Annotated in this window: 105 protein-coding genes and 1 pseudogene (2 of these 106 only partly in view); 63 read left to right on the forward strand and 43 right to left on the reverse strand. The window is 72.6% G+C overall.

The features are described from left to right. A protein-coding gene (locus tag BJY16_RS15900) for a helix-turn-helix domain-containing protein (RefSeq protein ID WP_185046471.1) crosses the window boundary here: on the reverse strand, positions 1-290 show its 5' portion. The gene continues 268 nt to the left of window position 1, outside the view; only the first 290 of its 558 coding nucleotides appear in the window; the start codon lies at positions 288-290; its stop codon lies beyond the left edge, outside the window. 69 nt (positions 291-359) lie between these two features. On the opposite strand from BJY16_RS15900, the gene BJY16_RS46425 reads away from it, so the two are divergent. Together BJY16_RS46425 and BJY16_RS15910 are read left to right on the forward strand one after the other, a co-directional pair. Beyond that, the gene (locus tag BJY16_RS46425; protein WP_203758789.1) at positions 360-1,478 is read left to right on the forward strand and encodes an AzlC family ABC transporter permease; all 1,119 of its coding nucleotides are present in this window, start codon (positions 360-362) and stop codon (positions 1,476-1,478) included. Next, positions 1,472-1,780, forward strand: coding sequence for an AzlD domain-containing protein (locus BJY16_RS15910; RefSeq protein WP_185040208.1), 309 nt, complete (start codon positions 1,472-1,474; stop codon positions 1,778-1,780). The genes BJY16_RS46425 and BJY16_RS15910 overlap by 7 nt, the downstream gene beginning before the upstream one ends. A gap of 446 nt (positions 1,781-2,226) precedes the next feature. Here BJY16_RS15910 and BJY16_RS15915 read toward each other — a convergent pair whose 3' ends face one another. The 3 genes from BJY16_RS15915 to nadA all read right to left on the reverse strand — a co-directional run bounded on the left by BJY16_RS15915 (position 2,227) and on the right by nadA (position 5,627). Continuing rightward, positions 2,227-2,847 carry a DUF3043 domain-containing protein gene (locus BJY16_RS15915; protein ID WP_185046472.1) on the reverse strand — a complete coding sequence of 207 codons (621 nt, stop codon included), beginning with the start codon at positions 2,845-2,847 and terminating at the stop codon, positions 2,227-2,229. A 67-nt stretch (positions 2,848-2,914) separates the two neighbouring features. After that, the gene (gene murA, locus BJY16_RS15920; protein WP_185040209.1) at positions 2,915-4,270 is read right to left on the reverse strand and encodes a UDP-N-acetylglucosamine 1-carboxyvinyltransferase; all 1,356 of its coding nucleotides are present in this window, start codon (positions 4,268-4,270) and stop codon (positions 2,915-2,917) included. A gap of 187 nt (positions 4,271-4,457) precedes the next feature. Then, positions 4,458-5,627: a quinolinate synthase NadA gene (gene nadA, locus BJY16_RS15925; RefSeq protein WP_373873405.1), complete on the reverse strand. Its 1,170-nt coding sequence runs from the start codon at positions 5,625-5,627 to the stop codon at positions 4,458-4,460. 70 nt (positions 5,628-5,697) lie between these two features. On the opposite strand from nadA, the gene BJY16_RS15930 reads away from it, so the two are divergent. The 4 genes from BJY16_RS15930 to BJY16_RS15945 all read left to right on the forward strand — a co-directional run bounded on the left by BJY16_RS15930 (position 5,698) and on the right by BJY16_RS15945 (position 8,861). Beyond that, entirely contained in the window at positions 5,698-6,804 is a 1,107-nt protein-coding gene (locus BJY16_RS15930; RefSeq protein WP_185040211.1) for a glycerate kinase family protein, read from the forward strand. Positions 6,805-6,893: 89 nt separating this feature from the next. Beyond that, a complete protein-coding gene (erpA, locus tag BJY16_RS15935; protein ID WP_185040212.1) occupies positions 6,894-7,262 on the forward strand; it encodes an iron-sulfur cluster insertion protein ErpA in 369 nt (122 codons plus the stop codon). Between the two features lie 121 nt (positions 7,263-7,383). Further along, positions 7,384-8,361 carry a carbohydrate kinase family protein gene (locus BJY16_RS15940; protein WP_185040213.1) on the forward strand — a complete coding sequence of 326 codons (978 nt, stop codon included), beginning with the start codon at positions 7,384-7,386 and terminating at the stop codon, positions 8,359-8,361. Next, entirely contained in the window at positions 8,361-8,861 is a 501-nt protein-coding gene (locus tag BJY16_RS15945) for a P-loop nucleotide/nucleoside kinase family protein (protein WP_185040214.1), read from the forward strand. Before BJY16_RS15940 ends, BJY16_RS15945 begins: the two co-directional genes overlap by 1 nt. 123 nt (positions 8,862-8,984) lie before the next feature. Here BJY16_RS15945 and BJY16_RS15950 read toward each other — a convergent pair whose 3' ends face one another. Together BJY16_RS15950 and BJY16_RS15955 are read right to left on the reverse strand one after the other, a co-directional pair. Further along, positions 8,985-9,194, reverse strand: a complete 210-nt coding sequence (locus BJY16_RS15950; RefSeq protein WP_185046473.1) for a sulfurtransferase TusA family protein — start codon at positions 9,192-9,194, stop codon at positions 8,985-8,987. Then, complete coding sequence (locus BJY16_RS15955; RefSeq protein ID WP_185040215.1) at positions 9,191-10,327, reverse strand: cysteine desulfurase family protein; 1,137 nt, start codon at positions 10,325-10,327, stop codon at positions 9,191-9,193. The genes BJY16_RS15950 and BJY16_RS15955 overlap by 4 nt, the downstream gene beginning before the upstream one ends. A gap of 165 nt (positions 10,328-10,492) precedes the next feature. Between BJY16_RS15955 and ctaC the strand changes: the two genes are divergently transcribed. After that, positions 10,493-11,428, forward strand: coding sequence for an aa3-type cytochrome oxidase subunit II (gene ctaC, locus BJY16_RS15960; protein ID WP_185040216.1), 936 nt, complete (start codon positions 10,493-10,495; stop codon positions 11,426-11,428). 9 nt (positions 11,429-11,437) lie between these two features. Further along, positions 11,438-11,863 (forward strand): cytochrome c oxidase subunit 4, encoded by a 426-nt coding sequence (locus BJY16_RS15965; protein WP_185040217.1) that lies wholly within the window; start codon positions 11,438-11,440, stop codon positions 11,861-11,863. A gap of 881 nt (positions 11,864-12,744) precedes the next feature. On the opposite strand, the gene BJY16_RS15970 is transcribed toward BJY16_RS15965, so the two are convergent. From BJY16_RS15970 to BJY16_RS15985, 4 genes are all read right to left on the reverse strand, one after another. Then, entirely contained in the window at positions 12,745-12,954 is a 210-nt protein-coding gene (locus BJY16_RS15970) for a hypothetical protein (protein WP_185040218.1), read from the reverse strand. A 500-nt stretch (positions 12,955-13,454) separates the two neighbouring features. After that, positions 13,455-14,513, reverse strand: coding sequence for an anthranilate phosphoribosyltransferase (trpD, locus tag BJY16_RS15975; protein ID WP_185040219.1), 1,059 nt, complete (start codon positions 14,511-14,513; stop codon positions 13,455-13,457). Positions 14,514-14,549: 36 nt separating this feature from the next. Beyond that, positions 14,550-14,984, reverse strand: coding sequence for a hypothetical protein (locus tag BJY16_RS15980; protein ID WP_185040220.1), 435 nt, complete (start codon positions 14,982-14,984; stop codon positions 14,550-14,552). 49 nt (positions 14,985-15,033) lie between these two features. Continuing rightward, positions 15,034-16,005 (reverse strand): cytochrome c oxidase assembly protein, encoded by a 972-nt coding sequence (locus tag BJY16_RS15985; RefSeq protein WP_185040221.1) that lies wholly within the window; start codon positions 16,003-16,005, stop codon positions 15,034-15,036. Positions 16,006-16,114: 109 nt separating this feature from the next. On the opposite strand from BJY16_RS15985, the gene ctaE reads away from it, so the two are divergent. The 5 genes from ctaE (at position 16,115) to BJY16_RS16010 (ending at position 20,718) form a co-directional block, all read left to right on the forward strand. Beyond that, complete coding sequence (gene ctaE / locus BJY16_RS15990; RefSeq protein WP_185040222.1) at positions 16,115-16,711, forward strand: aa3-type cytochrome oxidase subunit III; 597 nt, start codon at positions 16,115-16,117, stop codon at positions 16,709-16,711. A 49-nt stretch (positions 16,712-16,760) separates the two neighbouring features. Further along, a complete protein-coding gene (gene qcrC / locus BJY16_RS15995; protein WP_185040223.1) occupies positions 16,761-17,609 on the forward strand; it encodes a cytochrome bc1 complex diheme cytochrome c subunit in 849 nt (282 codons plus the stop codon). Beyond that, positions 17,606-18,703, forward strand: a complete 1,098-nt coding sequence (qcrA, locus tag BJY16_RS16000) for a cytochrome bc1 complex Rieske iron-sulfur subunit (protein ID WP_185040224.1) — start codon at positions 17,606-17,608, stop codon at positions 18,701-18,703. Before qcrC ends, qcrA begins: the two co-directional genes overlap by 4 nt. After that, positions 18,700-20,310 carry a cytochrome bc1 complex cytochrome b subunit gene (gene qcrB / locus BJY16_RS16005; RefSeq protein WP_185040225.1) on the forward strand — a complete coding sequence of 537 codons (1,611 nt, stop codon included), beginning with the start codon at positions 18,700-18,702 and terminating at the stop codon, positions 20,308-20,310. The genes qcrA and qcrB overlap by 4 nt, the downstream gene beginning before the upstream one ends. Positions 20,311-20,430: 120 nt before the next feature. Then, on the forward strand, positions 20,431-20,718 hold the full coding sequence (locus BJY16_RS16010) for an Lrp/AsnC family transcriptional regulator (protein WP_185040226.1): 288 nt from the start codon (positions 20,431-20,433) through the stop codon (positions 20,716-20,718). A 33-nt stretch (positions 20,719-20,751) separates the two neighbouring features. Here the strand turns inward: BJY16_RS16010 and BJY16_RS16015 are convergent, their stop codons facing one another. The 4 genes from BJY16_RS16015 to BJY16_RS16030 all read right to left on the reverse strand — a co-directional run bounded on the left by BJY16_RS16015 (position 20,752) and on the right by BJY16_RS16030 (position 25,926). After that, positions 20,752-21,609: a nucleotidyltransferase family protein gene (locus BJY16_RS16015; RefSeq protein WP_185040227.1), complete on the reverse strand. Its 858-nt coding sequence runs from the start codon at positions 21,607-21,609 to the stop codon at positions 20,752-20,754. After that, entirely contained in the window at positions 21,606-22,172 is a 567-nt protein-coding gene (locus BJY16_RS16020; protein WP_185040228.1) for an NUDIX hydrolase, read from the reverse strand. Before BJY16_RS16020 ends, BJY16_RS16015 begins: the two co-directional genes overlap by 4 nt. A 43-nt stretch (positions 22,173-22,215) precedes the next feature. After that, positions 22,216-24,018 (reverse strand): RelA/SpoT family protein, encoded by a 1,803-nt coding sequence (locus tag BJY16_RS16025; protein WP_185040229.1) that lies wholly within the window; start codon positions 24,016-24,018, stop codon positions 22,216-22,218. A 108-nt stretch (positions 24,019-24,126) separates the two neighbouring features. Then, complete coding sequence (locus BJY16_RS16030) at positions 24,127-25,926, reverse strand: DEDD exonuclease domain-containing protein (protein WP_185040230.1); 1,800 nt, start codon at positions 25,924-25,926, stop codon at positions 24,127-24,129. A 105-nt stretch (positions 25,927-26,031) separates the two neighbouring features. On the opposite strand from BJY16_RS16030, the gene BJY16_RS16035 reads away from it, so the two are divergent. The 6 genes from BJY16_RS16035 to BJY16_RS16060 all read left to right on the forward strand — a co-directional run bounded on the left by BJY16_RS16035 (position 26,032) and on the right by BJY16_RS16060 (position 32,936). Then, the gene (locus tag BJY16_RS16035) at positions 26,032-27,447 is read left to right on the forward strand and encodes an NYN domain-containing protein (protein WP_185040231.1); all 1,416 of its coding nucleotides are present in this window, start codon (positions 26,032-26,034) and stop codon (positions 27,445-27,447) included. A gap of 88 nt (positions 27,448-27,535) precedes the next feature. After that, positions 27,536-27,748, forward strand: a complete 213-nt coding sequence (locus BJY16_RS16040; RefSeq protein ID WP_185040232.1) for a hypothetical protein — start codon at positions 27,536-27,538, stop codon at positions 27,746-27,748. Positions 27,749-27,829: 81 nt separating this feature from the next. Then, the gene (locus BJY16_RS16045; protein ID WP_185040233.1) at positions 27,830-29,086 is read left to right on the forward strand and encodes a M48 family metallopeptidase; all 1,257 of its coding nucleotides are present in this window, start codon (positions 27,830-27,832) and stop codon (positions 29,084-29,086) included. Further along, positions 29,086-30,213, forward strand: coding sequence for a glycosyltransferase family 4 protein (locus tag BJY16_RS16050; RefSeq protein WP_185040234.1), 1,128 nt, complete (start codon positions 29,086-29,088; stop codon positions 30,211-30,213). The genes BJY16_RS16045 and BJY16_RS16050 overlap by 1 nt, the downstream gene beginning before the upstream one ends. A gap of 122 nt (positions 30,214-30,335) precedes the next feature. Next, positions 30,336-32,339, forward strand: a complete 2,004-nt coding sequence (locus BJY16_RS16055) for an ABC transporter ATP-binding protein (RefSeq protein ID WP_185040235.1) — start codon at positions 30,336-30,338, stop codon at positions 32,337-32,339. 258 nt (positions 32,340-32,597) lie between these two features. Beyond that, the gene (locus BJY16_RS16060) at positions 32,598-32,936 is read left to right on the forward strand and encodes a TlpA family protein disulfide reductase (RefSeq protein WP_239176525.1); all 339 of its coding nucleotides are present in this window, start codon (positions 32,598-32,600) and stop codon (positions 32,934-32,936) included. A gap of 126 nt (positions 32,937-33,062) precedes the next feature. Here the strand turns inward: BJY16_RS16060 and BJY16_RS16065 are convergent, their stop codons facing one another. Further along, on the reverse strand, positions 33,063-34,496 hold the full coding sequence (locus tag BJY16_RS16065; protein ID WP_239176527.1) for an MFS transporter: 1,434 nt from the start codon (positions 34,494-34,496) through the stop codon (positions 33,063-33,065). Between the two features lie 69 nt (positions 34,497-34,565). Between BJY16_RS16065 and BJY16_RS16070 the strand changes: the two genes are divergently transcribed. Beyond that, on the forward strand, positions 34,566-35,069 hold the full coding sequence (locus tag BJY16_RS16070) for a MarR family winged helix-turn-helix transcriptional regulator (protein ID WP_239176529.1): 504 nt from the start codon (positions 34,566-34,568) through the stop codon (positions 35,067-35,069). Positions 35,070-35,252: 183 nt separating this feature from the next. Here BJY16_RS16070 and BJY16_RS16075 read toward each other — a convergent pair whose 3' ends face one another. Together BJY16_RS16075 and BJY16_RS16080 are read right to left on the reverse strand one after the other, a co-directional pair. After that, positions 35,253-35,921, reverse strand: a complete 669-nt coding sequence (locus tag BJY16_RS16075) for a response regulator transcription factor (RefSeq protein WP_014688640.1) — start codon at positions 35,919-35,921, stop codon at positions 35,253-35,255. A gap of 7 nt (positions 35,922-35,928) precedes the next feature. Beyond that, positions 35,929-37,608 (reverse strand): sensor histidine kinase, encoded by a 1,680-nt coding sequence (locus BJY16_RS16080; RefSeq protein WP_185040236.1) that lies wholly within the window; start codon positions 37,606-37,608, stop codon positions 35,929-35,931. 137 nt (positions 37,609-37,745) lie between these two features. On the opposite strand from BJY16_RS16080, the gene BJY16_RS16085 reads away from it, so the two are divergent. The 6 genes from BJY16_RS16085 (at position 37,746) to BJY16_RS16110 (ending at position 43,548) form a co-directional block, all read left to right on the forward strand. Further along, complete coding sequence (locus BJY16_RS16085; RefSeq protein ID WP_185040237.1) at positions 37,746-38,198, forward strand: SRPBCC family protein; 453 nt, start codon at positions 37,746-37,748, stop codon at positions 38,196-38,198. Positions 38,199-38,264: 66 nt separating this feature from the next. After that, positions 38,265-39,881: a hypothetical protein gene (locus tag BJY16_RS16090; protein ID WP_185040238.1), complete on the forward strand. Its 1,617-nt coding sequence runs from the start codon at positions 38,265-38,267 to the stop codon at positions 39,879-39,881. Between the two features lie 25 nt (positions 39,882-39,906). Beyond that, on the forward strand, positions 39,907-40,857 hold the full coding sequence (locus BJY16_RS16095; protein WP_185040239.1) for an ROK family glucokinase: 951 nt from the start codon (positions 39,907-39,909) through the stop codon (positions 40,855-40,857). A gap of 15 nt (positions 40,858-40,872) precedes the next feature. Next, a complete protein-coding gene (locus BJY16_RS16100; RefSeq protein ID WP_185040240.1) occupies positions 40,873-41,550 on the forward strand; it encodes an endonuclease/exonuclease/phosphatase family protein in 678 nt (225 codons plus the stop codon). Positions 41,551-41,575: 25 nt separating this feature from the next. Beyond that, positions 41,576-42,919: a flavin-containing monooxygenase gene (locus BJY16_RS16105; protein ID WP_185040241.1), complete on the forward strand. Its 1,344-nt coding sequence runs from the start codon at positions 41,576-41,578 to the stop codon at positions 42,917-42,919. Continuing rightward, positions 42,916-43,548, forward strand: coding sequence for an alpha/beta hydrolase (locus BJY16_RS16110; protein WP_185040242.1), 633 nt, complete (start codon positions 42,916-42,918; stop codon positions 43,546-43,548). Before BJY16_RS16105 ends, BJY16_RS16110 begins: the two co-directional genes overlap by 4 nt. Before the next feature lie 161 nt (positions 43,549-43,709). Here BJY16_RS16110 and BJY16_RS16115 read toward each other — a convergent pair whose 3' ends face one another. Together BJY16_RS16115 and BJY16_RS16120 are read right to left on the reverse strand one after the other, a co-directional pair. Then, positions 43,710-45,122: an alpha,alpha-trehalose-phosphate synthase (UDP-forming) gene (locus tag BJY16_RS16115; protein WP_185040243.1), complete on the reverse strand. Its 1,413-nt coding sequence runs from the start codon at positions 45,120-45,122 to the stop codon at positions 43,710-43,712. Positions 45,123-45,169: 47 nt separating this feature from the next. Beyond that, positions 45,170-45,946: a DUF308 domain-containing protein gene (locus BJY16_RS16120; protein ID WP_185040244.1), complete on the reverse strand. Its 777-nt coding sequence runs from the start codon at positions 45,944-45,946 to the stop codon at positions 45,170-45,172. 143 nt (positions 45,947-46,089) lie between these two features. On the opposite strand from BJY16_RS16120, the gene BJY16_RS16125 reads away from it, so the two are divergent. Then, positions 46,090-46,770 carry a lysophospholipid acyltransferase family protein gene (locus BJY16_RS16125; RefSeq protein ID WP_185040245.1) on the forward strand — a complete coding sequence of 227 codons (681 nt, stop codon included), beginning with the start codon at positions 46,090-46,092 and terminating at the stop codon, positions 46,768-46,770. Positions 46,771-46,872: 102 nt separating this feature from the next. Here the strand turns inward: BJY16_RS16125 and BJY16_RS16130 are convergent, their stop codons facing one another. Next, positions 46,873-47,547, reverse strand: a complete 675-nt coding sequence (locus BJY16_RS16130; protein WP_221502724.1) for a Crp/Fnr family transcriptional regulator — start codon at positions 47,545-47,547, stop codon at positions 46,873-46,875. Between the two features lie 248 nt (positions 47,548-47,795). Here BJY16_RS16130 and BJY16_RS16135 point away from each other — a divergent pair, with 248 nt between their 5' ends. Continuing rightward, the gene (locus tag BJY16_RS16135) at positions 47,796-48,650 is read left to right on the forward strand and encodes a phosphotransferase enzyme family protein (RefSeq protein ID WP_185040247.1); all 855 of its coding nucleotides are present in this window, start codon (positions 47,796-47,798) and stop codon (positions 48,648-48,650) included. A 22-nt stretch (positions 48,651-48,672) separates the two neighbouring features. Continuing rightward, entirely contained in the window at positions 48,673-49,167 is a 495-nt protein-coding gene (locus BJY16_RS16140) for a polyadenylate-specific 3'-exoribonuclease AS (protein WP_185040248.1), read from the forward strand. On the opposite strand, the gene BJY16_RS16145 is transcribed toward BJY16_RS16140, so the two are convergent. Beyond that, positions 49,154-49,810, reverse strand: coding sequence for a TetR/AcrR family transcriptional regulator (locus BJY16_RS16145; RefSeq protein WP_185040249.1), 657 nt, complete (start codon positions 49,808-49,810; stop codon positions 49,154-49,156). The genes BJY16_RS16140 and BJY16_RS16145 overlap by 14 nt on opposite strands. Positions 49,811-49,905: 95 nt before the next feature. Between BJY16_RS16145 and BJY16_RS16150 the strand changes: the two genes are divergently transcribed. The 3 genes from BJY16_RS16150 to proC all read left to right on the forward strand — a co-directional run bounded on the left by BJY16_RS16150 (position 49,906) and on the right by proC (position 53,580). Further along, positions 49,906-51,393, forward strand: a complete 1,488-nt coding sequence (locus BJY16_RS16150; protein WP_185040250.1) for a DHA2 family efflux MFS transporter permease subunit — start codon at positions 49,906-49,908, stop codon at positions 51,391-51,393. A gap of 284 nt (positions 51,394-51,677) precedes the next feature. Continuing rightward, positions 51,678-52,706: a 6-phosphofructokinase gene (locus BJY16_RS16155; RefSeq protein ID WP_185040251.1), complete on the forward strand. Its 1,029-nt coding sequence runs from the start codon at positions 51,678-51,680 to the stop codon at positions 52,704-52,706. Between the two features lie 61 nt (positions 52,707-52,767). After that, a complete protein-coding gene (proC, locus tag BJY16_RS16160; RefSeq protein WP_185040252.1) occupies positions 52,768-53,580 on the forward strand; it encodes a pyrroline-5-carboxylate reductase in 813 nt (270 codons plus the stop codon). A gap of 373 nt (positions 53,581-53,953) precedes the next feature. On the opposite strand, the gene BJY16_RS16165 is transcribed toward proC, so the two are convergent. Together BJY16_RS16165 and BJY16_RS16170 are read right to left on the reverse strand one after the other, a co-directional pair. Next, positions 53,954-54,631 (reverse strand): DUF429 domain-containing protein, encoded by a 678-nt coding sequence (locus BJY16_RS16165; RefSeq protein ID WP_185040253.1) that lies wholly within the window; start codon positions 54,629-54,631, stop codon positions 53,954-53,956. Between the two features lie 84 nt (positions 54,632-54,715). Next, on the reverse strand, positions 54,716-55,186 hold the full coding sequence (locus BJY16_RS16170) for a glutathione peroxidase (RefSeq protein WP_185040254.1): 471 nt from the start codon (positions 55,184-55,186) through the stop codon (positions 54,716-54,718). A gap of 168 nt (positions 55,187-55,354) precedes the next feature. Between BJY16_RS16170 and BJY16_RS16175 the strand changes: the two genes are divergently transcribed. The 5 genes from BJY16_RS16175 to BJY16_RS16195 all read left to right on the forward strand — a co-directional run bounded on the left by BJY16_RS16175 (position 55,355) and on the right by BJY16_RS16195 (position 62,073). Further along, positions 55,355-56,839 carry a glycosyl hydrolase family 18 protein gene (locus tag BJY16_RS16175; protein WP_185040255.1) on the forward strand — a complete coding sequence of 495 codons (1,485 nt, stop codon included), beginning with the start codon at positions 55,355-55,357 and terminating at the stop codon, positions 56,837-56,839. 62 nt (positions 56,840-56,901) lie between these two features. Then, positions 56,902-58,293, forward strand: a complete 1,392-nt coding sequence (locus BJY16_RS16180; protein WP_185040256.1) for a class II 3-deoxy-7-phosphoheptulonate synthase — start codon at positions 56,902-56,904, stop codon at positions 58,291-58,293. Next, entirely contained in the window at positions 58,286-59,305 is a 1,020-nt protein-coding gene (locus tag BJY16_RS16185; protein ID WP_185040257.1) for a threonine aldolase family protein, read from the forward strand. The genes BJY16_RS16180 and BJY16_RS16185 overlap by 8 nt, the downstream gene beginning before the upstream one ends. 45 nt (positions 59,306-59,350) lie before the next feature. After that, positions 59,351-60,865 (forward strand): IPT/TIG domain-containing protein, encoded by a 1,515-nt coding sequence (locus BJY16_RS16190; RefSeq protein ID WP_185040258.1) that lies wholly within the window; start codon positions 59,351-59,353, stop codon positions 60,863-60,865. Between the two features lie 14 nt (positions 60,866-60,879). Beyond that, the gene (locus BJY16_RS16195; RefSeq protein WP_185040259.1) at positions 60,880-62,073 is read left to right on the forward strand and encodes an IPT/TIG domain-containing protein; all 1,194 of its coding nucleotides are present in this window, start codon (positions 60,880-60,882) and stop codon (positions 62,071-62,073) included. Here BJY16_RS16195 and BJY16_RS16200 read toward each other — a convergent pair. The 3 genes from BJY16_RS16200 to BJY16_RS16210 form a co-directional block, all read right to left on the reverse strand. After that, on the reverse strand, positions 62,070-62,747 hold the full coding sequence (locus BJY16_RS16200) for a hypothetical protein (RefSeq protein WP_185040260.1): 678 nt from the start codon (positions 62,745-62,747) through the stop codon (positions 62,070-62,072). The two genes, BJY16_RS16195 and BJY16_RS16200, sit on opposite strands and share 4 nt — an antisense overlap. 141 nt (positions 62,748-62,888) lie before the next feature. Next, on the reverse strand, positions 62,889-64,070 hold the full coding sequence (locus tag BJY16_RS16205; protein WP_185040261.1) for a hypothetical protein: 1,182 nt from the start codon (positions 64,068-64,070) through the stop codon (positions 62,889-62,891). Positions 64,071-64,195: 125 nt separating this feature from the next. After that, complete coding sequence (locus BJY16_RS16210) at positions 64,196-65,038, reverse strand: glutamine amidotransferase-related protein (protein WP_185040262.1); 843 nt, start codon at positions 65,036-65,038, stop codon at positions 64,196-64,198. A 72-nt stretch (positions 65,039-65,110) separates the two neighbouring features. Here BJY16_RS16210 and BJY16_RS16215 point away from each other — a divergent pair, with 72 nt between their 5' ends. Continuing rightward, on the forward strand, positions 65,111-65,983 hold the full coding sequence (locus tag BJY16_RS16215) for a LysR family transcriptional regulator (RefSeq protein WP_185040263.1): 873 nt from the start codon (positions 65,111-65,113) through the stop codon (positions 65,981-65,983). Between the two features lie 69 nt (positions 65,984-66,052). On the opposite strand, the gene BJY16_RS16220 is transcribed toward BJY16_RS16215, so the two are convergent. From BJY16_RS16220 to BJY16_RS16230, 3 genes are all read right to left on the reverse strand, one after another. Further along, positions 66,053-66,916 carry a deoxyribonuclease IV gene (locus tag BJY16_RS16220; protein ID WP_185040264.1) on the reverse strand — a complete coding sequence of 288 codons (864 nt, stop codon included), beginning with the start codon at positions 66,914-66,916 and terminating at the stop codon, positions 66,053-66,055. Next, complete coding sequence (gene pknB / locus BJY16_RS16225; RefSeq protein WP_185040265.1) at positions 66,907-68,907, reverse strand: Stk1 family PASTA domain-containing Ser/Thr kinase; 2,001 nt, start codon at positions 68,905-68,907, stop codon at positions 66,907-66,909. Before pknB ends, BJY16_RS16220 begins: the two co-directional genes overlap by 10 nt. Before the next feature lie 123 nt (positions 68,908-69,030). After that, a complete protein-coding gene (locus BJY16_RS16230) occupies positions 69,031-69,777 on the reverse strand; it encodes a hypothetical protein (RefSeq protein ID WP_185040266.1) in 747 nt (248 codons plus the stop codon). A gap of 36 nt (positions 69,778-69,813) precedes the next feature. On the opposite strand from BJY16_RS16230, the gene BJY16_RS16235 reads away from it, so the two are divergent. From BJY16_RS16235 to BJY16_RS16245, 3 genes are read left to right on the forward strand one after another with little or no spacing between them, the layout of a single operon-like run. Further along, positions 69,814-70,164 (forward strand): Rv2175c family DNA-binding protein, encoded by a 351-nt coding sequence (locus tag BJY16_RS16235; protein ID WP_185040267.1) that lies wholly within the window; start codon positions 69,814-69,816, stop codon positions 70,162-70,164. A 4-nt stretch (positions 70,165-70,168) separates the two neighbouring features. Continuing rightward, complete coding sequence (locus BJY16_RS16240) at positions 70,169-70,495, forward strand: lycopene cyclase domain-containing protein (RefSeq protein ID WP_185040268.1); 327 nt, start codon at positions 70,169-70,171, stop codon at positions 70,493-70,495. Further along, positions 70,492-70,827, forward strand: a complete 336-nt coding sequence (locus BJY16_RS16245; RefSeq protein ID WP_185040269.1) for a lycopene cyclase domain-containing protein — start codon at positions 70,492-70,494, stop codon at positions 70,825-70,827. The genes BJY16_RS16240 and BJY16_RS16245 overlap by 4 nt, the downstream gene beginning before the upstream one ends. On the opposite strand, the gene BJY16_RS16250 is transcribed toward BJY16_RS16245, so the two are convergent. Next, positions 70,808-71,875, reverse strand: a complete 1,068-nt coding sequence (locus BJY16_RS16250; protein ID WP_185040270.1) for a polyprenyl synthetase family protein — start codon at positions 71,873-71,875, stop codon at positions 70,808-70,810. The genes BJY16_RS16245 and BJY16_RS16250 overlap by 20 nt on opposite strands. 60 nt (positions 71,876-71,935) lie before the next feature. On the opposite strand from BJY16_RS16250, the gene metF reads away from it, so the two are divergent. The 5 genes from metF (at position 71,936) to BJY16_RS47160 (ending at position 76,799) form a co-directional block, all read left to right on the forward strand. Next, on the forward strand, positions 71,936-72,859 hold the full coding sequence (gene metF, locus BJY16_RS16255; RefSeq protein ID WP_185040271.1) for a methylenetetrahydrofolate reductase [NAD(P)H]: 924 nt from the start codon (positions 71,936-71,938) through the stop codon (positions 72,857-72,859). Then, on the forward strand, positions 72,856-73,482 hold the full coding sequence (locus BJY16_RS16260) for a CDP-alcohol phosphatidyltransferase family protein (RefSeq protein WP_185040272.1): 627 nt from the start codon (positions 72,856-72,858) through the stop codon (positions 73,480-73,482). Before metF ends, BJY16_RS16260 begins: the two co-directional genes overlap by 4 nt. A gap of 111 nt (positions 73,483-73,593) precedes the next feature. Beyond that, positions 73,594-74,031, forward strand: coding sequence for an HNH endonuclease (locus tag BJY16_RS16265; protein WP_185040273.1), 438 nt, complete (start codon positions 73,594-73,596; stop codon positions 74,029-74,031). 156 nt (positions 74,032-74,187) lie between these two features. After that, complete coding sequence (locus BJY16_RS16270) at positions 74,188-74,652, forward strand: MarR family winged helix-turn-helix transcriptional regulator (protein WP_185040274.1); 465 nt, start codon at positions 74,188-74,190, stop codon at positions 74,650-74,652. Positions 74,653-74,699: 47 nt separating this feature from the next. Continuing rightward, positions 74,700-76,799: an MFS transporter gene (locus tag BJY16_RS47160; protein WP_260418286.1), complete on the forward strand. Its 2,100-nt coding sequence runs from the start codon at positions 74,700-74,702 to the stop codon at positions 76,797-76,799. 620 nt (positions 76,800-77,419) lie between these two features. On the opposite strand, the gene BJY16_RS16285 is transcribed toward BJY16_RS47160, so the two are convergent. Continuing rightward, positions 77,420-78,130, reverse strand: coding sequence for a DUF2306 domain-containing protein (locus BJY16_RS16285; protein ID WP_185040275.1), 711 nt, complete (start codon positions 78,128-78,130; stop codon positions 77,420-77,422). A gap of 82 nt (positions 78,131-78,212) precedes the next feature. On the opposite strand from BJY16_RS16285, the gene BJY16_RS16290 reads away from it, so the two are divergent. The 3 genes from BJY16_RS16290 (at position 78,213) to BJY16_RS47165 (ending at position 81,548) form a co-directional block, all read left to right on the forward strand. Beyond that, a complete protein-coding gene (locus tag BJY16_RS16290; RefSeq protein WP_185040276.1) occupies positions 78,213-78,917 on the forward strand; it encodes a TetR/AcrR family transcriptional regulator in 705 nt (234 codons plus the stop codon). 441 nt (positions 78,918-79,358) lie between these two features. Beyond that, positions 79,359-79,856, forward strand: coding sequence for a hypothetical protein (locus BJY16_RS16295; RefSeq protein WP_185040277.1), 498 nt, complete (start codon positions 79,359-79,361; stop codon positions 79,854-79,856). A gap of 57 nt (positions 79,857-79,913) precedes the next feature. Then, positions 79,914-81,548: an MFS transporter gene (locus tag BJY16_RS47165; protein WP_239176538.1), complete on the forward strand. Its 1,635-nt coding sequence runs from the start codon at positions 79,914-79,916 to the stop codon at positions 81,546-81,548. Between the two features lie 43 nt (positions 81,549-81,591). Here BJY16_RS47165 and BJY16_RS16310 read toward each other — a convergent pair whose 3' ends face one another. Then, on the reverse strand, positions 81,592-82,989 hold the full coding sequence (locus tag BJY16_RS16310; RefSeq protein WP_185040278.1) for an FAD-dependent monooxygenase: 1,398 nt from the start codon (positions 82,987-82,989) through the stop codon (positions 81,592-81,594). A gap of 68 nt (positions 82,990-83,057) precedes the next feature. Between BJY16_RS16310 and BJY16_RS16315 the strand changes: the two genes are divergently transcribed. Next, the gene (locus BJY16_RS16315) at positions 83,058-83,765 is read left to right on the forward strand and encodes a TetR/AcrR family transcriptional regulator (protein ID WP_203758792.1); all 708 of its coding nucleotides are present in this window, start codon (positions 83,058-83,060) and stop codon (positions 83,763-83,765) included. A 143-nt stretch (positions 83,766-83,908) separates the two neighbouring features. Here BJY16_RS16315 and BJY16_RS16320 read toward each other — a convergent pair whose 3' ends face one another. Then, entirely contained in the window at positions 83,909-84,466 is a 558-nt protein-coding gene (locus BJY16_RS16320) for a TetR/AcrR family transcriptional regulator (RefSeq protein ID WP_185046479.1), read from the reverse strand. 484 nt (positions 84,467-84,950) lie between these two features. Here BJY16_RS16320 and BJY16_RS16325 point away from each other — a divergent pair, with 484 nt between their 5' ends. Further along, a complete protein-coding gene (locus tag BJY16_RS16325; protein WP_221501978.1) occupies positions 84,951-85,328 on the forward strand; it encodes a nuclear transport factor 2 family protein in 378 nt (125 codons plus the stop codon). A 744-nt stretch (positions 85,329-86,072) separates the two neighbouring features. Here BJY16_RS16325 and BJY16_RS16330 read toward each other — a convergent pair. Genes BJY16_RS16330 through BJY16_RS16340 form a run of 3 tightly spaced genes read right to left on the reverse strand, consistent with a single transcriptional unit; the run spans position 86,073 to position 89,432 of the window. Continuing rightward, positions 86,073-86,816 (reverse strand): succinate dehydrogenase/fumarate reductase iron-sulfur subunit, encoded by a 744-nt coding sequence (locus BJY16_RS16330; RefSeq protein ID WP_185040280.1) that lies wholly within the window; start codon positions 86,814-86,816, stop codon positions 86,073-86,075. Further along, on the reverse strand, positions 86,816-88,762 hold the full coding sequence (locus tag BJY16_RS16335) for a fumarate reductase/succinate dehydrogenase flavoprotein subunit (RefSeq protein ID WP_185040281.1): 1,947 nt from the start codon (positions 88,760-88,762) through the stop codon (positions 86,816-86,818). Before BJY16_RS16335 ends, BJY16_RS16330 begins: the two co-directional genes overlap by 1 nt. A 1-nt stretch (position 88,763) precedes the next feature. Continuing rightward, the gene (locus BJY16_RS16340) at positions 88,764-89,432 is read right to left on the reverse strand and encodes a succinate dehydrogenase cytochrome b subunit (protein WP_275408034.1); all 669 of its coding nucleotides are present in this window, start codon (positions 89,430-89,432) and stop codon (positions 88,764-88,766) included. A 143-nt stretch (positions 89,433-89,575) separates the two neighbouring features. Between BJY16_RS16340 and BJY16_RS16345 the strand changes: the two genes are divergently transcribed. From BJY16_RS16345 to BJY16_RS16355, 3 genes are all read left to right on the forward strand, one after another. Continuing rightward, positions 89,576-90,499, forward strand: coding sequence for a LysR family transcriptional regulator (locus tag BJY16_RS16345; RefSeq protein WP_185046480.1), 924 nt, complete (start codon positions 89,576-89,578; stop codon positions 90,497-90,499). Between the two features lie 54 nt (positions 90,500-90,553). Then, the gene (locus BJY16_RS16350) at positions 90,554-91,309 is read left to right on the forward strand and encodes a class I SAM-dependent methyltransferase (protein ID WP_185040283.1); all 756 of its coding nucleotides are present in this window, start codon (positions 90,554-90,556) and stop codon (positions 91,307-91,309) included. A gap of 112 nt (positions 91,310-91,421) precedes the next feature. Further along, positions 91,422-93,128, forward strand: coding sequence for a substrate-binding domain-containing protein (locus BJY16_RS16355; protein ID WP_185040284.1), 1,707 nt, complete (start codon positions 91,422-91,424; stop codon positions 93,126-93,128). Here the strand turns inward: BJY16_RS16355 and BJY16_RS16360 are convergent. From BJY16_RS16360 to BJY16_RS16385, 6 genes are read right to left on the reverse strand one after another with little or no spacing between them, the layout of a single operon-like run. After that, on the reverse strand, positions 93,125-94,564 hold the full coding sequence (locus BJY16_RS16360; RefSeq protein ID WP_185040285.1) for a phytoene desaturase family protein: 1,440 nt from the start codon (positions 94,562-94,564) through the stop codon (positions 93,125-93,127). The genes BJY16_RS16355 and BJY16_RS16360 overlap by 4 nt on opposite strands. Before the next feature lie 16 nt (positions 94,565-94,580). Then, entirely contained in the window at positions 94,581-95,654 is a 1,074-nt protein-coding gene (locus tag BJY16_RS16365) for a glycosyltransferase family 2 protein (protein ID WP_185040286.1), read from the reverse strand. Beyond that, entirely contained in the window at positions 95,651-96,430 is a 780-nt protein-coding gene (locus BJY16_RS16370; protein ID WP_185040287.1) for a carotenoid biosynthesis protein, read from the reverse strand. The genes BJY16_RS16365 and BJY16_RS16370 overlap by 4 nt, the downstream gene beginning before the upstream one ends. 3 nt (positions 96,431-96,433) lie before the next feature. Next, the gene (locus BJY16_RS16375) at positions 96,434-97,012 is read right to left on the reverse strand and encodes a GNAT family N-acetyltransferase (protein WP_185040288.1); all 579 of its coding nucleotides are present in this window, start codon (positions 97,010-97,012) and stop codon (positions 96,434-96,436) included. A 3-nt stretch (positions 97,013-97,015) separates the two neighbouring features. Next, positions 97,016-97,681 (reverse strand): monooxygenase, encoded by a 666-nt coding sequence (locus tag BJY16_RS16380; RefSeq protein ID WP_185040289.1) that lies wholly within the window; start codon positions 97,679-97,681, stop codon positions 97,016-97,018. Then, positions 97,678-98,496: an SDR family NAD(P)-dependent oxidoreductase gene (locus tag BJY16_RS16385; RefSeq protein ID WP_185040290.1), complete on the reverse strand. Its 819-nt coding sequence runs from the start codon at positions 98,494-98,496 to the stop codon at positions 97,678-97,680. Before BJY16_RS16385 ends, BJY16_RS16380 begins: the two co-directional genes overlap by 4 nt. Before the next feature lie 72 nt (positions 98,497-98,568). Between BJY16_RS16385 and BJY16_RS16390 the strand changes: the two genes are divergently transcribed. Further along, on the forward strand, positions 98,569-100,536 hold the full coding sequence (locus tag BJY16_RS16390) for an APC family permease (protein WP_185040291.1): 1,968 nt from the start codon (positions 98,569-98,571) through the stop codon (positions 100,534-100,536). Here the strand turns inward: BJY16_RS16390 and BJY16_RS16395 are convergent. After that, a complete protein-coding gene (locus tag BJY16_RS16395; protein WP_185040292.1) occupies positions 100,434-101,690 on the reverse strand; it encodes an MFS transporter in 1,257 nt (418 codons plus the stop codon). The genes BJY16_RS16390 and BJY16_RS16395 overlap by 103 nt on opposite strands. Before the next feature lie 71 nt (positions 101,691-101,761). Here BJY16_RS16395 and BJY16_RS16400 point away from each other — a divergent pair, with 71 nt between their 5' ends. From BJY16_RS16400 to BJY16_RS16435, 8 genes and pseudogenes are all read left to right on the forward strand, one after another. Next, positions 101,762-102,736: an ArsR/SmtB family transcription factor gene (locus tag BJY16_RS16400; RefSeq protein WP_185040293.1), complete on the forward strand. Its 975-nt coding sequence runs from the start codon at positions 101,762-101,764 to the stop codon at positions 102,734-102,736. Between the two features lie 944 nt (positions 102,737-103,680). After that, on the forward strand, positions 103,681-104,082 hold the full coding sequence (locus BJY16_RS16405; RefSeq protein WP_185040294.1) for an SAV_6107 family HEPN domain-containing protein: 402 nt from the start codon (positions 103,681-103,683) through the stop codon (positions 104,080-104,082). 478 nt (positions 104,083-104,560) lie between these two features. Then, positions 104,561-105,202: pseudogene (imuA', locus tag BJY16_RS16410) on the forward strand (DnaE2-dependent mutagenesis accessory factor ImuA'); the annotation flags it as partial. Between the two features lie 471 nt (positions 105,203-105,673). Further along, positions 105,674-107,590, forward strand: coding sequence for a DNA polymerase Y family protein (locus tag BJY16_RS16415; protein WP_185046481.1), 1,917 nt, complete (start codon positions 105,674-105,676; stop codon positions 107,588-107,590). 57 nt (positions 107,591-107,647) lie between these two features. Then, complete coding sequence (locus BJY16_RS16420; protein ID WP_185046482.1) at positions 107,648-111,001, forward strand: error-prone DNA polymerase; 3,354 nt, start codon at positions 107,648-107,650, stop codon at positions 110,999-111,001. 81 nt (positions 111,002-111,082) lie between these two features. After that, positions 111,083-111,448, forward strand: a complete 366-nt coding sequence (locus BJY16_RS16425) for an SSI family serine proteinase inhibitor (RefSeq protein ID WP_185040295.1) — start codon at positions 111,083-111,085, stop codon at positions 111,446-111,448. A gap of 27 nt (positions 111,449-111,475) precedes the next feature. After that, complete coding sequence (locus tag BJY16_RS16430) at positions 111,476-112,222, forward strand: methyltransferase domain-containing protein (RefSeq protein WP_185040296.1); 747 nt, start codon at positions 111,476-111,478, stop codon at positions 112,220-112,222. Then, positions 112,219-112,691, forward strand: partial view of an alkaline phosphatase family protein gene (locus BJY16_RS16435; protein ID WP_185040297.1) — the 5' end (the start) only. The gene runs 709 nt beyond the window's last position; the window shows 473 of its 1,182 coding nt (coding positions 1-473); the start codon lies at positions 112,219-112,221; its stop codon lies off the right edge, out of view. The genes BJY16_RS16430 and BJY16_RS16435 overlap by 4 nt, the downstream gene beginning before the upstream one ends.

A 112,691-nucleotide genomic window follows, 5' to 3' on the forward strand; every position in this document is an offset into this window, starting at 1 on the left:
ACGAAGTCGGCCCGGTCGGCGCGCAGCCGGGTGGCGCCCTCGCCGGCCCGGATCACCCGCACCCGGGTCGGCTCCGGCTCGACCAGCCGGCTGAACGGCACGCCGAGCGCCACCCCGAGCGCCCACAGGGTCTCGATGCTCGGGTTCCCGCTGCCCGCCTCCAGCTGGGACAACGTCGACTTGGCCAGGCCGGCGCGGCGGGCCAGCTCGGCCAGCGAGATCCCGGCCCGGTCCCGCTCGCGGCGCAGGGCGGCGGCGATGACGGCGAGCGGCGGCGCCGGTTGCTCCATGGGTGTTCGCTCCATCGGTCGGATTGTTCGGTTTGACGAACGCTGCGCGTTCGTTCAGCATGACGAACTATGAGTACGTTATATCGAACGCAGGCCCGGCCCCGGGACGTGGCGGCCCTGGCCGCGGCGACGCTCGCGGTGGGCGCGTCGTTCGGCGCGATCACCGTGGCGTACGGCCTGCCCGGCTGGCTGGCGCCGCTGATGTCGATCGTGGTCTTCGCCGGCGGCGCCCAGTTCCTGGCGGTCGGCCTGTTCGCCGCCGGCAACCCGGTCGCCGCGGTCCTGGCCGGCCTGCTGCTCAACGCCCGGCACCTGCCGTTCGGCCTGGCCGTCGCGGACACCCTCGGCACCCGGTGGCGGGACCGGCTGATCGGCGCGCACCTGATGACCGACGAGGTGGTCGCCTTCACTTTGGCCGAGCAGACCCCGGCCGCCCGCCGCAAGGTCTACTGGCTGGTCGCCATCTCCCTGGTCATCTCCTGGAACCTCGGCGTGGTCCTCGGGGTCCTGCTCGGCGGCGCCACCGGCGACCCGGACTCCTTCGGCCTGGACGCCGCGTTCCCGGCCGGCCTGATCGCGCTGATCCTGCCGTCCCTGGGGGACCGGGACACCCGGCTGGTCGCCCTCACCGGGGCCGCCCTCGCGGTCCTGCTGACCCCGGTCCTCCCGGCCGGCCTCCCGGTCCTGGCCGCCCTGCTCGGCCTGCTGGTCCTGCTGCTCCCGCCGGTCCGCCGCCGTAGGTCATCCCCGGCGGTCGCTCCCGGCCCCTCGGATGGTCCGGGGTCAGCGGCCAGCGTCCCGGCCGATCTTGGCTCAGCGGCCAGCACCTCGGATGGTCTGGGCTCGGCGGCCAGCGTCCCGGCTGATCCGGGTTCAGCGGCCAGCGCCTCGGCTGGTCTGGGCTTGGCGGCCAGCGTCCCGGCTGATCCGGGTTCAGCGGCCAGCGCCCCGGCCGATCCTGGCTCAGCGGCCAGCACCTCGGCTGGTCTGGGCTTGGCGGCCAGCGCCTCGGATGTTCCGGGCTTGGCTGCCGGTGCCTCGGGCATCTCGGTCTCTGCTTCCAGCATCTCGGATATTTCGGGCGCACCCTCCAATGGTCCGGTCGATGCATCGCAGGAGCCGTCCTCGCTCGCTGGAGCCGCGGCTTTCCGCACGCCCGTCACCACCGTCGAGGAGAACCGATGCTGATCGCCGCCGTCATCGCGCTCGGCGTGGGCACCTACGCGATGCGCCTCAGCGGAGTCCTGCTCCGCGACCGCCTGGAACTCTCCCCGGCCCTGCAACGCCTGCTCCCGATGGCCGCCGCGGCGCTCCTCGCCGCCCTGGCCGGAACGGCCGCGCTGATGTCCGGCGCCGAGTTCGCCGGCCTGGCCCGCCCGGCCGGGGTGGCCGCCGGCGCCCTGCTGGCGTGGCGCAAGGTCCCGTTCGTCCTGGTCGTCGTGGCCGCCGCCGCGGTCACCGCCCTGCTCCGGCTGGCCGGCGTCCCGTAGCGGGCGCAAGTCTCGGCTTGCGGGGCGCGGCTGGTCCTGCTGCTTCGGCTCGCCGCCCGGGGTCCTGCCGCGCCGGGTAGTGCCGGTCCCGCAGCTCCCGGTTCCGCCGCGCTGGGTCCCGCCGCGTTGGGTTCTGCCGTTCCCGGTCTCGCCGCTCCCAGGTCCGTCGCTCCCGGTTCCGATGCGCTGGGTTCCGGCGCGTTGTGGTTCCGTCGTTCCCGGTTCCGTCGTTCCCGGTTCCGCCGCTCCCAGTCCCGCCGCTCCCAGTCCCGCCGCTCCCAGTCCCGCCCTCCCAAGGGGGCAGCCCCCGCAGACAGTGTGCGCGGGAAGGGGCGATGCGCGTCCGCGCCCTGTGGACAACCCCGAACTGTGGACAACGAACAGCGCCACGTCCGCAAGCCCCCACCGGAGCCCGCGCCCGTGGCGCCCAGGTCGTACCGAAAGAATCAGATCTTGGCGCCCAGCTCCACCTTGGGCTTCGGGACGCGCATGCGGCGGAAGGTCAGGCCGCGCATGATGCCGTAGAGGTAGAGCGAGCCGAGCCGTTGCTTCGAGTCGGGGAAACGCTCTTTGACCAGGCGCTTGATGCGGCGGGCGATGAACACGCTGTCGATCACGACGGCCAGGGCCAGGGCGGCCCACAGGGCGTTGGTGGCGAGGACGACGGCCGGGTTCTGGATCAGCGTGCCGACCATCACGATGAGGGCGCCGGCGATGAAGAACGAGCCGACGGTGCGGCGCGAGTCGACGATGTCGCGGACCAGCGAGCGCTCCGGGCCGCGGTCGCGGGCGAGCAGGAACCGCTCGTCGCCCTGGCGCATGCCCTCGGCGGCCTCGGCGCGCTCCTGGCGCTGCCGCTCGCGGAGCTGTTTCATCGCCTCTTTGCGGTCGGCCGGCGCGGCCTCCACCCGGCGGCCCTGCGGCGCGCGTTTCGGCGTGACCACACCCAGCTCTTTCTTGCTGGGCGTGTAGCTCTTGCGGCGGTTTTCGGCCGCCTCCTCCTCGGTCACCGAGGAAGTGGCGTCTTCGACGAGGTCGACTGGCTTGCGGCGAAACAGCGGGGACACGCCACGAGCGTAGCCAAACGGCGCGGTGTGTGACACACCGCGCCGTTGATCGAGACGAAACCGCAGCTCAGGGGCGCTCGACGTGGGCACCGAGGGCGGCCAGCTTGGCCTCGAAGTCCTCGTAGCCCCGCTTGATCAGGTTGACGCCGTAGACGCGCGACGTGCCCTCGGCGGCGAGCGCCGCGATCAGGTGCGCGAAGCCGGCCCGCAGGTCCGGGATGACCAGGTCGGCGGCGTGCAGCTTGGACGGGCCGGCGATCACCGCGGAGTGCATGAAGTTGCGGCGGCCGAACCGGCACGGGGTGCCGCCGAGGCAGTCCCGGTAGACCTGGATGGTGGCGCCCATCTGGTTGAGCGCCTCGGTGTAGCCGAGCCGCTGCTCGTACACCGTCTCGTGCATGATCGAGATGCCGCGGGCCTGGGTCAGCGCGACCACCAGCGGCTGCTGCCAGTCGGTCATGAAGCCCGGGTGCACGTCGGTCTCCAGGGCGACCGCCTTGAGCTCGGTGCCCGGGTGCCAGAACTTGATGCCGCCCTCGGCGCCGCTGACCCCTTCGCGGGCCACCCGGTCGTCGGTGATCTTCAGCTCGCCGCCGATCGAGCGGTAGACGTTCAGGAACGTCATCATGTCGGCCTGGCGGGCGCCGATCACCTCGATCTCACCACGGGTGGCGAGCGCGGCGGCGGCCCAGCTGGCCGCCTCGATCCGGTCCGGGATCGGCTTGTGCTCGTAACCGTAGAGCTTCGGTACGCCCTGGATCTCGATGACCCGGTCGGTGTGCACCGTGATGATCGCGCCCATCTTCTGCAGGACGCAGATCAGGTCGATGATCTCCGGCTCGATCGCGGCGTTGCGCAGCTCGGTGACGCCCTCCGCGCGCACCGCGGTGAGCAGCACCTGCTCGGTCGCGCCGACGCTCGGGTACGGCAGCTCCAGCTTGGCGCCGTGCAGCCCGTTCGGCGCGCTCAGGTGCATGCCCTCGGGGGTCTTGTCGACCACCGCGCCGAACTCGCGCAGCGCCTTGATGTGGAAGTCGATCGGGCGCGGCCCGATGTGGCAGCCGCCCAGATCCGGGATGAACGCGTGCCCGAGCCGGTGCAGCAGCGGGCCGCAGAGCAGGATCGGGATCCGGCTCGACCCGGCGTGCACGTTGATCTCGTCGGTGCTGGCGCTCTCCACGTTCGTCGGGTCCATGACGAGCTCGCCGTCCTCGGCGCCGTCGCTGACCTTGACCCCGTGGAGCCCGAGGAGGCCGCGGACGACCTCGACGTCGCGAATCCGCGGCACGTCGAACAGGCGGCTCGGTGACTCGCCCAGCAGGGCGGCGACCATCGCCTTGGAGACCAGGTTCTTGGCGCCACGGACCCGGATCTGTCCTTGCAGCGGCGTACCGCCGTGCACGATCAGGACATCGTCGGTCAACGTAACCTCCAGCCGGCGGGCGTGTAGCGCCCGGTGATCGAGGGGGCAGGAACTCGGGCGGGGGTACCCGATTCTGCAACCGGGGAAGCATAGCGCTGAGTGAGAAGTACGCCAGTCGTAGCGCGGCCGAGAAAACGTAGTAGCCGGGCAATCACCCTCCGAGGTGAAATCTCCCGGCTACACAGCGTCACGGAAGGGCGAGCATCTGGTCGAGCGCGACGCGCGCCTCGTGCGCGGTCTTCTCGTCGACCGTGATCACGTTCGGCACCCGGCCGGCGACCAGCTCCTCCAGCGCCCACACCAGGTGGGGGAGGTCGATCCGGTTCATCGTCGAGCAGTAGCAGACCGTCCGGTCGAGGAACATGATCTGCTTGTCCGGGTGCGCCAGGGCCAGCCGGCGCACCAGGTTCAGCTCGGTGCCGACCGCCCAGGCCGAACCGGCGGGGGCGGCGTCGAGCGCCTTGATGATGTACTCCGTCGAGCCGACATAATCGGCCGCGCGGACCACGTCGTGCCGGCACTCCGGGTGGACCAGCACGTTCACCCCCGGGACCCGCTCGCGGACCTCGCGGACGCTGTCCAGGGTGAACCGGCCGTGCACCGAGCAGTGACCCCGCCAGAGGATCATCCGGGCGTTGCGCAGCTGCTCGTCGGTGAGCCCGCCGTGCGGCTTGTGCGGGTCGTAGAGGACGCAGTCGTCCAGGTCGAAGCCCATCTCCAGGACCGCGGTGTTGCGCCCCAGGTGCTGGTCGGGCAGGAAGAACACCTTGGAGCCCTGCTCGAACGACCAGGTCAGGGCCCGCTTCGCGTTCGACGAGGTGCAGACCACGCCCTTGTTGCGGCCGACGAAGCCCTTGATGTCGGCGGACGAGTTCATGTACGTCACCGGGACGATGTCGCCGGCGATGCCCAGGTCCTGGAAGTGCTCCCAGGCGGTCTCCACCTGACCGAGCACCGCCATGTCGGCCATCGAGCAGCCGGCCGCCAGGTCGGGGAGGATGACCTGCTGCTCCGGCTTGGTCAGGATGTCGGCGCTCTCGGCCATGAAGTGCACGCCGCAGAAGACGATGAACTCCGCCTCCGGCCGGGCCGCCGCCTGCTGGGCCAGCTTGAACGAGTCGCCGGTGACATCGGCGAACTGGATCACCTCGTCACGCTGGTAGTGATGCCCCAGCACGAACACCCGGTCGCCGAGCGCGGCCTTGGCCGCCGTCGCGCGGGCGACCAGATCGGGGTCGCTGGGAGCCGGCAGCTCACCGGGGCAGTCCACGCCCCGCTCGCTGGCCGGGTCGGTGCCCTTGCCGAGAAGCAGCAGGGCAACGGGGGTGTTTCCGGGTTCGGTCCAGGTCGACGTCACGAGAATCATCGTTGCACAGCCCCTGGGACGGTAGCTGCGGCCTGACGGCGTGTGATGGCACACTCCCGGGGTGCGCGTACTGATCTGTCCGGACAAGTTCGCCGGTACCCTGTCCGCCCCGGAAGTCGCTCAAGCGGTCGCGGACGGCTGGGCCGTCCGGTCCGATCAGCTGATCCTGCGCCCGATCGCGGACGGCGGGCCCGGCTTCGTCGAGGTGCTGGCCACCGCGCTCGGCGGGCAGCGGATCCCGGTCGCGACCGTCGACCCGCTCGGCCGCCCGGCGCGGGGCGAGATCCTGCTCGCCGGCGGCACCGCCTACCTGGAGAGCGCGCAGGCCTGCGGCCTGCATCTGCTGACGCCGGACGAGCGGGACCCCACCAGGACTTCCTCGTACGGCCTGGGCCTGCTCCTGGCGGCCGCGGTGGAGACCGGCGCCACCCAGGTGGTGATCGGCCTCGGCGGCTCGGCGGTGAACGACGCCGGCGCCGGCATGCTGGCCGCGCTCGGCGCCGCCCCGGTCGACGTGGCCGGTTACGCGCTGCCCTACGGCGGCGCCCCGCTGATCACCGCCGCCGCCCTGGCCGGCGTCCCGCAGCTGCGCCAGGTCGCCCTGGTCGCCGCCACCGACGTGGACAACCCGCTGACCGGCCTGCACGGCGCCAGCAGCGTCTTCGGCCCGCAGAAGGGCGCGACCAGGGAGGACGTGCTCCGGCTCGACGCCGCCCTGGCGCACTTCGCCGGCGTACTGGAGAAGGCCTTCGGGATCGACGACCTGGCGGCCCGGCCGGGAGCCGGCGCGGCCGGCGGTCTGGGGGCCGCGCTGATCGCCCTCGGCGCCCGGGTGACCTCGGGGATCGGCCTGGTCAGCGACCTGATCGGGCTGGACCGGGAGCTGGACGCGGCGGAGCTGGTGATCACTGGCGAGGGCAGCTTCGACCACCAGTCGCTGCGCGGCAAGGTGGTGGCCGGGATCGCGGCCGGCGCCCGGGACCGGGGCCTGCCGTGCGTGGTGCTGGCCGGGCGGAACGAGACCGGGCACCGGGAGGCCTCGGCGGCCGGGGTGACCGAGACGCACACCCTGGTGGAGCATTTCGGCTCGACCGAGAAGGCGATGGCCGAACCCGCCCGCGGCCTGCGAGAACTGTCTGAGCGCCTGTCCCGCCAGTGGTCGAGGTGATCTGCAACCCGCCCGGATTGGGAATCCCGGGGATTGGGGTTAGCGTTGCCTGGTACGGCACATGACCGCACCTGGCAGGGAGATACGCAGTGACCACTGAAGCGCACACCGAGTCGACCGAGGCGACCGCCCCGACCGGCGTCATCCTCACCGACGTCGCCGCTGTGAAGGTCAAGGCCCTGATCGAGCAGGAGGGGCGCGACGACCTGCGCCTGCGCATCGCCGTACAGCCCGGTGGCTGCTCCGGCCTGCGCTACCAGCTCTTCTTCGACGAGCGTTCGCTCGACGGCGACGTCGTGAACGACTTCGGCGGCGTCGAGGTCGTGGTGGACCGGATGTCGGCTCCCTACCTGGCCGGCGCCACCATCGACTTCGCGGACCGGATCGACGCGCAGGGCTTCACCATCGACAACCCGAACGCGCAGAACTCCTGCGCCTGCGGCGACTCGTTCCACTGATCCTCGAATTCCACCCGGCACCATCGGACAGGCCGTCCCGTTAACGGGGCGGCCTGTTCCACGTAACCGCCCGGTAGTCTCTAGTCGTAACGACCCTGTTTCCCCAACCTTGAGGGCCGCCATGAAGATCGCCGTCACCGGCTCGATCGCCACCGACCATCTGATGCACTTCCCGGGCCGGTTCGCCGACCAGCTCATCGCCGACCAGCTGCACAAGGTCTCGCTCTCGTTCCTCGTCGACGACCTGGTCGTGCGCCGCGGCGGCGTCGCGCCGAACATCGCTTTCGGGATGGGCAAGCTGGGTCTGCGGCCGATCCTGGTGGGCGCGGTCGGCGCCGACTTCGCCGACTACCGGTCCTGGCTGGAGCGGCACGGGGTGGACTGCGACTCGGTGCACGTCAGCGACGTGGCGCACACCGCCCGGTTCGTCTGCACCACCGACGACGACCTGAACCAGATCGCCTCGTTCTACGCCGGCGCGATGGCCGAGGCCCGCAACATCGAGCTGTCCCCGGTGGTCGACCGGCTGGGCGGCATCGACCTGGTGCTGATCAGCGCGAACGACCCGGCCGCGATGATCCGGCACTCGCAGGAGTGCCGTGCCCGCGGCTTCAAGTTCGCCGCCGACCCGTCCCAGCAGCTCGCCCGGATGGACGGCTCGGACGTGCTGAGCCTGATCCGCGGCGCGGAGTACCTGCTGACCAACGAGTACGAGCGCTCCCTGCTGGAGACCAAGTCCGGCCTCTCCGGCGACCAGGTGCTCGACGAGGTCCGGATCCGGGTCACCACGCTCGGCAAGGACGGCGTGGAGATCACCGGCAAGGGCATCGAGCGGATCCACGTGCCGGTCGTCCCGGACGTGCTCGGCGAGGACCCGACCGGGGTCGGCGACGGCTTCCGGGCCGGTTTCTTCTCCGGCATCTCCTGGGGTCTCGGCCTGGAGCGGTCCGCCCAGGTCGGCTCGCTGGTGGCGGCGCTGGTGCTGGAGACGGTCGGCACCCAGGAGTACGACATCACCGCGCACGAGTTCCTCAAGCGCTTCACCGCGGCGTACGGCGAGCAGGCCGCCGCCGAGATCACCCCGCACCTGCCGGCCTGATGGTCCTCGCGGTCTTCGCCGGCCTGCCCGGCGTCGGGAAGAGCACGCTCGCCGCGTCGGTGGCCGCCGAGCTGCCGGCGGCGGTGCTCGCCGTCGACACGGTCGACTTCGCCCTGCAGCGGTACGCGGTGCACGAGACCCGCCCGGGCTACGCGGCCTACGGCGTGGTGGCCGCGCTCGCTGAGGAGCAACTCAAGATCGGCCACCACGTGATCATCGACGCGGTCAGCCCGGTCAAGGCGGCCCGGGAGCTCTGGGTCGACCTGGCCGAGCGGATGGCGGTGCCGCTGCGCGTGGTCGAGGTGGTCTGCGGTGACGACACCGAGCACCGGCGCCGGGTCGAGTCGCGCTACGAGTCCCGCGACCACGACGGCGTCCCGGACTGGGTGCGGGTGGTGGAGCGCCAGTCGGAGTACGAGCCGTACCTGGGCCCCCGCCTGGTCGTCGACACCTACCTGGCGAAGGATCCGGTCCCGCAGGTCATCAGCTACCTGAGCTGACTGGCTCCGCTTCGCTCCGCGGCGATCGCCTGGTAACCGGTGCGTTGGGCACCCGCTTTTCCGCCGTCCGCAAACCCCGCGGCCGTCGAAAAACGGGGTGCCAACGCACCGGCGGCGATCGCTTCAGACAATCCGGCGCACCTCGAACTGGTGGTGGTGGCCCGCGACGAACTCCTGGCCCTTCATCCGGCACCAGGCGGGGATGTCGTTGGCCGCGGCCGGGTCGTCGGCCAGCACCCGGACGATCTCGCCGACCGCCACGCCCGGCATCGCCTTGGCCAGCTTGATGATCGGCAGCGGGCACCGCTGCCCGCGGCAGTCCAGCGTGATCAGAACCCGGCCTCCTTCCGGATGTCCGCGACGACCTCCGGCAGCACCGCCAGGAAGCGGTCCACCTCCGCCTCGGTGGTCCCGCGGTGCAGGGACACCCGCACGTTGCCGTGGCTGAGCACGCCCATCGCCTCCAGCACGTGGCTCGGCCGCAGCGTCGACGAGGTGCACGAGGAACCCGACGACACCGCGAACCCGCGCCGGTCCAGCGCGTGCAGCAGCGCCTCCCCGTCCACGTAGAGGCAGCTGAAGGTGACCAGGTGCGGGAGCCGGTCGACCGGGTCGCCGACGATCTCCACGTCCGGCACGGTGGCCGCCACCCGGTCCCGGATCCGGTCCACCAGCGCGCCCAGCCGCACCGCCTCGGCCTCCGCCTCGGCGGTCACCGCGCGCAGGCTCGCCGCCGCCGCCACGATCGCCGGCAGATCGACAGCGCCCGGTGGCTGGGGGCGATAAAGATCATCCTGCGGGGAGGGTGAGATCCATCGCACCCCTTTGCGGACCACCAGGACACCGACGCCCGGCGGCCCGCCCCACTTGTGCGCGCTGGCGCTGAGCAGCGACCAGCCGGCCGGCACCGGGACCCGGCCGACCGACTGGGCGGCGTCCACGAAGAGGGGTACCCCGGACTCCGCGCAGTACGCCGCGGCGGCGGCCACCGGCTGCACCGTGCCCGCCTCGTGACTGGCGCTGATCAGGGCGGCCAGCGCCACCCCGGGCGCGGACACCGCGGCCTCCCAGGCGGGCAGGTCGAGCCGGCCGAGCCGGTCCACTCCCACCTCACGGGCCTCGGTGGTCCCGGCGGCGTGCAGCACAGTGGAGTGCTCGATCGCCGAGTGCACCAGCACCGGCCCGGCGCGGCGGCGCCCGGCGAGGCCGCCCAGCACCGCGGCCTGTGCGGCGGCCGAGCCGGAGGGCCAGAAGGAGAGCTCGTCCACGCGTACCCGCAAGATCTCCGCGACCACCGCGGTCGCCGCCTCGCGCAGCTGCTGGGCCCGGCGGCCCGCCGCGTAAAGGCGGGCCGGATCGGCCCAGCCGTCGGCGAGCGCCGCGAGCAGCGCTTCCCGGGCCACCGGGTGCAGCGGCGCCGCGCTGGCGGCGTCCAGGTAGACGTGCGGATCGCCTGTGTAATCCACAAGGGGAACGGTATCGTCCGGTTGTCTGGAGATTTTTCGAAGGCGGGCGAACGCCCCCCGGTGACGGGCGGCCCGGCCCTGGTCGAGTAGTGTGCGACCGTCGGTGAGCCTTGCCGCCAGGTGTCCGGTTTCGGGCAGGCGGCGCTGCTAAGGAGGCAGAAGCAGGTGGGCGCAAGGAGTTCGGCCACACGGCCGCGGGCAGGTGGCCGGGCGGCCGGGCTGGGTCTCGGCGGTGCGCTGCTGCTGGCGTTGCTCGCGGGGTGCTCGGTCGAGGACGTCGGGAGCAAGTTCGGCCACTTCGGATGGCCCGGCCCGGGGATCAGCCTGCAGGCGCACGAGATGTACGACCTGTGGATCGCCTCGACGATCGCCGCCCTGGTGGTCGGCGTCGGGGTCTGGGGTCTGATCTTCTGGTGCGTGATCCGGTACCGCAAGCGCGGCGACGAGCTGCCCGTGCAGACCCGGTTCAACATGCCGATGGAGGTCCTCTACACGGTCACGCCGGTGCTGATCGTCGCGGTGCTCTTCTACTACACCGCGATCGTCCAGACCAGCGTGGACAAGGTGTCGAAGGACCCGGACCAGATCGTCCAGGTCACCGCGTTCAAGTGGAACTGGGAGTTCGAGTACCGCGACGGCATCGGCAAGGACGCGAACACCGTGGCGTCCACGGTGGGCTCCTCCGACGTCATCCCCTCGCTGGTCCTGCCGATCGGGCAGAAGATCCGGTTCGAGGAGACCAGCAAGGACGTCATCCACTCGTTCTGGGTGCCGGAGCTGCTGTTCAAGCGGGACGTCATGCCGGGCAGCGTGCGCAACGTCTTCGAGGTCACGCTGGACAAGACCGGTCACTACGTCGGCCGCTGCGCCGAGCTCTGCGGCACCTACCACGCCTTCATGAACTTCGAGCTGGTGGCGGTCGAGCCGGCCAAGTTCGACCAGTTCATGGCGGCGAAGAAGGCGGGTCAGTCGACGCCGCAGGCGCTCGCCACGATCGGTGAGCCGCCCTACGCGACGACCACGCAGCCGTTCGACACCCGGCGCGGCACGCACAGCTGGAACCAGGGCGGCGGCGAAGATGTCGTCGCCGCGGGGAAGTAGGGATCTGACATGAGGACCGAGTACAAGATCTTCATGGGCGTGGCCCTGTTCCTCTTCGGTGCGGCCGCGGTCTACGGCTTCTACACCGCCGGCACCGGTGAGCACGTCGAGTGGGTGGGCACCGTCGCGCTGATCCTCTCCGGCCTGCTCTGCTCGATGTGCGGCGGCTTCTTCTGGTTCGTCGCCCGCCGCATCGACCTGCGCCCGGAGGACCGCGAGGACGGCGAGATCGCCGAGGGCGCGGGCGAGCTGGGCTTCTTCAGCCCGGGCAGCTACTGGCCGTTCGGCATCGCGCTCTCCGCCGCGATCGCCGGCATGGGCCTGGTCTTCTGGATGTGGTGGCTGCTCGCGGCCGGTCTGGTCATGGTCATCCTGAGCTCCTGCGGCATGCTCTTCGAGTACTACTCCAGCACCCGGCAGCCCGCCGAGCACTGACCGCCAGGTCCGCTCGACTCACGGAAGCCCGCGCCTCCCCGGAGGCGCGGGCTTCTTGTTTCCCCCGCTTTCCGGTACGCCCGCCGCTCCCACCCTCCGGTACGTCCGCCGCTCCCGCCCTCCGGTACGTCCGCCGCTCCCGCCCTCCGGTACGTCCGCAGCCCCCGCCCTCCGGTACGCCAGCAGCCCCCGCCCTCCGGTACGCCAGGAGCCCCCGCCCTCCGGTATGTCCGCAGCGCCGCTCCCGGTGCCCCACCGCACCCCACCTCGGCCGAGCGCGTCCTGCCGAGCGGCGTCCTGCCGAGCGGCGTCCTGCCGAGCGGTCCTGCCGAGCGTGTCCTGCCGAGCGGTCCTGCCGAGCGTGTCCTGCCGAGCGGCGTCCCGCCGAGCGGCGTCCCGCCGAGCGCGTCCTGCCGTGGGCGTTCTCGGCGTTGGCAGACGCGATGCGGTCCCGGGGCCGGGCCGAGGCGCGGGTCAGGGTGCCGGCTGGTTCTCATGGGTGTCTTGAGGCCCTCGAGACACCCATGAGAACCAGCCAGGACCGCGACTGGCGGCTGGACCGGGCCATCCCGCGTGGGGGCGCGGGGCGGGAGACTCCCAAACCCGCGCGGGGAGACGAGATAGGCCCCGGGGAGACGAGTGAGGTCGGGCGGGGGCGAGTGAGACCGCTCGCCGGGGGGCAGTGAGGCCGCTCGCGGGGCGGGGAGGCCGGGTGCGGAGGCCGCTCGCGGGGGCAGGGAGGCCGCGTGCGGGGCAGGGAGGCCGCGTGGGGAGGTAGTGAGGCTGCGTGGGGAGACAGGGAGGGCGCGCGGGGAGGTGGCTGGTTGCAGGCGGGAGCTACGGAGCCTGCGGGGGAGTGCGGGATCCGGTTGCGGGCTCGGTCAGGCCGCGGCGGTGCGCTGCTGGGGGGCGACGCGGCGGGGGGACTTCGGCGGCAGCCACAGGTGCACGACGATGGGGGCGACCACCTCGGCCGCGCCGCAGCGGGTGCAGACCAGCTCCGGGCAGTCGTCGTGCCCGTCCTCGCAGGGCGGCGTCTCGAACAGCATGTCGCCGTCGCAGATGACGCAGCGCAGTTCGCGTTCGTCCACGGGCTTCTCCTTCGTGCGGAAGGTGGGATTACCCGAATGTCATTCAGACGCTGTCACGTCGACCGGGTGATGCCGAGCATTGCCGGCGGCGTGTTGCGGTCTTTTTCAGGATTTTTCAGCAGGTAGTGCCCCAACCCGACGCGGGCCGCCGGGTGAACCGCTGGGGTCCGGTGACCCGGACAGCGGGCGGGGTCCGCAGGGGGCTCCCGGTCTGTCCGAGGGGAGGGGCGGGGGCCGCGGGCGGGCTCCCGGTGCGGTCCGTTGGGGCGGGCGGGGGCCGCGGGCGGGCTCCTGGTGTGTCCGCGAGGGTGGGCTCGGGCCGCGGGCGGGCTCCCGGTGTGTCCGTGAGGGCGGGTCGGGATGGAGCGGGCTGGTATGGAATTGGGGTAGCGCGCCCATCGGCTGGACTCCGGTGGGTGGTGGTGGGGTGTGGTTCGCGAGGCGGGACTCCGGCCTGGTGGCCCGCGGCGGGGGTGCCGCGGGCGTACCGGAAAAGGGTCCTACTCGGCGGCCTTGGCCGCCTGGGCGGCGGCGACCCAGCGGTCCAGCAGCGCGGTGGTGGCGCCGGAGTCGATCGCCTCGGCGGCGCGGGCGATGCCGGCCCGCAGGGTGTCCCGGAAATCGCCGGGAAAGCCGCTCTGCGCGGCGAACGCTGCGGCGGCGTTGACCAGCACCGCGTCCCGCACCGGACCGGCCTCACCGGCGAACACGCGGCGCGCCACGTCGGCGTTGAACGCCGCGTCGCCCCCGCGCAGCGCGTCCGGCTCGCTCCGGGCCAGGCCCAGCTCGGTCGCGTCGACCAGCAGCTCCTCGACCTTGCCGCCGCTGGCGATCCAGACCCGGGTCGGCGCCGCGGTGGTGAACTCGTCGAGGCCGTCCTCGCCGCGCATGACCAGCGCCGAGTCGCCCCGCTCGGCGAACACCGCGGCCATCACCGGAGCCATCCGCGGTTCGAAGCAGCCGATCGCGGCCGAGGTGGGCCGGGCCGGGTTGGTCAGCGGGCCGAGCATGTTGAAGAAGGTGGGCACGCCCAGCTCACGCCGGGTGACCGAGGCGTGCCGCATGCCGGGGTGGTACCGCGCGGCGAAGCAGAAGCCGATACCGGCCTCGGCCACCGTCCGGTTCACCCCGGCCGGGCCGAGGTCCAGCGGGATCCCGAAGTGCTCCAGCAGGTCGGCGGTGCCCGTGGTGGACGACGCCGACCGGTTGCCGTGCTTGACCACGGTCACCCCGGCGGAGGCGGTGACGATCGCCGCCATGGTGGAGATGTTCACCGTGTTGGCCCGGTCGCCGCCGGTGCCGACCACGTCGACCGCGCGGGTGCGGACTTCGGCGGGCAGCTCCACCAGGGTCGCGGCGGAGAGCATCGCCTCCACCAGGCCGGCCAGCTCGGCCGGCGTCTCGCCCTTGGCGCGCAGCGCCACGGCGAATCCGGAGATCTGGACCGGCGTGGCGTTGCCCGCCATGATCTCGCTCATCGCCCAGGCCGTGTCCGCGGTGGCGAGCTCCTCGCCGCGCAGCAGGGACATCGTCAGGTTCGGCCAGGTGCGTGCGCCCATGGCGGGGCCTCCGTCGGGGGGTGTCTGCTCGGTCGGTCAGGTGCGGGGGAGGGCGCCCAGCGGGATCGCGCCGTCGCGGCGGGCCCGGAGCAGCCCGGCCACCGTCTGACCGGTGGTCACCGGGTCGAGCGGGGCCAGCAGGGTCGCGTCGACCTGCGAGTACGCCGCGAGCCAGCGGTCCGCGGCACGGGCGATCACCACGCAGGTGGGCGGCGGATCCTGGTACTCGTCCTTGGTCTGACGGGCGATGCCGAGCCCGCCGGCCGGGGTCGCCTCGCCGTCGAGCACCATCAGGTCGATCTCGTAGTCGTCCAGCAGCCGGCGGCACTCCTCCCAGGAGGAGGCGTCGGCGAACTCGACGGACAGATCGGCCGCCGGACGCGTGCCGATGGCGAGCCGGATCCGGTCGCGCACCGCGGCGTCGTCGCTGTATAGCAGAACGGTGTACTGGGTCGTGGTGGTGTCGCTCATGTTTGTGCCCCACTTCACCTTGTAGGTCCCAGGGATCGTACCGAATCTGTTATCCGGCGTCGGGGCCCGGTCGCTCGGCCTTCTCCGGCTTTGTGATCTTGGCCGCCGTGGCGGCTTCCTCCAGCTCCGCGCGGTCCAGGGCGCGGTCGATCCGGCGGGCCTCGCGCTCCGACTGGCGGACCCACTGGACCACCAGGATGCCGAGCATGGTGACGCTGACGATCTCCCCGCCGGCCCACAGGATGCCGCCCGCGGTGACCTGGTCGCTGTGCGGATCCATCCAGGCCAGGTGCAGGTTCGGGTACCAGTCCCCGCCGAGCAGCTCCTGCTGCTGCATGATCGTCAGCCCGAGCACCGTGTGGAACGGCACCGAGAGCACCATCAGCAGTGCCCGGCCGGGGTACGGCCAGCGGTTCGGCAGCGGGTCCAGGCCGAGCAGCGGCCAGAAGAACAGGCACCCGGTGACCATGAAGTGGATGTGGATGAACTCGTGCAGCCAGGCGTGCTCCAGGGTCTGCCGGTACAGCCCGGTGAAGTAGAGGACGAACGGGTTCGCGATGAACAGTCCGAACGCGACCAGCGGGAAGGTCAGCACCCGGACGTACCGGGAGTGGACGACGGCGAGCAGCGTCTTGCGCGGCCGGCCGTGCAGCACCCGCAGGGCCAGGGTGGTCGGCGCGCCCAGGGCCAGGAAGATCGGCCCGACCATGGAGAGCACCATGTGCTGGACCATGTGCACCGAGATCAGCGTGGTGTCGTACGCCTCGATGCCGGTCACCGTGACCGCGGCGATCGAGCCGAGTCCACCCGCGAGGAACGCCGCGGTGCGGCCGCCCGGCCAGTGGTCGCCACGCTGCCGGAGACGGCGCACCCCGTACAGGTAGAGGGCGGCCGAGACCAGCAGGCCCACCGCGATCAGGCTGAACCAGTGGAACTGGGTGAAGATGGCCGACGCGGTGAACGGCGGGAGTTCAGTATCCCCGGCCGCGTCCGCCAGCGGGGCTATTTCGACTGACTGCACCACTCGAAGCTAGACCTACCCGCTGGTCACCGAATATTCCGGGCTGCCCACAGTGCCGGATTAGGGACCCCGCCTGACCTTGGACCCGTGGCGGGGGAATAATGAGCCCGTGACAGCGGCAGCCATCGACAAGAGCCGGATCCACTCGCTGACCCGACCCAACATGGTCAGCGTCGGGACCATCGTGTGGCTCTCCAGTGAGCTCATGTTCTTCGCGGCTTTGTTCGCCATGTACTTCTCGATCCGCGCGGCGGCCCCCGAGATGTGGGCGGAGCACACCAAAGAGCTCGACATCCCGTACGCCACCACGTTCACGGTGATCCTGGTCCTCTCGTCGGTGACCTGCCAGCTGGGCGTCTTCGCGGCGGAGAAGGGTGACGTGTTCGCGCTGCGGCGCTGGTTCACGATCACCTTCGTGATGGGCCTGATCTTCGTGCTCGGCCAGGCGAACGAGTACCGGAACCTCGTCCATGAGGGCGTGAAGCTCAACGGGGACGGGTATGGCTCGATGTTCTACCTGACCACCGGCTTCCACGGCCTGCACGTGACCGGCGGCCTGATCGCCTTCATCATCTACATGATCCGGACGACCATGGGCCGGTTCACCCCGGCGCAGGCCACGTCGGCGATCGTCGTGTCGTACTACTGGCACTTCGTGGACATCGTGTGGATCGCGCTGTTCGCCATGATCTATTGGCTCAAGTGATTCAGCGCCGCAGGCGAGGACTTCTAACGACACCCAGAGGGACATACCCATGACTTCTGACACCCCCGCCCGCAGGCGTGCCCGGGTGTTCGCCCGGCGCCGCGGCGCGCCCAGCCGGGCTCGCCGGCGGGTCGGCGCGGCCGTGCGCATGCTCGCCGCCCTGGCGCTCGCCGGTGGCGTCTACACCGCCTTCACCCCCGGTGCGTTCGCCGAGGACAACACCCCGCTCTCCACCGCCGCGCAGCAGGGCAAGGAGCTCTTCGACAACAGCTGCATCTCCTGCCACGGGCGGGACGGTCAGGGTGTCGAGGGCCGTGGCCCGAGCCTGATCGGTGTCGGCTCGGCCTCGGTCGAGTTCCAGGTGGGCACCGGCCGCATGCCGATGGCCCGCCAGGAGGCGCAGGCCGAGCAGAAGCCCCCGCAGTTCACCCCGGATGAGACCAAGCAGCTCGCGCAGTACATCCAGGAGATCGGCGGCGGCCCGGAGATCCCGTCCGGTGACCTGACGCTGGACCCGAAGACCAACCCCGAGGCGCTGGCCCGCGGTGGCGAGCTGTTCCGGGTCAACTGCACCTCCTGCCACAGCTTCACCGGCGCCGGTGGCGCGCTCTCCTCGGGCAAGTTCGCGCCGAGCCTGCACGACGCCACACCGGAGCAGATCTACGCCGCCATGCTGACCGGCCCGCAGAACATGCCGGTCTTCGGGGACAACCAGCTCACCCCGGATCAGAAGCGCGAGATCATCACGTACATCACGGTGCAGCTCCAGGACAACAAGGACGCGGGCGGCATCTTCAACCTGGGTGGATACGGTCCGGCGACCGAGGGCATGGCGATCTTCCTGGTCGGCATCACGATCCTGGTCTTCACGTCGCTCTGGATTGCGGGGAAGTCATGACAACGCATCACGGCGCGGCCGCCGAGCCCGTCGACGTGAACGATCCGAAGCTGACGCGCTTCGACATCGTCAAGGAAGGCCTGCGGCGCGACGACATCGAGATCGTCACGTACGAGTCGCAGTTCCAGGGGCCGAACTCGAAGGCGGAGAAGCGGGTCGTCCGCAACATCTCCCTCCTGTTCCTGATCGCCGGCCTGTTCGCGGTCGCCTTCCTGGTCTTCTACATCGTCTGGCCGTGGGAGTACGAGCTCGGCCACACGCTGAACGACTACTACACCCCGATCCTCGGCATCACCCTCGGGATCTCGCTGTTCGCGCTCGGCATCGCGATCCTGGCCTGGGCCAAGAAACTGCTGCCGCACGAGCTGTCGATCCAGCAGCGGCACGGCGACCCGTCCAGCGACGAGGAGCGCCTGATCACCGGCCAGACCATGATGTACGTGGCGGACGAGCTCGGCGTGCAGCGCCGGCCGCTGCTCAAGGGCGCGATCGGTCTCGGTCTGGCCCCGCTCGGCCTGGCCGCGGCGGCCCCGCTGGTCGGCGGCCTGATCCAGAACCCGCACAAGGACCCCGAGCCGATGATGTACCGCACCGGCTTCAACCCGGTGACCAACGGCGGCAAGCTGGTCCGGCTGACCCGGGAGGACGGATCCCCGATCCGTCCCGAGGACGTCAGCGCGGGTGGTCAGATGACCGTCTACCCGGGGATCCCGCACGGCGCCACCAACAAGTACGCCGACTCGCCGACCCTGCTGATCCACCTGCGCTCCGAGGACGCGATCAAGACGCGGTTCGCCGCGCAGAACGACCCGAGCGGGCGCAACGGGGGCTCGATGTGGGGCAACTACGTCGCGTACTCGAAGATCTGCACGCACGCCGGTTGCCCGGCCAGCCTGTACGAGCAGCAGACCAACCGGCTGCTCTGCCCGTGCCACCAGTCGCAGTTCCTGATCACCGACAATGGTCAGCCGGTCTTCGGTCCCGCCACCCGGCGTCTGCCGATGCTGCCGCTCTCGGTGGACGAGGAAGGTTTCTTTGTGGCAACGTCTGACTTCAAGGACACTGTCGGACCCGACTTCTGGGAGCGGCCGTGAAACGCCGAAAGCTAGATCCAGCCGAGGCCACCGCCAACTTCGCCAAGGGCGTCGATGACCGCTTCCAGGCGGCCACCCCGCTCCGTGGCCTGCTGAACAAGGTCTTCCCTGACCACTGGTCGTTCCTGCTCGGCGAGATCGCCCTCTTCTCGTTCATCGTGCTGCTGCTGAGCGGCGTCTTCCTCACCCTCTTCTTCGACCCGTCGATGAAGGAGGTGGCGTACGACGGCTCCTACTCGGCGCTGCGCGGCACCGAGATGTCGGCCGCCTACGCGTCGTCGCTGCACCTCTCGTTCGAGGTGCGCGGTGGTCTGTTCATGCGCCAGATGCACCACTGGGCGGCGCTGCTGTTCATGGCGTCGATCGTGGTGCACATGGCCCGGGTGTTCTTCACCGGCGCGTTCCGCAAGCCGCGTGAGATCAACTGGGTGATCGGCGTCCTGCTGTTCCTGCTCGGCTTCTTCGCCGGCTTCACCGGTTACTCGCTGCCGGACGACGGCCTCTCCGGCACCGGTCTCCGGATCGCCTCGGCGATCATGCTGTCCCTCCCGGTGATCGGCACCTGGCTGTCCGCCGCGATCTTCGGCGGGGAGTACCCGGGCGAGTTCATCATCGGCCGGTTCTACATCGCGCACGTGCTGCTCATCCCGGGCATCCTGCTCGCGCTGATCAGCGTCCACCTGGGCATCGTGTTCAAGCAGAAGCACACCCAGTGGCCGGGCCCGCTGCGGACCAACGAGAACGTGGTCGGCGAGCGGATGTTCCCGCGGTACGTGATGAAGCAGGGCGGCTTCTTCATGGCGGTCTTCGGCGTCATCGCGCTGATGGCCGGCCTGTTCCAGATCAACCCGATCTGGATGTTCGGGCCGTACCGGGCCGCCGAGGTCTCCTCCGCGTCGCAGCCCGACTGGTACGTCATGTTCATGGACGGCCTGGTCCGCCTCATGCCGAACTGGCAGATCTACATCCCGATCGGCAACGGCTACAGCATCCCGCCGCTGTTCTGGCCCGCCGTGGTCGGCCTCGGCGCGCTGTTCACGCTGCCGATGGCGTACCCGTGGCTGGAGGCCCGGAAGCTGAAGGACAAGCGCACCCACCACCTGCTGCAGCGCCCCCGGGACAACCCGGAGCGCGTCGGCATCGGCATGATGGCGCTGGCGTTCTTCCTGGTCGCGACGATCTCCGGCGGCAACGACGTGATCGCCGACAAGTTCCACATCAGCCTGAACGCGATGACCTGGGCCGGTCGTATCGGTCTGCTGGTCCTGCCGCCGCTGGCGTACTACGTCTCGGTCCGGATCTGCTTCGGCCTGCAGCAGCACGACCGGGAGGTGCTGGCGCACGGTGTCGAGACCGGCATCATCAAGCGCCTGCCGAACGGGCAGTTCGTCGAGGTCCACCAGCCGCTCGGCCCGGTGGACGAGCACGGGCACCCGATCCCGCTGGAGTACCGCGGCTGGGTCGTACCGAAGAAGATGAACAAGATCGGGGCGCTCGCGCCGGCGGTCAAGGGCTTCTTCTTCCCGGTGGAGAAACCGGCCGAGACGCCGGTCTCGCCGGCCCCGATCACCACGGCCAAGCGCGAGGAACTCTCCGGCAAGAAGTAGGACATGCCGACGAACCGGCCCGCAGGCGAACGCCTGCGGGCCGGTTTGTTTGCTGGGCTTGATCCGGGTGCGGATAGCATGGGCCCGGAACATTCGGCCTCATGGGTGAGGAGACCTCAGGTGAATACCGCGATCGTCCACATCGACTGCGCCACCGATTCGATTCCCGAGGTCGCGGAGGCGCTGGCGGCGCTGGACGGGGTCAGCGAGGTCTACTCGGTCGCCGGCAACGTCGACCTGATCGCCATCGTGCGGGTGCCGCGCTTCGACGACATCGCCGAGGTCATCGCCGGCCGCATCTCCAAGACGCCCGGCGTGATCAACACGGAGTCGCACATCGCCTTCCGCGCCTACTCCAAGCACGACCTGGAGGACGCGTTCGCGATCGGCCTGCCCGACGCGGACTGAGCCCGCCCCAGGCAGCGGGCGGACTGAGCCGGCTCAGGCAGCGGGCACGGTCAGGCCGCCTGGGGCCCGGATCACGTCGCTGAGCGACTCGCCGGGCTCGACGGTGGCCCCGGGCCACACCACGCAGCGGGTCACGCTGCCGGCCACCCGGGCGCCGGCGCCGATCACCGACTCCATGGCGGCGCCGGTCACCTCGGCGGCCGGGTCGACCAGGCCGGCGCCGGCGGCGTGCAGGTTCGCCTCCAGGTAGAGCGCCGGGGTGCCGGTGTCCAGGTAGAAGCCCTCGTAACCGATCAGTTCGAGGGCCTGCTCGGCCTCGGCGGGGCGCCACACCGTGCGGACCAGATCGGTGTTCCGGTCGGCGAGGCCGGCGACGAAACGCCACGGGATCAGCGAGAAGCCGGCGAAGCGGTGCCCGCTGAAACCACCGGTCTCGCCGGGACGGCAGGGCTTGGTCAGCATCCGGACCGTGTCACCGGACCAGCCGGACAGCAGCGCCGCGATGTCCTTGCCCGGCTCGCGGAACGGATCGGCCAGGTAGGCGTCGGCGTTGCCGACCAGCACGCCCCGGCCGTCGATCCACGATTTCAGCCGGGCGACGCCGCCGGAGGTGCCGAGCGGGCCGTCCAGCTCCACCGAGAGGTGCGCGCGTCCGGTGGCGTGGGCGACCACCTGGTCGGCCAGGTACGCCGCGTTCACGCCGACCTGACCGGGCCCGCTCAGGCCGAGGCCGGCCAGCCGGCGGAGGGCGTGGTCGAGCAGCGGCAGGTTGCCCACCGGGCAGAGCGCCTTGGGCACCGACGCGGTGAGCGGGCGCAGGCGCTGGCCCTCACCGGCGGCCAGCACGACACCGCAGATCTCCGGGGCGGCCCCGGGACGGGCGGCGGTCACGGGGTGGAGGTGGGGCGGGCCGGGGCGGCGTCGGCGACCGGGACCGACGGCGGCAGCTCGCCGGCCCGCGGCCCGAGGCCGTAGACACCGAGCAGGCGGGCGGTCGGCCAGGTGAGCCGGGGCAGGTCGTCCAGCGGCCACCAGCGGGCTTCCAGGACCTCGCCGCCGTCCACCACCAGCGGTGTGCTGGACGCCGGCACCCAGCCGAACCAGACCAGGTCCACGTTCGCCGCGGTGGGGTGCAGAATCGCGTTCGGATTGCCGGGGCGCAGGTCACCCGGCTCGATCCGGACGCCGGACTCCTCGAAGAGCTCGCGGGCGGCGCCGACGGCCGGCATCTCGCCGCGCTTGAGCAGCCCGGCCGGCAGACCCCAGCCGCGGCTCGACGGCTGGCGCAGCAGCAGCACCCGGCCCGGCTCGGCGGCCTCCGAGTCGCGGATCACGGTGACCGCGCCGACCAGGAATTTCGGCGAGACAGCCCGGGCCACCTGGCGGCGGACCGGCAGTGGCAGGCCGTAGAACACTTGGTAGGCCAGGCCGCGCAACTGCCGAGAGATGTTCACGCGGGCAAGGTTAGCCGGAATGGCTGAGAGCCCGGAGCCGGGCTCAATCCGGGTGGTCGACCATCGCGATGAGCTGCTCCACCACCGCGTCCGGCTCGACCGTGCGCTCGCAGACCGCGACCAGCAGGGTCTCCAGGTCGGGGTAGCCCAGGTCCTCGGCGAGCCGGCGCAGCGGCACCTCGCTGGCCAGGCCGCGATCGTGTTTGCGGAGGGTGAGGCCGATGGTGGCCCGGCCGAGACGCACCTTGTCGGCGATGCTGATGCCGGGCTCGTTCCGCTCGTCGAAGTAGCGGTTGATCTGCATCTGCGCCTGGCTCGACTTGACGAACCCGAGCCACTCCTTGCGGGGGCCGCGCGGCGCGTTCGGTTCGACCTCGACGTGCCCGTCGTTCTCCGAGAAGATCTCGACGACGTCACCGTCGCGAAGGGGGGAGCTGAGGGGGGCGAGACGTCCGTTGATCGTGGCGGCGAGGCACTGGTCGCCCTTCTGCGGGCCCAACTCGTACGCCAGGTCGACCGGGGTGGAGCCGCTGGGTAACTCGTAGGCGTTGCCGTGGGCGAAGACGGTGATCTGCGCCTCGGCGAGGTCACATCGGAGCGAATCGAGGAACTCGGCCGCGTCGGTGGTGTCCTGTTGCCAGTCGAGCACTCGTTTCAGCCAGGTCAGCTGGTCGGCGCCGGGAGGCTCGTCGGACACCTTGGGATATCGGTAGCTGGTGGCGACGCCGTACTCCGAGTAGCGGTGCATGGTCTCGGTGCGGATCAGGACCTCGACGAGGCGTCCCTCCGGGCCGACCACGGTGGTGTGCAGCGAGCGGTACAGATTGTTCTTCGGTGAGGCGATGAAGTCCTTGAAGCGGCCGGCGACCGGGCGCCAGCGGCCGTGGATCGCGCCGAGCGCGGCGTAGCAGTCGGTGTCCGGCCCGTCCACCACCACCGCGATCCGGGGCAGGTCGAGCGGGACCGTATGGCCGCCGGCGACGGTGTCCTTCCAGATCGAGTAGTAGTGCCGGGGACGCGGGGTCACCTCGGCGTCGACCCGGGAACGGCGCAGCGCGGCGCGGGCCTTGGCCGAGACGTCGGCGACATACTCGGTCCAGCCGGGACGGTTCCGCACGTGCTCGTCGATCCGGGCGTAGGCGTCCGGCTCCAGGTGGAAGAGCACCACGTCGTCCAGGTCCCGCTTGAGCGCCTGGATGCCGAGCCGGTCGCAGAGCGGGACCAGCACGTCCAGCGTCGCGTTCGCGATCCGGGCCCGGGAGGCGGGGGAGCGGGCGTCCAGCGTGCGCATGTTGTGCAGGCGGTCGGCCAGCTTGATCACCAGCACCCGGACGTCCTTGCCGGCCGCGACGATCATCTTGCGGATCGTCTCGCCCTCGGCGGCCTTGCCGTAGAACGCCTTGTCGAACTTGGTCACACCGTCGACCAGGTGGGTCACCTCGGGGCCGAAGTCGCCCTCCAGGGCCTCCAGCGTGTAGCTGGTGTCCTCCACCGTGTCGTGCAGCAGCGCGGCGACCAGCGTGGTGGTGTCCATGCCGAGCTCGGCGCAGATCTGCGCGACGGCGAGCGGATGCGTGATGTACGGATCGCCGGACTTGCGGAACTGGCCGCGGTGCATGCTCTCGGCGATCGAGTAGCTGCGGCGCAGCAGGGCCACGTCGGCCGACGGATGGATGGCGCGGTGCGTGCGGGCCAGAGTCGAGACCGGATCGTCGTCATTGCCCTGAAAGCTCAGCAGCGACCGCAGTCGCCGGGTGAAATTCAGCGGGCTGGACGAACCGGCCTGGGACGTGGCGGCCGGCAGGGCACGACCGAGAGCGGCGCCGTGGCCGGCGTCGACGTCCACCCGGACACCCCCTCACCGATCGCCCATGCCTGCTTTGAAGCATGGCACGAGAAGCTGAGGTGGCCATGACCCCGATGACCCGGAATCACCACAAGCTCCCCGCGTGCCTTACAGCCTAAGCGAGCGAGCGTCATCCGAACGGTCAGTTACCGATAGGCGAACGGTCGAGTCTTGGGCCGAAGCGGCCACCTCGGCCCTGGTGAGGAGGGCGGCGAATCGCGCCGCGCCACGAGCCGGTGACACCCAGTCGCCAGAGGTTTCCACCAAGCGGGTGTCCACCCGCTCCAGCCACGCGAGCACCCGCTCGGTCTCCTCGGCCGACGCGGCCGGCACCGGGCCCGGTCCGGGAAGGACCGTCTCGGCGGTCAGCCGGGCCGCGTCCAGGGTGGGTCGTGGGTGCTCACGCGGTGGTGAGGTGGCAGCGGCGGCCAGCCGGCCGTGCCTGATCACCGCGATCTCCCAGCCGCCCTTGTCGTTGCGCCGGGCGGCGACGATCTCCGGCAGCCGGGTCAGGGCGTCCAGCCGCTGCATCCGGATCAGCGCGCGCAGCAGGGCGATCAGGCGGGACCGGAGGGTGGCCGCCTCCTCGTAGCGCTGCCGGTCGCTGAGCGTCTCGATCCGGGCCAGGATCGCCTCGATCACCGGACCGGGGTCCCCCGAAGTGGCGACCCGGAACGGGAGGGCGGCGCGCACGTCGTACTCCTCCGGGGTGATCTCGTGCTCGCACGGGGCCGGGCAGCGGCCCAGCTCGGCCAGCGCGCAGGCCGGCGTCTTGGTGCGCAGCGACAGCTTGTGGTTGCACTGGCGCAGCGGCACCGCGTCGTAGACCCCGGCGGCGGCCAGCTCGGCGGTGCGCCGCGAGGAGAACGGGCCCAGGTAGGTCGCCCCGTCGTCGGCGAACTTGCGGACCACCGACAGCCGGGGGAAGGCCTCGGCGGTCAGTTTCAGCCAGACCACCCGCTCCGGGTATTTCGACCGGCGGTTGTACGGCGGGGCGTGCGAGGCGATCAGCCGCAGCTCGCGCACCTCGGCCTCGAGCGCGTGGGCGCACTCCACCGCCTCCACCCGGACCGCGGCGGTCAGCATCTCGGAGATCCGGGCGCGTTTCTCCCCGGCGGTGAAGTAGCTGCGCACCCGGGTGGCGACGTCCTTGGAGGTGCCCACGTAGAGCGGGCGGTCGTCGGCGGCCCGGAAGATGTAGACCCCCGGCACGTGCGGCAGGTTGTCGGCCAGGTGCCGGCGGCTGCGCTGGGCCGGGGTGATCGCCTTGGCGAACTCGATCGCGTCGCCCAGGGTGTGCACCTGGTAGCTGCCCAGCCGCTCGATCAGGCCGTGCAGCACGTCGACGGTGGCCTTGGCGTCGTCCAGCGCGCGGTGGTTGGGCTCGACGGCGGACCGGAAGAAGTGGGCCAGGGTGCCGAGCTTCCGGTTCGGCACCTCGTCGCGGGTCAGCGCGCGGCGGGCCAGCGCCGCGGTGTCCAGCACCCGGGGCGCCGGCCACGGGTAGCCGTGCCGGGCGCACGCCGCCTTGAGGAAGCCGACGTCGTAGGGCGCGTTGTGGGCGACCAGCACGGCGCCGCGGAGGAACTCCAGCAGGGCGGGCAGCACGGTCTCGATCGGCGGGGCCGGGCGCAGCATCGCCTCGGTGATGCCGGTCAGCACGGTGATGAACGGCGGCAGCGGCACCCCCGGGTTGACCAGCGTGCCGAACTCGCCCAGCTGCTGGCCGCCGCGCACCTTGACCGCACCGATCTCGGTGATCCCGCCGCCGTCCGGAGCGCCGCCGGTGGTCTCCAGGTCGAGCACCACGAACGTGGTGTCGGCCAGCGAGACCGCGGCCGGGTCCACCGAGCCGTCGGCGGACAGCAGCGTGTCCAGAGTGCCCTGCACATAAGCCGGTTGTGCCACGGCGGGCAACCTTAGAGCGGGGGTATGACATAAACCGAGCCCACCCCGGAAAAGATCACTTGCCTCAGCAAGCGTTTTCGCGGGCCACGGTGTGAGAATGGGGAGATGTCCGCGCCGCTGGAACCCGACGACCGCCCCGTAGAGGAGGCGGCGTCCCCGGGTGCGGACGTCATTCCCGCGTTGCTGCCGGAGGGCTCCTCGTCCGCGGTGCCGGAGGCGCCCGAGCCGATCCTGCCGGAGCCGGTCCGCCAGCGGATCATGACGCTGACCGCCGCGGCCCTGCCCGGCCTGCCGGCCGACGAGATCCCGGTCGCGCTGCGCCGGGTGGCCCGCTTCGCGCCGAACCGGCGGGCCCGGCTCGGCGGCCGGGAGATCGCCGCCCAGCTCACCGCCGACCCGCTGTTCCGGCAGCGGATCGGCGCCCGGATCGTGACCGAGGCCGGTGACCTGGGCACCGCGGTGACCGGCGGGGTGGCCCCGGCCGCCGCCGACCCGGTCGAGGTCGCCGCCCTGGCCTACCTGGCCCGTCCGGACGGCTGGCGGGACCTGGTCGGCGCGGCCGGCGACGTGGTCCGGGCCGACGCGGACAGCGCCGCCCAGGCCGACCGGCTGCGCGCCGCCGAGCAGCGCGCCACCCGGGCCGAGCACGACCGGGCGGTGGCCCGGGTGGAGGCCGACAAGCTGCGCGACGAGCTGGCCCGGGTCCGCGAGGAGCTCGGCCAGTTGCGCGAGGAGGCCCGCAGCACGGCGAAGGCGCTGCGCGAGGCGCAGGCCGCGCAGAAACGCGCGGCTGATCTGCTGGCCACCGAGAAGGGCCGCGCCGCGCGCGCCGCTCTGGACCACGAGGCTGAGGTACGCAGGATGCGCTCCCGCCTGGCCGACGCCGAGGCCAGCGCGGCCACCGGCAAGCAGGCGGTCAAGGACGCCCGGGCGGTCGACGACGCCCGCCTCTGGCTGCTGCTCGAGACGATCGGCCAGGCGGCCTCCGGGCTGCGCCGGGAGCTGGCCCTGGACCCGAGCGACAAGCTCCCCGCCGACTTCGTGGCCGACGCCGCCGCCGACCGGCCGGGCGCCCCGGAGCGGTCCCGGGCCCGCGCCCAGGACACCGACGACCCGGGCCGGCTCGACCAGCTGCTCGCGCTGCCCCGCGCCCACCTGATCGTCGACGGGTACAACGTGACCAAGCGCGGCTTCGCCGACATGTCCCTGGAGCAGCAGCGCAAACGCCTGATCACCGGGCTGGGCGGGATCGCCGCGCAGACCCAGGACGAGGTCACCGTGGTCTTCGACGGGGCCGAGCGGGTGCACGGCCTGCCGCCGGCGCCGCGCGGCGTCCGGGTGCTCTTCTCCCGCAAGGGCACCACCGCCGACGAGCTGATCCGGCAGCTGGTCCGGGCCGAGCCGCCGGGCCGCCCGATCGTGGTGGTCTCCTCCGACCGGGAGGTGGCCGACGGGGTGCGCCGGCACGGGGCCTACCCGATGGGCGCCGACTCGCTGCTGCGCCGGCTGGCGAGATCCTGAGGTTTTGTCGTACCCCTCGCCTAGCGTGACCGTCACCTGAGGTGACCGGTCCGTCGCACGGCCCGGCCCTCCCGGTTGAGGAGGGGTAATGATCATCGATTGTGGTCGTTGCGTCGAGCGGACCGACGAGTGCACCGGATGCCTGGTCAGCGTGCTCGAGCAGACGCCCGGCGGGATCGCCGACCTGACTCCCGGCGAGCTGCGGGCGATCGAGACGTTCGAGCTGGCCGGTTTCGAGGTGGAGTTGCTGGAGACCCCGGAGCCACCCGCGGTCGTCCCGGTCCGCCGCCACGTGGCGTGATCATGACGACGAAGGGTCGAGGCCGGGAGTCACGCCGCGGCCCCGTGTGACTCCCCACCCCGACCCTTAGGATCTTTCGTCATGACTCCCCGGTGGTGGGCCCTCGTCGCGTTCGGGGTGCTGCTCGTGGCGCTGGTGCTGGTCGCGGCGCTGACCGTGCCGTGGCACCGCGCTCCCGCGCCGCGCGCCGACCAGGTGGCCGCACTCGGCCAGTTCCCGCCGGAGCAGGTGGCCCGGGCCCGGCAGTTCCGCGCCGAGCTGCGGCCCGGCAACTACCTCGGCATGGCCCTGGGCCTGCTGGTGGCGCTGTTGCTCGGGCTCACCCCGCTCGGCGCCCGGCTGGTCGAGCTGGCCGGCCGGCCGTTCGGCGACCACTGGCTGGCCCGCGCGGTGCTCGGCGGCCTGCTCGTGGTGCTGGCCGGCGAGCTGCTCACCGTGCCGCTCGCCGCCTGGCGGCACACCATCGTGGTGCGGTATGGCATCTCCACCCAGTCCTGGGCCGGCTGGGGCGCCGACCTGGCGAAATCGATGCTGGTCGGCGCGGTCCTGGGCGGCCTGGCGCTGGCCGGCTTCTTCACCGTCACGCACTTCGCGCCCCGCTGGTGGTGGGCGTTCGGCGCGGCCGGCGCGGCCGGGCTGGTGGTGCTGCTCAGCTTCGTCCTCCCGGTGGTGGTCGAGCCGATCTTCAACAGGTTCACCCCGATGCCGGACGGCCCGCTGCGCACCGAGCTGATCCAGCTCGCCGAGCGCGACGGCGTCCCGGTCAAGGACGTGCTGGTCGCCGACGCGTCCCGGCGCACCCGGGCGGTCAACGCCTACGTCTCCGGCCTCGGCCCGACCCGGCGGATCGTCGTCTACGACACCATGCTCACCGAGGCCACGCCGGACGAGGTGGTCTCGGTGACCGCGCACGAGCTGGGCCACGCCAAGGACGGCGACGTGCTCACCGGGACCATCCTCGGCGCGCTCGGCGCCGCCCTCGCCGTGATCGCGGTCTACCTGCTCGGCTCCTGGGCCGGGCTGCTCCGGCTGGCCGGGGTGGACTCGATCGGCGAGCCCCGGGCGATCGCCCTGCTGCTCGCCGTGGCCACGGTCGCCGGGCTGCTGACCGGGCCGGGCCAGGCGTTCGTCTCCCGGCACATCGAGGCCCGCGCCGACCAGCACGCCCTGGACCTGACCGGCGACCCGCAGACCTTCGAGGCCATGCAGCGCCGCCTCGGCACCGTCAACCTGTCCGATCCTGATCCGCCGACCTGGGAGTTCCTGATGTTCGCCTCGCACCCGTCCACCGTGCAGCGGATGGCCGCCGCCCGTGCGTACGCCCGGGGCGAGCGCTGATGGCCCGCACCCTGCTGGTCACCAACGACTTCCCGCCCCGGCCCGGCGGCATCCAGCAGTTCGTGCACAACCTCGCGGTGCGCCAGCCGGCCGGCTCGGTGGTGGTCTACTCGTCCACCTGGCGCGGCGCGGCCGCCTTCGACGCCGAGCAGCCGTTCGAGGTGGTCCGGGAGGACACCGGGATGCTGCTGCCCACCCCGCGGGTCGCCCGGCGGGCCGCCGAGCTGGCCCGGGCGCACGGCTGCGACAGCGTGCTGTTCGGCGCGGCCGCCCCGCTCGGCCTGCTCGCGCACGGCCTGCGCCGGGACGCCGGGATCACCCGCGCGGTCGGGATCACCCACGGCCACGAGATCGGCTGGGCGGCGCTGCCCGGCGCCCGCGGCCTGCTGCGCCGGATCGCCCGGGGCACCGACGTGATCACCTACCTGGGCGACTACCAGCGCACCCGGCTGGACCGGGCGCTGCACGGGCTGACCGAGCTGCGGCGGCTCGCGCCCGGCGTCGACGTGGACACCTTCCACCCCGGCGTGGACGGCTCCGCGGTCCGCGCCCGGCATGGGCTGACCGGCCGCCCGGTGGTGGTGTGCGTGTCCCGGCTGGTCCCGCGCAAGGGGCAGGACATGCTGATCCGCGCCCTGCCTCAGATCCGCCGCCGGGTGCCGGGCGCCGCGTTGCTGCTGGTCAGCGGCGGGCCGCACCGCAAGACGCTGGCCCGGCTGGCCCGCGAGCACGACGTCGAGGCGGACGTGATCTTCACCGGCTCGGTGCCGTGGGCGGAGCTGCCCGAGCACTACGCGGCCGGCGACGTCTACGCGATGCCGTGCCGCACCCGGGCCGCCGGCCTGGACGTCGAGGGCCTCGGCATCGTCTACCTGGAGGCGTCGGCGACCGGCCTCCCGGTGGTCGGCGGCGACTCCGGCGGCGCGCCGGACGCGGTCCGCGAGGGCGAGACGGGCTACGTGGTCGGCGGCCGCGACGTGCCCGCCATCGCCGCTCGCGTGGCCGAGCTGCTGTCCGATCCTGATCGCGCCGCGGCGATGGGCAAGGCGGGCCGGGCCTGGGTCGAGCGCGAGTGGCGCTGGGAGACCCAGGCCGCCCGGCTCCAGGAGCTGCTCGCCCCGGCCTGACGCACCGCGGACGAAACCCCTCGGAGTAGGGGATTGGCATGAGTGAGCGGGACTCTTCGTGGACAGTGGGCGGCCGGGCGGCGTAGGAACGGAACGGAGGGACCACCGACCGGAGGCCGCCGATGCCGGACGCCACCCCCGCCCGCCCCGCCGACAACCACCATCCCGCGTCCGATCTCGCCGGTGCTCCCGGCGGACCCGCCGCGCACGACAGCCCCGGCCCCACCGTGACCGCGGACGATGGCGCCACCATGCTGGAGAGCGGGGGCGACGGGGAGCTGGACCTGCCGTACTGGCTGACCAGCACGCAGGAGGCGGCGAACACCGGGTTCCTGCGGATGCTGCGCCGGCTGCCGCGGCTGCTCCGGGACGCCTGGCTGCTCGCCTGGCGGGCCGGGCCGGGGACCACGGCCGCCGTGCTGGTGCTGCAGGTCGCCGCCGGGGTGGCCGGGGCGCTGGGGCTGATCAGCACGGTCGGCGTCTTCGACGGGCTGCTGCAGGCCGGCCCGACTCCGGAACGGGTGCGCGCCGCCGTACCGTCGCTGGTGCTCTTGATCGTGGCTGTCGCCGTGCGTGGCCTGCTGGCCAGCGCGGCGACCGCGATGCACGGCCGGCTGTCGCCCGCGGTCTACGAGGCCGCCGAGAACCGGCTGCTCGACCTGACCACCCGGGTGGACCTGGCCACCTTCGACGACCCGGACTGGCGGGACGCCATGGAGCGGGCCCGGGACCGCGGGATCCCGGCCGCGCAGCAGGTGGTCGACTTCGGCATCGAGGTGCTCACCAACCTGGTCGGGCTGGTCGCCGCGGCCGGGGTGCTGGCCGTGCTGCACCCGATCCTGCTGCCGCTGCTGGTGCTGGCCGCGGTGCCGACCGGCTGGGCGGCGGTCCGGGCGGCCCGGCTCAACTACCGCAGCGAGCTGAAACTGATCGCGGTCTGGCGCCGCCAGCGGATGCTCGCCTATCTGCTCGCCGCCCGGGAACCGGCCGGTGAGCTGCGCGCCTTCACGGTGCGCCGGTTCCTGCTCGCCGAGGTCGCCCGGCTGCTGCGGATCTCCACGGTGGAGGAGATCCGGGTAGTGACCCGGTCGGTCCGCACCACCCTCTACGGGCAGGCGCTCAGTGGCCTGATCAGCGGACTCTCCTATCTGGTGCTGCTCTGGCTGCTGTGGACCGGCCGGATGGAACTGGCCGTCGGCGGCGCCGCGGCGTACGCGATCAACATCGGCATCGGCAAGCTCCGCGAGCTGGCCTTCTCGGTGAACCGGGTGTACGAGCAAGGGCTCTACTTCGCCGACTTCCAAGGGTTCTGCGCGATGTCGCTGGCACACGCCGAGCCGTCGCCGGAACTGCGCGCGCCGGCCGGGTTCAGCGAGATCCGGCTGGACCGGGTCACCTTCCGCTACCCGGACGCCGAGCGGGCCGCCGTCGACGGGATCGACATGACCCTGCGCCGCGGCGAGATCGTCGCGCTGGTCGGGGAGAACGGCTCGGGCAAATCCACCCTGGCCGCCGTACTGGCCGGGCTGTACCGCCCACAGCAGGGGACGATCACCTGGGACGGGGTGGACGTCTCCCGGTTTCATCCGGAGTCGCTGCGGGAGCGGGTCGCGGTGGTGATGCAGGAGCCGACCCGGTGGCCGCTGTCCGCCCGGGCCAACATCGCGATCGGCCGGCACGACCGGCCGGCGTCGCTGGCCCAGGTGCAGGAGTCGGCCCGGGCCGGGGACGCCCACCAGTTCGTGATGGAGCTGCCCCGCAAGTACGACACCCTGCTGTCCCGGCACTTCACCGACGGCGCCGACCTGTCCGGCGGGCAGTGGCAGCGGCTGGCGGTGAGCCGGGCGTTCCACCGGGACGCGCCGCTGCTGATCTGCGACGAGCCGACCGCGAACCTGGACGCCCGGGCCGAGCACGAGGTGTACCTGCGGTTGCGGGACCTGGCCGCGGGTCGGACGGTGGTGCTGATCACGCATCGGATGGCGAGCGTGCGGGAGGCCGACCGGATCTACGTGCTGGACCACGGGAAGGTGGTCGAGGAGGGCGACCACGAGGAGCTGATGGCGGCGGACGGGGTTTACGCGCAGTTGTTCACGCTGCAGGCCAGTGCCTATCAATCGGCCTGACCGCGCCTTCTCTCCCGGTGAGTGGTGTCGGTGGGCGGGCCTCTGGCGGATGTAGTGCCTCCAGGCGCGGCACTGTCTGGAGCGGCGCTGTCGGGGGCGGCGCTGTCGGGGGCGGCGCTGTCGGGGGGCGCTGCCTGGGGCGGCGCTGTCGGATGTGGCGCTTTCCGGCGCGGCGCTGCGCGGTCGGGTGTGGTGCTGTCGGACACGGTGGCGTCGGGTGTGATGCCCTGCAACTCGCCGCTGGAGCAGACTGGCGGGGTGGCGGATTCCGTGGTGGGCGAAGGGCTGGACCGGGCACTGCTGGAGCGGCTCGGGGTCGAGCCCGGGCGGGTCACGTTGCTGCAGTTCTCCACCGCGTTCTGCGCGCCGTGCCGGGCGGTGCGCCGGATCAGCGCCGAGGTGGCCGCACTGCTGCCGGAGGTGCGGCACGTCGAGGTCGACGCCGAGAGCCACCTCGACGAGGTGCGCGCCCTGGAGATCGGGCGCACCCCGACGCTGCTGATCCTCGACGCCGGTGGCCGGGTGACGCGCCGGGCCACCGGGGTGCCGACGAAACCGCAGCTGATCGCGGCTCTCGCTGGTCTGCTGGCCGCCTGATCCGGGTTTTCCACACTGGCGGGTTGTCCACAGGCTGCCGGGGTGATGGGGCCTGCGTGCGGTCACACTTGCCGGTGGTGGGGGCCCCCGGGAGGGTGGGCTCTGGCTGGGGGACGGTGCGGTGTCTCAGGCGGGCGTTGAGGTGGCCTCCGGCTTCAAGTCCGGCAGCGGGTCCGGGTTCAGGCCTGGCATCGGGTTCGGCTGCGGGTCTGACAGCGGGTTCGGCTTCGGGTGTGACAGCGGGTTCGGCTGTGGGTCCGGATTCGGGTTCGGCTGCGGGTCCGGGTCCAGGTTCGGAGCTGGCAGCGGGTCCGGGTCCAGGTTCGGAGCTGGCAGCGGGTTCGGGTCTGACAGCGGGTCCGGGTTCGGGTCTGGCTGGGGCTGGGCGGAGCGGGTGAGGTTGCGGGAGCCGGGGATCAGCAGCTGGGAGGCGGCGGAGGCGGCCAGGACCACGGCGCAGGCGATCATGACCTGGTCGAGGCCGAAGCGGGCGGTCAACGGGCCGGCCAAGGCGCTGCCGACGGGCATGGCCAGGAACGAGGTCAGGTAGTCCCAGGAGGAGACCCGGCCGAGCATGGCTCGGGGGACCCGGTCCTGGATGGCGGTCTCCCAGGCGACCGCGAAGAACATCAGGCCGCCGTAACCGATGATGGCGCCGGCCAGGATCGCGGTGAGCATGCCGGGCCAGACGTAGGACAGCGCCCAGAACGGCATCAGCAGCAGCGTCAGCCAGCCGGCCCGGAGCAGCCGGCGGGGCTGGAAGCGCAGGGCCAGCGCCGAGCCGAGCAGGCCGCCCAGCCCCTCGGCGGCCGAGATCCAGCCGACCGCGTGGGCGCCGCCGAGGCGCTCCACCGCGATCACCATGACCAGGACCAGGATCATGCCGTTGGCGATGTGGTAGACGGTGGCGCCGAGGAGTCCGCCGAGCAGCCAGTCGCGGCTGCGGATCGCCTGCCAGCCGGCGGCCAGCTCACGGAACATCGGGGCTCGGGGGCCGCGGTCCGCCCGTACCGAAAGCATGGCGGCGAAGACCCCGGACAACCCGAAGCTGACCGCATCGGCGGCGAAGCCCGCCGGAGCGCCGAAGGCGGCGACGGTCAGGCCGCCGAGCGCCGGCCCGGCCACGCCGCAACCGGTCTGCAGCATGGTCAGCGTGGCGTTGGCCCGCTGCAGCTGATCGGCCGGGACGAGCAGCGGCTTGAGCGCGCTCATCGCCGGGGTGAAGAACGCGCCGGCGCCGGACGAGACGACGGTCAGCGCGCAGAGCAGCGGCAGCTGGTAGCCGCCGCCGGCGAACATCACCGCGATGCCGGCCGTGGCCAGCAGCCGGACCAGGTCGGAGACGGCCATCACGTGCCGGGGCTGGAGCCGGTCCGCCCAGACGCCGCCGAACAGCGTGCCGGCCAGCATGGTCAGCACCGAGGCGGCCATCACCAGGCCGAGGTCGTGGGCGCCGCCGCCATGGGTGACCACGGCGACGGCGAGCGCCACGGTCTGGAAGCCGTTGCCGAGCCAGGACAGGGCCTGGCCGGTGGCGAGGAGCCGGAAGTCGCGAGTCATGCCCGCTAAACTAGTTCACCGTCTAACTATCAAGCAACTAATAATCAGATCCTGTGCAAAACTGGTGGGGTGGAAGACGGTGTGGATCAGCACGTGGCCCGGTGGGCGTCGTTCTGGAAGGACGAGCCGAAGTTCGCGCCGGAGGTGGAGGGCGCGCTGGTGCGGATGAAGCACATCCTGCGCTGGATCGAGCGGTCCGACGCGGCGGCGTTCGCGCGCAACGAGGAGGACTTCACGCTGCAGGACTTCAAGACCCTGCACGTGCTGATGATCCAGCCGTGGCCGACCGAGGCGACCCCGGCGCAGCTGGCCGAGGCGGCGAATGTGACCCGGGCCGCGATGACCAGCCGGCTGGACCGGCTGGAGGCGGCGGGCCTGGTGACCCGGACGATCGACGCCACCGACCGGCGGCGGGTGCTGATCCGGCCCACGCCGGAGGGGCGGGAGATGTGGAACCGGTACATCTTCGCCGGCATAGCCCGCGACCAGGCGGCCCTCGCGGCGCTGTCGGCGGAGGAGCTGACCCAGCTCAACGCCCTGCTGCGGAAAGTCCTGCTCGCCCTGGGGGAGTGAGGATCCTTCCCGGATGTCTCCGCGGGGGGACACCTCGCGGGCACGGAGACATCAGGAGTGGCCGCCGCGGCGTCCGGGCTGCTCGCGGCGTTGCGTCACGCGGCTTCCGGGGTGCCCGGACGGCGAGGCCTATCGGGGGATTCGTAGGCTGCCAGGCAGAACCGCCGAAAGCGTCGGGAATGTCTAGAACTTCGGCGCGTCCGGGGCCTCCAGCAGCCCCAGCCGCAAGGCGGTCATCAGCGCCTGCGCCCGGTTCGCCGCACCCAGCTTCTCGTAGAGCTTCGAGATGTGCGTCTTCGCGGTCGACTCGGAGACGAACAGCTGCTTGGCGATCCCGGCCACGCTCATGCCGTCGGCGAGCAGCCGCAGCACCTGACCCTCGCGCGGGGAGAGCTGCGGGCCGGACGGGGCGAGCCGGCGCTTCATCGCCTCGGCCAGGTCGGCCGCGGTGAACGCGCTGGGCGCCGACGCCGCGTGCCGGGCGGCCGCCACCACCTCGTCGGCGGGCGCGGTCTTGGGCACGAACGCGCTGGCCCCGGCCTCGAGAGCGCCGAAGAGCTGGTCGTCGCCGGCATACATGGTGAGGACCACGATGCCCATGTTGGCGTTGTTCTTCCGGAGGGCGCGGGTGGCCTCCAGGCCGCTGCCGTCGGGCAGCCGCAGATCCATGATCACGACATCCGGCTGCAGCGCGCCGGCCTGACGCACCGCCTCCGCGGCCGTCGCCGCCTCGCCGACGACCTCGAACTGACGGTCGCGCTCGAATGCGTGTCGCAGCCCCTTACGGATCAAGTCGTGATCGTCGACAAGGAGGACCTTGGTGCGCGTCGTCGGCGCCGGACTGGTCGACATGCTCGGGTTACTCCCCTTCTGGAGCGGAAACGCTATCCCGCACGCTATCGCGCCGAGGCGGGGTTCCGAGCACTACGGCGACGGTTGTCCCGCTGGGGTGTCTTGGGGTGATCTTGAGACGGCCCCGGATGCGCTCGGCCCGCTCGGCCATGATGGTCAGACCGTACCGGCCATCAGGTCGATTGTCGGCGAAACCCTTGCCGTCGTCAGAGACTTCGATCTCCGCGTACGGCGGGTCGACCGTGCACGTGACCCACAGGTTCGACGCGCCGGCGTGCTTGCGCGCGTTGGTGATCGCCTCCTGGGCGATCCGGAGCAGCTCGGCCTCGGTCGCGGCGGGCAGCCGCGCGGTCGACTCGTCGAAGGTGAAGTGCACCCGCAGGCCGGCGCTGGTGCCCAGGGTCCGCGCGTACTCCGCGATCGCGGCGGCCAGCCCGCCGTTGCGGTCCACCTCCGAGCGCAGCTCGAACAGGCTCAGCCGGAGCTCGGTGATCACCCGGGTCACCTCGCCGCGCAGCGCGCGCAGCTCCTCGGCCGTCTCCTCGGCGCCCTCCGGCAGGGTGGCCTGCGCGTTGTCGATGCCGTAACCGACCATCACCAGCTCCTGGGCGACCCCGTCGTGGATCTCCCGGGCCAGGCGCTGCCGCTCCTCGTTGGTGGCCAGCGAGCGGACGTCGTCGAAGAGCAGTGCCGCCTCCAGCCGCAGCGCGGCCGGGCCGGTCACCTCGGTCACGCCCTGCACGACCGCCGACGGGTAGGCGCCCGGGGCGTCCGTCTCCAGGATCACCAGGCCGATCGTGCGGACCCCGGCGACCAGCGGGATCACCAGCGAGGACACCTCGCCGCCGCGGTGCGTGCGGGCCTGCGACCGGCTCGCCACGTGCGGCTGCTGGGTGGCCCAGGCGTCGGCGATCGCCGAGTCGGCGTCGAGCGTGGTCTCCCAGTCCACCCGCTCGGCGCCGGTCTGGGCGAGCACCACCAGGCGGCCGCCGCCGCTGGCCGAGAGCACCGCGGCCCGGTGCCCGGGGGCGACCGCGCGCAGCTCCTCCAGCAGGTGCTCGGAGATGCCGCCCGGGTCCAGGGTCGCGCCCGGCAGCGAGCGGGCCACGCTGCGCAGCTGGGTGAGCAGGCGGGTGGCCTCCGCGTACGGCTGCGGGGTGGGCTCGGCGGGCTGCAGGAACTGGCGCATCGCCTCGGCGGCGAAGGTCACGATCGCGCCGAGCACCAGCCACTGCCCGCCGGCCGCCAGGTAGCCGGTGCCGGCCAGCACGGTCTTCGGATCGGCCAGCGCGCCGCCCAGGACGATCGACACCGCGGCCACGCCGAGCAGCGCGGCGCCCTCGGTCGGTTTGCGGCGCAGCGCCGCGGTGAGCAACGGCACCGCCAGGTAGGGCAGGATCGCCTCGGCGCCGAAGCCCTGGGCCACCCCGTCGGACGCCTCCGCGATCGAGCCGGCCGCCAGGCCGGTCACGATTACCTCGGCGAACCGGCCGGCCGGGGCCAGGATCGGATGCTCGCGGAAGAAGAACGCGGGCAGCGCGGCGATCACCAGCAGGGCGATCCAGATCAGCTGGCGCGGGTCGCCGGTGGCGATCAGGGTGAGCACCGCGACCAGCGCGAGCATGATCACGCGCGACGCGGCTTCGAGCGGACGGATGCGCGTGGATCCGCTGGCTAGGGCTGGCACGTGACGGATGGTAGCGGCCCCGGCCGGCTTCGGCCCATCGGCGACGTCCCCGGGTGCCCGCCGCGGTGGCGATCGGAGCGGCGGCACGCTCGGGGCGGTGGCGCGGTTTGTCGCACCCAGCGGGTAGCCTCCCGTGCATGGCGGACACCTCGACGCAGTCGATCCAGGTCCATGCGCCGCTGGCCAAGGTCGCCGCGGTCATCTGCGACTTCCCGGCCTATCCGGAGTGGGCCGAGGCGATCAAGCAGGTCACGATCGCCGAGGAGTACGAGGACGGCTATGCCGCCCAGGTCACCTTCCGGATCGACGCCGGCGTGATGGCCGACGAGTACACGCTGGAGTACGCGTACGCCGACGACCTCTCCCGGATCGAGTGGCACCTGGTCGCGCCGTCCAAGACGCAGAAGTCCCAGGAGGGCTCCTACGACCTGGTCGAGGGCGCGGACGGCACCACCACGGTGACCTACTCGCTGGCCGTGGAGCTGGCCATCGGGATGCTCGGGATGTTCCGCCGCAAGGCCGAGAAATTGATCATGGACACGGCGCTCAAGGAGCTCAAGCGCCGGGTGGAGAGCCTGCCCGCGGCCTGACGGCGGCGCGCACGAGCTTCTGGCGCCGGGTGGAGAGCCTGCCCGCAGCGATGTGAGGGGGAGCGGATGGCCGGGTCAGCACGCGAGGAGGCCGAGCGGCTGGTCGCCACGATCCTCGCCCGGGCCGCGACAGCCGGGGTCGGCGCCGCGGCGCGAGGCCGCTTCGCCGCGGCGCGGGACTCCTCGCGTACGCGCAATGTCGTCTCGGACGCCGCCACGCTGGTCGGTGGCACCGTGGACGGGTTCTTCGGTGCGCTCAACGACGCGGCCCGGGGTCCCCAGGCGGGCACCCACGCGCCGGGCGGCAGTTGGGCCACCGGCAGCCCGGAGTGCTGCGTCTGCCCGGTGTGCAAGGCGATCGCCGCGGTCCGGGATCCCAGCCCGGAGACCGCTTACAAGATCGCCAGCGGCGCCGGGGACATCGCCACCGGGGCGGCGAGCGTGCTGCGCGGACTGGCCTCGCTGGCCGGGTCGCTGCAGGCCGATCGGGCACGGAAATCACCCGCTGGGGGAGCGACCCGGCCCGCGCCGGAGGAGGCGTGGTCGGCGGCCACCCGCGCGAGCACCCCGGCCTCCGAGCCGGCCACCACCACCGCCACCACCGCCACCGCCGCCTCGGCCGCTGAGCCCGCGTCCGCCTCGGCCGCTGAGTCCGCGTCCGCCTCGGCCGCTGAGCCCGCGTCCGCCTCGGCCGCTGAGCCCGCGTCCGCCTCGGCCGCTGAGTCCGCGAGCGCCTCGGCTGACGGGTCGACCGGAGCTGCTGCGGCCGGCGGGTCTGCCGGGACAGACGCGACGAATGTGGCCGGCGGGTCTGCGGCTACCGATGGGTCCCCTGGGGCCGGAGCGTCCGGCGCCGGCGGTGATCCGTGGGCGGCGGCGACGGCGGCCAGCGCGCGTGAGGCGGAGCAGGCGCGTGCCCGGGCGCGGGCGGCTGAGGAGGCGGTGGCGCGGGCGGTCGCGGAGGCCCGGCGGGTGGCTCGGGCAGCGTTCCCGGGCGGCGCCGCGGATCTGCTGAAGAAGGCCGGCGAGGCTGCGGACCTGCTGAAAAAGGTGGGCGAGACGGTGGATCCGCCGAAGAAGGCCGCCGACTTGCGGAAGACGGCGGGCGAGACCACGGATTCGCCGACCGGGGCGGGCCAGGCCGCGGACGCGACGGCGGAAACGGGCGCTGCTGGCGTACCGCAGGAAAGCGGGCGGACCGCGAGCAAGGTCAGCGGTCGTGAGCAGGGGAAGCCGGCGCCGGAGGCGGCCGAGGTGAAGAGCGCGCCGGGAACGAGCGCGCCGGGAACGAGCGCGTCGGGGGCGAGTGTGCCGGGGACGAGCGCGCCGGAGGCGACGGGCGCCGCGGAAGGACGTGCGCCGGAGGCCGGGAGTGCGCCGGGGACGAGTGCGCCGGGGGCGACGGGCGACGGGGAAGGACGTGCGCCGGAGGCCGGCAGTGCGCCGGGGGCGAGCGCGGCGGGGGCGAGCGGCGGGGCCGGGACGAAACGGAACGGGTCGGGGAGGCGAGTTCCGGGTAATCGGGGGAAAGCGGATTCGGACGTCTGGTCCGTGGTCACCGCGGAGGCCGCCGCACGCGACGCGGCCGCGCACCGTAGCGTGGATCATGACCTGGGCGCCTCGGCGCCCGAGGACCGCGATGCCGCGCCGGGCGACGACGCCCGCGACGGCGACACGGTGTGAACTTGCTTCAGAGGGGACGGGCAGCGTGACGCTGACCATCGGAATCGACGTCGGCGGCACCAAGGTGGCCGGCGGCGTGGTCGACGAGCAGGGCAACGTGCTCGCGTCGAACCGCCGGCCGACGCCGGCGGAGGACCCGGCCGGCACCCGGGACACGATCGTCGAGGTGGCCGCCGAGCTGGCGGAGCAGTATCCGGAGGCGACCGCGATCGGGATCGGTGCCGCGGCGTGGATCGACGCCGCCGGTTCGACCGTGCTCTTCGCGCCGAACCTGGCCTGGCGCGACGAGCCGCTGCGCGACTACGTGTCGAAGGCGGTCGGCCTGCCGACCGTGCTGGAGAACGACGCGAACGTGGCGGCCTGGGCGGAGTTCCGGTTCGGGGTGGCCCAGCACGCCGACGACTCGATGGTGATGATCACCGTGGGGACCGGCATCGGCGGCGGCATCGTGCTGAACGGCAAGCTGTGGCACGGCGCCAACGGCGTGGCCGGCGAGCTCGGCCACATCCAGTCGGTGCCGGACGGGCACCCGTGCGGCTGCGGCCGGCTCGGCTGCCTGGAGCAGTACGCGAGCGGCAACGCCCTGGTCCGGTTCGCCCGGGCCGGCGCCCGCCAGGAGCCGGACCGCGCCGCCAAGCTGCTCGAGCTGGCCGGCGGCGACCCGCTGGCGATCAGCGGCCGGCAGATCACCGAGGCGGCCCGGGCCGGTGACGGCGTGGCGATGGACGCGTTCGCCCAGATCGGCTACTGGCTCGGCGTCGCCCTGGCGGACCTGGCGCAGAGCCTCGACCCGCAGATCCTGGTGATCGGCGGCGGGGTGATCGACGCCGGCCCGCTGCTGATGGGCCCGGCCGAGCGGACCTATCGTGACCAGCTCGCCCAGCGCAACCGCTTCCCGGTCGCCGAGGTGCACGCCGCCCGGATGGGCAACGTGGCCGGTGTGGCCGGGGCGGCGGACCTGGCCCGGCGCGCCTGAGACCGGGTGGTGGGGATGTCCGGGGTGCCGCTGCGGGTGCTCAGCTGGAACGTGCACGGGCTGAAGGACGACCGGGCCGCGCTCGCCGGCCTGGTCCGTGAGCTGGCCCCGGACGTCCTCGTGGTGCAGGAGGCCCCGCGCCGGTTCCGCTGGCGGCACCGGAGCGCCGCGCTGGCCGGCGAGTGCGGCCTGGTGGTGGCCGCCGGCGGGCTGCCCGCGCTGGGCAACCTGCTGCTGGTCAGCCTGCGGGTGGCGATCGGCGAGACCTGGTGCCTGCGCTATCCGCTCACCCCGGGCCGGCACCTGCGCGGCGCGTTCTTCGCCCGCTGCCGGGTGCGCGGGGCGGCGTTCACCGTCTCCGGCTCGCACCTGGCCACCGACCCGGCCGAGCGGCCGGCCCAGGCGATGCACTGGAAAGCCGAGCTGGACACGCTGACCGGCCCGGTGATCGCGGCCGCCGACCTGAACGAGGGGCCGGGCGGCGGCGCCTGGCGCACCGTCGAGGACGGCCTGCTGACCACCAAGGACGACGAGCCGACCTTCCCGGCCACCGCGCCGAGCCGGCGGATCGACGGGATCTTCGTCAGTCCGGACGTGCACATCGAGCGATACGAGATCATCGCGACCGATCGGGCACGTGCCGCGAGTGACCATCTACCGGTCCTCGCGGACCTTCTTCTCCCTTCCGACTGAGCCGCCCGTCTGGCAGGATCGCCGGGTGCACGACTCCCCGGACCCGGGCGACCGCCGCGACGCCGTCTGCGTCGTGGGCGCCGGCGCCAGCGGCCTCACCGCCGTCAAGAATCTGCGTGAGCTGGGCTTCCAGGTGGACTGCTACGAGCGGGAGACCTCGGTCGGCGGCGCCTGGAACTGGCGGCACGACCGCAGCCCGGTCTACGCCGGCGCCCACCTGATCTCGTCCCGGCCGCTCACCGAGTTCCCCGACTTCCCGATGCCGGACTCCTGGCCCGACTATCCGCACCACAGCCAGGTGCTCAGCTACCTGGAGCGGTACTCGGCGCACTTCGGGCTGGGTGAGCACATCTGGTTCGGCACCGAGGTGGTCTCCGCGGTGCCGACCGGTGACGGCGGCTGGGAGGTGACCACCCAGTCGACCGGCGGCGGCGCGTCCCGGACGTCGCGGTACGCCGCCCTGGTGGTGGCCAACGGGCACAACTGGGAGCCGCGGCGCCCGGAGATCCCCGGGGAGTTCCGCGGGCGGGTGCTGCACGCCGCGGCGTACAAGGACCCGTCGCTGCTGCGCGGCCGCAAGGTGCTGGTGGTCGGCGGCGGCAACACCGGCTGCGACATCGCGGTGGACGCCGCCCAGCAGGCGAGCCGGGTGTGGCACTCGACCCGGCGCGGCTACTGGTACGCCCCGAAGTACGTGCTCGGCCGCCCCGCCGACCAGGTCGCTGACCGGCTGCTGCGGTGGCGGCTGCCGGTGCGCCTGCGGCAGTGGCTCTACCGCCGGACGGTGGCGCTGACCACCGGCGACCTGACCCGGTTCGGGGTGCCGGCGCCGGATCACCAGCCGTACGAGAGCCATCCGGTGGTCACCAGCCAGCTGCCGTACTACCTGGGCCACGGGCGGATCACCCCGGTGCCGGACGTGCGGGCGTTCGACGGCCCGGCGGTCGAGCTGGCCGACGGCAGCCGGATCGAGCCGGACCTGGTGATCACCGCGACCGGCTACCGCCCGCGCTTCGAGTTCCTCGCCCCCGAGCTGCTGGACGCCGACGAGCACGGCCGCCCCGACCTGCACCTGCACGCCTTCGCCCGGAAGCACCCGACGCTCGTGGTGATCGGCCTGGTGCAGCCGGACTCCGGGTTGTTCCCGCTGGCCCACTGGCAGAGCGTGGCGGCGGCCCGCTGGCTGCGGCTGCGCCGGACCGACCCGGCGCGGGCCACCGCGGTGCAGCAGAAGGAGTCGGCCAAGCCGCTCGCGGCCTGGTCGCGGCGCCGGGTGGTGAAGACCGAACGGCACTGGTTCGAGGTCGACCACGTCGACTACCTCCGTTCGCTGGAGAGTCTGCTCACCGAGATGGAGCCGGCCGCGTGACCGCTTTTGATCTGATCCGGTTCCGCGATTGGACCGACCCGGTGCCACCCGCCGAGCGGGAGGTCGCCTCGCTGCTGCCGGACGACGACGAGGGCCACCCGCCGGTGCTGTTCGTCCCCGGCCGCGAGCACGGTGCCGCGGTGTTCGCCGAGCACTGGCTGCCGCGGACGGCCGGCCGGGGCTTCCCGGCGCACGCGCTCACCCCGCGCCCCGGCGGTGACCCGCGCGCCCGGGCGCACGACGTGGTGCAGACCGCCGCGTCGCTGCCCCGCCAGACGGTGCTGGTCGGCCATGGGTCCGGCGCGGCGGCCGTGGCCCGCGCGCTGGGCCGCTACCCGGCCCGGGCAGCGGTGCTGGTCGCCCCGGTGCTGGGCACCCCGGTGCCGGGCCTGCCGATGCTGGGCGGCCGGCGCCGGACCGTCCCGCCGCGCCCGGTCGGCGCACCGCCGGTGCTGGTGGTCGGCAGCCCGGACGACAAGGTGGTGTCGCCGAAGGCCCTGGACCGGGCGGCGGCGGCCTACGGCGGCGCGCCGCTGATGTTCCCCGGGATGGGCCACGAGATGATGCTGGAGGACAGCTGGGCCGAGCCGATCGACGCGATCCTGGACTGGCTGACCAAACAGCTCTGACCCCGGGTTCGGCGGTGGCGGGCCGGTGCCACCCGCGGACGTCGCCCTTGCGGGCCGGGCGTTCTGGACGCGCAGCGGCCAGCCCGGCCCGGAAGGGTCCCTGGCGGGAGCGGCGATCGGTGATCAGCGCGGTCCGAGTCAGCGATCTCCTGAAGTTGATCTTATTGAGGGAGACGCTGCGCGAGCCGCCCCGTCTGATCCAGAGCGGTCAGATAGGCCCGCGCCCAGGCGTAGATGTCGTGCTCGGTGAGGTGCCGGCGCATCCCGCTCATCCGGGCCCGCAGGTCGGCCGGGTCCGCCTCCAGGGCCCGCATCAGGGTCTGCTTCAGCCCGTCCAGGTCGTGCGGGTTGACCAGGAACGCGGTGGACAGCTCGGCGGCCGCCCCGGCGAACTCGCTGAGCACCAGCGCGCCGGAGCCGTCCTCGCGGGCCGCCACGAACTCCTTGGCGACCAGGTTCATCCCGTCCCGCAGCGGGGTCACCACCATCACGTCGGCGGTCCGGTAGAGGGCGGCCAGCTGGGCCCGGTCGAACGGCTGGTTCAGGTAGTGGATGGCCGGCTCGCCGACCCGGCCGTACTCCCCGTTGATCCGGCCGACCTCGCCCTCGATCCGGTCCCGCAGGTCGCGGTAGCTCTCCACCCGCTCCCGGCTGGGCACCGCCACCTGGACCAGCACCGTGTCCCGCACCTTCACGTGCCCGTCCCGCAGCAGCTCCCGGTACGCCGTGAGCCGGTGCTCGATGCCCTTGGTGTAGTCCAGCCGGTCCACGCTGAGCAGCACCCGTTTCGACTCGCCCAGGTCGTGCCGCAACTTGCCGGCGTGCGCCACCACGTCCGGCCGGGCGGCCAGCGCGGCCATCTCGGCCACGTCGATGGAGACCGGGAACGCCCCGGTCCGCACGGTCCGGCCGCCGACGTGGATGGCGTGGTCGCCGGTCTCCGCGCCGAGCAGTTTCTGCGCCAGCTGGGCCAGGTTGTGCGCGGCCTGCTCGCGCTGGAAGCCGACCAGGTCCGCGCCGAGCATCCCGTGCAGCAGCTCGACCCGGCGGGGCAGCTGCATGAACAGCTCGGGCGGCGGGAACGGGATGTGCATGAAGAAGCCGATCAGCAGGTCCGGCCGCAGCTCCCGGAGCATCCGCGGGACCAGCTGCAGGTGGTAGTCCTGCACCCAGACCGCCGCGTGCCGGCCGGCCACCTCGGCGGCGGCCTCGGCGAACCGCTGGTTGACCGCCCGGTAGGTGTCCCACCACTCGCGCTGGAAGACCGGCTGCTGCACCGCGTCGTGGTAGAGCGGCCAGAGCGTGGAGTTGGCGAACCCCTCGTAGTAGCCGCGCTGCTCGTCGGCGGTCAGCGCGACCGGGCGTAACCGCACATTGCCGACCGTTGGTAACCGAGGGCCGGGGGCCTGGCCGCCGCCCCAGCCCACCCAGGTGGCCGGGGCCTGCTGGAGGATGGTGTGCAGGGCGCCGGTCAGCCCGCCCGGGCTGCGCCGCCACTCACAGGCCCCGTCCGGGGCGGCGTTGTCATCGAGCGGCAGACGGTTGGCGACGACCACGAGCGAACTTCGGCGCATCACCGTAGGTTACCGGCATAACACCCATGTTTGTCGATGCGACCGGTTCAGACCACCGCGCCGTCGTCGAACTCGTCGTCGTCGTCACCCGAGCGCAGCCGCCAGACCAGGGTGGCCGCGCCGCCGACGATCGCCGCGAAGCCGACCACCATCACGAACGTCGGGTCGATCGGGATCAGCGTGGGGAACAGGAACAGCACGAAGCCGAAGATCACCCCGAGGACGCCGGCCATCGCGTACTTCGAGATGTGCGGCAGCGGCGGGGGAGGCGGCGGGACGTAGCGCTCCTCCTCGTCGTCGTCCTCGGCCGCCGGGGGCGGCTCGTAGGGGTCGACGACCGGGTGGAAGACCAGCTCGGCCGGCCGGTCGGTGCGCCGCCGGTTGTGCGGCGGGTCGGGCTGCTCCGGCTTGCTGGTGCCCTCGGCCTCCGGCCAGGGCGCCGCGTCCGGGTCGACGGTGGTGTGGAAGCCGGCGATGATCTTGTCCCACTCGGCGTCCACCTCGGCCTGCGGCCGCGGCGGGGCCGGCGGCTCGGCGGGCGGGGTGGCCGGCTGGCCGCCGGTCACCTGGTGCAGGTGCTCGCGCGCGGTCTCCAGATGCGTCCGGTCCACATAGAGCCGGTCGATCGGCCGGGCCGGCAGGGTGGTCGCCCGCAGGATCGGGTTGAGGTCCGCGGTGGGTTGCAGATAGGCCGCGATGCCGCCGGCCGCGAGCACGTCGAGCAGGTGCTCACCGACGCGTGGATCCACGTCGCCCGCGACCGCGTAATCGGTCGCGTCGAGCCCGTTGTCCCGCCGCCCGCGCCGGGCGCCGCCCGCTGTCACCGATGCACACCCCCCTCGCCGACCGTGCCTTGAATGGTGACACGGCATGCGCCTGTTGCGGGAGTGCGTTGTGGCGTGCCGCTCCCGCTTCGTACGCTTCACCTCGCCCCGGGACGCCGGCGGCATCCGCTGAAAGGACGGCAGTGTTCTACTGGCTGCTCAAGTTGGTGGTCCTCGGACCCGTGCTGAAGCTCGTCTTCCGCCCCAAGGTCGAGGGCCTGGCGAACGTTCCCCGGTCCGGCCCGGTCATCCTGGCCTGCAACCATCTCTCGTTCTCCGACTCGATCTTCACTCCATTGGTGATGAAGCGGAAAGTGACCTTCGTCGCCAAAGCTGAATACTTCACCGGCAAGGGGATCAAGGGCTGGTTCTCGCGGATGTTCTTCGTCGGCGCGGGGACCATCCCGGTGGACCGTTCGGGTGGCGAGGCCGCCCAGGCGGCGCTGGACACCCTGCTGCGGGTGCTGCGCGAGGGCAACGTGGCCGGCATCTACCCGGAGGGCACCCGGTCGCCGGACGGCCGGCTCTACCGCGGCAAGACCGGGGTGGCCCGGCTGGCCCTGGAGAGCGGCGCGGTGGTGGTTCCGGTGGCCCTGCTGAACACCGACGAGATCCAGCCGACCGGCACGCTGATCCCGACCGTCAAGCGGGTCCGGATGCGGATCGGCAAACCGCTCGACTTCTCCCGGTACGCCGACTCGCGCGGGGACCGGTTCGTCGAACGGGCGATCACCGACGAGATCATGTTCGAGCTGATGGCGCTCTCCGGCCGCGAGTATGTCGACGTCTACGCCTCGAAACTCAAGGAAGTGCAGCCGGCCTGAAGATCAAGACCGATTTCCGGTACGCCCGGAGCGCTCGCCCCGTGGCCGGCTGCGCTGCCACGGGACGCTCCGGGCGTACCGTCAAGCGGGTTTGATCTTGAGCTAGTTCATCCCGGCCCGGCGTTTCAGCGCCTGCACGTCGGTGACCACGATCCGGCGGCCCTCGGTGCGCAGCCAGCCGCGGTTGGCGAACGAGCCGATCGCCTGGTTCACGCTCTGCCGCGAGCCGCCGGCCATCTCGGCCAGCTGACTCTGGTTCAGCTCGATGGTGATCATCGGCGCCTGGCTCTCGCCGGAGAGCCGGACCAGCGTCTTGGCCACCCGGCCGGGCAGGTCCAGGAAGACGTGGTCGGCGTTCTGCTCGGTGAGACGACGGATCAGCCCCCCGACTGATCGCATCACCGCGTCGAGGATCCGCGGGTTCGAGTGCACCAGGTCCATGAAGGCGGCCCGGGACAGCGACAGCGCCTGGGAGTCCTCGATGGCCTCGGCCGAGGCGCTGCGGGTGGACGCGTCGAGCAACGACACCTCGCCCAGCACGTCCGGTGGTCGGACCACGGTGAGCACGGCGCGCTCACCGGTCGGCGCGGTGCGGAAGACCGCGACCGCGCCTCGTTTCATAATGATCAGGGAGTCCCCCGGGTCGTGCTCGACGAAGAGGATCTGTCCCTTCCGGTAGTGACGCGGAACCGCGGTGGCGATGACCCGCTGTCGGACATCCGGCTCAAGCCCGGCGAACATCTCCACGCCGGTAAGCGCGTCGCCGGAATCCGGCATGCGATGGTCCACGGCGTTATCCCTCCCCCCAGGGGGACCGCGTCGACCCCGGCCGGCGTCGGCCCCACGACGCGAACGATCACTCTTAGCACACAGCACGCTTCGAACGCCATTTCTACACCGGACATCGACACATGCCTCGTCAGATCATGTCGCTTCGGTCGCTTTCTGTAAACACCCCATCGCCTTCTGTGATTGTCGCCCACGCTGTCCGTCGGATTTGACTGGTGTGCCGCGATAATCCCGCGGTGCCGGAAGACGACATCGTGCGCACCGCTCTCCGCGAGCAGTGGCACCTCGCCCCGTCCGAGATCACCGAGCTGCCACGGGCGGTGATGTCCCGCGGCTGGGAGGTCACCGCCGGGCCGGACCGCTACGTGGCCCGGCTGGCCGAGACCGCCGCCCGGCTGCCGGTCGAGGCCGGCCTGGCCGCCGCCGTCCACCTGCGCGGCGTGCGGATCGAGGCCGGTGAGCCGGTCCGCACCCTGAGCGGCGCGCTCACCGTGGAGACCCCGCACGGCGCGCTTGCCGTGTTGCGCCGGGTACCCGGCCGGCACCTGGACGGTGCCGACCCGGTCGACCAGCAGTGGTGGGGCGAACGGCTGGGCGCCGTGCACCGGGCCCTGGAGGGCTTCCGGCATCCCGGGCTGAAGCCCTGGCAGCCGCTCGACCCGGAGGCCGCGCACCTGGACGCCGAGCCCTGGCTGCGCGGGGCGGTCGCGGCGGCGGTCACCGCGGCGACCCGGCTCACGGTGACCGACCGGCTGACCTACGGGGTGCTGCACGGCGACCCGGCCCCGGAGGCGTTCGTGCTGGACGCCTCGACCGGGCGGTCCGGCCTGCTGCACTGCGGCGCGTGCGGGACCGGCCCGCTGGTCTACGACGTGGCCGCCGCGGTGATCTACGCCGGTGGCCCGGAGCGGGCCGCCGAGCTGCTCGACGGCTACCGCGCGGCTGGCCCGGTGGCGGCCGACGAGCTGGAGGTCGCGCTGCCGGTGCTGCTGCGGCTGCGCTGGGCGGTGCTGGCCGAGCGGTCGGCGCGCCGGCCCTGCCCGACCGGGCTGGCGGCGGCGCGGGAGGCCCTGGAGTCCATGCCCGGATGACGATGGGCGAGGATGTACCGCGATGGTCTACCGCTATTTCTACGACTGTGAGTTCATCGAGGACGGCCGGATCGTCGACCTGGTCTCGATCGGTGTCGTCGACGAGTTCGGCCGCGAGTTCTACGCGGTCAGCACGGAGTTCGACGACAGCCGCGCCGTGCCCTGGGTGCGCCGCAACGTGCTGGACAAGCTCCCGTCGCCGGCCGACAAGGCGTGGCGCAGCCGGGAGCGGATCCGCGACGACCTCTACGAGTTCCTGATCGAGCCGCTGCGCGGGCGTGGCGAGCAGATGGAGCTCTGGGCGTGGTACGCGGCGTACGACCACGTCGCGCTGGCCCAGCTGTGGGGCGCGATGCCGGCCCTGCCGCGGGAGATTCCCCGGTTCACCAAGGACCTGCGGCAGCGGTGGGACGACCTCGGGCGGCCGGCGCTGCCGGAGATGGCCGGGCGGCACGACGCGCTTGTCGACGCGCGGCACAACCTGGCCCGCTGGCAGCGGATGATCAGCCCCGCCTGATCCGCGGCACGCAGTCGTCGACGATCGCCTCGACGTCCTCCTGGGTGGTCGCCGGGCCGAGGTCGCCGTTGTCCGGCCGGGCCCGCAGGCCGTCGATGATCAGCTCCAGGAAGCGGCGGTAGACGGCCGGCCGGCGGGCGCTGCTGTGCTGGGCCAGCTCGGTCACGGTCGCCATGATCACCGGCAGGTCGTGCAGCCCGACGTCGGCCCGCAGCGTGCCCTCCGCGTGCGCCCGGTCGATCAGCTGCTGGACCAGCGGCACCAGGTGGGCGCCGACCTCGGCGAAGTGCTGCTTGTCCACGCCGACGCAGAGCGCCGCGTCGCGCAGCCCGCGGTCGACCGCGTGCATCTCGATCGAGCGGCGCAGCATCATGGTCAGCCCGTCCCAGCCGGACGGGAGGGCCAGCGCGTCCTCGGCCAGCGAGACCAGATCCTCCAGCCGGTCGGCGAAGAGCGCCTCGATCAGCGCCTCCTTGGTGGGGAACCGCCGGTAGACCGTGCCCACGCCGACGCCTGCGTGCTGCGCCACGTCGTCCAGGGTCGCGGCGAACCCGCGGGCCGCGAAGACGTCGTGCGCGGCGTGCAGGATGCGCTCCCGGTTGCGCTGCGCGTCGCGGCGGAGCGGGCGGGCCGTCTCGGTCATGTGGTGCAGCCTACATCTAAGCGGAGGCAACTCCTCAACTTCCGGTGCTAGCCTGCCGAAGTGGAGGACGTACCTCAACTTTCCGAAAGGGCATCATGAGCACCCTTCTTGATCGACCACAGGGCGCCGGGGTTAAGGCGCCCGGTGACACCGGCCGCTGGTGGGCGCTGGTGGTGCTCGCGCTGGCCCAGCTGATGGTGGTGCTGGACGCCACGATCGTGAACATCGCGCTGCCCACCGCGCAGGCCGACATCGGCTTCTCGGACGCCGACCGCCAGTGGGTGGTCACCGGTTACGCGCTCGCCTTCGGCAGCCTGCTGCTGCTCGGCGGCCGGCTCTCCGACTTCTTCGGCCGCAAGCGGATGTTCCTCATCGGCCTGATCGGTTTCGCCCTGGCGTCCGCGCTCGGTGGCGCCGCCGGCAGCCTGGAGATGCTGATCGTCGCCCGGGCGCTGCAGGGTGCCTTCGGCGCGGCGCTGGCCCCGGCCGCGCTGTCGCTGCTCTCCACGACCTTCACCGAGCCGGCCGAGCGGGGCAAGGCGTTCGGCATCTTCGGCGCCATCTCCGGCGCCGGCGGCGGCATCGGCCTGCTGCTCGGCGGCGTGCTCACCGAGTACGCGTCGTGGCGCTGGTGCCTCTACGTGAACCTGGTGATCGCCGCGCTGGCCGTGCTCGGCGCGCTGGTCAAGCTCAAGGACGAGCCGGTCGCCGCGCACGGCAGGATCGACGTGCCGGGCACCGTGGCCGCCGTGATCGGCCTGGTCGGCCTGGTCTACGGCCTGGGCAAGGCGGAGACCGACGGCTGGACGGCCGGCTGGACGCTCGGCCCGATCGCCGTCGGCGTGCTCGCCCTGATCGCGTTCGTGCTGATCGAGCGCCGGGTGGCGCACCCGCTGCTGCCGCTGCGAGTGGTGCTGGACCGCAACCGCGGCGGCTCGTACGCCTCGATCGCGATCGCCGGCGCCGGCATGTTCGGCATCTTCCTGTTCCTCACCTACTTCCTGGTTTCGGTGCTGCACTTCACCCCGGTCAAGACCGGCCTGGCGTTCCTGCCGATGCTCGGCTCGGTGATGCTGACCGCCACCACGGCCGGCTCGTTCCTGGCGCCGAAGATCGGCCCCCGCCCGCTGGTCCCGGTCGGCGCGCTGATCGCGGCCGGCGGCATGGTCTTCCTGACCCGGCTCCAGCTCGACTCGACCTACGCCGGCGGGGTCCTGCCCGGCCTGATCATCATCGGTCTCGGTCTCGGCCTGGTCTTCGCGCCCACGCAGAACGCCGCCACCTCGGGCGTCGAGCACCGGGACGCCGGCGTGGCCTCCGCGATGATCAACACGGTGCAGCAGATCGGCGGCTCGATCGGCACCGCGCTGCTCAGCTCGTTCGCCGCCACCGCGGCCAGCGACTACCTGGCCGGCAAGCAGCGCACCCCGCAGCTGATGGCGCAGGCCGGGCTGGAGAGCTACCACACGGTGTTCTGGTGGTCGGCCGGCTTCTTCGTGCTGGCCGCGGTGGTCGCGGCGGTGCTGTTCCGCACCGGGCCGCTGGACGTGGACCCGGACGCGCCGCCGGCGATGGCGCACTGACCCGATGGTGCTGAGGGCCCGGCCGCGCGGTGCGGCCGGGCCCTCGCTTCGGCGGGGTTGCGGGTGGCCCCGCGCCCAGCTCGGTGCGGAGGCCGAGGCCCTGGGCGCGGTCGAGTCGTTGTTGTCACTGGGAAGGGCCGCGTAACGCGGCCCGGCGGGCGGAGACTAGAGTTCGCCTTGCGGCTCGCCCCGGGCCGGCAACGCTGCCGACGAAAACGCTTCCGGGGATTCTCACGGGCTATCTGCATCTCGCTACCCGTTTCAGGGGAAGGACGAGGAGAAACATGCGTATCGGCGTGCTCACCGGTGGCGGCGACTGCCCCGGTCTCAACGCGGTCATCCGTGCCGTGGTCCGCAAGGGCGTGACCGCTTACGGCCACGAGTTCGTCGGGTTCCGCGACGGCTGGAAGGGCCCGCTGGAGGGCCTGACGAAGCCGCTGGGCATCGCGGAGGTCCGCGGCATCCTGCCGCGCGGCGGCACGATCCTGGGCTCCTCGCGCACCAACCCGTTCAAGATCGAGGGTGGCGTCGAGAAGATCAAGGCCAACCTGGCCGAGCAGGGCGTCGACGCGCTGGTCGCGATCGGCGGCGAGGACACCCTCGGCGTCGCGACCAAGCTGCACGACCTCGGCGTCAACGTGGTCGGCGTGCCGAAGACGATCGACAACGACCTGAACGCGACCGACTTCACCTTCGGCTTCGACACCGCGGTCAACATCGCGATGGAGGCCATCGACCGGCTGCACACCACCGCCGAGTCGCACCACCGCACCCTGGTCGTCGAGGTCATGGGCCGGCACGCCGGCTGGATCGCGCTGCACGCCGGTCTCGCCGGTGGCGCCAACGTGATCCTGCTGCCGGAGCGCAAGTTCGACGTGGAGCAGGTCGCCACCTACGTGACCAAGCGCTTCCAGGTGGAGTACGCGCCGATCGTCGTGGTCGCCGAGGGCGCCCAGCCGCTCGACGGCCAGATGGTCCTGCACAACCAGGAGCTGGACAGCTTCGGCCACGTCCGCCTCGGCGGCATCGGCCAGTGGCTGGCCGAGCAGCTGGAGGAGAAGACCGGCAAGGAGGCCCGCACGGTCGTCCTCGGTCACATCCAGCGCGGTGGCACCCCGACCGCGTTCGACCGGGTGCTCTCCACCCGCTTCGGCCTGCAGGCGATCGACGCCGTGCACGAGGGCGACTTCGGCAAGATGATGGCGCTGCGCGGCACCGACATCGTCCGGGTCCCGCTGATCGAGGGCACCGGCGAGCTGAAGACCGTCCCGCTCTCGCGGTACGAAGAGGCCGAGGTCTTCTTCGGCAACTGATCGTGTTCTGATGAGGGCCGGCGTCGTGTGCGCCGGCCCTCGTTCATGAACGGAGAACGCGTTGACCCAGCAGACCGTCGCGATGCTCGGCACCGGCAAGATGGGCGAGGCCGTCCTGGCCGGCCTGCTCCGGTCCGGCCGGTCCGCCGACCGGCTCCTGGTCACGGTGCGCCGCCCGGCCCGGGGCGCCGAGCTGACCGAGAAGTACGGGGTCACCGTCGTCACCACCGCCGAGGCGGCCGAGCGGGCCGACGTCCTGGCGATCGGCACCAAGCCGCAGGACGCGGGCGCGCTGCTCGACGAGATCCGCCCGTCGCTCGCGCCCGGCAAGCTCGTCGTCTCGCTCTGCGCCGGGCTGCCGACGAGTTTCTTCGCCACCCGGCTGCCCGAGGGCACCCCGGTGATCCGGGTGATGACCAACACCCCGGCCCTGGTCGGCCAGGCGATGACCGCGATCTCCCCGGGCGCGCACGCCACCGACGAGCACCTGGCGGTCGCCGAGCAGATGTTCACCCCGCTGGGCGCGACCGTCCGGGTCCCGGAGTCGCAGCAGGACGCGGTCACCGCGCTCTCCGGTTCCGGCCCGGCCTACTTCTACCTGATCGCCGAGGCGATGATCGAGGCCGGCGTCCTGCTCGGCCTGCCCCGCCAGGTCGCCCACGAGCTGATCGTGCAGACCGCGATCGGCTCCGCCACGATGCTCCGTGACTCCGGCGACCACCCGGTGAAACTCCGCGAAGCCGTCACCTCGCCGGCGGGCACCACCATCGCCGCCGTCCGCGAACTGGAGAAACACGGCGTCCGCGCGGCCCTGCTGGACGCCCTGGAAGCCGCCCGCGACCGCGCCCGCGAGATCGCCGGCCAGGCGCTCTGATCCTCTCCGCAGCCGGGGCCGTTCTCGCACTTCCGGCAGGCGGTGCCGGGCCCGCTTGCCCACCTCCGGCACGCGGTGCTCGCGACCGTTCATTCGCCGGTACGACTCGCAGCCCCGTGGCAGTCGGCGCGCGGTGCCCGGCCCCCGCACGACCGCGGCGCGTGTCGTGCGGGTCCGCCGACCCGCACGGTGACCTACGGGGTTCGGGCGGCTTAGCGGGTTGCGGCCTCGGCTGGTCCTCAGGGGTGTCTCAGCACGGTGGAGGCACCCCTGGGAACCAGCCGGGGCAGGACGCGCGGGGCGGTCCGGGGTGGGGACGGCGTCGCGCGACCGACGGGCACGGGGCTCCGCGTCGTACCGGGAAACGGGGTTCTCAGTACCAGATGGCGATCTTGGAGTTGTTGTCCTCCTCGGGCGGGGAGGGGTAGGACAGGGCGGTCTTGGTGGCGACGCGGTGGGCGGTCCAGGCGACCGCGGCGGCGTCCAGGATGTCGTCCGGCGGGGCCTGGCCGGCCGGGCCGAGCTGGTCGGGCAGCACGATGCCGTGGCGGGCCAGCAGCTCGCGGCGGCGGGCCTGGCCGCTCCAGGTCTTCTTGGCGAACGGGAGCGGCTCGCCGGCCATGGTGCGGAAGGACACCTCCGGGTGCGCCTCGAAGAGCAGGCCGGGGTGGCGCTCCCAGAGCGCGTTCGCCTCGAGCAGTTTGGGGCGCAGCGCCCAGGACTGGCGGCTCAGGCCGGCGCCGGTCAGCTCGCGGCAGAGCCGGTTCGCGGCGGCGAAGTCGGCCTCCATCCAGACCGCGCGCGGCGGCACCCGGAAGACACTGCCGCGCCGCGGGCCGAGCTGGTCGGCGGCGAGCGTGTCGGCGGTGCGCCAGCGGTCCGGGAGCATGCCCAGCGGGATGTCGACGCCGATCACCGCGGCGCCGGAGCTGCCCGCCACGATCTCGTAGAGCGTCGACGCGAGCACGGCGCGGCCGAAGGCGCCGTCGCGGAGCTCGACCCCCACCCAGCCGAGCGCGTAGGCGTCGACGCCGATGACGTGAATGCTCATCGCGTCACCTCCGCTGCGCGCCGGCTCCGCGATGAGCTGACGACGGGGCCAACCGATGCGTTCGCAAGCTCTCTCATCGGCCGCTCAGTGGGGCAGCAGCTTCTCGATGGCCGCGACCAGCTCGGGGTCGTCCGGCGCCACCTGTGGGCTGAACCGGGCGGCGACCGTGCCGTCCGGCGCGACCAGGAACTTCTCGAAGTTCCACTGGATGTCCGGCCCGTCGCCGACCAGCTCGCGGTAGAGCGGGTGCCGGCCGGCGCCGTTCACCTCGATCTTCTCGGTCATCGGGAAGGTGACGCCGTAGCTGGTCCGGCAGAACTCGTCGATCTCCTCGGCGGTGCCCGGCTCCTGGTGGCCGAACTGGTCGCAGGGCGCGCCGAGCACGACCAGGCCGCGCTCGCGGTAGGTGTCGTAGAGGGGCTGCAGCTTGTCGTACTGCGGGGTCAGGCCGCAGCGCGAGGCCACGTTGACAACGAGCAGGACCGATCCGCGGTAGCGGTCCAAATCGGTCGGGCCACCGGTGAGGCCGTCGATGTCGACGTCGAAGATGGTCATGACGAGAGCCTACGCGGTGTAGTGGCGCGAGTGCACGCCGTGTTCATCCCGTGGTCGCTGTTAAAGGAACCTTAAAGGTCTTCATCTCTCTTGACTGGTGTTAATCAATGTGACTACCGTCTCCTCAACCTTCCTTCTGGAAAGTTTCTTAATTATTGAGGAGACCCCGTGGGCAAAACCCTCCGCCGGTCGCTGCTCGCCGGAGCGGTGGTGATCGGCGCTTCCGTGTCGGTTCCGCTCGTCTCGGCGAACGCCGCGGTCGCGTGTGCCCCCGCCTGGTCGGCCAGCGCGACGTACGTCAAGGACAACGTCGCCTCGCAGAGCGGGCACAACTACACCGCGAAGTGGTGGACCCAGAACGAGTCCCCGGCCACCCACAGCGGGTCGTGGGACGTCTGGATCGACAACGGCGTGTGTGGCGGCACCACCACCCCGACCACCGCCCCGACCACCACCGCGCCGACCACGACGCCGCCGACCACCACCCCGACCACGCCGCCGACCACCGTGCCCACCACGGCCCCGACCGGTGGCGCGAGCGGTAAGAACGTCGTCGGCTACTTCGCCGAGTGGGGCGTCTACGGGCGCAACTTCCACGTCAAGAACCTGGTCACCTCGGGCTCCGCGGCCAAGCTGACGCACATCCTGTACGCGTTCGGCAACACCACCGGCGGCCAGTGCTCGATCGGTGACTCCTACGCCGACTACGACCGCGCGTACTCCGCCGCGGAGAGCGTCGACGGCGTCGCCGACACCTGGGACACCGGCGCGCTGCGCGGCTCGTTCAACCAGCTGCGCAAGCTCAAGAAGGCGTACCCGAACATCAAGGTGATCTGGTCGTTCGGCGGCTGGACCTGGTCCGGTGGCTTCACCCAGGCCGCCGCGAACCCGACCGCCTTCGCCAACTCCTGCTACAACCTGGTCAAGGACTCCCGCTGGGCCGACGTCTTCGACGGCATCGACGTGGACTGGGAGTACCCGAACGCCTGTGGTCTGCAGTGCGACGCGTCCGGCCCGGACTCCTACAACAAGGTGATCTCGGCGCTGCGCACCAAGTTCGGCTCCAGCTTCCTGATCACCTCGGCGATCTCCGCCGACGGTTCCCAGGGTGGCAAGCTGGACGTCGCCGACTACGCGTCCGGCATCGCGAAGCTGAACCTGGTCTTCCCGATGACCTACGACTACTTCGGCGCGTTCAACGCCAAGGGCCCGACCGCCCCGCACTCGCCGCTGACCTCGTACACCGGCATCCCGCAGGCCGGTTTCTACTCGGACGCCGCGATCCAGAAGCTGAAGAGCAAGGGCGTTCCGGCCAGCAAGATCCTGCTCGGCATCGGCTTCTACGGCCGCGGCTGGACCGGGGTCACCCAGGCCGCTCCGGGTGGGGCCGCGACCGGCGCCGCCCCGGGCACCTACGAGGCGGGCATCGAGGACTACAAGGTGCTCAAGGGCAGCTGCCCGGCCAACGGCACGGTGGCCGGCACCGCGTACGCCTTCTGCGGCGGCAACTGGTGGAGCTACGACACCCCGTCGACGATCGCCGGCAAGATGACCTACGTGAAGAACCAGGGTCTCGGCGGCGCCTTCTTCTGGGAGTTCTCCGGCGACACCAGCAACGGTGAGCTGATCACCTCGATCAAGAACAACCTGTAGTCATAGTGGGAATGCGGGGCACCGGGTCCAGGCCCGGTGCCCCGCTTTCGTACGCTCTTCCCATGCGCCGAGAGTGGCATCAGCTCAGTCACCCGGGAGTCGCGACCTCCCGGCCGTCCACCGATTCCGCCGAGGACGAGGCCCTGGGTCTCGACCGTTGGCGATCCCTGCCCCGGGTGCAGATGCCGCCCTGGCCGGACATGGACGAGGTCGCCTCGGTCTGCAAGGTCCTGGAGAATGTCCCGTCGATCGTCGCGCCCTACGAGGTGGACCAGCTCCGCGCCCGGCTCGCCGAGGTGTGCGAGGGCAAGGCGTTCCTGCTCCAGGGCGGCGACTGCGCGGAGACCTTCGCCGACAACACCGAGAGCCACCTGCTGGCGAACGCGCGGACGCTGCTGCAGATGGCCGTGGTGCTGACCTACGGCGCCTCGATGCCGGTGGTGAAGGTGGCCCGGGTGGCCGGGCAGTACACCAAGCCACGGTCGTCGCTGACCGACTCGCTGGGGCTGCCGGCCTACCGCGGCGACATGATCAACTCGCTGGACAAGGAGGAGGCGGCCCGGGTCGCCGACCCGCAGCGGATGATCCGGGCGTACGCGAACTCCGCCGCCGCGATGAACATGCTCCGCGCCTACCTGGCCGGCGGTCTCGCCGACCTGCACGGGCTGCACGACTGGAACAAGGACTTCGTCCGGGCCTCGCCGGCCGGCGAGCGGTACGAGGCGATCGCCCGGGAGATCGACCGGGCCCTGGACTTCATCCGGGCCTGCGGGATGACCGACAGCGAGGCGCTGCGGACGGTCAGCCTGTACTGCTCGCACGAGGCGCTGGCGCTGGAGTACGACCGGGCGCTGACCCGGGTCTCCGGCGACAAGGCGTACGGGCTCTCCGGCCACTTCCTGTGGATCGGCGAGCGCACCCGGCAGCTGGACCACGCGCACATCGACTTCATCAGCCGGATCGCCAACCCGATCGGCGTCAAGCTGGGCCCGTCGACCAGCCCGGAGACCGCCATCGAGCTGTGCGAGAAACTGAACCCGGAGAACATCCCGGGCCGGCTCACCCTGATCAGCCGGATGGGCAACGGCAAGGTGCGCGACGCGCTCCCGCCGATCGTGGAGAAGGTGCACGCGGCCGGCGCCAAGGTGGTCTGGCAGTGCGACCCGATGCACGGCAACACCCACGAGTCGTCGAACGGCTACAAGACCCGGCACTTCGACCGGATCGTCGACGAGGTGCTCGGCTACTTCGAGGTGCACCGCGGCCTGGGTACCCACCCGGGCGGCATCCACATCGAGCTGACCGGCGAGGACGTCACCGAGTGCCTGGGCGGCGCGCAGGGCATCGAGGACCTCGACCTGCCGGACCGCTACGAGACCGCCTGCGACCCGCGGCTGAACACCCAGCAGAGCCTGGAGCTCGCCTTCCTGGTCGCGGAGATGCTCCGTGGTTGACCTGCGCTCGGACACCGTGACCCGGCCGACCCCCGGGATGCGGGAGGCGATGGCGACCGCCGTCGTCGGCGACGACGTGTTCGGCGACGACCCCACGGTCAACGCGCTCGAGCAGCACGTCGCCCAGCTCTTCGGGCACGAGGCCGCGCTGTTCTGCCCGTCCGGCACGATGGCCAACCAGATCGCCCTGCAGCTGATCGTCCCGCCCGGCGGCGAACTGCTCGCCGGCGCGGACGCCCACGTGGTGACCTACGAGCTGGGCGGGGCCGCGCTGCTCGGCGGCATCTCCACCCGCACCTGGCAGGCCACCGGCGCCGCGCTGAACGTGGACCGGATCGCCGGCATGATCCGCCCGGCCGGCTTCCCGTCGGTGCCGACCGCCGCGATCGCCGTCGAGCAGACCCACAACCTGGGCGGCGGCGGGGCGATCCCGCTCGCCACGCTGCGCGACCTGCGGGCGATCGCCGACGCGCACCGGCTCGCCCTGCACTGCGACGGCGCCCGGATCTGGCACGCGCACGTCGCCGACGGGGTGCCGCTGGCCAGCTACGGCGCGCTGTTCGACACCCTCGCGGTGTGCCTGTCCAAGGGTCTCGGCGCCCCGGTCGGCTCGCTGGTGGTGGGCAACCGGGAGCGGATCGCCCGGGCCCGGGTGATCCGCAAGCGGCTGGGCGGCGGCATGCGGCAGGTCGGCATCCTGGCCGCCGCCGGCCGGTACGCGCTGGACCACCACGTCGACCGGCTCGCCGAGGACCACGCCCGGGCCCGCCGGCTCGCCGAGGGGCTGGCCCCGCTCGGCGTGGTCGACCCGGCCAAGGTGCGGACCAACCTGGTCCCGCTGGACCTGACCAAGGCCCCGCTGGACGCCCCCGAGCTGGCCGCCGCGGCCGCCCGGCGCGGCGTGCTGATCGCCGCGATGCTGCCCCGGCTGGCCCGTCTGGTGGTCCACCTGGACGTCGACGACGCCGGCGTCGACGAGGCGATCTCGGTGCTCACGGTGCTGCTCGCGTAGTTTTCGCTAAGGGTGCCCGATCGGTTGCCGATGGGTTTCTTTGCCATGGCGAAGACACCTCGGGCCCCTCGGGCCACCGCACTCACCGCCACTGCTCTGGCCGTCGTCGGCAGCGTGGCACTCACCGTCGCTCAGCCGGTCGCGGTTCTCGCCGCGACCGGCAGCCGGGTGGCCGCCGCCGCGGTGCCGGCCGTCAGCACCGCCACCCCGGCCACCGGGGACGCGGCCGGCGGCACCGTCGTCTCGCTGGCCGGCACCGGGTTCAAGAGCATCGACCCGGCCGACCTCGGCTCGGTGCTGTTCGGCACCACGCCGGCCGACCGGATCGTGGTGCTCTCCGACACCCGGCTGATCGCGGTCAGCCCACCGGGCACCGGCAACGTGGTGATCAAGGTGGTCAACGGGGACGGCCCGAGCACCGGCACCTCGGCCCGCTTCGGCTACCGGATGCGGCTCACCGCCGAGTTCGACAACACGCCGGCCAAGGCGAGCGGCGGCACCGAGATCCCGATCGAGGTCACCGGCGGCTCGATGGGCGCCTCGGCGCCCGCGTTCGCCGCCCTGAAGGTCACCGCCAAGGTCGGCGGGGTGAACGCCAGCCGGGTCACCTGGGTGGACGCCGGTCACCTCAAGATCGTCGCGCCGCCCACCACCAGCGCCCGGCCGGCCACCGTCCAGCTGTTCCAGGAGGGCTACGCCGGGCCGGAGTCGACCGGGCTGGTCAACTACTACCCGACCGTCGCCTCGGTCTCGTCCGGCTCGCTCGCCGCCGAGGGTGGGGCCAGCCTGGAGATCCGGGGGACCGGCTTCCTCGCCGTCGACCCGGACGACCCGGCCGCGGTGACCATCGGCGGCGTGCCGGTGACCAGCTTCGACGTCGACTCGGCCACGCTGATCTTCGCCGAGGCGCCGGCCGGGGATGTCGGCACGGTGTCCCGGGTGCAGGTGACCACCGCGGGCGGGACGACGCCCGAGGCGGAGGCGCCGGCCGTGACGTACCGGGGGCCGATGGCCGTGGAGAGCTCCGGGGACCAGTTCCTGCGGGCCGCCGGCGGCGCCCACGTGTTCGCGGTCACCGGGGGCACGCTCGGCGAGACCGCGCGGGACTTCACCGCCGCCAAGGTGACGGTACGGCTGGACGGGGTCACCAAGCTGACCCCGGCGTACGTCGACCCCACCCACTTCAAGGTCACCCTGCCGGCGCTGGCCGCCGAGACCGCCGACCTGATGGTCTTCCAGGACACGCTGGCCGGGCCGAAGGTCACCCTGCCGGTCGCCCCGGTGGTGACCAGCCTGTCGGCGACCAGCTCGCCGCTGGCCGGCGGCGGCACCGTGCAGATCAAGGTGGCCGGCGCCGGCTCGGCCACGGCCACCGACTTCGCCTTCGGCGACAACCCGGCCACCTGCCGGACCACCGGGGTCGGGGCCACCCTGACGTACGTCTGCACCGTCCCGCCGGCCGCCGAGGCCGGCCCGGTGTGGGTCCACTTCACCTCCGGCAACGACGTGGCCAGCCGGTTCACCGCGGCCGCCGCGTTCAGCTACACCGACCTCGACTGATTTCGGAGCGCCCGATGGCGATGAAGAGCAGGGTCGCCGGCTTCGCGGCGGTGGCCACGATCGGACTGATCGGCGTTCCCGCGGTGGCCTTCGCGGACGGGGAGGTCACCCTGACGCCCGGCTTCACCAGCGGGATCGCGGCCAAGGCGAGCGGCGGCACGATCATCCCGGTCACCGTCTCCGGCGGGACGGTCGGGGAGAACCCGACGGCGTACTCGGCGCTCCGGATCACCGCCAAGGTCGGCGGCGTGGCCGCCACGGTCGCCTGGGTGGACGCCACCCACCTGAAGGTCACCGCGCCGGCCACCACCCGGGCGGTGAACGCCACCATGCAGCTGTTCAGCAAGGGCGTCGGCGGACCGGAGTCGAGCGCGGTGGTGGGCTACATCCCGGTGGTGTCCACCGCCGCCCCCGCCAAGATCAGTACTGACGGCGGCGCCACGGTGACCGTCGGCGGCGCCGGCTTCCTCGGCGTGAACGCCGACGACCCGGGCGCGGTCACCTTCGGCGGCACCCCGGTCACCTCGTTCACCGTCGACTCGGCCAGCCGGATCACCGCGGTCGCGCCGCCCGGCGTGAACGGGACCGCCCCGGTGATCGTCACCGGTGAGGGCGGCTCCAGCGAGCCGGCCGCGAAGGCAAGCGTGCTCTACCGCGCGCCGCTCGGCGTCGACCTCAGCGGCGACCCGGTGGTCAAGGCCAGCGGCGGCCCGCTGATCCTGACCGTCACCGGCGGCACTTTGGGCGAGAGCCCGGCCGCGTTCACCGCCGAGGCGGTCACCGTCAAACTGGGCACCCGGACGCTGGCCGCGACCTACCTCGACGCCAGTCGCCTCAAGGTCACCCTGCCCGCGGTCGCCACCGCGACCGCCCCGGTCACCGTGGTGCACGACACGATCCCCGGCGAGCCCGCCGAGGTCACCGTGGTGCCGGTGGTGACCGCCCTGTCGCTCAAGTCGGACACGATCGCCGGCGGTGCCACGGTCACCGCCAAGCTGGCCGGCGTCGACGTGGACACGGCCACCGACTTCGCCTTCGGCGACAACCTCGCGGACTGCTCCCGGGTCGGCACCACCCTGCCGGTCACGGTCAGCTGCACGGTCCCGGCGTCGGCCACGGCCGGCCCGGTCTGGTTCCACTTCACCTCGGGCAGCGGCCAGGCCAGCCGCTTCACCGCGGCCGCCGCGTTCAGCTACACCGACAACTAACGGATTGCTCGGGCTCTAGCGTGTGTCCGGGTAGTTCCGTTATAGATGACCAAAGCTTCCGGAGTAGGGGTACGGATCCACAGCGGTGCCCCCAGCAATACTCGGTCGTAACCTCCTGCGACATAGTCCAGTAGCTCACCGGTGAAATCCACGTCGAAGTACACTTCCATCATCCACTCTCCGAAGTCACTGATGTGGCCCAAGGTGAAGCCGCGCATCTGTGGCTGGTCCGACGGGCCAGGTTCACCTTGATGTAGGAGCATGTTGACTGCTTCCTCAGCCAGTTCCACTTCGTCCCAATGGCGATCGGGAGCAGTGCATCGACTTCGGATGAAATTGACGATGGAAGGGGCCGCCGAAGACGACCACCCCTCTCTTTCTGAGGTCGTTGGGAGCATGTCGGCGAGGTTATCTCTACTGCCGAACATGCACATGGCTACCCGGATTCCCGTGCTGCTCGTTGCTTCGGTGAATATTCCGATAGTGTGGTCTTCTTTGGCACTCCAGTCGACGACTTCGGAGAACGTTATCGATCCCGTTCCGCGGGCAAATCTGACCGAAGGTGGGGTGACGAAGTCGCTGACGGTCACGCCGCCTAGATAATGCTCGATTGCTGCGGCTATCTGCTCGCGACCCGGCGTCTTGGACTTGCTTTCGATCTCGAATTGCGGCATGAGTGGTATGGTGGGGGATTTGACTTTTCGAGTTGTTCCTCGGGTTATGTCGATGCCGTTATCTTGGATTATTGACGTGACGCGCCTATTGGACCAGTAAAAATATTTCCGGGGGTTGGTAATTTCCGCCATTCTGCACTGTCACCTTGCCCTCTCTGTCGTGATGGCTCGAAAGGTCGAGCTGCCACACCGGGGGCAAGCTGCCTCGGGCAGTTGATCAGCGACAATGGTGTGCTGCTCCCGGCACAGCCACCGCCCGCAGCGCAGAGTCACCCAGGTTCGTTTCAGGTGGCCTGGCATAACGCTTTTGGAGCGAACCGCGTCGAGGAGATCGGCACCTTCGGCAAGTAGTCGCGGCATGGTGTAAGTGGATGCATGCCACTGACGTGCTGGTCCATCGATGATCTCCTCGAACGTGGCCCAAGTGATCCGATGGAATTCCACGCCTCCGGCGGGTTGGCGGAGTATGCGATATATGTTGCCGCCGGCTTCATTGTCTGGAAGGTGAGGGGTATCGTCGATCGAATAGTTTCGGCGGTAGAGAGAATAATCCTGAGGAAGATACAGTAGCCACTCCTCGTTGCCGTCGAGATACTCCGAAAGCGCCTTCTGGATGTGGCTGATGGAATTCATGGGTTTGGAGGTGGTCGAGGTGAGCAAGTTGTCCACTAGCTCTCCGATCACCACCACCCGTGGGCCTTCTGCTGGGCTGAACAAGCGAATATGAAATATTGACGGATATCGCCCAGGGCAACAGATGAGGCAAATATTTCGGAGGAGGGTGAGGCCATCATAAATCTTCTTAGATGGGGTGGGAGTGGCCCGTCTGATCATCCGGTATTCGAATTGGGCGACCCGCTCCGCGGCCGTCGTAAGCAGCGGTCCGACTTCTTCAGAAAGAATTCGGAGTTCATGGTGAAATTCGGCTAGTATTCGATCGGTCTCTGGATCGGGATTCTCGAGCGACGAAGAACGAGTCTTGCGGGCTCCAGCGGTATGGTCGCCGACGCTTTCAATGATCTTGGGTGTGGCACGTATGAGGCGATTTAGGGCGGCGATCAGGCGGATGATATTACGCTGTGACACTCGCCCGCTCGATGGCGCAAATGTTTGCTGGTCCAGCATCATGCGAAGCCGCAGTGCGGCAATTGCGAGGTCCGTGGTGTCATCCCGTTGAGGTGTGCGGACCCCGCTGCGGGCGGTGGCGTCGACTTGTAGCAGCGATTCCAACTGTGCGGCCGGACCCTCATAAAGGGTGACCGTGTCGGCGTGCCCTTCATGGGCGTCGATGCCGACTTCGAAGCATGGAACCTCGCCGCTCACGGACTGGGTGGCCGCCCATCTGCGAAGGCTGTCCAGTAGCTGATGTCTGGTCGTCACTGTTCGTTATCCATGAGAACTCCCTCGAGGGGTAGGTAACCACTCAAGTGCACTCTGCCATGGAGCAACTACCTAGAGATACTACGAGACTGGTCGATGGCATAGATCTGTCCTGCCGCGGCCCGGGCGAAGCCGCGGATCAGCGGGTGCGGGATCTCCTCGGCCAGCTCCGGCTGGAACAGGGTGGCCAGGTAGAACGGGTGGCCGGGCAACTCGGCCACCCGGACCTCACCGGTGCCGTCGCGGCCGGCTCCGGAACCGGCTCCGTGGCCGGCTCCGGGCACGGCTCCGTGGTCGGCTCCGGGCCCGGCTTCATGGTCGGCTCCGGGCCCGGCTTCATGGTCGGCTCCGCGGGCGGCTTCGTGGCCGGTGAAGCGCATGCCGTGCGCGGTCAGCAGGTCCAGGTGGGCCGGGGCCAGGCCGTAGGAGCAGTGGTAGCGCTCCACCGTCCGGGTCGCGCCCAGCACCCGCTCGGCGAGCGACCCGGGGGTCAGCTCGACCGCCGCCTCGTGCCCGGCCAGCGAGCAGGCCAGCGGGATGATCAGATCGTCGCCGCCGGCGCCGTCCTCGTTCTCCGCGTGCCGGGCCGTGCCGAAGCCGCAGACGTGGCGGGCGAACTCCAGCATGGCGTGCTGGAAACCGCCGCAGGTGCCGAGGAACGGGATGCTCTCGACCCGGGCGGTCCGGGCCGCCTCGACCGCGCCGGCCTCACTCCGGTACGGACTGCCCGGCGTCAGCCACACCCCGGCGAAGCCGCGCAGCGCCGCCGGATCCTCCGCGGCCGGCGTCGGCACCCAGTAGACGTCCAGGTCCAGGCCCTCGCTCTCGCGGAGGGCGTCGATGATCGCGGGAATCCGGGCATGCGCGCGAACCGTCGGTGAACGGTCGCCGACCAGGGCGAGGGTAATCATGCCGCCATCGTCGCCCGGCCGCCGAGATCACGTCCAACGATCGTTGCTGCACCCGGCATTAGGGTTGCTGATGTGGACCCGCACCTGCTGCGCACCTTCGTCACGGTGGCCGAGACCGGCTCGTTCTCCGCCGCCGCCGAGCGCCTGAGCTTCACCCAGTCGGCGGTCTCCCAGCAGATCGCCGCGCTGGAGACCGATCTCGGCACGCCGCTGCTGACCCGGCGCCCGGTCGGGCTCACCGAGGCCGGCCAGCGGTTGCTGCGGCACGCCAGGATTCTTCTGGTACGCCTGGACGCCGCCCGTGCCGACGTCACCCGCGCCACCGCCCCGCCCGGCCGGCTGGCCCTGGGCCTCACCCCGCTCGCCTGGTCCGCGCCGGTCGCCGCCGCGGTCGCCCGGATCCGCGCCGAGTCGGCCCGGCTGCGCACCCGGCTGCTGGTGGCCGGCCTGGACCGGATCGTCACCGGCACCGCCACCGGCGCGCTCGACCTGGGGCTGGTCGACGGCTTCACCGCGCCCAGCGATCCGCTCCGGCTGCCCGAGCCGGGCGACCCGCGGGCGCTCCGGGTGGCCGAGAGCCCGGCCGTGGTCGCCGTCCCGGCCGGCCACCCGCTCGCCCGGCGGAGCTCGGTGGAGCTGGCCGACCTGGCCGACGCGTACTGGATCGACGCCCCGGAGGTGGCCCCGTTCGGCCGGCTGCCGGTGGACGGGCTGCGGGCCGGGCTGCGCTACGACGGCGCCGAGGTGAGCGTGCTGACCGGGCTGGTCGCGGCCGGGCACGGCCTGGCGGTGCTGCCGGCTCCGCTACTAGCCGGCAGTACCGCCGTGGCCCCCGTGCCGATCGCCGTCCCGCGCCTGGTGCACCGGGTCGAGCTGCTGCGCGCCCCGGCCACCACCGCCCCCGACGACCCGGCGACCCGCCTGTCCGTCCTGCTGACGGCGTGACCGGGCCAGTCTTGCCAGCCCGGCCGGGCGTCGGCGGGGGAGTGCCGCAGGGTGGCACGAATCCGGGGGTCAGGCGTCCCGGAGGCCCTTGAGCAGGGCGATGTCGGCGGCGTGCCCCTCGTGCTCGACCGTCGGCGTCTCCACGATGATCGGCACCCCGGCGGTGGCCGGATGCCGGAACAGCTCGGCGAACGGCGCCGCGCCGATCGTGCCCTTGCCGATCGTCTCGTGCCGGTCCCGGGTCGAGCCGCAGGCGTCCTTCGAGTCGTTCGCGTGGATCAGCTGCAGCCGGCCCTCGCCGGCCGCGGCGACCAGGGCGTCCAGCGTCGCGGTCATCCCGCCCGGGGTGGCCAGGTCGTGCCCGGCCGCCCAGGCGTGACAGGTGTCGAAGCAGACGCCCAGCCACGGGTGCCGCTCCACGGCGGCCAGGTAGGCCTCCAGGTCCTGCACCTTCGACGCCAGGCTGCGGCCGCCGCCGGCGCTGGGCTCGACCAGCAGCCGGGGCAGCTCCTCGGCGGCGGCCGTCTCCAGCAGCGGCAGCAACTGCTCGTGCAGCTGGTGCATGGCTTTCTCGGCGTGCGCCTCGTCGACCGAGCTGCCGGCGTGGTAGACCACGGCGGTGGCGCCGATCGCCTTGCCCCGGCGCAGCGCGTGCTCCAGCGTGGCGATCGAGCGCTCCACCGTCAGCTCGGTCGGCGAGCCCAGGTTGACCAGCAGCGACGCGTGGATGTAGGCGGGCAGGTCACGCTCGCCGATCCCGTCCCGGAACAGGATGTCCTGCTTCGGGTCGCCGGGCGGCAGCGCCCAGCCCCGGGAGTTGGAGACGTACACCTGCAGCGTTTCCGAGCCCGCCGCGTCGGCGTACGGGAGGGCGGCCTTGGCCAGCCCGCCCGACGTCTTCGTGTGCGACCCGATCCGTCGGTCTAGAAGCACTGCAACTGCACCGCGCTCTGCGGGGGAAGCTGGGTGTTCGGCCCCGGGTTCTGGGCGAAGACGGTCCCGTTCGGGTTGATCCCGCCGATCTGCACGACCAGCCCCATCCCCTCCAGCGTGCCCTTCGCCTGCTGGCACGGCTGACGGTTCACGTCCGGCATGGTGACCAGCGGCGGGCCGTTGCTCACGTCCAAGGTGACCTCGGTGTTCTTCTCCACCCCGGTGCCCGGTTTCGGCGTCTGGCCGAGCACGTTGTCCTTCGGCTCGTCGCTGTCCTTGGCCCGCTCCAGCACCTGCAGGCCGAGCTGCCCCAGCTTGGCGCGGGCGTCGTTGATGTTCATCCCGACCAGGTTGGGCACGGTGATCGGCGCGCGGCCCTTGCTGAGGACGACGGTGACCGTCTCGCCCGGCTTGAGCTCGGTCCCGGATTTCGGCGAGGTGGAGATCACCACGCCCTCCGGGATGGTGTCGCTGTACTGGCCCTTGCCCTCTTTGTATTTCAGGCTCAGCTCCTCCAGCGAGCCCTTGGCCGCGGCGGCCTCCTGACCGGTCAGGTCGGGCACCGCGTGCACCTCGGGGCCGAGGGAGATGATCAGGGTGAGCGTCTCGCCCTTGACCACCCGCTCGTCCGGACCCGGGTTCTGGCTGATCACCGCGTCCTTGGGGACGGTCGGGCTGTAGGCGCCGGGCTCGGCGAAGAGCACGCCGAAGCCCTCTTTGTCGGCCACCTGCTGCGCCTGCGCCCGCGGCAGGTTCACCAGGTTGGGCGCGTCGGTGTAGCGGCCCAGGGTGAGCCACCAGGTACTGCCGAGCACCACCACGGCGATCACCGCGATCAGCGCGACCAGGGTGACCCGGCGGCGGTCGGCGAAGAAGCCCTCGTCATGCGGGTCGGGCGCGGACCGGCGGCCCGGCGCGGCGCTGCGGCCGCCCTGCTCGGGCAGCCGGGCCCAGGACGGCCGCTGGCCGCCGGGCGGCGGGCCGTAGCCACCGGGCACCGGCGGGACCAGCGCGGTCGCGTCGGCGGCCGGCACGGTCGGCACGATCGTGGTGGCGTCGGTGGCGCCGGGACGGCCCGGCACCTGGTGCAGCATCGCGGTCGCCACGTGCAGCGTGCCGAGGCCGTCCCGGACCGCCTGGACCTCGGTGAGCAGCCGGCCGGCGTCGGTCGGGCGCTCCGCCGGGTTGCGCCGGGTGGCCCGGGCGACCAGCTCGTCGAGCGCCCGCGGCAGGCCGGGGACCAGCGTCGACGGGGCCGGCACGTCGTTGTCCACGTGCTGCCAGGCGACCTCGACCGGCTCGGCGCCGTCGTAGGGCACCCGGCCGGTGAGCATCTCGAACAGCACGATGCCGGCCGAGTAGACGTCGGTGCGGGCATCGGCCTGGCCGCTCTGCACCAGCTCCGGCGCGACGTAGGCGACGGTCGCCATCAGCTGGCCGGACTCGTCCACCGTGCTCGCCTCGATGGCCCGCGCCAGACCGAAGTCGGCGACCTTGACCACGGCGTCCACCAGGTCGGCCGAACCGCCGCTGGGGGCCTCGGCGACCAGCACGTTCTCCGGCTTGACGTCGCGGTGGACCAGGCCGGCCCGGTGCGCGGCGGCGACCGCGGCGAGCATTTGCTCCAGGATCGCCAGCGACTCGACCGGGCTCAGCTTGCCCCGCTGGGCGAGCAGGTCGCGCAGGGTGCGGCCCTGCACGAACTCCATCACGAGGTAGGGCAGGCCCTGGTGGCGCCCCTGGTCGTAGACGGCCACGACGTTGGGGTGGGTGAGCCGGGCGATCGTCTTCGCCTCGTCGGTGAACCGGTCGACGAACTGCACGTTCGTGGCCTGGGACGGGTGGATGATCTTCAACGCGACGGTGCGCGCCAGCCGCTCGTCGGTGGCCCGGTACACGGTCGCCATGCCACCACGGGCGACGCGACCGGTGATCCGGTAGCGCCCGTCAATCGTTGTGCCGATCAACGTATCGGCGACTGTGGTGTCCATCGGCGTGAAGTGTATGTGTCTTTCCGGCGAGGGTGACCCAGGATGTCACAGCTGAGTCCAAACGGGTACCTGGAGGGCTGTGACCTGCGCCGATCGGCGGCGGCCCGGCACCGGATCACGGGTTCATCCGGTTTGCTGCCAGTGCCGGTGGCGGCGACGGCGGTCCCCGGAGCCGTCCTGGCCGGCGCTGGGATCCGTCGATGCGCTCGGCGATCCGGACGAGGCTGTGGGGGCCGGGGCGCTGGTCGACGGGACGACCGGGGGCGGGGTGCTGCCGACCGGCGACGGCGCGGTCGGGGTGGGTACCGGCGGGGTGACGCAGTCGCACTCCGGGGTGCTGGTCCTTCTCGGTCGCGCCGGCGCGCCGGGGACGGTCGCGCCGGGTTCCGCCACGGCCGCCGCGGGCCGACCGGCGGGCTGCTGGGCGGGCTGGTGGGCGGGCCCGCGGGCCGGATCGGCCGCGGTCGTGCGCGGGTGGGTGGACCGCGGGTGGGTGACCGCGCCCAGCCGGGCGGTCGGCTGCACCGGCGGGGGCGGTGGCTCGGCCGGGGCGGCGGCGGTGGCCGGCGCGGCCACCGTCTGGTCCGCGAACGCCGTGCTCAGACCGCGGGTGACCAGGAAGTACGAGCCGATCGCGCCGCAGGCGGCGACCAGGCAGAGCACGGTGACCGCGACCGATCGCCGCGGCGGCCGGGCGTCCGTCTCCGGCGGTACGGTGCGCCACTCCATCAGCGAGCCGGGGAACGTGCTCAGCCCGGTCGAGGTGACGTCCGGTCCGTCGGCCGGCTCGGCCGGGCGGCGGCCCAGGTCGTACTTGACCGAGCGCCAGGCCCCGCGCAGCTCGGCACGGATCCTCAGCCACAGGCTCATCAACTGCTCTCCGATCTGGTCTGGCACGCTGTACGCGTGAGCGAACCCGTCATCACCGAACCGGCTGGGTGGATCAACCTGCCGGATGTGTCCGAGAAGCTCGGCGTGTCGATCAGCAAGGTCAACCAGATGATCAAGGACGGCGACCTGCTCGCCGTCCGTCGTGACGGCATCCGGCTGGTGCCCGAGGAACTGGTGGCCAACGCCACCGTCCTCAAGCATCTGCCCGGCGTGCTGACCGTGCTCCGCGACGCCGGGTATAACGACGAAGAGGCCCTCCGGTGGCTCTACGAAGCGGATCCGGAGGTCGGTGGCAGCCCCGCGATCGCCCTCGGCGGGCCACAGGCCCGCGAGATCAAGCGGCGGGCCCAGGCGCTCGGTTTCTAGCCGGATGCGACATCTCTCGTACGTCCTGGTGCTCGCCGGCTGCCTGGCCGGCGCGCTCTGGCTGGAGCCGATCCTGCGGGTGAACGTGCTGCGCCGGTGGCGCCGGCTGCTGCTGACCGTGCTGCCGGTGGCGGCCGTCTTCGTGCTGTGGGACCTGGGGGCGATCGCCGCCGGGCACTGGCACTTCGACCCGGCGCAGATCACCGGCGTCTTCCTGGGCGGCGGGCTGCCCCTCGACGAGGTGCTGTTCTTCCTGGTCGTGCCGGTCTGCGCGATCCTCGGCTTCGAGGCGGTCCGTGCCGTGCTGCGACGTCCGGCGGGCGACGAGTGACGTACACCACGGCCGCGCTGCTCGGCGTACTGGGAGCCCTGGTCCTCGATCTGTTGATCCTGCGGACCCGGCTGGTGACCCGGGTCGTCTTCTGGGCGACCTACCCGATCATCTTCGTCTTCCAGCTGATCTCGAACGGCATCCTGACCGGCCGGGACATCGTCATGTACGACCCGGACGCGATCATCGGCACCCGCCTGGTCCACGCGCCGGTGGAGGACCTGCTGTTCGGGTTCGCCCTGGTGCTGAGCACGCTGTCGGTGTGGGTGGCGCTGGGCCGCCGCGGCATCCAGCGCACCCCCACGGCCGGGTCTAGACGGAACGACGAGTAGCCGCGTCGGCCAGCCGGTGCAGCACCGCGCGGGCCTCCTCCTCGATCGGCGCCCGGTCGAGCGCGTCCAGCGACCCGGCCATCAGCTCCTCGATCCGGGCCTCGGTCGCGGCCAGCGCGCCGCAGTCGCGGATCAGCCCGCGCAGCCGCTGCACCCCGGCGTCGTCCAGCCCCGGGTCGCCGAGCGCCGCGTCCAGCTCGGCCCGCTCGGCCGCGCCGAGCACCCCGAACGCCGACGCCACCAGGTAGGTCCGCTTGCCCTCGCGCAGGTCGTCGCCGGCCGGCTTGCCGGTCTGCGCCGGATCGCCGAACACCCCGAGCACGTCGTCGCGCAGCTGGAACGCCTCACCCAGCGGCAGCCCGAACGCCGAGTAGGCGGCGGACACCTCCGGACCGGCCCCGGCCAGCGCGGCGCCGAGCAGCAGCGGCCGCTCCACGGTGTACTTGGCCGCCTTGTACTGCGCCACCTTCCCGGCCCGCTCCAGCGAGGTGTCCCCGGTCACCGGGGTGAGCACGTCCAGGTACTGCCCGACGGTCACCTCGGTGCGCATCGCGTCGAACACCGGCCGGGCCCGGGCCAGATCGGGCCAGGGCATCCCGGAGGTGTGCAGCAGCTCGTCCGACCAGACCAGGGCCAGGTCGCCGAGCAGCACCGCGGCGCACTCGCCGAACCCGTCCGCGGAGCCACGCCAGCCCTGCCCGGCGTGCAGGCCGGCGAACCGGCGGTGCACCGACGGCACCCCGCGCCGGGTGTCCGACCGGTCCATCAGATCGTCGTGGATCAGCGCGCTGGCCTGCACCAGCTCCAGCGACGCCAGGGCCGCGACCACCTCGTCGGTGTCGTCGCCGCCGGCGCCGCGGAACCCCCAGTAGCCGAACGCCGGCCGCAGCCGCTTCCCGCCGCCCAGCACGAAATCGGTCAGCGTGGCGGCCACCTCGGCCAGCGCCGGGTCGATCGCCAGCAGCCGGTCGCGCTGCCCGGCCAGGAAGTCGGTCAGCGCCTTGTCGACACGCGGCCGCAGTCCGGCCACCTCAAGCGGGGAAGTCACACGCCGACGCTACTTGTTCGGGCGGTTCCACCGGCAAACCGACCCGGTAGAGTCCCGGGTGTGTCTCTCGGTCTGGAGTCCAAGCTGCCCAGCACCCCGTCGATCGGCGAGCTGATCCGCGGCGCGGCGCCGACGTTCTCGTTCGAGTTCTTCCCGCCCAAGACGCCGGACGGCGAGCGGCTGCTCTGGCAGGCGATCCGGGAGCTGGAGTCGTTGCGGCCCAGCTTCGTGTCGATCACCTACGGCGCCGGCGGCACCACCCGGGAGACCACGGTCGCGGTCACCGAGCGGGTCGCCACCGAGACCACCCTGCTGCCGCTGGCCCACCTCACCGCGGTCGACCACTCGGTCGCCGACCTGCGCAACGTGATCGGCCGGCTGGCCGGCGCCGGGATCCGCAACGTGCTGGCGCTGCGCGGCGACCCGCCGGGCGACCCGATGGGCGAGTGGGTGCGCCACCCGGAGGGCGTCGACTACGCCGCCGACCTGGTCCGGCTGATCCGCGAGTCCGGCGACTTCAGCGTCGGGGTGGCCGCCTTCCCGTTCAAGCACCCGCGCTCGGCGGACGTCGAGGACGACACCCGCAACTTCGTCGGCAAGTGCCGGGCCGGCGCCGACTACGCGATCACCCAGATGTTCTTCGACGCCGAGGACTACCTGCGGCTGCGCGACCGGGTGGCGGCTCAGGGCTGCGGCACGCCGATCGTGGCCGGGGTGATGCCGGTGACCCGGATGGCCACCATCGAGCGGGCCGGGCAGCTCTCCGGGGCGCCGTTCCCGCCCGCGTTGCGGCGCGAGTTCGAGCGGCTCGCCGGGGACGACGCGGCGGTGCGCGAGCTGGGCATCGAGAAATGCGCCGAGATGTGCGCCCGGCTGCTCGACGAGGGCGTGCCGGGCATCCACTTCATCACCATGAACCGGTCGACGGCGACCCGCGAGGTGTGGCAGCGGCTCGCCCCGGCGGACGTCGCCGCGGCCGCGTGAACTGGGACGACTACGCCACCACCTGGTCCGGGCTGCACGGCGGGTTCGACCCGCGGCGGGCGGCGCCGGTCGTCCGCGGGTGGGTGCGGATCGCGTACCGGACCGGGTCCTGGCTGAGCCGCCACCGGGTGTCGCCGATGACGGTGACCACTCTCGGTCTGCTGCTCTGCCTGGCGGTGCCGGCCGCGGTGCTCGTGAGCCCGCTGCTGGCCGCGCTGCTCGTGCTGCTGGCGGCGGTCGCCGACGGGCTCGACGGGGCGGTCGCGGTGATCTCCGGCCGGGTGACCAGAACCGGTTTTGTGTACGACTCCGTCGCGGATCGTCTCGGTGAGGCCGCCTGGCTCGCCGCGTTCGCGGTGGCCGGCGCGCCCGGCTGGCTGGTCGTCGCGGCCGGCGCGGCGAGCTGGCTGCACGAGTACGTCCGGGCCCGGGCCACCGCGGCCGGGATGTCCGAGATCGGCGCGGTGACCGTGGCCGAACGGCCCACCCGCGCCATCGTCGCCGGCCTCGGGCTGGCCCTGATCGCCGTGCTCGACCTGCCCTGGGTGCCGCCCGCGCTCTGGGCGGTCCTGCAAATCGCCGGTCTCGCGCAATTGTCGGCAGCGGTCCGGCGCGCTCTTTAATCGGTTGTCGGCCGTCGATGCCGCGCCTATTTTCTTCCTCAGCATTCCTCGCCGGGATGTGCATTGAGCTGCTGATTCTTGGGAAAATAGGGTTGACGGAGGTGAAACGGAATGAGCGCGGTTCTGGTTCTGAACGCCGACTGCGGGCCGCTGCACCGGGTCAGCCTCCGGCACGCGATCCGGATGCTGTTCCGTCAGGTGGCGGTGGTGCACGAGGCGCAGCCGGACGCGACCATCGGTGTCTATCAGGTGCCCACCGTGGTGCGGCTGGTCAGTTATGTGGTGACCCGCTGGCGGCGGGGGCGCGGCCCGGGCTGGTCGCGGGCCGGGGTGCTGACCCGGGACCGGAAGATCTGCGGTTACTGCGGTGACGCGGCCACCACCATCGACCACATCCTGCCCCGCTCGCGGGGCGGCGGGAACGAATGGCTGAACACCGTGGCCGCCTGCGGGCGGTGCAACAACCGCAAGGGGGATCGGACCCCGGCGGAGGCCAGGATGCCGTTGCGCGTGACGCCGTACGCGCCGGCCTGGGTGACCTTCGCCTGATACCGGCGGCCGGCGGGTGTGACACGGGGACCCGCCGGCCGCCCTCCCGCTTCCTTTCCCCTCGCTCCTGTCCCCCTCGCTCCTACCCTCCTCGGTCTTCTCCGTGCCGCTCCCTGGATCGTCTGCTTGCGGACGATCCGGGGATAACCTTGTTCCATGGCCGCCCCGGAACGAACCGTGCTCGACGTCAGCCGCCTGCTCAACGAAGCCGGGCACACGCTGACCAACCGCCTCGCCGCCGCCCTCGCCGAGGTCGATCTCACCCCGCGCATGCAGTGCGTGCTGGTGCACGCCCTGGAGGAGGAGCGCACCCAGGTGCAGCTCGCCGCGCTCGCCGGGCTGGACAAGACCACCATGGTCGGCACCGTCGACGAGCTGGAGAAACGTGGCCTGGCCGAGCGCCGGGCGTCGGCCACCGACCGGCGGGCGCGGATCATCGGGGTCACCGAGCAGGGCCGCCTCGCCGCCGAGCAGGGCCAGCGGATCGTCGACCGGGTGCACAGCGACGCGCTCGCCGACTTCCCGGCGGAGTCCCGCGCCGCGTTCCTCGGCCTGCTCGAGTCGCTGGCGCGGGAGACCGTCGGCGGCCCGCAGCCGGTGCGTCGCGCCCGCGGAAAGTAATCCGAACGCAGATAGTTCCGAAGCGGATTATCTGTTACGGTCGTGCTATGACTCCCTCTCGTGGAGCGACGCTGGCCGTTCTGTGCACCGTCGCGTTGATGATCGTCTTGGACAGCACCATCGTGGCCGTGGCCATCCCGGCCATGCAGCGCGATCTCGGCTTCACCCCGGCCGGCGTCGCCTGGGTGGTCAACGGCTACCTGGTCGCCTTCGCCGGCTTCCTGCTGCTGGCCGGCCGGCTCGGCGATCTGCTCGGCGCCCGCCGGGTGTTCCTGACCGGCCTGACCGTCTTCACCGCGGCGAGCCTGCTCTGCGGCCTGGCCCCGACCGCCGGCCTGCTGGTCGCCGGCCGGTTCGTCCAGGGCGTCGGTGGCGCGCTGGCCTCCGCCGTGGTGCTCGGCATGATCGTCCGCTGCTACCCGGAGCCCGGCCCGCAGGCCCGCGCCATGGGCATCTTCAGCTTCACCCAGGCCGGCGGCGCCGCGATCGGCTTCGTCGCCGGCGGCGTCCTCACCGACCTGGCCGGCTGGCCCGCCATCTTCCTGATCAACGTCCCCATCGGCCTGACCGCCTACCTCGCCGCCCGCCGCCTCCTCCCCACCGCGCCCGTCCCGCCCCGCTCTCCAGAGCCCGCGCCCGCTGCGTCTGCTTCCGCCCCGCCGGCTTCCGCCCAGCCCGCTTCCGCCCAGCCCGCTTCCGCCCAGCCCGCTTCCGCCCCGCTGGCTTCCGCCCAGCCTGCTTCCGCTCCGCCCGCTTCCCTCCAGCCTGCGTCCGCCCAGCCTGCGCCTGCCCGGTCCGTGCCCGCCTTGCCCGCGGTTGACCGGCCCATGTCGGCTCAGCCCGCTTCCCGCCAGCCTGCGTCCGTCCCGTCTGCTTCCGCCCAGTCCGGTGGGGCCGCGGCGGGCCGGCCCGTGCGCGGTCGGATCGATCTGCTCGGCGCCGCGTTGATCACCGCCGGTCTGTCGCTCGGCGTCTACGCCATCGTCGCGGTCAGCGAGCCGAACCCGCCGGCTCCGGCGTGGTCCCTCGCCGCTGGCGCGTTTCTGCTGGTCGTCGCATTTCTGATACGCCAGAGCCGCGCCCCCGAGCCGCTGGTCCCGCTCCGCCTGCTCCGCCGTCCCTGGCTGCTCGCCACGAACGCCACCGTCATCCTGATCATGGCGGCCGGCATGGGCTTCCAGTTCGTGAACACCCTCTTCCTGCAGCGCGTGATGGGCTTCGACACGCTCCGGACCGGCCTGGCCTTCCTGCCCACCCCGGTCGTGATCGGCGTGGTCTCCCTCTTCGTAGCCGCCCGCCTGACCGCCCGCTTCGGCCCGCGCCGGGTCCTGCTGGCCGGCTTGACCCTCCTCGCCGCCGGGCTGTTGCTGCTGGTCCGGGTCCCGGTCACCCCGTCCTACCTGGTCGACGTCCTGCCCGCCCTGATCGTCATGGGCCTGGGGATCGGCATCACCGTCCCGGCCGTCATGATGATGGCGATGACCGGAACGTCCACTGAGGACACCGGCCTGGTCTCCGGCCTGACCAACACCGCCCAGCAGGCCGGCGCCGCCCTCGGCCTGGCCGTGCTCGCCGCCGTAGCCGCCGGCCGCACCTCCGCCCAGACCACCGCCGGAGTCCCCGAACTCCCCGCCCTCCGCGACGGCTACAGCCTCGCCTTCCTCACCGCGGCCATCTTCGCCCTGGCCGCCGCCCTGATCGCCTTGCTCGCCCTCCGCCGCACCCCGGCCCTCACAGCCCCGCCCGTCCCCGCAACACCCACCACACCCGAGCCGCCGTCCTCCGTCCCTGCCGCGCCGGTCCCGTCCGGGTCGCTGTCCTCCGTCCCTGCTGGGCCGGTCGCGTCCGGGTCGCTGTCCTCTGTCTCTGCTGGGCCGGTCGCGTCCGGGTCGCTGTCCTCTGTCTCTGCTGAGCCGGTCGCGTCCGGGTCGCTGTCCTCCGTCCCTGCTGCGCCGACTCCCGCCGGGCCGCTGTCCTCCCTCTCCACCCCATCGACCGACCCTGAGCCGCATTGCCTTCCCGCGCCGCCCGACGCTGCTGCCGATCCGGACGCTGTTTCCGCCAAGGCGATGTCCGCCCCATCCGACCTTCCCCAATCGGCACCTTCCTCCGTCAAGGAGCCGGTTACCTGCGTCGCCGAGCGGTGACCAGCTCCTTCTGAACGAGACGGCCATCAGCGCCAACCGGGAATCGTCCGGTTGGCGCTGATGGCCGTCTCGCTTGTGCCGTCCAGGCCGGCCGACCGCGGCGTCAGGGCCGCCAGGGCCGGCCGACCGCGGCGCCAAAAAGTGGTCGTCACCATCGACCCGCCGACGGTCCTCTCAGCGCTCAAATGCGCGGCGGGTGCCCCGGTGCGGGGCGGCACGGGCGAGCGCAGGTTGCACGGGACCTGGTGGTGAGGTGTGGACGGGCGGCTCCGGGCGTACCGAAAGAGGGTCTGCTTGAGCCGGCCCAGAATGGCGCGGACCTGGAGAGACACGCGCGAACCCGCCCAGGGGAACCGGGACGGCGGGTGCGCAGCGTGCCGAAGGAAACCGGCGGTCTGGGTCAGGGGACGGGCCCGGCGGGTGCGCAGCGTGCCGAAGGAAACCGGCGGTCTGGGTCAGGGGACAGGCCCGGCGGGTGTGCAGCGTGCCGAAGGAAGCCGGCGGTCTGGGTCAGGGGACGGGCCCGGCGGGTGCGCAGCGTGCCGAAGGAAACCGGCGGTCTGGGTCAGGGGACGGGCCCGGCGGGTGTGCAGCGTGCCGAAGGAAGCCGGCGGTCTGGGTCAGGGGACGGGGACGGCGGGTGCGGAGCGTGCCGGGCGGGTGGGGCGTGGGTCGGGGCGGCGGTTGCGGGTGCGCTCCAGGTGCCACTCGGCGACCAGGAGAGGGATGGTCCAGCCGAGCCAGGCGGCAGCTGCCGAAGCGACCCAGCTGAGCAAGCCCTCGTCGCCGTGGAAGGTGGTGTCCAGCTGCGGGGACAGGGTGATCACGAAGACGGCGCCCCAGATCCGGTTGGTGATGATCGAGGCGGTCAGCGCGAAGCTGCGGATCATCCAGCGGCGATGGTCGCCGAAGCGGCGACGCCGGGCGGCCCGCCAGCCGGCTGCGGTGGTCCCCAGCCAGAGCAGGGCCAGCAGCACGTCGCTGGCCCGGGTCGCCGGGCCGTAGGGCGTGAACGCGCCGATGGTCAGCGCGCACAGCCCGGCCGGCAGCACCCCGCCGACCATGTAGAGCCGGCCGATCCGCCGATGCGCGACCGGGTGCCGCTGCCGGAACCAGGGCCAGATCTGGAGCACCGCGGTGCCCAGCGCCACGCTGCCGAACAGCACATGCGGCACGAGCAGCCAGAAGTGGGCGACGCCCAGCGACGGCGGCTGCGGCACCCGGGATTGGGCGGGGTCGAAGCTGAGGTAGGGCGGGATCGAGAACGCCACGAAGATCACCACGACCGCCGCGAGCGGGACGATCCATGGGCGGCGCCACCATCGGGTCATGCCGGTTCCCCTTTCTGCGTATGTCCTACGCAGTTGAGCGTATGCCATACGCAGTAAAGCCGGAAGCCCCTACGATGGGTCGGTGCCGACCGAACTGCCGCGTACCCTTCAGGTCCTCTGGGGCGTCGCGGACCGACCCACCCGCGGCCCGCAGCCGGCGTTGAGCTTGGACCGGATCGTCGCCACCGCGATCGAGATCGCCGACCGCGACGGTCTGGCCGCCCTCTCGATGGCTCGCCTCGCGGAGCGGCTGGGCTGCGCCCCGATGTCCCTTTACCGGCACGTCGCGAACAAGGACGAGCTGCTGGTCTTCATGCAGGACGCCGCCCCCGGCGAGCCGCCCGCGCTGCCGCCGGGCTGGCGCGACGGCCTGTCCGCCTGGGCCCGGGCGCTGCGCGGCGTGCTGACCGGGCACCCGTGGATCCTGCAGGCCTCAGCCGGCCGGCCGCCGCTCGAGCCGGGCCAGCTCGCCTGGCTCGATCGTGGGCTGTCGGCGTTCGCCGGCACGCCGCTCAGCCAGCGTGAGCGCGTCCAGATGGTGATGGCCGCGCTCTACCTCACGCGGGGCGAGGCGCAGATCAGCGCGGTGCTGCTCAGCGGCACGCCGGATGTGATCACGGACTACGGCGCGCTGCTCGACCGTTTCGTCACCCCGGCCCGCTTCCCGGCCCTGACCGAGGCGGTCGCTGCCGGCGTCTTCCGCGCCGACGAGCCGGACAGATCCTTCGAGATCGCCCTCGCCCGCCTGCTGGACGGCATCGACCTGCTGATCACTGCCCGCAGCTGACCCACTGCCGGCCCGTTGCTCCACCCCGCTGTCGCCTCCCGCTGCCAGCCCCTTCCGTGCTGCCGGCCCGTCCATCCGTGCCGCTGTCGGGGCCCCTCCTTCCGTGCCGCTGTCGTCCTCTCCTTTCGTGCTGCCGGCCCCCCTCCGCGCTGCTGCCGACTCCTTCTTCCGTGCCGCTGTCTGCCTCTCCTTCCGTGCTGCCGGCCCCTTTCGCGCTGCTGCCGGCCCCTTCTTCCGTGCCGCTGTCGGCCTCTCCTTTCGTGCCGCTGCTGGTCCTCCTCCCGCCTCGCGCGCCCGTTCTTCCCCTGGCCTTGGGCGGGTGCGCGGTGCCAGGGCGCGGACGTCGCTCCTCCCTTTGTTCGCTCAGCCGCCTTCGGTCTTTTCCTTCCGCTCGGGAGCTGAGCTTGTCAACGAATCGTTGACAAGGACTATGATGTCGGCATGGCTGATCTGTCCGGACTGCGTGGCATCCCCGCCCGGCGCGCTCGACTGGACGCCGAGGAACTGGCGCTGATCGACCAGGCCCGGCGCGACGGTGTCACCTGGCCGGCGATCGCCGAGGCGCTCGGCCTGGCCAGCCGCCAAGCCGCGGAACAGCGCCGGCACCGCTTGGCCCAGGCCGCCGAGCGCGAGTCGCGGCCGTCTCGGCTCCAGCTCGACTCCGGGTACGGCGAAAGCCCCACCCACCTGCGTGAATCCGTCACCGAGCTGCACCGCCGGATCGGCGCCGACCGCCGGTGGGATGCCCGCTTCCCGCGCGCCGCCCTGGTCCGCGAGACTCTGGCGGCCGCCCCCGACGCCCCGCCCGGCGCCCTGTACGACCTGGCCGCCCAGGCGCTCGCCGACCTCACCGGGCCTGGTGTCCCGCGTTTCCCGGCCCCGCTCCGAGCCGCCCTCACCCGACTGGAGGCAAGCTTCGCCGCCGCAAGCCCGGATTGACAGTCCCGCACTCAAGTAACAGGATGTGAGTCCCACGGACTCAATCCTGGAGTGCCCATGCGCCGGAACGCCGTCCTGTTCGTGCTGATCTCCCTCTTCTCCGGCTTCGGCAGTTACGCGCTCGGCCTGGCCGCCGGTCTCTGGATCCTCGATCTCACCGGCTCCGCCGGCCTGGCCGCGCTCGCGGGCATCGGCGTCTACGCACCCACGCTGGCCGCTCCGTGGCTCGGCGCCCTGGTCGACCGCTTCCCCCGCCGTCCGCTGCTGATCACCGTCGACGTGCTGGTCGGCGCCGCGATCCTGACCCTCTTGATCGCCCCGTCCGCGGTCTGGATCTATCCGATCCTGCTGGTCCGTGGCTTCAGTTACGTGCTGCTCGACGCCGGCGAAACAGCCCTGCTCCCGGCCGCCCTCCCGCCCGCGTCGCTGGGCGACGTCAACGGCTGGCGCTCCAGCGCCCAGGAGGGCATGAAGCTGCTGGCCCCCTTGGCGGGTGCCGCTCTCTATGCCTGGCGCGGTCCGCACGCGGTGGTCCTCCTCTGTGCCGTGCTTCCCCTGCTCACCGCAGGGCTTTACGCCCTCGTCCAACTCCGCCCCCTCGCCGTCCCGGCAGCTGCTCCATCGCGCCGGGCGCAAGTCACCGGCCAGCCGTCAGAAAGCGGATATGGCCGGGATGACGCAGCTCCCGGCCGCCCGGAGCGAGGCGGCCGGCAAGCGACAACCCACCAGTCGGCAATGGACCCGACCGCAACGGCGCCAGAGGACCAACTCACCGCCCACCAGATCGGTGCCACAACGCCGGGAGATCAGGACGCGGCGTGGCAGCTCGGCACGACGGTGCCGGGGGATCGGCACACGGCGCCGCAGGACGGCATGACGCGGCCGGGGGATCGGCACACGGCGCCGCACGTCGGCGCAACGAACCCGGAGGATCGGCATGCGGCGCCGCAAGTACGCGCGATGGACCCGGAGAATCGGCATGCGCCATCGAAAAGCGGCCCGCCGCCTGCGGCGAGTCAGGCAGTCGCATCGGAAGCCACCACAGTGCCCGCGCCGGAGCAACCAACAGCGTCAGAACAGGGCAAGCCAACGCTCGGCTGGAGCAGCGTCCGAGCCGGAATAGCGGCGCTGGGGCAGGAGCCGCTGCGCACCCCGGTCCTGCTCGCTGCCGTGGCGATCGCCGTCTCCGGGCTGACCAACGCCGCCGTGCTGCTGCATCTGGTCGACGGCCTGCACCGCCCGGCCACCCATCTCGGCATCCTGTCCAGCGTCCAGGGCGCCGGCTCGATCCTCGGCGGCTTCCTGGTCGGCCGCCTGCTCGCCCACCTGCCGCCGGCCCGGGTCGCTGCGCTGGGTGCCGCCCTCTTCGCCGCTGCCTGCGTGGCCTGGTCCCTGCCCTGGTGGCCGGCGATGCTCGTCGGCAGCGCTCTGACCGGCCTCGGCCTCCCGTGGACGTTGATCGCCGGAATCACCGCCATCCAGACCAGCACCCCCGATCATTTGCTGGGCCGCGTCGCCGCGACCGGCAACATGGTCATGTTCGGCCCGATCACCCTTGCCATCCCGCTCGGCGCGGCCCTCTCTCAGCTGGGCGCACGCCCACCGCTGCTGCTCGGCGCCGCAGTGGTCCTGACCGCTGCTCTGACGGCCACTCTCGACCGGTCCCGCCCCACGACCGCGACCGTCACCTGACCGCCTGCGGCGATCCGGATCGCGAATCCAGGCGGGAAGCCGGTCAGTGCCCGAGCAGCTTCAGGTAGTCGAGAACGTCCTGCGCACTGCCGGTCGCACAGCCGACGTAATTGTCCGGACGGATCACGAGCAGGCTGGGCTCGTGGATGTCGTAGGCCTGCCAGGCGGACACCTCGTCGGCCGCCAAGCGGTGTGCCCGCACCGAGGCCGGCAGCGTCGGCAGGGCTCCGCCGAAGCCGAAGGCGAGCAGCGTGGTGTGACCGCCACGAAGCAGGTCGAAGACGCGGCGACCGTCGCTGAGCGGGCTGTCCGGAGCCCGGTCGCCGGCCTGCACCAGGCCGGGAGCGGCGCGGCGCTCGGCGGTCAGCGGGCCACCGCGATAGTTCAGCGTGAGCTGGCGCAGCACCGGGTCGTCGCGGCGCATCGCGTCGGCGTCGTTGTCGACGTGCCGGCGGTGCAGGTCGGTGCTGATGCCGAGCACGTCGGCGGCGAACGGGAGCCGCTCGGCCTCATAGGTGTCGAGCAGGGCGTCGTCACCGACGGCCAGCTTCCACCCGAGGTTGTAGCCGTCCTGGATGCCGGTGTTGAGGCCCTGGCCGCCGGCGGGGGAGTGGACGTGTGCCGCGTCGCCGGCCAGGAACACGTCACCCACCCGGAAGTGGGCGGCCATCCGGATGTTGGCCCGCCACTGGGACGTCCATCCGATGTCGGTGACAGTGATCGAGGGGTCGACTGACGCGACCAGCTCCTCGACCGACGCCTCCGTGGGCGGGGCGGTCAGCTGCCACCAGTCGCCACCCGGCAGCGGGCACAGCCCCAGGCGGAACGCGGGCTCACCCGGCCAGACGTGCCAGTGCGAGCGATCCAGGCCGGACAGTCGCACGTCGGCGATCAACATCTGCTCCTCCTCGTGCGTGGAGCCGAGGAAGTCGACGGCGAGCGCCCGCCGTACCGTACTCCTGCCGCCGTCGGCGCCGACCACGAAGCGTGCCGTGACCACCTCGCCGGAGTCGAGCGTGACGCGGACGCCGTCGGCGTCCTGCTCCAGCGCGGTGACGCCGACCCCGAACTCGACCGGCACCCCCTCGGCGAGCAGCTCGGAGGTCTGCCACTGGGGGAGCATCAGCATGTTCGGATAGGGCACCTCGGGGGTCGGCTCGTGCAGCTCGTCCATCCGCCATGCCGCGGTCAGGCCGTCGGGGCGGTGCACCAGCATCTCCGGATAGTCGTCGCCGGCCGCTCGGAAGCGGTCGATCAGGCCCAGGTCGTCGAGCACCTCCAAGGTGCGCGGCTGCAGGCCCTTGCCTCGCGAACCGTCGACCGGCTGCGGCGATCTCTCGAAGATGCGGAAGGGCACGCCATGTCGCTGCAGCTGGCGAGCCACGGTGAGGCCGGTCGGCCCGGCGCCGACGATTACGGTGAATCGAGATTCAGTGAACATGGATTCACCGTAGGGCGCTGCTAGGCTCCGGGTCAAGAGGGCGGCTTTCGGATGGTGGTGACCGCGCGGTGGCGACCGGGCAGGCGCAGGACGAGCTGGGCGAGCAGCCGGCGCCGGTGCGGCCGGGCATGCCGGTCATCGACTGGGCGTGGCCCAACGCCGCGCGCGATGCCAGGCGCCCCAGCCTGCGCAAACAGCAGGCCGCGCAGACCGAGGCCGAGCTCAAGGCCGCCGCGATCCGGGTCTTCGAGCGGGTTGGCTATCTGAATGCGAAGATCACCGACATCACCGCCGAGGCGGGCCGGGCCACCGGGTCGTTCTACAAGCACTTCGCCGGCAAGGAGGCGCTGCTCGAGGCGCTGCTGGCGGACCTGCTCACCGAGGGCGACGCGAGCGCCGAGCTGCCCGAGCACGGTGACGACTTCCGTGACCGTGAGGCGGTCCGGTTCCACGTCGCCGCGTTCTGGGGGTTCTATCGGCGGCACCGGGTGATCATGGTGGCGTTGCAGCAGGCGGCGTTGGTGGACGAGGGGTTCGCCGAGCGCAGCCGCGACATGCTCGCCCCCGACCTGGGCCACATCGCGGATCACCTGACCGGTCTGGATCTCCCGGGCGACCCGCTGGTCAGCGCGTCCCTCTTCGGCGCGACGATCAGCACCTTCGCCGCCACCTGGCTCAACGACGCCACCCGCCCCGCGCTCGGCCGGGAGCTCACCGACGACGAGGCCATCGAGACCCTCACCACGTTCCTGCACCGCGGCTTCGGCGCCGCCTGAGCGGCGACATCACGCCAGGCGGGCGCCGCTCCGGGAGGCCGCGCGACTTCCGCCACGCTCATGCTGTTTCCGGTACGACCGGAGCGCTCCGTCCGTGATCCCGGCCGGTGCGGCGTTCCCCGAGGCCGGCAGTGGCCGAGCGGTCAGCCGTCGTGCCGCGGCGCCAGCCCGGCGAAGATCACGCCGAGGGTGTGGTCCTGCAGTCCCTGATCCCAGCTGCCGACCAGCGCGCCCTGGCAGACGCTGAGCAGCAACGCCATCACCACCGGCAGGCGCGCCTCCGTGCTCACCATCCCGGCGGCCTGGGCCTGCCGCAGCAGGTCGTCCACGGCCTGCTCCAGGTGCCCGATCGCGTCCGGCAGCCGGATGTCCACGTCCGCCCGGGCCAGCAGCTCGACGACCGACCGCTTGTCGGCGGCCTGCGTCACCAGCCGCCGGAAGAACTCGAACAACCCGTCGCCGCCACCCAGCTCACCGGCCTCCGTGACCAGCCGGACCAGCAGCTGCTTCATGATCGCGGCAAGCAGGTCGTCCTTGGTCGGGAAGTGCCGGAACACCGTGCCGATCGCCACCCCGGCCCGGCGCGCCACCTCCTCGGTCGACGCCCCCGCCCCGAACTCGGCGAACACCGCCTCCGCCGCCCCCAGGATGCGGACCCGGTTCCGCTGCGCGTCGGCCCGGAGCGTCGGCCCGCCCTGAATGCCGGCCCCGCCTCCTGTCCTGCCGCGACCGCCTGTCCTGCCGCGACTGCCTGTCCTGCCGCGACCGTCAGCCCCGCCGCGACCGCCTGTCGCGCCACGATCGCCTGTCGCGCCACGATCGCCTGTCGCGCCGCGACCGCCTGTCTCGCCGTGCCAGCCGGCCTCGCCGGGGGCGGCTCGCACCGCAAGGTCGACCCGCGGCGGCGATCCGTCGTCTCCGGTCGGATCGGCGACGCCCTCGGTCGCGGTATCGCCGCGTTCTACCGCCCCTCCGGAAAAAGACCCGGAACCTTTGGCGGGAGTGTCGGCAGTGCCCCTGACCTGGGAGGACGTGGAGCCTTCGGTGGACGAAGGGGTTGGGTCGGCCGATGGGAGGGCTGGCAAGTCGAGTCTCCACTCATTATTGTCGGCGGCGGAGCGAAGCTGAGTTGTCACTCATCTTAATGGGAGGCGTGTCGTGACACCGCACCAGATCTTTGCCCGGATGCGTGAGCGGTGGCTGGCCGGGCAGTCCACCTACGACGGTGACATGCTCGCCGAGGACGTGGTGGTGGAGACGCCGTTCGCCCCGCCCGGGCGGCCCACCCGGACCGAGGGGCGCGAGCGGGTCCTGGGGCAGACCAGGGCCGGGCGCGCGAGTTTTCCGGTTCGCTTCGACGACTGCCGCCACGTGGTGATCCACGAGACCGCCGACCCCGACGTGATCATCGTCGAATATGAGCTGGTCGGCACCCACACGGTGACCGGCACGCAGGCGTCGGCGCCGTTCATCGGGGTGCTCCGGACGCGCGACGGCCTGCTCGCCGGTTGGCGCGAATATCAGCACACGATGGCCATCGCCGCCGCCCTCACCGCCACCTGAGCCGATGCCAGCCGCCCGCTCTCCATGCGGCGTGCTGAGAGCTGGTGGGGAGGCCGCGGGCCGGGCGGTGTGGTGCGAGCCCGCAGGCGTGGCGGTGTGGCGGAGCCCGGGCCGGTGAGGCCGCAGGCCGGGGAGGCGGGCCGGCGCGGCGGGAGAGCGCGGGCCGGTGCAAGAAGGGGAGGCGGCTGCAGGTAGCAGTGGTGCGGTGCGGCAGGCCGCGGGTGAGTGGCGCGGCGGGCCGGGAGCAGGAGAGTCACCAGCGCGGCGGGTGGTGCGGTGCAGCAGTGCTGCGGTGCGAAAGGGGGGTGCGGCATTGCGACGGCGCGGAAGGGCATTGCGACGGCGCGGAAGGGCATTGCGGCGGCGCGGAAGGGCGGTGCGGCGGCGCGGAAGGGCGGCGCTGAAGGGCGGTGTGGCGGCGCGAAGGGCGGTGTGGCGGCGCGGAAGGGCGGCGCTGAAGGGCGGTGTGGCGGCGCGAAGGGCGGTGTGGCGGCGCGGAAGGGCGGCGCTGAAGGGCGGTGTGGCGGCGCGAAGGGCGGTGCGGCGGCGGGGAAGGGGATGCGACGGCCCGGAAGGCGGTGTGGCGGCGCGGCACGGAGGAAGGGGCGAGCGGAGATGTGGCGCGGGAGGCGGAGTGGCGGGCGGCATCGGGGCTGGAAGCCGGATGCCCGGCACGCCGTTGTGCCGGGCATCCGGAGTTGTTCCGGGGATGGCGCACGGCGTTGTGGCCCGCCCCCGGGGACGTCACCGCTTGGCGATGGCCTTGCGGTAGTCGCTGTTGAGGCGGCCGATCAGGCTCAGCGGGATGCCCTTCGGGCAGACCTCGGCGCACTCGCCCATGTTGGTGCAGCCGCCGAAGCCGGCGTCGTCCTGGGCCTGCAGCATGTCGATCACCCGGCTGTCGCGCTCGGGCTGCCCCTGGGGGAGCAGGCCGAGGTGGGTGATCTTCGCGGCGGTGTAGAGCATCGACGAGCCGTTCGGGCAGGCGGCGACGCAGGCACCGCAGGCGATGCAGGTGGCCGCCTCGAACGCGGCGTCCGCGTCCTTCTTCGGCACCGGGGTGGCGTGGGCATCCGGGGCGGTGCCGGTCGGCGCGCTGATGTAACCGCCCGCCTGGATGATCTTGTCGAACGCGGTGCGGTCGACGACCAGGTCCTTGATCACCGGGAAGGCGGCGGCGCGCCACGGCTCGACGTCGATCACGTCGCCGTCCTTGAAGTGCCGCATGTGCAGCTGGCAGGTGGTGGTGGCCTTCTCCGGGCCGTGCGCCACACCGTTGATCACCATGCTGCACATGCCGCAGATGCCCTCGCGGCAGTCGTGGTCGAACGCGATCGGGTCGTCACCGTTGAGGATCAGCGTCTCGTTGAGGACGTCGATCATCTCGAGGAACGACGCGTCCGGGGAGATCCCCTTCACGTCGTAGGTGACCATCTTCCCGGGGGAGGAGGGGCCGGACTGACGCCACACCCTGACCTTGATGTCCATTACTTGTAACTCCGCGTGCTCGGGTGGACGTACTCGAAAACGAGCTCTTCCTTGTGCAGGGTCGGCTTGCCGTCGGCGCCGAAGTACTCCCACGCCGCGGCGTAGCCGAACTCGTCGTCGTGGCGCAGCGCCTCGCCGTCCGGGGTCTGCGACTCGGCCCGGAAGTGCCCGCCGCACGACTCCCGCCGGTGCAGCGCGTCGATGCACATCAGCTCACCGAGCTCGATGAAGTCGGCGACCCGCCCGGCCTTCTCCAGGTTCTGGTTGAGCTCCTCGCCCTTGCCGGGCACCTTCACCCGGGTCCAGAACTCCTCCTTGAGCGCCCGGATCAGCCCGATCGCCTTGGTCAGGCCCTCCTCGGTGCGCTCCATGCCGCAGTACTCCCACATGATGTGGCCGAGCTCGCGGTGGAACGAGTCCACGGTCCGGTCGCCGTCGATGGACAGGAACTTCGCGATCCGGTCCTCGACCTCCTTGCGCGCCTCGACGACCTCGGCGTCAGCGGCCGAGACCTTCTTGAACGGGCCGGCGGCCAGATAGTTGTTGATCGTGTTGGGCAGCACGAAGTAGCCGTCCGCCAGGCCCTGCATCAGCGCGGACGCGCCGAGCCGGTTGGCGCCGTGGTCGGAGAAGTTCGCCTCGCCCACCACGAACAGGCCGGGGATGGTGGACTGCAGGTCGTAGTCGACCCAGAGGCCGCCCATCGTGTAGTGCACGGCCGGGTAGATGCGCATCGGCGTCTCGTACGGGTCCTCGCCGGTGATGCGCTGGTACATCTCGAAGAGGTTGCCGTACTTCGCCTCGACCGCCTTGCGGCCCAGCCGGCTGATCGCGTCCGCGAAGTCCAGGTAGACGCCGAGCCCGCCGGGGCCGACGCCGCGACCCTCGTCGCAGACGTTCTTGGCGGCCCGGGACGCGATGTCGCGGGGTACCAGGTTGCCGAACGACGGGTAGATGCGCTCCAGGTAGTAGTCGCGCTCGTCCTCCGGGATGTCCGCCGGCCGGCGGGTGTCCTTCTGCGCCTTCGGCACCCAGACCCGGCCGTCGTTGCGCAGCGACTCGGACATCAGGGTCAGCTTCGACTGGTGCGAGCCGGACTCCGGGATGCAGGTCGGGTGGATCTGCGTGTAGCAGGGGTTCGCGAACAGCGCGCCCTTGCGGTGCGCCCGCCACGTCGCCGTGACGTTGCAGCCCTTGGCGTTGGTGGACAGGAAGAACACGTTGCCGTAACCGCCGGAGGCGAGCACCACGGCGTCCGCCAGCTCGGTGCTGATCTCGCCGGTGATCATGTCGCGGACCACGATGCCGCGGGCCTTGCCGTCGATGATGATCAGCTCGAGCATCTCGTGCCGGGCGTTCATCTCGACGTTGCCGAGGCCGATCTGCCGCTCCAGGGCCTGGTACGCGCCGAGCAGCAGCTGCTGGCCCGTCTGGCCCCGGGCGTAGAAGGTCCGGGACACCTGGGTGCCGCCGAACGAGCGGTTGTCGAGCAGGCCGCCGTACTCCCGGGCGAACGGAACGCCCTGCGCCACGGCCTGGTCGATGATGTTCACCGACTCCTGGGCCAGCCGGTACACGTTGGACTCACGGGCGCGGAAGTCGCCGCCCTTGACCGTGTCGTAGAACAGCCGGTAGATCGAGTCGCCGTCGTTGCGGTAGTTCTTGGCGGCGTTGATGCCACCCTGCGCGGCGATCGAGTGCGCGCGGCGCGGGCTGTCCTGGTAGCAGTACGACTTGACCCGGTAGCCCTGCTCGGCGAGCGTCGCGGCCGCGGAGCCGCCGGCCAGGCCGGTGCCCACCACGATCACCGTGAGCTTGCGGCGGTTGGCCGGGTTGACCAGCTTGGCGGCGAACTTGCGGCGCTCCCAGCGAGTCTCGATCGGCCCGTCCGGCGCGGCCTTGTCGACGACCGGGTCGCCCTCTTTCCAGAAATCCGTCTCAGACATGTCAGTCCACCAATCCGGTCAGCACCGCGAACGGCACCGAGAGGTACCCCACGACCAGCACGAGCGACAGCGCGATCGCGATGTACTTCGCCCGGCGCTGGCCCTTCATGGTCTGCTGGCCCAGCGTCCGGGCCGCGCTGAAGATGCCGTGCGCCAGGTGGAACCCGACGGCCACGATCGCCAGCGTGTAGAAGAGGGTCACGTACCAGCGCTCGGGCGCGAAGTCGGCGACCACGTTCATGTACGGGTGCGCCTTGTCCCCGTTGGGGTTCAGGTTCCCGGTGGTCAGGTCCAGGATGTGGTAAATGACGAAGAGCAGGACGATCACGCCGCCCCAGCGCATCGTGCGGGCGGCGTAACTGCCCTGGACCTTCGGCCGGTGCGCGTACTTGACCGGGCGGGCCTTGCGGGCGCGAGCGGTCAGCACGGCCGCGGTGTAGATGTGCGCCAGCACCGCGAGGGTCAGCACGGCACGCTGGATCCACAGGTACCAGGTGTCCGGCAGCAGGGGCGTGCCGATCGAGCGCAGCCAGTGCGCGTAGTGGTCGAAGTCGGTCGCGCCCAAGAAGATCTTGAGGTTGCCGGCCATGTGCACGAAAAGGAAGAGCACCAGCAGGATGCCGCTGACCGCCATGATGATCTTCAGGGTGACCGACGAGGGCCGGACCACCTTGCGCGGGGTGGGCTTTGCCGTCGCCCCCGCCGCGTTCTTGGTTTTCGGAATAGGAGTGTCTACCGCCACAACCTGGACGGTAGAAAGTCCCGAGTCATTCGTCTAATGCATGATCGGGCGGGTCGTCATAGCGATAGGCTATTACCGTGCAGCTTCAACAACTCCGGTACTTCCTGGCGGTGGTAGAAACCCGGCATTTCACCCAGGCGGCGGACATTCTCGGCGTCTCGCAACCTACGTTGAGTAAGCAGATTCACACCCTCGAGGCGTCGCTGGGCGCCCCGCTCTTCGAGCGGATGCGCGGCGCGGTGACCCTCACCGTGGCCGGCGAGACCCTGCTGCCGATGGCCCAGCGGATCGTCGCCGACGCGGACGCGGCCCGCGACGCGGTCCAGGACATCGTCGGGCTGCGCCGCGGCGAGGTGCGCCTGGGCGCCACCCCGAGCCTCTGCTCCTCGCTGGTCCCGGCCGTGCTGCGCACCTTCCGGGCCGACCACCCCGGGGTGACCCTGCACGTCAGCGAGGGCAGCTCGCAGGACCTGATCGGCGGCCTGCTGGCGCACACCCTGGACCTGGCCTTGATCGTGCAGCCCGAGCAGGGCGTCGACCCGGCGCTGGACGCCACCGAGGTGCTCCGGGAGAGCCTGGTGGTGGCGTCGGTGGCGGACGGGCCGCCGCCGACCGTGGGCCGGCAGCTGGAGCTGACCGAGCTGCGGCACACCCCGATGGTGATGTTCCGGGAGGGCTACGACATCCGCGAGGTCACCCTGCACGCCTGCGAGCGGGCCGGCTTCACCCCGAAGTTCGCGGTCGAGGGTGGCGAGATGGACGCGGTGCTGGCCTTCGTCGAGGCCGGCCTCGGGGTCGCGCTGGTGCCCAGCATGGTGCTGGCGAACCGGCCGCTGCTGCGGGCCACGCCGCTGGCGCCGCCGGGCATGCGCCGGACCATCGCGCTCGCCCAGCGCCGGGCGGCGGTGCTGCCGCACGCGGCCGCGGCGCTGCGAGAGGTGGTGCTGGAGCACATCGGGTCGGGCCGGCTGCCGTACGGAGTACGCGCTCTCTGATCGACCGTCCACTTCGGGTAGTCAGGTGTCTACGGTCCGTTTAGAGTCCTGGGTGTGTGGCATGGCGAGTTCCAGGATCCGCGCCTGGCCGAGGTCTACGACGCCGAGTGTCCCTGGGGCTGGGACGACGACTTCTTCATGGCCGTGCTCGCCGAGCGGTCCGCGCACCGGGTGGCCGACGTGGGCTGTGGCACCGGCCGGCTGGCCATCGCGATGGCCGCGGCCGGGCACCAGGTCACCGCGGTCGACCCGGCGGCCGCCGCGCTCGCCGCGGCCCGGCGCAAGGCGGGCGGCGACCGGGTCCGCTGGCTGTGCGGCTCGGTCGAGCAGCTGCCCGCCCGGTCCTACGACGCCGCGTTCATGACCAGCCACGTGGCCCAGTCCTTCGTGGACGACGAGGAGTGGGACGCGGTGCTGCGCGGGCTGCGCCGGGCGCTGGTCCCGGAGGGGCGGCTGGTCTTCGACAGCCAGGACCCGGCCGAGCGGCCGTGGCAGCTGTGGAACCCGGAGGACTCGTGGCGCACCGTGGTGCTCGGCGACGGCACCGCGGTGGAGGCGTGGAGCGAGGCCGAGGAGACCGCTGAGGGCATCGTGCACGTCACGCAGCGTTACGAGTTCGCCGACGGGCGGAGCCTGGCGAACTCGGCAACGCTGCGTTTCCGTACCGAGCCGGAGCTGCGTGACTCGCTGCGCGAGGCGGGCTTCCGGGTGGACCGGATCTACGGCGGCTGGGGACGGGAGCCGGTCGGGCTCAGCGGCGACGGCGAGTTCATCGTGATCGCCGTGGCGACGCCCCGGTTGATGTCGTGAAGGTCGCGATCGTGCCGAGATTCTGTCCGGAACCTTAGGAGCCATTGCGAGACATAAATCCCGGACTACCATCCGCTCCATCGGTGGTGACCTTTACACGAGGTAAGGTGGCATGCCCGACAACGAGTGGCCCGACCCACGCCTGCCGTTCCCGGAGCCGACCCCGAGCCGGGGCCGCACTTCGCTGGCGGCTGCCGTGGTGGTCCTGGTCCTGCTGGCCGCCGGCGGTCTCGCCTGGCGGCTGATGAGCAACCGGGCCGGCGCCCCGGTCGCCGAGGCCAGCGCGCCGCCGCCGGCCTCCCCGCAGCAGTCCACACGGCCCTGCCCGGACCCGCGGCTCCGGGTCGCCGCGGCCCCGGAGATCGCCCCGGTGATCCAGCAGGCGGCGGCCGGCCTCAACCAGGCCGGGCAGCGCTGCTCCGAGGTCGCCGTGCAGGCGGTCGAGCCGGGCGCGGTGCTCACCGCCAAGCCGCAGCCGGACGTCTGGGTGCCGTCCAGCAGCGCCTGGCTGGCCGTGGCCCGGGCGCAGGGCCGCAACTGGGCCACCGCCGGCCCGCCGCTGGCCTGGTCCCCGCTGGTGATCGCCGGGCCGGAGGCGATCGGCCGGCTGTTCGCGCCGGGCGACAAGACCTCCTGGGCCGCGCTGGCGCGGGACGCCGCCGATGACCGGGTGCCGGCCGTCCGGATGCCCGATCCGCTGCTCACCACCACCGGCCTGCTCAGCGTCTACGCCGTGCACCAGGCGATCGCCCGGGTCACACCGGACGCCGGGATCGCCACCCTGCAGGCGCTCACCCTGCGCAGCCGGCTGGAGAACGCGAACGCCGACACCACCGACGTGCTGGCCCAGCTCACCCGGGCCACCGACGACACCGCGGCCAGCTACGAGGTGGGTGTCTTCCCGGCCACCGAGCAGCAGCTCACCGCGTACCAGAAAGCGGGGAACCGGGTCCGGCTGGTCGGCGCGCCGCCGGCCGACGGCGTGGTGGACGCCGACTACCCCTACGCGGTCCGCAAGGGGGCGCCGGCCGAGCTGAGCAAGCGGCTGCGGGCGGCGATCACCTCGGCGGCGCTCACCGGGGCCGGGTTCCGGGCCGCCGCCACCGACGGCGCGCTGACCCTGCCGGCCGACCCGGAGGCGCTGCTCGGCCCGGCCCGGCAGTGGTCCGGGTACCGGTCGGTGGCCTTCCAGGTGCTGCTGATGATCGACGGCTCCGGCTCGATGAACGAGAAGATCACCGACCGGTCCGGGCGCAGCGTCACCAAGGCCACCCTGCTGCGCGAGTCCGGGGCCACCGCGGCCCAGCTGTTCGGCGAGGACACCAGCCTCGGCATGTGGTATTTCGGCACGTCCGGGGCGAACGGCCCGGCGCACGTCGAGGAGGTGTCGTTCGGGCCGCTGAACTCCTCCGCGGAGGGCAAGAAACGCCGGCAGCAGCTGGCCGCGAAGATCGGCTCCTACCGCCCGGTGGCGAAGGCCGGGACCCCGCTCTACCAGACCGTCCTGGACGGGGTGCAGGAGATGCGCGGCCGGGTCAAGCCGGACACCGCGACCGTGGTCGTGGTGCTCACCGACGGCTCGGACGGCGGCACCAGGTTCGCGATGTCCAATCCGGACTTCATGAAGCGGTTGCAGGCCGGCGCGGATCCGGCCCGGCCGGTCCCGGTGATCGCGGTCGGCTTCGGGCCGGGCGCCAACCTGCCCGCGCTGCAGAGCATGGCCAAGGTCACCGGCGGCCGCGCGATCGCCGCGACGAACCCGGCCGACCTGGCCTCCGGCATAGCCCAGGCCTTCGTCGCCGCGCACGCACGGTCCTAGCGCCGGGCCGGACCGATCTGCTCGGCCACGATCTTGGCGGAGAGGGTGACCATCGGGAGGCCGCCGCCCGGGTGCGTGGAGCCGCCGACCAGGAACAGGCCGTCGACCGGGGCGCGGTTCGCCGGGCGCAGCAGGCCGCCCGCGGTGCCGTAGATGACCCCGCCGGGCGCGGCAGTCGCCACGGCCAGGTCCGCCGGGGTCCGGGTCTCCGCGAAAACCACCCTTTCCCGTACGTCGCATCCGCGCTCGGCCAGCACCTCGAGCACCCGGTCCCGGTACGCCGCGGCCAGCCCCGGACGCCGCCAGTCCACCGCGGACCAGTCGGTGCCCTGGCGGGCCGCGTTGACCAGCACGAACCACGCCTCGTGGCCGGCCGGGTGGACGGTGGGATCGGCGGCCCGGGTGACGAACACGGTGGGGTCGCCGGCCGGCCGGGCACGCCGCCCCGGGCCGCCGAAGACCGCGTCGAACTCGGCGTCGTAGTCGCGCGGGAAGAACACGTTGTGGTGGGCCAGCTCCGGGGTCTCGCCGCGGACGCCGAGCAGCAGCACGAACCCGGCGAGGCTGCGGTCGGCGAGCCCGGCCAGCCGGCCCGGGGTGGGCAGCAGGTCGCGGTAGAGCGTGGCGGCGTCCACGTTGGACACCACGACGTCGGCCGGGACGGTGCGGCCCCCCGCCAGGCGGACACCGCGGACGCGGCGGCCGGCGTCGATCCCGGTCACCACGGAGTCCAGCTCCAGGCGTACCCCTAATTGATCGCATCGAGCGCGCAGCGCCTCGGCGAGGGTGCCGAGACCACCCGACAGGTACCAGCCACCGTAGGTGAGCTCGGCGTAGGGGATGGCGGCGAGCGCCGCAGGCGCGCGGCGCGGATCGGCGCCGGTGTAGGTGGCGTAGCGGTCCAGCAGCGTCCGCAGCCGCGGGTCGCGCAGGTAGCGCCGGCCCAGCGCGCGCAGCGACCGGCCCGGGGCGATCGCCGCCAGATCGGGCAGCCGCCAGGAGAGCCGGGCCAGCGACCCGGCGCTGATCGGCCGCTGCAGGACCGACTCCCAGGAGGCGTGCCAGATCCGCTCGGCGCGGCGCCAGAAGCGGGCCCAGTCCCGGGCGGCGTCGCTGCCCAGCGTCGCCGCGATCCGGTTCAGGAAGACCTGGTGGTCGGCGGCGGAGTCGAGGACCGTGCCGTCCGGGAAGAAGTGCCGGACCACCGGGTCCAGCGGCTCCGGGCGCAGGCCGAGACCGAGGTCGGTGAAGACCTGCGGCAGGGTGAGCAGGCTCGGGCCGGTGTCGAAGCGGAAGCCGTCCCGCTGGTAGGTGGCGAGTTTGCCGCCGACCTCGCCGGACCGCTCGTGGACGGTGACCCGGTGGCCGGCCTCGGCCAGCCGGATGGCCGCGGCCAGGCCGCCGACGCCGGCGCCGATCACCACGATCTCACTCATGGGGCAGATGATCCGTTCAGACGGGGCGGCCGCGCCAGGACAGGCGGTGGTGGCGGCGCCGGTGGAAGGAGCGGGCGATCAGGAATCCGAAGAGGACGATGGCGAGCGGGTGGGCGAGCGCGTCGGGGAGGACCCGGCCGCCGGTCGCCCCCGCCGAGATCATCCGCCCGGCGACGCCGAGCAGGTAGGCGAGCAGGGCCACGCCCGGGGCGACCGGGAGCAGGGCGAGCGGCGTCACGACGTACAGCAGGAGCAGCATGGTCACGACGGCGGCCGCGCCGGCCGCGGACCCGAAGGACGCCCACAGCGACTTGCCGTAACCGTCGGCCAGCTCGCGCCAGGAGTCGTACATCCGGCAGGTGGCCAGGCGGGAACCGTCGGCCAGGGCGATCCGGCCGCCGGACCGTTTCACCGCGCGGGCCAGCGCGATGTCCTCCAGGATCTCGGTGCGGACCGCGGCGTGCCCGCCGGCCCGCCGGTAGGCGGACCGGTCCAGGACCAGCCACTGCCCGCCGGCGGCGGCCAGCGACGGCCGCGGCGAGCGCTCCATGCCGCGCAGCGGCAGGAAGGTGAGCCAGGACCACTGCAGGAGCGGTTGGACCAGGCGTCCGGATCCGACAATCTTGGGGTACGGGCTGAGCAGTCCCGCCCGGCTGCCCCTGAGCAGGTCGACGGCTCCGGCCACCGCGTCCGCCGCCAGCACCACGTCGGCGTCCACGAAGACCAGCACGTCCGCCTCGCCGGCCAGGTCGGCGAGCTGCTGACAGGCGTGCGGCTTGCCGCGCCAGCCGGCCGGCAGCGGCGCCCCGGTGTGCAGCCGCACCCGGTCGCCGGCGACGGCGCGTACCACGTCGGCGGTGCCGTCGGTGGAGCCGTCGTCGAGGACGTGCACGGTCAGCTCCGGCACCCCGCGCTGGGCGAGCAGCGACCGCAGGCACGGGGCGACCCGGGCGGCCTCGTCGCGCAGCGGCAGCAGCACCGCGACCCGCTCGCCGGTGGCCGCGTCCCGGCGCGGCCGGCGCAGCAGCAGCGCGTTGGCCGCGGTGTGCGCGGCGAGCAGCAGCAACGGCAGGCAGACCAGGAGGATCATGCCGGGTCGCGCAGCCGGGGGAGCAGCGGGTCGCGCAGCCGGGGGAGCAGGGGCAGGACGGCGGCGCCCATCAGCACCGCGCCCCACGCCGCGGACGCGGGCAGGGACAGGAAGACGGCGTGCGCCAGCACCGAGGAGGCGTAGGTCCACAGCCACAGGGCCAGCGCCGGGGCGTCCGACCGCTCCGGACCGGCGGTGGCCCGGCCGGCTGCGGCGCCCAGCGCGATCATCAGCAGCACGGCGAAGCCGATCCAGCCCAGGTAGTTGCCGATCGGGACGCCGGGGACGCCGGGCAGCGCCGGGACCGGATCCCGCCAGACCCAGTAGTCCTCGGCGACCATCTGAGGATCCAGGAAGACGTCCCAGGCGGCCAGCCCGGCCGCGGCGACCGCCACCCGGGCCGCCCGCCGGCGGGCCACCCGCAGCGCCGCCAGCCAGGCCGGCCAGGCCATCCAGGTCCAGGCCAGCGGGATGATCAGCGGGACGTCGAGGAGGCGCGGGCCGAGCCGGCCGGAGTACTCGTAGGAGCCGAACGGGAAGCCGGTGGCCACCCCGATCGCCTCGACCGCGAAACCGCCCAGCGTCGCGGTCAGCACCAGCGCGGCGGCCGCCCGCGGGCCGCGGGCGAGCAGCGCGTGCGACACCGAGAAGGCCACCCCGAGCAGCACCGTCAGCACGGTCAGCCGGGCCCGGGCGTCACCCTCGGTCAGCGGGTACCAGATCTGTGCCAGGACCAGCGCGGCGAGCAGGGTCCAGGGCAGCCACCAGCGGCGCACGGGTCAGGCGCCGGCCAGGCCGGGCGCGTCCTCCACCGGACGCTCGGCCAGCGGCAGCTCCCGGCCCAGCACCGCGAAGGCCCGCTCGTCGCCCGGGAAGTAGAAGTGCCGCAGCACGTCGGCGAAACCGTACCGCCGGTACAGCCGCCAGGCGCGGGACACCTGCTCGTCGGCCTCCGGGGTGGAGAGCAGCACGGTCCGGCCCTTGGCCATGGCGAGCAGGGCGCGCAGCTGGCGGGCGCCGACCCCGTGGCCCTGGGCGGTCGGGCGCACGTGCAGCTCGACCACCTCGAAGCAGTCGGTCAGCCACTGCCGGCGGGACTCCTCGCCGAGCGCGTACCGGACCTGGTCGTGCCACCACTGGCCGGGGGCGGAGGTGTAGCCGTACCCGAAGCCCATCACCCGGCCCTCGGTGGTCAGCGTGGCGACCGCCCGGAAGCCGGGCCGGCGCACGTGCGACCCGATGTAACCCCGGCGGGTCTGCAGCAGCTCCTGGCGGTAGCCCATCGCCTCGCCGTAGACCGCGACCACGTCGTCGAGCCGCCGCAGCAGGTCGTCCGGCTGCCACGCCACAAGCCTCATCGCTTAGCTACGCTCCCGTCCCTCGGCCCAGCCCAGCACGGACCGGTCGCCGCTGATCCCGTGCACCGCGAACCGGGCGAACAGCTCCTCGGCGTACCACCGGTCGGCCGGGGTCCGGGCGATCGCGGCGCGGTGTCCCGGCTGACGGTACGCGAACGCGGTCAGATCCGCCGCGTCGCGCCACACGGTCACCGTGCCCTGCCAGCCGATCGGCGCCTCGCCGACGCCGAACCGGGCGAGCAGGCCGGGCGCGGCGGCCACCTCGCCGGCCACCGACGGGACGGCACGCCAGAACCGGAGCGCGCGGGACGGGCGCAGCCGGGCCCGGGTCAGGGCCAGCACCATGCCGTCGTGTTTGCGGCCGGTCGGGGTGAACGGGGTGCGGCCCGACCAGGTGCCCCGGCTGATCAGCGGCTCCAGGTCGATCCGGGCGTGCGCCGTGGCGATCCGGTCCCAGGTGCGCAGGCGTACCGGGGAATCGCTCACCGTGAGCGCCGCCCACCGGGTCGGATCGGCGTCACCGGGACCGAAGGTGGTCCCGGTCCCGGTGCCGAGGAACTTGCCGAACCGCAGGCCGCGCAGGTGATGGCGGGCGAAGGCCATGCGCAGCATGGCGGAGCCGACGGCGCGGCGCGGCACCCGCCAGACGTGCAGGGTGACGTGGGTCATTCCGTGGTCAGACCGGTCGCGGTGAGACTGGCGTCCCACAGGTCGGCGGCGAGCTTCGGGTCGCGGGCGTGCGCGGCCGGCCGGGTGACCGTGTGGCCGACGTAGTAGGCGCCGTTCTCCAGCTCGCCGGCGGGCGTGGTGAGCAGCCAGGTGAGCAGCTCACCGGCGGCCTCCGGGGTGACCAGGCCGGGCGCGTACCGGTAGAAGAGCCGGGTCAGCCGGCCGGCGCCGAAGTTGGTCCGGACCACACCCGGGTGGAAGGACACGCTCAGCACGTCCGGCCAGCGGCGGGCGGCCTCGGCGGCGAACAGGATGTTGGCCGACTTGCTGGCGCCGTAGGACCGCCAGGAACTGTACGACCGCAGGTCCTCGGCGAAGTTGGTGCCCGGCCGGCCCTGCATGTGCGCGCGGGAGGCGGTGTTCACCACCCGGGCGCCGGTCAGCCGCTCCCGCAGCAGGTGGGTGAGCAGGAACGGGGCCAGATGGTTGGCCTGCATGGTGGCCTCGTGCCCGTCCACGGTCAGGTGCGCCCGGTTGATGATGCCGCCCGCGTTGTTGGCCAGCGCGTCGATCCTCGGGTAGTCGTCGAGCAGCCGGGCGGCCAGCTCGCGGACGTCGTCGAGCTGCTCGAAGTCGGCCCGGAAGTGCCGCGGCTCGCGGCCGCCGGCGGCCTGCCGGACCTGTGCCACCGCGGCCGCCAGCCGGTCGGCGTCCCGGCCGACCAGGACCACCTCGTCACCGCGCGCGGCGAGTTGTCCCGCGGCCGCCAGGCCGACGCCGGAACTGCTCCCGGTGATCACGAATGTCTGCGTCATGACGCCTCCTGGCCCGCGGGCGGTCGCACCCCTAGTGCATCCTGACACCTGCTGTTCCAGAAAGAGGGTGGCATGAGCACCGAGATCAACGTTCCGGCGGTCGTCGAACCGGTCCGGGAGCCGGCGTCGCAGCGACGCCTGCCGCGCTGGCTGCTGGCGCACCGGGTGCAGCCGGTCGGCCCGGAGGCCGAGCACGCCACCCACGAGCAGGCCTGGTGGAAGGTGATGTGTCTGACCGGTGTGGACTACTTCTCCACCCTGTCCTACCTCCCGGCCATCGCGGCGCTCGCGGCCGGCGCCCTCTCCCCGCTGGCCACCCTGCTGATCGTGGCGCTGACCCTGCTCGGCATGCTGCCGATGTACCGGCGGGTGGCCAAGGAGAGCCCGCACGGGCAGGGCTCGGTGGCGATGCTGGAGCACCTGCTGCCGTTCTGGCGCGGCAAGATCTTCGTGCTGGTGCTGCTCGGCTTCGTCTGCACCTCGTGGATCATCACGATCACGCTGTCCGCGGCCGACGCCACCGTGCACATGGCGGAGAACCCCTATCTGCCCGGCGCCCTGCACGGCCACCAGGTGCTGATCACCGTGGTCCTGCTGCTGATCCTCGGCTTCGTCTTCCTGCTCGGCTTCAGCGAGGCGGTCGGCGTCGCGATCCCGCTGGTCGCCATCTTCCTGGTGCTCAACGCGGTGGTCACGGTGGTCGGCCTGGTCGACGTCTTCGGCACCGCGGGCGCGCTGTCCACCTGGGTCGATCGGCTGACCGAGCACGGCACCGGCTTCCTGGACCTGATCGGTCCGTCCATCCTGGCCTTCCCGGCGCTGGTGCTCGGCCTCTCCGGCTTCGAGACCGGGGTCAGCATGATGCCGCTGATCAAGGCCGGCGGCGCGTCCCCGGAGGCCCGGATGGCCTCGCGGGTGCGCAACACCCGCAAGCTGCTCACCACCGCCGCGGCGATCATGAGCGTCTACCTGATCGCCACCAGCTTCGTGACCACGGTGCTGATCCCGCCGGCCGAGTTCGAGCCGGGCGGCGAGGCGAACGGGCGGGCGCTGGCCTACCTCGCGCACGAGCAGCTCGGCGAGGTCTTCGGCACGGTCTACGACATCAGCAGCATCCTGATCCTCTGGTTCGCCGGCGCCTCGGCGATGGCCGGCCTGATCAACATCGTGCCCCGCTACCTGCCCGGCTACGGCATGGCGCCGGAGTGGGCCCGGGCGGTCCGGCCGGTCGTGCTGGTCTACACGGTGATCAGCGTCGGCATCACGATCGCCTTCGGCGCCGACGTGAACGCGCAGGCCGGGGCGTACGCGACCGGCATCCTGGCGATGATGGTGTCCGGGGCGATCGCGGTGACGATCTCGGCGTACCGGGCCGGGCAGCGCGGCGCGGCGGCCGGGTTCGGCGTGCTCACCCTGGTGCTGCTCTACGCCCTCGGCGACAACATCGTGGAGAAACCGGACGGCATCGCGATCTCCGCGGTGTTCATCGCGGCGATCATCCTGATCTCGCTGGTCTCCCGGGTCACCCGGACCACCGAGCTGCGCGCCGAGCGGATCGAGTTCGACGAGGCGGCCCGCCGGTTCATCGCCGACTCGATCGCGCACGACGGCGAGCTGAACATCGTGGCCAACCAGCGGCAGGACGGCGACGTCGCGGAGTACGACGTCAAGGAGGGCGAGCAGCGCGGGATGAACCCGGTGCCCGGCCGCGCCGACGTCCTCTTCCTGGAGATCGACGTGGTCGACCCGTCCGGGTTCAGCGACGTCCTCGAGGTGCGCGGCATCGAGGTCGGCACGCACCGGGTCCTGCGGGCGCAGAGCCCGGCCGTGCCGAACGCGATCGCCGCGGTGCTGCTCGCCCTGCGCGACGCCACCGGGGTACGGCCGCACTGCTACTTCGAGTGGGCCGAGGGCAGCCCGCTCGGCCACCTGTTCCGCTACCTGCTCTTCGGGCGCGGCGACACGGCGCCGGTGGTCCGCGAGATCCTCCGGAAGAGCGAGGCGTCGCCGGAGCTGCGTCCCCGGGTCCACGTCGGCTGAGGCTCCCGCAGCGGGCCGGCCAGCAGCAGGGTGACCGCGACCGAGGCCGCCGCGAGCAGGGTGATCGCGGCGGCCGGCGAGGTCAGCTCGGCCAGCGACCCGGCCAGCGCCGCGCACACCGCCTGCATGGTGAGCATGCCCGAGGTGTGCAGGCCGAGCGCCTGCCCGCGGTGCTCGGCCGGGGTCAGCTCGACCAGCCGCTCCTGCAGCAGCAGCGTGGAGCAGTACCCGACGGCCGCCACCGTGGCGAGCCCGACCGCCACCGGCAGCGGCGGGTGCAGGACGAAGGGCAGGTACGGCACGGCCAGCAGCAGCCGCAGGAGGGGCGCCAGCCGGCGGCGCCACCGCGGCGGCAGGAAGCGGCCGGCCAGCACGTCACCGGCCAGCATGCCGAGCGCCGAACCGGCCAGCAGCAGGCCGGCGCCGGCCGGGGCGAACGGCACGAACAGCGCCTCGCAGCCGACGATCAGGCCGTTCGGGAGCCACAGGGCGAGGTAGACCGGGCGTACCCCCGGAATCGCCCACAACCGCGAGTTGACCTGCCACGTCGCGGCCACCGAGGGCCGGCCCGGGTCGCGCGGAGCGCGCCGGGCCAGGCCCAGCCGGGCCACCGCGGCCCCGGCCAGGTGCAGGCCGGCCGCGGTCAGCAGGGTGCCGGCCGGCGACAGCACGGTGACCAGCGCGCCGCCCGCCGCGAAGCCGGCGATCTGCATCACCCCGACCGCGATGTTCAGCGTCGACCGGCCGAGCAGGTAGGCGCCGTCCGGCAGCAGGTCGTTGAGCAGGCCGTTGCGGACGCCGCCGCCCACCGAGCCGACCAGGCCCATCGCCAGCAGCACCGGGAACAGCGCGGCGACCGGCAGCCCGGGCGCGGCCAGGACGGCGGTCAGCAGCGCGGTGGCGGCGGCCACGCCGGTGAGCGCGGCCCGCGGCGGCAGCCGGTCGGCGGCGGAGAGCAGCAGGGTGGCGCCGGCCAGCTGGGCCAGCGACGGGCCGAACATGCTCAGCGCGGTGAGCAGCGGCGAGCCGGTGCGCGACCAGACGCCGGTGGCCAGGGCCAGGCCGGCGATGGTGGTGGCGGCGTTCTGCAGGCAGCAGGTGAGGAAGAGCGGGGCGAAGCCGGGCGCGCGGAAGAGTTGGCGGTAGGTGCGCATGGTTCGGCAGTCTTCTGGCGGATCTCCCGGATGGTTAATGTTTCGCGTGGCGGCGAAACCTGGGAGGTCCGGTGGGCTGGTGGCGGGTGGACGCGGACACGCTGGCGACCAGCCGGTTCGTGCTGTCCCCGCTGACCGAGGCGACCGCCGGGCTGATGCGGCTGCGGTGGGACAGCGCCGAGATCCCGCCGGACCGCGAGTGGCTGCGGGCGCACCGGCCGGCCTACCGGGCCCGGCTGGCCGCCGACCCGGTCACCGCGGCCCTGGTCGAGGCGGCGCTGCGGCCGCACTGGATCGCCGACTTCGTGGCGCCGCCGCCGGAGACCGTGGAGCGGCCGTTCGAGGCGGAGATCGCCGCGGTCCGGAACGTGTCACCCGAGGCGGCCCGGCGCCACCTCGCCGACGGGCTGAACGGGGAGCTGCCGGCGGTGCTGGACCGGGACGACCTCGGTGAGCGGATGGCCGGGCTGCTGACCTGGATCTGGCACACCTGCGTCGAGCCGGACTGGCCCCGCCGGCGGCGGATCATGGAGGCCGACGTGCTGGCCCGGACCCGGCTGCTGAGCCTCGGCGGCTGGGAGGCGGCGCTGGAGCGGCTGCGCGGCGGGATGCGGTGGCTGGGCGGCGGGCGGCTGCAGATCAACGCGTACGACTACCCGCCCCGGGACATCTCCGGGGCGCAACTGCTCTTCGTGCCGAACACGCTGGGCCGGGGATGGGCGTCCTGGCAGGAACCGGATCCGGCGCGGTACGCGCTGACGTACCGGTGCTCCGGGATCCTGGCCGAGTCCGGGCGGGTGGTGCCGGGGGCGCTGGGGCGGCTGCTCGGCCAGGGACGGGCCCGGGTGCTGGTGGAGCTGGAGCAGCCGAAGAGCACCAGCCAGCTGGTGGCGATCACCGGGATGGGGCTGGGGTCGGTCGGCGGGCATCTGCGGGTGCTGCTGGAGGCGGGGCTGGTCGGGCGGCGGCGGGCGGGGCGCAGTGTGCTCTATGCCCGTAGCGGGGCGGGGGAGGCGGTGGTCCGGGCCGCCGCCGGCGCTCTCTGAGCGCCCGGCATCCGAGCACCTCGGCCCGCCACGGGATGTCGATCACTTGTTCGAAAAAGTGGGCGGCGCGGCGCCGTGAAGGTTGCCTTTTTGTCGTAGGGGGGTGTTAGTCTCTGCTGTAGTTAGAACGGATGTTCGAACGGCGGCCAGCCTCACGGACATCCGCTCTGGCACCCGGGAGCGTGTTTCGCGGCGCGCCTCCGGAGCGGCACCCGCGAAGTGCCGCATGCGATGGTCCGGGCATTCGCGGGTTCGGGCCTCGTGACAAGGCAGGCCGCCGCTCACTGCCCCCGACCCCCGGTGGTGAGCGGCGGACCCGCCGGCAGTGTCCGGCCGGGTGTGGTGTGGGGAAGCTTCACATCCGGCCGGTCTGCACGCCGGGGCTCCTACTGCCCGTGGGGCCCCGGCACCCGGCCTTGTCGGCCGTTCCGGTCGTCCGGGCCCCGTCACGGAGGTGACAGCGGCGCCGGGGCGAGCGGGGCGGCTCAGGTGTGGCCCGTTGCGACTTCCTCCGCAGCGGTCCGGTTCGGCCAGTACGTCGGATGCGGAACAGGCGAGGAGAAACGAGCATGGCGAGCACCACGGCCCCCGGCCTGATGCCGGCTCCCGGCCCGGCGCACACGCCCGGCGCCCCTGCGGCGACACCCGTGCCCGGCGCGGCCGCCCGTGTGCCGGCGCAGGCGTCCAGCTCGGCCGCTCATACGAGGACTTTCCCACCCGGCGCCGCCGGTCGCGTGCCGGCGCAGCCGTCCGGCTCCGCTGCCCACCCACCGACTTCTGTGCCTGGCGCCGTCAGCCGTGTGCCGGCCCAGCCGTCCGGCTCCGCCGATGACGCACCGGCATCCGTGCCGGGCGGCGCGGGGCAGGTGGCCGGTCTGGCCGCGCGTGCGGCGCAGGCTGCCGGGGCGGGTGCCCGGGCGGAGGCGCCCACGGTGCCGGCGCACATGCTGCCCCATCGGACTCCCGCTCAGCTGCTGGCGATCGCCCGGCAGGGGCTGGCCGAGGCGGCGCACACCACTCCCGACGGCCTGCGCTATGCGGCGGCTCATCTGGCCGCCCTGCGGGCCGCCGCCGCTCTGCTCGCCGCCCGGGCTCGCCCGGCCGCACCCGGGCGGCGTACCCGCGCGACCAGTGTCTGGTCGCTGCTGGTGATGGTCGCGCCGGAGTTCGGCGACTGGGCCGGCTATTTCGCGCTCGGCGCCGGCAAGCGAGCGGCGGCCGAGGCCGGCATCCCGCACGTGGTGAGCGCCCGCGAGGCAGACGACCTGCTGCGCGCGGCCGAGCAGTTCGTCACGGTGGCGGAGTCGTCCCTCGGGATGTCCTATCAGCCGCCACTGGCGGCCTGACCAGCGCGGATTCCGGGACGCATCGGGGGCGGGTCCGGCGCCGCGGGGTGGTGGCCGAGGACCTGGCCTCCACAACGCCGTGTCTCCCGCGGACCGGGTCCGGCGCACGACGGCCGGGATGAGCGGGCTGCCGGCGACGACCCGGGTGGTCGCTTCCCCGGTCCGGCTTCCTGCGCTTCTCCCACGCCGGTGCGGTCGGCGGGCGGGGATCTTGCTGGAGGCGCCGGCCTGGTGTCGAGCCGGATGGGGGCGAAGGCCAGGGCGGTGACTTCGGTGCGGTGCGGGCTTGGGTTCCGGGCGGGTGCGGGCTGGATCAGCTTGGGTGGGCTGGACGGGAGGACGGGTTTTCACCGGCGGCATGCGTCTTGGGAATGGGTGGGCGTGTGCCGGGTGGCTTCGGCCGGGGCGTGGTGGGGCGCGCGGATCGGGCGGAGGGGTGTCGCCGCGGAGGAACACACGGGGAACAGAGCGGGGCACGATGGCAGGGCGCATGATCAGCGGGACGGCTGCCCTCGCGGAACTGGTACGGCCGGCGAGCGGGGCGGATGAGGCTGGGGCGCACCGGATGCTGCCGGTGGCGGCCGAGCTGGGCAACCTGCTGCCCGGTGGCGGGCTGCGGCGGGGAAGCACGGTGGCGGTGGCCGGTGGCCGGGCTGCTCGGGCCGGTGGCGGGACCTCACTGATGCTGGCCCTGCTCGCGGCCGCCTCCCGGGCCGGGTCGTGGTGCGCGGTCGTCGGGTTGCCGGCGCTCGGGGCGCTGGCCGCGGCGGAGACCGGGATCGTGCTGGAACGGCTGGCGCTGGTGCCCGACCCGGGACCGGACTGGCCGACCGTGGTGGCCGCCCTGATCGACGGTGTGGACGTGGTGGTCACGGCGGTGCCCGGGCCGGTGTCCGCGTCGATCGCGAGCCGGCTGGCCGCCCGGGCCCGGCAGCGGGGGAGCGTGCTGATGCCGTTCGGCGCCTGGTCCGGCGCGGACGTGACGTTGCAGGTCAGCCGGGGCCAGTGGGAGGGCCTCGGGAACGGCCGCGGCCGGCTGCGCCGCCGCGAGGTCACCGTGGTCGCCAACGGGCGCGGCGCCGCCGCCCGCCCCCGGGAACTGACCCTCTGGATGCCCGGCCTGACCATCCGCCCGGGAAGCGTGCCGGCCGACGGCGTCATCACCCCTCGGCCCAGCCCGGACGCCCGGACGATCCAGCCCCGCCCGGAGTCCTCCGGCGGTCGGCCGGTTCAGGTGCTGCCCGAGTCTTCGGGCGGTCGGCCGGTCCTCGTTGTCTCAGCGCCGGAGGGTGCGGCGATGGGGGATTCGGGGCGTGGTGGGGCCGGGGTGGTGGCGCGGGCCGGTGGAGCCGGGATCGCGGGGTGGGCTGGCGATGGCGAGGGAGTGCGGCAGGGCGGTGATGTCGGGGGAGTGCGGCAGGGCGGCGATCCCGGGGGAGTGCGGCAGGGCGGTGACGCCGGGGGAGTAGGGCGGGTTGGTGGTTCGGCGGGGGCTGGGCGGGGCGGGGCTGCGGGGCGGCGCCGGAGTGGGGGTGCCGGTGGGGGGAAACGGCGGGAAGCGGCCGCCGGGACGTCGGGGGGAGGCTAGGTGGTGGACGGGGCGCGGACGCTGATGCTGTGGTGCCCGGACTGGCCGGTGGTGGCGGCGGAGATCGTGCTCGGCGTGCCGGCCGCCGAGCCGGTCGCGGTGTTCGCCGGTAACCGGGTGCTGGCCTGTTCCGAGGCGGCGCGGCGGGAGACCGTGCGGCGCGGGCTGCGGCGGCGGGACGCGCAGGGACGATGTCCGCAACTGATCGTGGTGGAGCACGACCCGGGGCGGGACGCGCGGGCGTTCGAGCCGGTGGTGGCGGCAGTCGAGGAGGTCGCGGCCGGGGTCGAGGTGATCCGGCCGGGGGCGTGTGCGCTGGCGGCGCGGGGGCCGTCGCGGTACTACGGGGGCGAGGAGGCGGCCGCCGAGCGGATCGTCGAGCACGTCGCGCAGAGCTGTGCGGTGGAGAGCCAGGCGGGGATCGCGGACGGGGTGTTCGCGGCCGGGATCGCCGCGCGCAGCGGGCGGATCGTGGCGCCCGGGGAGACGCCGGGGTTCCTGGCCGGCGTGCCGGTCGAGGCGCTCGACCGGCCGGAGCTGACCGACCTGCTGCGCCGGCTCGGGGCGAAGACGCTGGGGGAGTTCGCCGCGCTGCCGGCCGGGGACGTGCTGACCCGGTTCGGGTTCGACGGGGCGCTGGCGCACCGGCTGGCCCGCGGCGGGGACCATCGGCCGCTCGCGGTCCGGCAGCCGCCGCCGGACCTGGCCGTCCAGGAGACCTACGACGAACCGCTGGCCCGGGTGGACACCGCGGCGTTCGCCGGGCGGGTGCTGGCCGAGCGGCTGCACGAGCGGCTCGCCGGACACGGGCTGGCCTGCACCCGGCTCGGTGTCGAGGCGGTCACCGCGGACGGCCAGGAGCTGCACCGGGTGTGGCGGCACGACGGGCTGCTCACCGCGGCCGCGATCGCCGAGCGGGTGCGCTGGCAGCTGGACGGCTGGCTGACCGGGGCACGCCGGAACGCGCCGGCCCGGCCGACCGCCGGCCTGGTCCGGCTGAGCCTGATCCCGGACGGCATCCTGGCGCACGCCGGCCTGCAGCCCGGCCTGTGGGGTGACGCGGGCGCCGAGCGGGACCGCGCGCACCGGGCGTTCAGCCGGGTGCAGGGCCTGCTCGGGCCGGAGGCGGTGGTGACCCCGGTGATCGGCGGTGGCCGGTCCGGGGACGACCAGATCCGCCTGGTGCCGTGGGGGGACGAGCGCTCCCCGGCCCGCCCGGCCACCGGGCACGCCGACCCCATCCCGGACCTGCGCACCGTCCCGGTCCTGGACCGCGCCGTCGCTCCGGAGCTGCCCGGGATGCCCGCCCGGCAGTTCCCGGTGCCGGTCACCCCGGCCCCGTTCCGCGTGATCACCGGCGAGGCGCAAGGAAACGGGCTGCGGCGAGGCGAGCCGGGAGAAGGCGAGGCGCGAGGAAGTGGCCTGCTGACAGGCGAGGCGCTGGGAGTTGAAGCGCGAGGAGGTGGGCTGCTGACAGGCGAGGCGCTGGGAGGCGAGGCGCGAGGAGGTGTGACGCGGGAAGGGAAGCTGCCCGGGGCGGTGCTCGCGGGCGTACCGAAAAGATCCGCGGACCGCCGCAAGGGGCCGCCGCTGCCGCCCTGGCCGGGCCGCCTGCCCCGGCCGTCGCCCGCGATGGTGCTGCCGGAGCCGCTCCCGGCGGTCGTGCACGACGAGACCGGCCTGCCGGTCGGCGTGTCCGCCCGCCTGGAGCTCACCGGCGTGCCCACCACCCTGACCGTCGACCGCTCCGCCCCGCTGCCGATCACCGGCTGGACCGGACCGTGGCCGGTCGACGAGCGCTGGTGGGCGCCGGAGGAGGCGCGCCGGCGGGCCCGGTTCCAGATGAGCCTGGCCGACGGCCGGGCGTTGCTGCTCGCGCTGGCCGCCGGCCGGTGGACGGTGGAGGCGATCTATGACTGACCGGGCGGGCGTCGATGAGTTTCGACGATGGCGATCGGTGACCGACCGGGCGGGCCGATGAGTTTCCACAATCCGGAGCGGCCGTGGGCCGAGATGGAACGGGTGCTGTCCGGGACCGGCCGCGATCTCTGGTCGGATCCCGGGCCCGCGCAGGTCGTCGACCCGATCGCGGCGGAGGCGGACGGCGGCGACTCGCCGGCCTGGACCCGCAAGCGCGAGCCCTACCGGGCCCCGGCCCTGGTCCGCGCCGAGTCCACGGTCGACTACGCGGAGCTGCACTGCCACACCAACTTCAGCTTCCTGGACGGCGCCAGCCACCCGGAGGAGCTGGCCGAGGAGGCCGCCCGGCTCGGCCTGACCGGTCTGGCGGTCACCGACCACGACGGCTTCTACGGCGTGGTCCGGTTCTCCCAGGCGGCCCGCGAGCTGGGCCTGCCCACCATCTTCGGCGCCGAGCTGTCGCTGGGCCTGACCCGCCCGCAGAACGGCGAGCCGGACCCGGAGGGCACCCACCTGCTGGCCCTGGCGCACGGGCACGAGGGCTACGCCCGGCTGGCCCGGGTGATCTCCGAGGCCCAGCTGGCCGGCGGGGAGAAGGGCAAACCGGAGTACGACAGCCTGGAGCGGGTCGCCGAGACGCTGAAGGACCACGTCCTGGTGCTGACCGGCTGCCGCAAGGGCACGGTTCCGCGGGCCCTGGCCACCGGCGGGCACGCCGCCGCCGGCGCCGAGCTGGACCGCCTGGTCGACCTGTTCGGCGCGCCGAACGTGGCGGTCGAGCTGACCGATCACGGCGACCCGTACGACGCGGACTACAACGACGCCCTGTTCCTGCTGGCCCGGCAGCGCGGGCTGGAGGTGGTGGCGACCGGCAACGTGCATTACGCCACCCCGTCCCGGCGCCGGCTGGCCACCGCGCTCGCCGCGGTCCGGGCCCGGCGCAGCCTGGACGAGATGGACGGCTGGCTGCCCGCGGCCGGCACCGCCCACCTGCGCAGCGGCGCCGAGATGGCGCGCCGGTTCGCCGACTACCCGGGCGCGGTGGAGAACGCCGCGATCTACGGCGGCGATCTCGCCTTCGACCTCGACCTGGTCGCCCCCAAGCTGCCCGACTACGACGTCCCGGCCGGCCACACCGAGATGAGCTGGCTGCGCGAGCTGACCATGCGGGGCGCGCGGGAACGGTACGGCGAGCACCACCCGAAGGCCTACCAGCAGCTCGAGTACGAACTGCGGATGATCGAGGAGCTGGGCTTCCCCGGGTACTTCCTGGTCGTCTACGACATCGTCCAGTTCTGCCGGGAGAACCGCATCTACTGCCAGGGCCGGGGCTCGGCGGCCAACTCGGCGGTCTGCTACGCCCTGTGGATCACCAACGTCGACGCGGTCCGGTACAACCTGCTCTTCGAGCGCTTCCTGGCCCCGGAACGGGACGGCCCGCCGGACATCGACGTGGACATCGAGTCGGACCGCCGCGAGGAGGTCATCCAGCACGTCTACACGAAGTACGGCCGGGAGCACACCGCCCAGGTCGCCAACGTGATCTCCTACCGCCCCCGGTCGGCGGTCCGGGACATGGCCCGCGCGTTCGGCTTCTCGGCCGGTCAGCAGGACGCCTGGAGCAAGCAGATCGACCGCTGGGGCGACGTGGCGACCGCCGACAGCGAGATGCCGAAGCAGGTCGTGGAGTTCGCCAACGCGGTCCAGAACTTCCCCCGCCACCTGGGCATCCACTCCGGCGGCATGGTGATCTGCGACCGCCCGATCATCGAGGTCTGCCCGGTGGAGTGGGGCCGGATGCCGGGCCGCACCGTCCTGCAGTGGGACAAGGACGACTGCGCCGCCGTCGACCTGGTCAAGTTCGACCTGCTCGGGCTCGGCATGCTGTCCGCGCTGCACTACGCCTACGACATGATCTCCGACGAGCTGGACATCGGCACGATGCCGCTCGACGACCCCGAGGTCTACGCGATGCTCTGCCGGGCCGACTCGGTCGGGGTGTTCCAGGTGGAGAGCCGGGCCCAGATGGCGACGCTGCCCCGGCTCAAGCCCGACTGCTTCTACGACCTGGTGATCGAGGTGGCGCTGATCCGGCCGGGGCCGATCCAGGGCGGGTCGGTGCACCCGTACATCCGGCGCAAGAACAAGCTGGAGAAGCCGGACGTGCCGCACCCGCTGATGGAGAACGCGCTGGCCAAGACGCTCGGGGTGCCGCTCTTCCAGGAGCAGCTGATGCAGCTGGCGATCGACGTGGCCGGATTCGACCCGTCCGAGGCGGATCAGCTGCGCCGGGCGATGGGCTCGAAACGCTCGGTGGAGAAGATGGAGCGGATCCGGCGCCGCCTCTACGACGGGATGGCCGGCAACGGGATCACCGGCGAGCTGGCCGACGACCTGTTCCACAAGCTCTCCGCGTTCGCCAGCTACGGCTTCCCGGAGAGCCACGCGATGAGTTTCGCCTACCTGGTCTACGCGAGCGCCTGGCTGAAGCGGTACCACCCGGCGGCGTTCTGCGCGGCGCTGCTGAACGCCCAGCCGATGGGCTTCTACTCGCCGCAGACCCTGGTCGACGACGCCCGCCGGCACGGCGTCGAGGTGCGCCGCCCGGACATCAACCGCAGCGACGCGATGGCCACCCTGGAGACCACGCCGGCCAGCCGGCGCAAGTCCGAGCCGGGCGAGCCGCCGCACGCCTGGGGGCTCGGCGGCCCGGCGGTCCGGCAGGGGCTGCGGGCCATCCGGACGATCGGCACGGAGCTGGCCGAGCGGATCGAGGCGGAGCGCCGGGCGCACGGGCCGTACCGGTCGATGACCGATCTGGCCCGGCGGACCGGATGCTCGACCGGGCACCTGGAGGCGCTCGCCACCGCCGACGCGTTCGCGAGTTTCGGTCTCTCCCGGCGGGAGGCGCTGTGGGCGGCCGGCGCGGCCGCCCAGGACAAGCCGGATCGGCTGCCCGGCACGGTGACCGGCACCGAGGCGCCGATGCTGCCCGGGATGAGCGAGGTGGACGAGCTGGTCGCGGACGTCTGGGCGACCGGGCTGTCGCCGGAGACGCACCCGGCGCGGTTCCTCCGGGAGCAGCTGACCGGGGCCGGGGCGCTGCGGATCACCGAGCTGGCGGAGGTGGCGGCGGGCAGCCGGGTCCGGGTCGGCGGGATCGTGACGCACCGGCAGCGGCCGGCCACCGCGGGCGGGGTGACCTTCGTGAACCTCGAGGACGAGACCGGGATGCTGAACGTGACCTGCTCGCCCGGGCTGTGGCTGCGCTACCGGCGGGTGGCGCGGAGCAGCTCGGCGCTGCTGGTGCGGGGGAAGCTGGAGAAGGTCGAGGGGGTGCTGAACCTGGTGGCGGATCGGCTGGAGGCGCTCACGCCGCCGGTGACGCCGGCATCGCGGGATTTCCGGTGACGCGCTTATTTCGTACAAAAACCGGATTTTTGGTGTCGACTGGCATAGGGTGCGCTACCAGGAACCAACGGGGAGTGCGCCATGCTGTTCCAGATCTCTGCCGGTCTCGCCGCGGTCCTGGCGACCGCCGTGCCGGTGAAAGCCGACACCGGCTCGCGTCTCGTGCTGACCTACGCGGCCGGCGCCGGTTACGCCACCGCGGTCAAGCTCACCTGTGACCCGGCCGGCGGCGGCCACCCGAAGCCGGCCCAGGCCTGCGCCCAGCTCACCCGGGCCGGCGCGGACCCGGCCCGGATCAAGCCGGCGGACCGCTACTGCTTCCTGCTCTACAAGCCGATCACCGCGCGGCTGGCCGGCACCTGGCGGGGACGCTCGGTGACGTGGACGCACACCTACGGCAACAGTTGTGAGATGAACCGCGCCACCGGTGTCCTGTTCGATTTCTGAGCTTGTCCGGGCGACTAGGCTGCCCTGGTGGACACCGCACTCGCACGAACCGGCCGGCCGCTCGTCACCGCCCGCACCGCCGCGGTCTGGGCCGTCCTGCGCCGGGAGCTGGACCGGCACGCCGGCCGTGAGCTGACCGTCCTGGACGTCGGCGGGGGCACCGGCGGGTTCGCCGTGCCGCTGGCCGAGGCCGGGCACACGGTCACCGTGATCGACGCGAGCCCGGACGCGCTCGCCGCCCTGACCCGCCGCGCCGCCGACGCCGGCGTGGCCGGCCGGGTGCGCGCCGTGCAGGGCGACGGCGACGCGCTCGCCGGGCTGGTCGAGCCGGCCAGCGCCGACCTCATCCTGTGCCACGCCGTGCTCGAGGTGGTCGACGACCCGGCCGCGACGGTCACCGCGATCGCCGGCGCGCTGCGTCCCGGCGGCGCGCTCAGCCTGCTGGTCGCCAGCCGCGCCGCGGCGATCCTGGGCCGCGCCGTCAACGGCCACCTGCAGGCCGCGTCCGCCCTGGTCACCGATCCGGACGGCCGATCCGGCCCGCGCGACACGCTGCGCCGGCGCTACGACGCGGAGACCGCCGCCGCGCTGCTGCGGGGCGCCGGCCTGGAGGTCGAGGAGACGCACGGGGTGCGGGTCGTCGCCGACCTGCTGCCGGCCGCGGTGGTCGAGGAGGACCCGCAGGCGGTGCTGGACCTGGAGCTGGCGCTGAGCGCCCAGCCACCGTTCCGGGACATCGCCTCCCAGCTGCACCTGTTCGCCCGCCGGCCATGACCGGGGTGCCCGACGACGGGCTGCACCCGGACGCGCTGCGGCTGGTCCGCCCGGCCTACGGCACCGGCAGCCTGGCCGACCTGCTGCCCAGCGTGAGTGCGGTGCTCGGGGTGCCGGGCGCGGCCGACGTGCTGGGCCTGGGCGCCCGGCTGGACGGGGTCGACAAGGTCGCCGTGCTGCTCGTCGACGGGCTCGGCGCCTACCAGTTGCCGCTGGCCGCGCCGCACGCGCCGGTCCTCGCCGACCTGGCCGCCGGTGGCCGTGGGCACGCCGGCACGCTGACCGCCGGCTTCCCGTCGACCACCCCGGTCAGCCTGGTCACCCTGGGCGCCGGGGTGGCGCCCGGGGCGCACGGCGTGCTCGGGTTCACCGTCCGCCGCCCGGACGGCCGGCCGCTCACCCACATCCTCTGGGGCGACGACCCGGACCCGCGGCAGTGGCAGCCGGTGCCGACCCGGATGGAGCTCGC

It is taken from the genome of Actinoplanes octamycinicus (assembly GCF_014205225.1).
In the GTDB taxonomy this organism is placed as follows: domain Bacteria; phylum Actinomycetota; class Actinomycetes; order Mycobacteriales; family Micromonosporaceae; genus Actinoplanes; species Actinoplanes octamycinicus.

What these genes read in the sequence shown, in the direction of transcription:
- BJY16_RS46425 (WP_203758789.1), top strand. Translation starts at nt 360, where the DNA reads ATGAGTACGTTATATCGAACGCAGGCCCGGCCCCGGGACGTGGCGGCC.
- BJY16_RS15910 (WP_185040208.1), top strand. Translation starts at nt 1,472, where the DNA reads ATGCTGATCGCCGCCGTCATCGCGCTCGGCGTGGGCACCTACGCGATG.
- BJY16_RS15940 (WP_185040213.1), top strand. Translation starts at nt 7,384, where the DNA reads ATGAAGATCGCCGTCACCGGCTCGATCGCCACCGACCATCTGATGCAC.
- BJY16_RS15945 (WP_185040214.1), top strand. Translation starts at nt 8,361, where the DNA reads ATGGTCCTCGCGGTCTTCGCCGGCCTGCCCGGCGTCGGGAAGAGCACG.
- BJY16_RS15965 (WP_185040217.1), top strand. Translation starts at nt 11,438, where the DNA reads ATGAGGACCGAGTACAAGATCTTCATGGGCGTGGCCCTGTTCCTCTTC.
- trpD (WP_185040219.1), bottom strand. Translation starts at nt 14,513, where the DNA reads ATGGGCGCACGCACCTGGCCGAACCTGACGATGTCCCTGCTGCGCGGC.
- BJY16_RS15980 (WP_185040220.1), bottom strand. Translation starts at nt 14,984, where the DNA reads ATGAGCGACACCACCACGACCCAGTACACCGTTCTGCTATACAGCGAC.
- qcrC (WP_185040223.1), top strand. Translation starts at nt 16,761, where the DNA reads ATGACTTCTGACACCCCCGCCCGCAGGCGTGCCCGGGTGTTCGCCCGG.
- qcrA (WP_185040224.1), top strand. Translation starts at nt 17,606, where the DNA reads ATGACAACGCATCACGGCGCGGCCGCCGAGCCCGTCGACGTGAACGAT.
- BJY16_RS16035 (WP_185040231.1), top strand. Translation starts at nt 26,032, where the DNA reads ATGTCCGCGCCGCTGGAACCCGACGACCGCCCCGTAGAGGAGGCGGCG.
- BJY16_RS16040 (WP_185040232.1), top strand. Translation starts at nt 27,536, where the DNA reads ATGATCATCGATTGTGGTCGTTGCGTCGAGCGGACCGACGAGTGCACC.
- BJY16_RS16045 (WP_185040233.1), top strand. Translation starts at nt 27,830, where the DNA reads ATGACTCCCCGGTGGTGGGCCCTCGTCGCGTTCGGGGTGCTGCTCGTG.
- BJY16_RS16050 (WP_185040234.1), top strand. Translation starts at nt 29,086, where the DNA reads ATGGCCCGCACCCTGCTGGTCACCAACGACTTCCCGCCCCGGCCCGGC.
- BJY16_RS16055 (WP_185040235.1), top strand. Translation starts at nt 30,336, where the DNA reads ATGCCGGACGCCACCCCCGCCCGCCCCGCCGACAACCACCATCCCGCG.
- BJY16_RS16065 (WP_239176527.1), bottom strand. Translation starts at nt 34,496, where the DNA reads ATGACTCGCGACTTCCGGCTCCTCGCCACCGGCCAGGCCCTGTCCTGG.
- BJY16_RS16075 (WP_014688640.1), bottom strand. Translation starts at nt 35,921, where the DNA reads ATGTCGACCAGTCCGGCGCCGACGACGCGCACCAAGGTCCTCCTTGTC.
- BJY16_RS16085 (WP_185040237.1), top strand. Translation starts at nt 37,746, where the DNA reads ATGGCGGACACCTCGACGCAGTCGATCCAGGTCCATGCGCCGCTGGCC.
- BJY16_RS16090 (WP_185040238.1), top strand. Translation starts at nt 38,265, where the DNA reads ATGGCCGGGTCAGCACGCGAGGAGGCCGAGCGGCTGGTCGCCACGATC.
- BJY16_RS16100 (WP_185040240.1), top strand. Translation starts at nt 40,873, where the DNA reads ATGTCCGGGGTGCCGCTGCGGGTGCTCAGCTGGAACGTGCACGGGCTG.
- BJY16_RS16115 (WP_185040243.1), bottom strand. Translation starts at nt 45,122, where the DNA reads ATGCGCCGAAGTTCGCTCGTGGTCGTCGCCAACCGTCTGCCGCTCGAT.
- BJY16_RS16130 (WP_221502724.1), bottom strand. Translation starts at nt 47,547, where the DNA reads ATGCCGGATTCCGGCGACGCGCTTACCGGCGTGGAGATGTTCGCCGGG.
- BJY16_RS16140 (WP_185040248.1), top strand. Translation starts at nt 48,673, where the DNA reads ATGGTCTACCGCTATTTCTACGACTGTGAGTTCATCGAGGACGGCCGG.
- BJY16_RS16145 (WP_185040249.1), bottom strand. Translation starts at nt 49,810, where the DNA reads ATGACCGAGACGGCCCGCCCGCTCCGCCGCGACGCGCAGCGCAACCGG.
- BJY16_RS16150 (WP_185040250.1), top strand. Translation starts at nt 49,906, where the DNA reads ATGAGCACCCTTCTTGATCGACCACAGGGCGCCGGGGTTAAGGCGCCC.
- BJY16_RS16155 (WP_185040251.1), top strand. Translation starts at nt 51,678, where the DNA reads ATGCGTATCGGCGTGCTCACCGGTGGCGGCGACTGCCCCGGTCTCAAC.
- BJY16_RS16165 (WP_185040253.1), bottom strand. Translation starts at nt 54,631, where the DNA reads ATGAGCATTCACGTCATCGGCGTCGACGCCTACGCGCTCGGCTGGGTG.
- BJY16_RS16170 (WP_185040254.1), bottom strand. Translation starts at nt 55,186, where the DNA reads ATGACCATCTTCGACGTCGACATCGACGGCCTCACCGGTGGCCCGACC.
- BJY16_RS16180 (WP_185040256.1), top strand. Translation starts at nt 56,902, where the DNA reads ATGCGCCGAGAGTGGCATCAGCTCAGTCACCCGGGAGTCGCGACCTCC.
- BJY16_RS16190 (WP_185040258.1), top strand. Translation starts at nt 59,351, where the DNA reads ATGGCGAAGACACCTCGGGCCCCTCGGGCCACCGCACTCACCGCCACT.
- BJY16_RS16195 (WP_185040259.1), top strand. Translation starts at nt 60,880, where the DNA reads ATGGCGATGAAGAGCAGGGTCGCCGGCTTCGCGGCGGTGGCCACGATC.
- BJY16_RS16200 (WP_185040260.1), bottom strand. Translation starts at nt 62,747, where the DNA reads ATGCCGCAATTCGAGATCGAAAGCAAGTCCAAGACGCCGGGTCGCGAG.
- BJY16_RS16210 (WP_185040262.1), bottom strand. Translation starts at nt 65,038, where the DNA reads ATGATTACCCTCGCCCTGGTCGGCGACCGTTCACCGACGGTTCGCGCG.
- pknB (WP_185040265.1), bottom strand. Translation starts at nt 68,907, where the DNA reads ATGGACACCACAGTCGCCGATACGTTGATCGGCACAACGATTGACGGG.
- BJY16_RS16230 (WP_185040266.1), bottom strand. Translation starts at nt 69,777, where the DNA reads ATGAGCCTGTGGCTGAGGATCCGTGCCGAGCTGCGCGGGGCCTGGCGC.
- BJY16_RS16240 (WP_185040268.1), top strand. Translation starts at nt 70,169, where the DNA reads ATGCGACATCTCTCGTACGTCCTGGTGCTCGCCGGCTGCCTGGCCGGC.
- BJY16_RS16265 (WP_185040273.1), top strand. Translation starts at nt 73,594, where the DNA reads ATGAGCGCGGTTCTGGTTCTGAACGCCGACTGCGGGCCGCTGCACCGG.
- BJY16_RS16270 (WP_185040274.1), top strand. Translation starts at nt 74,188, where the DNA reads ATGGCCGCCCCGGAACGAACCGTGCTCGACGTCAGCCGCCTGCTCAAC.
- BJY16_RS47160 (WP_260418286.1), top strand. Translation starts at nt 74,700, where the DNA reads ATGACTCCCTCTCGTGGAGCGACGCTGGCCGTTCTGTGCACCGTCGCG.
- BJY16_RS16285 (WP_185040275.1), bottom strand. Translation starts at nt 78,130, where the DNA reads ATGACCCGATGGTGGCGCCGCCCATGGATCGTCCCGCTCGCGGCGGTC.
- BJY16_RS16295 (WP_185040277.1), top strand. Translation starts at nt 79,359, where the DNA reads ATGGCTGATCTGTCCGGACTGCGTGGCATCCCCGCCCGGCGCGCTCGA.
- BJY16_RS47165 (WP_239176538.1), top strand. Translation starts at nt 79,914, where the DNA reads ATGCGCCGGAACGCCGTCCTGTTCGTGCTGATCTCCCTCTTCTCCGGC.
- BJY16_RS16310 (WP_185040278.1), bottom strand. Translation starts at nt 82,989, where the DNA reads ATGTTCACTGAATCTCGATTCACCGTAATCGTCGGCGCCGGGCCGACC.
- BJY16_RS16325 (WP_221501978.1), top strand. Translation starts at nt 84,951, where the DNA reads ATGCGTGAGCGGTGGCTGGCCGGGCAGTCCACCTACGACGGTGACATG.
- BJY16_RS16330 (WP_185040280.1), bottom strand. Translation starts at nt 86,816, where the DNA reads ATGGACATCAAGGTCAGGGTGTGGCGTCAGTCCGGCCCCTCCTCCCCC.
- BJY16_RS16335 (WP_185040281.1), bottom strand. Translation starts at nt 88,762, where the DNA reads ATGTCTGAGACGGATTTCTGGAAAGAGGGCGACCCGGTCGTCGACAAG.
- BJY16_RS16355 (WP_185040284.1), top strand. Translation starts at nt 91,422, where the DNA reads ATGCCCGACAACGAGTGGCCCGACCCACGCCTGCCGTTCCCGGAGCCG.
- BJY16_RS16360 (WP_185040285.1), bottom strand. Translation starts at nt 94,564, where the DNA reads ATGAGTGAGATCGTGGTGATCGGCGCCGGCGTCGGCGGCCTGGCCGCG.
- BJY16_RS16365 (WP_185040286.1), bottom strand. Translation starts at nt 95,654, where the DNA reads ATGATCCTCCTGGTCTGCCTGCCGTTGCTGCTGCTCGCCGCGCACACC.
- BJY16_RS16375 (WP_185040288.1), bottom strand. Translation starts at nt 97,012, where the DNA reads ATGAGGCTTGTGGCGTGGCAGCCGGACGACCTGCTGCGGCGGCTCGAC.
- BJY16_RS16380 (WP_185040289.1), bottom strand. Translation starts at nt 97,681, where the DNA reads ATGACCCACGTCACCCTGCACGTCTGGCGGGTGCCGCGCCGCGCCGTC.
- BJY16_RS16385 (WP_185040290.1), bottom strand. Translation starts at nt 98,496, where the DNA reads ATGACGCAGACATTCGTGATCACCGGGAGCAGTTCCGGCGTCGGCCTG.
- BJY16_RS16390 (WP_185040291.1), top strand. Translation starts at nt 98,569, where the DNA reads ATGAGCACCGAGATCAACGTTCCGGCGGTCGTCGAACCGGTCCGGGAG.
- BJY16_RS16395 (WP_185040292.1), bottom strand. Translation starts at nt 101,690, where the DNA reads ATGCGCACCTACCGCCAACTCTTCCGCGCGCCCGGCTTCGCCCCGCTC.
- BJY16_RS16405 (WP_185040294.1), top strand. Translation starts at nt 103,681, where the DNA reads ATGCTGCCCCATCGGACTCCCGCTCAGCTGCTGGCGATCGCCCGGCAG.
- BJY16_RS16420 (WP_185046482.1), top strand. Translation starts at nt 107,648, where the DNA reads ATGAGTTTCCACAATCCGGAGCGGCCGTGGGCCGAGATGGAACGGGTG.
- BJY16_RS16425 (WP_185040295.1), top strand. Translation starts at nt 111,083, where the DNA reads ATGCTGTTCCAGATCTCTGCCGGTCTCGCCGCGGTCCTGGCGACCGCC.